The organism is Morganella sp. B601, from assembly GCF_051172335.1.
Lineage (GTDB): Bacteria > Pseudomonadota > Gammaproteobacteria > Enterobacterales > Enterobacteriaceae > Morganella > Morganella morganii.
Genome location: NZ_JBPIZE010000004.1, coordinates 288,357 through 403,699, shown reverse-complemented (window position 1 = coordinate 403,699; position 115,343 = coordinate 288,357). Strand labels below are relative to the sequence as shown.

General features: G+C 51.9%; 113 protein-coding genes and 1 pseudogene (2 of these 114 cut by a window edge). 29 read left to right on the top strand and 85 right to left on the bottom strand.

All coding sequences use genetic code 11. The annotated features are described in order from the left end of the window. Positions 1–876 carry the 5' portion of a nickel ABC transporter substrate-binding protein gene (gene nikA, locus ACSBQN_RS13445; RefSeq protein ID WP_354633103.1) on the bottom strand. 699 nt of this gene lie to the left of the window's left edge, so only the first 876 of its 1,575 coding nucleotides appear in the window; its start codon is at positions 874–876; the stop codon falls past the left edge of the window. Positions 877–1,264: 388 nt separating this feature from the next. Between nikA and ACSBQN_RS13440 the strand changes: the two genes are divergently transcribed. Then, complete coding sequence (locus ACSBQN_RS13440) at positions 1,265–1,600, top strand: zinc ribbon domain-containing protein YjdM (protein ID WP_004234936.1); 336 nt, start codon at positions 1,265–1,267, stop codon at positions 1,598–1,600. A 97-nt stretch (positions 1,601–1,697) separates the two neighbouring features. Here the strand turns inward: ACSBQN_RS13440 and ACSBQN_RS13435 are convergent, their stop codons facing one another. Beyond that, positions 1,698–2,027 carry a helix-turn-helix domain-containing protein gene (locus tag ACSBQN_RS13435; protein WP_036408439.1) on the bottom strand — a complete coding sequence of 110 codons (330 nt, stop codon included), beginning with the start codon at positions 2,025–2,027 and terminating at the stop codon, positions 1,698–1,700. 371 nt (positions 2,028–2,398) lie between these two features. On the opposite strand from ACSBQN_RS13435, the gene ACSBQN_RS13430 reads away from it, so the two are divergent. Then, a complete protein-coding gene (locus ACSBQN_RS13430) occupies positions 2,399–2,950 on the top strand; it encodes a tyrosine-type recombinase/integrase (RefSeq protein WP_024474435.1) in 552 nt (183 codons plus the stop codon). Here ACSBQN_RS13430 and ACSBQN_RS13425 read toward each other — a convergent pair. The 19 genes from ACSBQN_RS13425 to ACSBQN_RS13335 form a co-directional block, all read right to left on the bottom strand. Beyond that, positions 2,945–4,603 (bottom strand): O-antigen ligase family protein, encoded by a 1,659-nt coding sequence (locus ACSBQN_RS13425; protein ID WP_354633104.1) that lies wholly within the window; start codon positions 4,601–4,603, stop codon positions 2,945–2,947. The two genes, ACSBQN_RS13430 and ACSBQN_RS13425, sit on opposite strands and share 6 nt — an antisense overlap. 3 nt (positions 4,604–4,606) lie before the next feature. Next, entirely contained in the window at positions 4,607–5,557 is a 951-nt protein-coding gene (locus ACSBQN_RS13420; RefSeq protein WP_337137118.1) for a fimbrial protein, read from the bottom strand. 6 nt (positions 5,558–5,563) lie between these two features. Continuing rightward, positions 5,564–6,073, bottom strand: a complete 510-nt coding sequence (locus tag ACSBQN_RS13415) for a fimbrial protein (RefSeq protein WP_241770862.1) — start codon at positions 6,071–6,073, stop codon at positions 5,564–5,566. 16 nt (positions 6,074–6,089) lie between these two features. After that, positions 6,090–6,680: a type 1 fimbrial protein gene (locus tag ACSBQN_RS13410; RefSeq protein WP_024474431.1), complete on the bottom strand. Its 591-nt coding sequence runs from the start codon at positions 6,678–6,680 to the stop codon at positions 6,090–6,092. Between the two features lie 32 nt (positions 6,681–6,712). Beyond that, complete coding sequence (locus ACSBQN_RS13405) at positions 6,713–7,237, bottom strand: fimbrial protein (RefSeq protein WP_354633106.1); 525 nt, start codon at positions 7,235–7,237, stop codon at positions 6,713–6,715. A 28-nt stretch (positions 7,238–7,265) separates the two neighbouring features. Then, positions 7,266–8,024, bottom strand: coding sequence for a fimbria/pilus periplasmic chaperone (locus ACSBQN_RS13400; RefSeq protein ID WP_214167175.1), 759 nt, complete (start codon positions 8,022–8,024; stop codon positions 7,266–7,268). Continuing rightward, positions 8,021–10,627: an outer membrane usher protein gene (locus ACSBQN_RS13395; protein WP_434991707.1), complete on the bottom strand. Its 2,607-nt coding sequence runs from the start codon at positions 10,625–10,627 to the stop codon at positions 8,021–8,023. The genes ACSBQN_RS13400 and ACSBQN_RS13395 overlap by 4 nt, the downstream gene beginning before the upstream one ends. Beyond that, positions 10,627–11,142, bottom strand: a complete 516-nt coding sequence (locus ACSBQN_RS13390) for a fimbrial protein (RefSeq protein WP_337137120.1) — start codon at positions 11,140–11,142, stop codon at positions 10,627–10,629. The genes ACSBQN_RS13395 and ACSBQN_RS13390 overlap by 1 nt, the downstream gene beginning before the upstream one ends. Before the next feature lie 61 nt (positions 11,143–11,203). Next, the gene (locus ACSBQN_RS13385; protein WP_024474426.1) at positions 11,204–11,743 is read right to left on the bottom strand and encodes a fimbrial protein; all 540 of its coding nucleotides are present in this window, start codon (positions 11,741–11,743) and stop codon (positions 11,204–11,206) included. Between the two features lie 565 nt (positions 11,744–12,308). After that, complete coding sequence (locus ACSBQN_RS13380) at positions 12,309–12,869, bottom strand: tyrosine-type DNA invertase (RefSeq protein WP_024474425.1); 561 nt, start codon at positions 12,867–12,869, stop codon at positions 12,309–12,311. After that, positions 12,850–13,209, bottom strand: a complete 360-nt coding sequence (locus ACSBQN_RS13375) for a helix-turn-helix domain-containing protein (RefSeq protein WP_024474424.1) — start codon at positions 13,207–13,209, stop codon at positions 12,850–12,852. The genes ACSBQN_RS13380 and ACSBQN_RS13375 overlap by 20 nt, the downstream gene beginning before the upstream one ends. A 66-nt stretch (positions 13,210–13,275) precedes the next feature. Next, complete coding sequence (locus ACSBQN_RS13370) at positions 13,276–14,094, bottom strand: MrpH family fimbial adhesin (RefSeq protein ID WP_024474423.1); 819 nt, start codon at positions 14,092–14,094, stop codon at positions 13,276–13,278. A gap of 19 nt (positions 14,095–14,113) precedes the next feature. Continuing rightward, positions 14,114–14,659 carry a fimbrial protein gene (locus ACSBQN_RS13365; protein ID WP_024474422.1) on the bottom strand — a complete coding sequence of 182 codons (546 nt, stop codon included), beginning with the start codon at positions 14,657–14,659 and terminating at the stop codon, positions 14,114–14,116. A 10-nt stretch (positions 14,660–14,669) separates the two neighbouring features. Continuing rightward, a complete protein-coding gene (locus ACSBQN_RS13360; protein ID WP_024474421.1) occupies positions 14,670–15,152 on the bottom strand; it encodes a fimbrial protein in 483 nt (160 codons plus the stop codon). 11 nt (positions 15,153–15,163) lie between these two features. After that, positions 15,164–15,700 (bottom strand): fimbrial protein, encoded by a 537-nt coding sequence (locus ACSBQN_RS13355; protein WP_036408292.1) that lies wholly within the window; start codon positions 15,698–15,700, stop codon positions 15,164–15,166. A gap of 18 nt (positions 15,701–15,718) precedes the next feature. After that, a complete protein-coding gene (locus ACSBQN_RS13350) occupies positions 15,719–16,477 on the bottom strand; it encodes a fimbria/pilus periplasmic chaperone (RefSeq protein ID WP_024474419.1) in 759 nt (252 codons plus the stop codon). Then, on the bottom strand, positions 16,474–19,131 hold the full coding sequence (locus ACSBQN_RS13345) for an outer membrane usher protein (protein WP_024474418.1): 2,658 nt from the start codon (positions 19,129–19,131) through the stop codon (positions 16,474–16,476). Before ACSBQN_RS13345 ends, ACSBQN_RS13350 begins: the two co-directional genes overlap by 4 nt. A gap of 21 nt (positions 19,132–19,152) precedes the next feature. Beyond that, on the bottom strand, positions 19,153–19,710 hold the full coding sequence (locus ACSBQN_RS13340; RefSeq protein ID WP_024474417.1) for a fimbrial protein: 558 nt from the start codon (positions 19,708–19,710) through the stop codon (positions 19,153–19,155). Between the two features lie 69 nt (positions 19,711–19,779). After that, entirely contained in the window at positions 19,780–20,307 is a 528-nt protein-coding gene (locus ACSBQN_RS13335) for a fimbrial protein (protein ID WP_025152552.1), read from the bottom strand. A 653-nt stretch (positions 20,308–20,960) separates the two neighbouring features. On the opposite strand from ACSBQN_RS13335, the gene ACSBQN_RS13330 reads away from it, so the two are divergent. After that, a complete protein-coding gene (locus ACSBQN_RS13330; protein WP_024474415.1) occupies positions 20,961–21,524 on the top strand; it encodes a tyrosine-type DNA invertase in 564 nt (187 codons plus the stop codon). 179 nt (positions 21,525–21,703) lie between these two features. After that, positions 21,704–22,654 (top strand): nucleoside hydrolase, encoded by a 951-nt coding sequence (locus tag ACSBQN_RS13325; RefSeq protein WP_024474414.1) that lies wholly within the window; start codon positions 21,704–21,706, stop codon positions 22,652–22,654. Between the two features lie 427 nt (positions 22,655–23,081). Here ACSBQN_RS13325 and ACSBQN_RS13320 read toward each other — a convergent pair whose 3' ends face one another. The 4 genes from ACSBQN_RS13320 to ACSBQN_RS13305 all read right to left on the bottom strand — a co-directional run bounded on the left by ACSBQN_RS13320 (position 23,082) and on the right by ACSBQN_RS13305 (position 29,134). Then, positions 23,082–24,236 (bottom strand): porin, encoded by a 1,155-nt coding sequence (locus ACSBQN_RS13320; protein WP_024474413.1) that lies wholly within the window; start codon positions 24,234–24,236, stop codon positions 23,082–23,084. 401 nt (positions 24,237–24,637) lie between these two features. Beyond that, complete coding sequence (gene pgtA, locus ACSBQN_RS13315; protein WP_024474412.1) at positions 24,638–25,885, bottom strand: two-component system response regulator PgtA; 1,248 nt, start codon at positions 25,883–25,885, stop codon at positions 24,638–24,640. Then, the gene (gene pgtB, locus ACSBQN_RS13310) at positions 25,878–27,881 is read right to left on the bottom strand and encodes a two-component system sensor histidine kinase PgtB (RefSeq protein ID WP_036408289.1); all 2,004 of its coding nucleotides are present in this window, start codon (positions 27,879–27,881) and stop codon (positions 25,878–25,880) included. The genes pgtA and pgtB overlap by 8 nt, the downstream gene beginning before the upstream one ends. Beyond that, positions 27,878–29,134, bottom strand: coding sequence for an ABC transporter substrate-binding protein (locus ACSBQN_RS13305; protein WP_036408287.1), 1,257 nt, complete (start codon positions 29,132–29,134; stop codon positions 27,878–27,880). The genes pgtB and ACSBQN_RS13305 overlap by 4 nt, the downstream gene beginning before the upstream one ends. 527 nt (positions 29,135–29,661) lie before the next feature. Here ACSBQN_RS13305 and pgtP point away from each other — a divergent pair. Beyond that, positions 29,662–31,065, top strand: a complete 1,404-nt coding sequence (gene pgtP / locus ACSBQN_RS13300; RefSeq protein ID WP_015423009.1) for a phosphoglycerate transporter PgtP — start codon at positions 29,662–29,664, stop codon at positions 31,063–31,065. 115 nt (positions 31,066–31,180) lie between these two features. Here pgtP and ACSBQN_RS13295 read toward each other — a convergent pair whose 3' ends face one another. Further along, positions 31,181–38,527 carry an autotransporter outer membrane beta-barrel domain-containing protein gene (locus ACSBQN_RS13295; RefSeq protein WP_337137121.1) on the bottom strand — a complete coding sequence of 2,449 codons (7,347 nt, stop codon included), beginning with the start codon at positions 38,525–38,527 and terminating at the stop codon, positions 31,181–31,183. 1,157 nt (positions 38,528–39,684) lie between these two features. On the opposite strand from ACSBQN_RS13295, the gene ACSBQN_RS13290 reads away from it, so the two are divergent. Continuing rightward, positions 39,685–40,056, top strand: coding sequence for a DnaJ family domain-containing protein (locus ACSBQN_RS13290; RefSeq protein ID WP_024474407.1), 372 nt, complete (start codon positions 39,685–39,687; stop codon positions 40,054–40,056). Positions 40,057–40,066: 10 nt separating this feature from the next. Here the strand turns inward: ACSBQN_RS13290 and ACSBQN_RS13285 are convergent, their stop codons facing one another. Next, positions 40,067–40,522 carry a regulatory protein RecX gene (locus ACSBQN_RS13285; protein ID WP_024474406.1) on the bottom strand — a complete coding sequence of 152 codons (456 nt, stop codon included), beginning with the start codon at positions 40,520–40,522 and terminating at the stop codon, positions 40,067–40,069. A gap of 73 nt (positions 40,523–40,595) precedes the next feature. Between ACSBQN_RS13285 and ACSBQN_RS13280 the strand changes: the two genes are divergently transcribed. From ACSBQN_RS13280 to ACSBQN_RS13240, 9 genes are all read left to right on the top strand, one after another. Continuing rightward, positions 40,596–40,778 carry a hypothetical protein gene (locus ACSBQN_RS13280; protein WP_024474405.1) on the top strand — a complete coding sequence of 61 codons (183 nt, stop codon included), beginning with the start codon at positions 40,596–40,598 and terminating at the stop codon, positions 40,776–40,778. A gap of 696 nt (positions 40,779–41,474) precedes the next feature. Beyond that, on the top strand, positions 41,475–42,029 hold the full coding sequence (locus tag ACSBQN_RS13275; RefSeq protein ID WP_024474404.1) for a fimbrial protein: 555 nt from the start codon (positions 41,475–41,477) through the stop codon (positions 42,027–42,029). A gap of 35 nt (positions 42,030–42,064) precedes the next feature. Then, positions 42,065–42,778 carry a fimbrial biogenesis chaperone gene (locus ACSBQN_RS13270; protein ID WP_004241253.1) on the top strand — a complete coding sequence of 238 codons (714 nt, stop codon included), beginning with the start codon at positions 42,065–42,067 and terminating at the stop codon, positions 42,776–42,778. An 11-nt stretch (positions 42,779–42,789) separates the two neighbouring features. After that, positions 42,790–45,282 (top strand): fimbria/pilus outer membrane usher protein, encoded by a 2,493-nt coding sequence (locus ACSBQN_RS13265; protein WP_354633111.1) that lies wholly within the window; start codon positions 42,790–42,792, stop codon positions 45,280–45,282. A gap of 14 nt (positions 45,283–45,296) precedes the next feature. Next, positions 45,297–46,364: a fimbrial protein gene (locus ACSBQN_RS13260; RefSeq protein ID WP_024474401.1), complete on the top strand. Its 1,068-nt coding sequence runs from the start codon at positions 45,297–45,299 to the stop codon at positions 46,362–46,364. Positions 46,365–46,662: 298 nt separating this feature from the next. Beyond that, entirely contained in the window at positions 46,663–47,451 is a 789-nt protein-coding gene (locus ACSBQN_RS13255; protein ID WP_024474400.1) for a protein bax, read from the top strand. A 164-nt stretch (positions 47,452–47,615) separates the two neighbouring features. Then, positions 47,616–49,034, top strand: a complete 1,419-nt coding sequence (locus ACSBQN_RS13250) for an MBOAT family O-acyltransferase (protein ID WP_036408272.1) — start codon at positions 47,616–47,618, stop codon at positions 49,032–49,034. Beyond that, the gene (locus ACSBQN_RS13245) at positions 49,021–50,211 is read left to right on the top strand and encodes an SGNH/GDSL hydrolase family protein (protein WP_036408270.1); all 1,191 of its coding nucleotides are present in this window, start codon (positions 49,021–49,023) and stop codon (positions 50,209–50,211) included. Before ACSBQN_RS13250 ends, ACSBQN_RS13245 begins: the two co-directional genes overlap by 14 nt. Then, complete coding sequence (locus tag ACSBQN_RS13240) at positions 50,174–51,400, top strand: SGNH/GDSL hydrolase family protein (protein ID WP_225903323.1); 1,227 nt, start codon at positions 50,174–50,176, stop codon at positions 51,398–51,400. Before ACSBQN_RS13245 ends, ACSBQN_RS13240 begins: the two co-directional genes overlap by 38 nt. Before the next feature lie 44 nt (positions 51,401–51,444). On the opposite strand, the gene ACSBQN_RS13235 is transcribed toward ACSBQN_RS13240, so the two are convergent. Then, positions 51,445–53,346 (bottom strand): ATP phosphoribosyltransferase regulatory subunit, encoded by a 1,902-nt coding sequence (locus tag ACSBQN_RS13235; RefSeq protein ID WP_024474397.1) that lies wholly within the window; start codon positions 53,344–53,346, stop codon positions 51,445–51,447. Positions 53,347–53,769: 423 nt separating this feature from the next. Here ACSBQN_RS13235 and hdcC point away from each other — a divergent pair, with 423 nt between their 5' ends. From hdcC to hisS, 4 genes are all read left to right on the top strand, one after another. Continuing rightward, positions 53,770–55,131 carry a histidine-histamine antiporter gene (gene hdcC, locus ACSBQN_RS13230; RefSeq protein ID WP_024474396.1) on the top strand — a complete coding sequence of 454 codons (1,362 nt, stop codon included), beginning with the start codon at positions 53,770–53,772 and terminating at the stop codon, positions 55,129–55,131. A 50-nt stretch (positions 55,132–55,181) separates the two neighbouring features. Beyond that, entirely contained in the window at positions 55,182–56,318 is a 1,137-nt protein-coding gene (locus ACSBQN_RS13225) for a histidine decarboxylase (protein WP_024474395.1), read from the top strand. Positions 56,319–56,520: 202 nt separating this feature from the next. Beyond that, positions 56,521–57,963, top strand: a complete 1,443-nt coding sequence (locus ACSBQN_RS13220) for an amino acid permease (protein ID WP_004241240.1) — start codon at positions 56,521–56,523, stop codon at positions 57,961–57,963. 10 nt (positions 57,964–57,973) lie between these two features. Continuing rightward, on the top strand, positions 57,974–59,245 hold the full coding sequence (hisS, locus tag ACSBQN_RS13215; protein ID WP_004241239.1) for a histidine--tRNA ligase: 1,272 nt from the start codon (positions 57,974–57,976) through the stop codon (positions 59,243–59,245). 54 nt (positions 59,246–59,299) lie between these two features. On the opposite strand, the gene ACSBQN_RS13210 is transcribed toward hisS, so the two are convergent. Then, positions 59,300–60,037 (bottom strand): GntR family transcriptional regulator, encoded by a 738-nt coding sequence (locus ACSBQN_RS13210; RefSeq protein WP_004241238.1) that lies wholly within the window; start codon positions 60,035–60,037, stop codon positions 59,300–59,302. Between the two features lie 249 nt (positions 60,038–60,286). Here ACSBQN_RS13210 and ACSBQN_RS13205 point away from each other — a divergent pair, with 249 nt between their 5' ends. From ACSBQN_RS13205 to ACSBQN_RS13195, 3 genes are read left to right on the top strand one after another with little or no spacing between them, the layout of a single operon-like run. After that, positions 60,287–61,306, top strand: coding sequence for an ADP-ribosylglycohydrolase family protein (locus tag ACSBQN_RS13205; protein ID WP_289649175.1), 1,020 nt, complete (start codon positions 60,287–60,289; stop codon positions 61,304–61,306). Next, a complete protein-coding gene (locus tag ACSBQN_RS13200; RefSeq protein WP_354633112.1) occupies positions 61,303–62,703 on the top strand; it encodes a purine-cytosine permease family protein in 1,401 nt (466 codons plus the stop codon). The genes ACSBQN_RS13205 and ACSBQN_RS13200 overlap by 4 nt, the downstream gene beginning before the upstream one ends. A 9-nt stretch (positions 62,704–62,712) precedes the next feature. Further along, on the top strand, positions 62,713–63,669 hold the full coding sequence (locus ACSBQN_RS13195) for a PfkB family carbohydrate kinase (RefSeq protein ID WP_036408261.1): 957 nt from the start codon (positions 62,713–62,715) through the stop codon (positions 63,667–63,669). Positions 63,670–63,731: 62 nt separating this feature from the next. On the opposite strand, the gene ACSBQN_RS13190 is transcribed toward ACSBQN_RS13195, so the two are convergent. The 4 genes from ACSBQN_RS13190 to gntR form a co-directional block, all read right to left on the bottom strand. Continuing rightward, positions 63,732–64,793, bottom strand: coding sequence for a methyl-accepting chemotaxis protein (locus ACSBQN_RS13190; protein ID WP_024474391.1), 1,062 nt, complete (start codon positions 64,791–64,793; stop codon positions 63,732–63,734). Between the two features lie 169 nt (positions 64,794–64,962). Then, entirely contained in the window at positions 64,963–66,300 is a 1,338-nt protein-coding gene (gene gntU / locus ACSBQN_RS13185; RefSeq protein WP_024474390.1) for a gluconate transporter, read from the bottom strand. Next, on the bottom strand, positions 66,297–66,839 hold the full coding sequence (gene gntK / locus ACSBQN_RS13180) for a gluconokinase (protein WP_024474389.1): 543 nt from the start codon (positions 66,837–66,839) through the stop codon (positions 66,297–66,299). The genes gntU and gntK overlap by 4 nt, the downstream gene beginning before the upstream one ends. 170 nt (positions 66,840–67,009) lie before the next feature. After that, positions 67,010–68,005 (bottom strand): gluconate operon transcriptional repressor GntR, encoded by a 996-nt coding sequence (gene gntR, locus ACSBQN_RS13175; RefSeq protein ID WP_024474388.1) that lies wholly within the window; start codon positions 68,003–68,005, stop codon positions 67,010–67,012. Positions 68,006–68,205: 200 nt separating this feature from the next. Between gntR and ACSBQN_RS13170 the strand changes: the two genes are divergently transcribed. The 6 genes from ACSBQN_RS13170 to ACSBQN_RS13145 all read left to right on the top strand — a co-directional run bounded on the left by ACSBQN_RS13170 (position 68,206) and on the right by ACSBQN_RS13145 (position 74,752). After that, positions 68,206–69,237 carry an ABC transporter substrate-binding protein gene (locus ACSBQN_RS13170; RefSeq protein ID WP_024474387.1) on the top strand — a complete coding sequence of 344 codons (1,032 nt, stop codon included), beginning with the start codon at positions 68,206–68,208 and terminating at the stop codon, positions 69,235–69,237. Next, on the top strand, positions 69,234–70,247 hold the full coding sequence (locus ACSBQN_RS13165; RefSeq protein ID WP_354633114.1) for a FecCD family ABC transporter permease: 1,014 nt from the start codon (positions 69,234–69,236) through the stop codon (positions 70,245–70,247). The genes ACSBQN_RS13170 and ACSBQN_RS13165 overlap by 4 nt, the downstream gene beginning before the upstream one ends. Further along, entirely contained in the window at positions 70,244–71,017 is a 774-nt protein-coding gene (locus ACSBQN_RS13160) for an ABC transporter ATP-binding protein (RefSeq protein ID WP_214177042.1), read from the top strand. Before ACSBQN_RS13165 ends, ACSBQN_RS13160 begins: the two co-directional genes overlap by 4 nt. Beyond that, positions 71,014–71,853: a class I SAM-dependent methyltransferase gene (locus ACSBQN_RS13155; protein ID WP_337137124.1), complete on the top strand. Its 840-nt coding sequence runs from the start codon at positions 71,014–71,016 to the stop codon at positions 71,851–71,853. Before ACSBQN_RS13160 ends, ACSBQN_RS13155 begins: the two co-directional genes overlap by 4 nt. After that, complete coding sequence (modD, locus tag ACSBQN_RS13150) at positions 71,850–72,695, top strand: ModD protein (RefSeq protein ID WP_024474383.1); 846 nt, start codon at positions 71,850–71,852, stop codon at positions 72,693–72,695. Before ACSBQN_RS13155 ends, modD begins: the two co-directional genes overlap by 4 nt. Before the next feature lie 128 nt (positions 72,696–72,823). Next, positions 72,824–74,752, top strand: coding sequence for a TonB-dependent receptor plug domain-containing protein (locus ACSBQN_RS13145; protein ID WP_024474382.1), 1,929 nt, complete (start codon positions 72,824–72,826; stop codon positions 74,750–74,752). A 54-nt stretch (positions 74,753–74,806) separates the two neighbouring features. Here ACSBQN_RS13145 and ACSBQN_RS13140 read toward each other — a convergent pair whose 3' ends face one another. From ACSBQN_RS13140 to ACSBQN_RS12910, 47 genes and pseudogenes are all read right to left on the bottom strand, one after another. Further along, complete coding sequence (locus ACSBQN_RS13140) at positions 74,807–76,078, bottom strand: MFS transporter (protein ID WP_024474381.1); 1,272 nt, start codon at positions 76,076–76,078, stop codon at positions 74,807–74,809. A 30-nt stretch (positions 76,079–76,108) separates the two neighbouring features. Further along, on the bottom strand, positions 76,109–77,266 hold the full coding sequence (locus tag ACSBQN_RS13135) for a trans-sulfuration enzyme family protein (protein ID WP_024474380.1): 1,158 nt from the start codon (positions 77,264–77,266) through the stop codon (positions 76,109–76,111). 296 nt (positions 77,267–77,562) lie between these two features. Further along, entirely contained in the window at positions 77,563–78,420 is an 858-nt protein-coding gene (locus ACSBQN_RS13130; protein WP_153641680.1) for a MerR family transcriptional regulator, read from the bottom strand. Between the two features lie 82 nt (positions 78,421–78,502). Then, positions 78,503–79,540, bottom strand: coding sequence for a mechanosensitive ion channel family protein (locus ACSBQN_RS13125; protein ID WP_369750278.1), 1,038 nt, complete (start codon positions 79,538–79,540; stop codon positions 78,503–78,505). Between the two features lie 92 nt (positions 79,541–79,632). Beyond that, positions 79,633–79,758: pseudogene (locus tag ACSBQN_RS13120) on the bottom strand (LemA family protein); the annotation flags it as partial. A 121-nt stretch (positions 79,759–79,879) separates the two neighbouring features. Further along, positions 79,880–80,302, bottom strand: a complete 423-nt coding sequence (locus ACSBQN_RS13115; protein WP_434991714.1) for a tail fiber assembly protein — start codon at positions 80,300–80,302, stop codon at positions 79,880–79,882. Between the two features lie 4 nt (positions 80,303–80,306). Then, positions 80,307–81,194 (bottom strand): hypothetical protein, encoded by an 888-nt coding sequence (locus ACSBQN_RS13110; protein ID WP_434991706.1) that lies wholly within the window; start codon positions 81,192–81,194, stop codon positions 80,307–80,309. Between the two features lie 7 nt (positions 81,195–81,201). Beyond that, on the bottom strand, positions 81,202–81,783 hold the full coding sequence (locus ACSBQN_RS13105; protein ID WP_434991705.1) for a YmfQ family protein: 582 nt from the start codon (positions 81,781–81,783) through the stop codon (positions 81,202–81,204). Next, the gene (locus tag ACSBQN_RS13100) at positions 81,774–82,847 is read right to left on the bottom strand and encodes a baseplate J/gp47 family protein (protein WP_434991704.1); all 1,074 of its coding nucleotides are present in this window, start codon (positions 82,845–82,847) and stop codon (positions 81,774–81,776) included. Before ACSBQN_RS13100 ends, ACSBQN_RS13105 begins: the two co-directional genes overlap by 10 nt. Then, positions 82,848–83,294: a phage GP46 family protein gene (locus tag ACSBQN_RS13095; protein WP_434991703.1), complete on the bottom strand. Its 447-nt coding sequence runs from the start codon at positions 83,292–83,294 to the stop codon at positions 82,848–82,850. It abuts the gene before it with no gap. Continuing rightward, positions 83,291–83,836: a phage baseplate assembly protein V gene (locus ACSBQN_RS13090; protein WP_434991702.1), complete on the bottom strand. Its 546-nt coding sequence runs from the start codon at positions 83,834–83,836 to the stop codon at positions 83,291–83,293. The genes ACSBQN_RS13095 and ACSBQN_RS13090 overlap by 4 nt, the downstream gene beginning before the upstream one ends. Next, positions 83,833–84,927, bottom strand: a complete 1,095-nt coding sequence (locus ACSBQN_RS13085) for a phage baseplate assembly protein (protein ID WP_434991701.1) — start codon at positions 84,925–84,927, stop codon at positions 83,833–83,835. The genes ACSBQN_RS13090 and ACSBQN_RS13085 overlap by 4 nt, the downstream gene beginning before the upstream one ends. Next, entirely contained in the window at positions 84,920–86,254 is a 1,335-nt protein-coding gene (locus ACSBQN_RS13080) for a DNA circularization protein (protein ID WP_434991700.1), read from the bottom strand. Before ACSBQN_RS13080 ends, ACSBQN_RS13085 begins: the two co-directional genes overlap by 8 nt. Then, entirely contained in the window at positions 86,254–88,083 is a 1,830-nt protein-coding gene (locus ACSBQN_RS13075; RefSeq protein WP_434991699.1) for a hypothetical protein, read from the bottom strand. Before ACSBQN_RS13075 ends, ACSBQN_RS13080 begins: the two co-directional genes overlap by 1 nt. A gap of 135 nt (positions 88,084–88,218) precedes the next feature. Further along, positions 88,219–88,572: a hypothetical protein gene (locus tag ACSBQN_RS13070; RefSeq protein ID WP_434991698.1), complete on the bottom strand. Its 354-nt coding sequence runs from the start codon at positions 88,570–88,572 to the stop codon at positions 88,219–88,221. A gap of 2 nt (positions 88,573–88,574) precedes the next feature. After that, entirely contained in the window at positions 88,575–88,934 is a 360-nt protein-coding gene (locus ACSBQN_RS13065) for a phage tail tube protein (protein WP_132275074.1), read from the bottom strand. A gap of 10 nt (positions 88,935–88,944) precedes the next feature. Beyond that, complete coding sequence (locus ACSBQN_RS13060) at positions 88,945–90,414, bottom strand: phage tail sheath subtilisin-like domain-containing protein (RefSeq protein ID WP_434991697.1); 1,470 nt, start codon at positions 90,412–90,414, stop codon at positions 88,945–88,947. Next, positions 90,411–90,587 carry a DUF2635 domain-containing protein gene (locus ACSBQN_RS13055; protein ID WP_434991696.1) on the bottom strand — a complete coding sequence of 59 codons (177 nt, stop codon included), beginning with the start codon at positions 90,585–90,587 and terminating at the stop codon, positions 90,411–90,413. Before ACSBQN_RS13055 ends, ACSBQN_RS13060 begins: the two co-directional genes overlap by 4 nt. Next, positions 90,584–91,126 carry a DUF1834 family protein gene (locus ACSBQN_RS13050; RefSeq protein ID WP_434991695.1) on the bottom strand — a complete coding sequence of 181 codons (543 nt, stop codon included), beginning with the start codon at positions 91,124–91,126 and terminating at the stop codon, positions 90,584–90,586. Before ACSBQN_RS13050 ends, ACSBQN_RS13055 begins: the two co-directional genes overlap by 4 nt. Next, complete coding sequence (locus ACSBQN_RS13045; RefSeq protein WP_416762867.1) at positions 91,126–91,578, bottom strand: gp436 family protein; 453 nt, start codon at positions 91,576–91,578, stop codon at positions 91,126–91,128. The genes ACSBQN_RS13050 and ACSBQN_RS13045 overlap by 1 nt, the downstream gene beginning before the upstream one ends. Further along, positions 91,575–91,958, bottom strand: coding sequence for an HI1506-related protein (locus tag ACSBQN_RS13040; protein WP_434991694.1), 384 nt, complete (start codon positions 91,956–91,958; stop codon positions 91,575–91,577). Before ACSBQN_RS13040 ends, ACSBQN_RS13045 begins: the two co-directional genes overlap by 4 nt. A 59-nt stretch (positions 91,959–92,017) precedes the next feature. Next, positions 92,018–92,938, bottom strand: a complete 921-nt coding sequence (locus tag ACSBQN_RS13035; RefSeq protein ID WP_434991693.1) for a Mu-like prophage major head subunit gpT family protein — start codon at positions 92,936–92,938, stop codon at positions 92,018–92,020. Then, entirely contained in the window at positions 92,938–94,155 is a 1,218-nt protein-coding gene (locus ACSBQN_RS13030; RefSeq protein WP_434991692.1) for a phage protease, read from the bottom strand. The genes ACSBQN_RS13035 and ACSBQN_RS13030 overlap by 1 nt, the downstream gene beginning before the upstream one ends. 164 nt (positions 94,156–94,319) lie before the next feature. After that, positions 94,320–94,790 carry a phage virion morphogenesis protein gene (locus tag ACSBQN_RS13025; protein ID WP_132275106.1) on the bottom strand — a complete coding sequence of 157 codons (471 nt, stop codon included), beginning with the start codon at positions 94,788–94,790 and terminating at the stop codon, positions 94,320–94,322. Next, the gene (locus ACSBQN_RS13020; RefSeq protein WP_434991691.1) at positions 94,787–96,070 is read right to left on the bottom strand and encodes a phage head morphogenesis protein; all 1,284 of its coding nucleotides are present in this window, start codon (positions 96,068–96,070) and stop codon (positions 94,787–94,789) included. The genes ACSBQN_RS13025 and ACSBQN_RS13020 overlap by 4 nt, the downstream gene beginning before the upstream one ends. Next, entirely contained in the window at positions 96,054–97,610 is a 1,557-nt protein-coding gene (locus ACSBQN_RS13015) for a DUF935 domain-containing protein (protein WP_434991713.1), read from the bottom strand. Before ACSBQN_RS13015 ends, ACSBQN_RS13020 begins: the two co-directional genes overlap by 17 nt. 14 nt (positions 97,611–97,624) lie before the next feature. Next, positions 97,625–99,184 carry a terminase large subunit domain-containing protein gene (locus ACSBQN_RS13010; protein WP_434991690.1) on the bottom strand — a complete coding sequence of 520 codons (1,560 nt, stop codon included), beginning with the start codon at positions 99,182–99,184 and terminating at the stop codon, positions 97,625–97,627. Beyond that, on the bottom strand, positions 99,184–99,756 hold the full coding sequence (locus tag ACSBQN_RS13005; RefSeq protein WP_132275122.1) for a DUF3486 family protein: 573 nt from the start codon (positions 99,754–99,756) through the stop codon (positions 99,184–99,186). The genes ACSBQN_RS13010 and ACSBQN_RS13005 overlap by 1 nt, the downstream gene beginning before the upstream one ends. Then, entirely contained in the window at positions 99,753–100,046 is a 294-nt protein-coding gene (locus ACSBQN_RS13000; RefSeq protein WP_132275195.1) for a VpaChn25_0724 family phage protein, read from the bottom strand. Before ACSBQN_RS13000 ends, ACSBQN_RS13005 begins: the two co-directional genes overlap by 4 nt. 5 nt (positions 100,047–100,051) lie before the next feature. Then, complete coding sequence (locus tag ACSBQN_RS12995) at positions 100,052–100,354, bottom strand: DUF2730 family protein (RefSeq protein WP_132275125.1); 303 nt, start codon at positions 100,352–100,354, stop codon at positions 100,052–100,054. Next, positions 100,338–100,559, bottom strand: coding sequence for a TraR/DksA family transcriptional regulator (locus tag ACSBQN_RS12990; RefSeq protein WP_132275128.1), 222 nt, complete (start codon positions 100,557–100,559; stop codon positions 100,338–100,340). Before ACSBQN_RS12990 ends, ACSBQN_RS12995 begins: the two co-directional genes overlap by 17 nt. Then, on the bottom strand, positions 100,556–101,152 hold the full coding sequence (locus tag ACSBQN_RS12985) for a hypothetical protein (RefSeq protein WP_208952708.1): 597 nt from the start codon (positions 101,150–101,152) through the stop codon (positions 100,556–100,558). Before ACSBQN_RS12985 ends, ACSBQN_RS12990 begins: the two co-directional genes overlap by 4 nt. Next, entirely contained in the window at positions 101,149–101,385 is a 237-nt protein-coding gene (locus tag ACSBQN_RS12980) for a hypothetical protein (RefSeq protein WP_132275137.1), read from the bottom strand. Before ACSBQN_RS12980 ends, ACSBQN_RS12985 begins: the two co-directional genes overlap by 4 nt. Beyond that, the gene (locus tag ACSBQN_RS12975; RefSeq protein WP_132275141.1) at positions 101,369–101,647 is read right to left on the bottom strand and encodes a hypothetical protein; all 279 of its coding nucleotides are present in this window, start codon (positions 101,645–101,647) and stop codon (positions 101,369–101,371) included. The genes ACSBQN_RS12980 and ACSBQN_RS12975 overlap by 17 nt, the downstream gene beginning before the upstream one ends. Further along, a complete protein-coding gene (locus ACSBQN_RS12970) occupies positions 101,644–102,078 on the bottom strand; it encodes a M15 family metallopeptidase (RefSeq protein WP_368890449.1) in 435 nt (144 codons plus the stop codon). The genes ACSBQN_RS12975 and ACSBQN_RS12970 overlap by 4 nt, the downstream gene beginning before the upstream one ends. A gap of 103 nt (positions 102,079–102,181) precedes the next feature. Continuing rightward, positions 102,182–102,607: a Mor transcription activator family protein gene (locus ACSBQN_RS12965; RefSeq protein ID WP_434991689.1), complete on the bottom strand. Its 426-nt coding sequence runs from the start codon at positions 102,605–102,607 to the stop codon at positions 102,182–102,184. A gap of 11 nt (positions 102,608–102,618) precedes the next feature. Beyond that, positions 102,619–102,927, bottom strand: coding sequence for a hypothetical protein (locus ACSBQN_RS12960; RefSeq protein ID WP_434991688.1), 309 nt, complete (start codon positions 102,925–102,927; stop codon positions 102,619–102,621). Then, the gene (locus tag ACSBQN_RS12955; protein WP_434991687.1) at positions 102,920–103,438 is read right to left on the bottom strand and encodes a hypothetical protein; all 519 of its coding nucleotides are present in this window, start codon (positions 103,436–103,438) and stop codon (positions 102,920–102,922) included. Before ACSBQN_RS12955 ends, ACSBQN_RS12960 begins: the two co-directional genes overlap by 8 nt. Further along, a complete protein-coding gene (locus ACSBQN_RS12950; RefSeq protein ID WP_434991686.1) occupies positions 103,435–103,956 on the bottom strand; it encodes a gp16 family protein in 522 nt (173 codons plus the stop codon). Before ACSBQN_RS12950 ends, ACSBQN_RS12955 begins: the two co-directional genes overlap by 4 nt. A gap of 135 nt (positions 103,957–104,091) precedes the next feature. Further along, positions 104,092–104,310, bottom strand: coding sequence for a hypothetical protein (locus ACSBQN_RS12945; protein WP_132275155.1), 219 nt, complete (start codon positions 104,308–104,310; stop codon positions 104,092–104,094). Next, positions 104,303–105,028, bottom strand: coding sequence for a DUF2786 domain-containing protein (locus ACSBQN_RS12940; RefSeq protein ID WP_434991685.1), 726 nt, complete (start codon positions 105,026–105,028; stop codon positions 104,303–104,305). The genes ACSBQN_RS12945 and ACSBQN_RS12940 overlap by 8 nt, the downstream gene beginning before the upstream one ends. 105 nt (positions 105,029–105,133) lie before the next feature. Continuing rightward, positions 105,134–105,337, bottom strand: a complete 204-nt coding sequence (locus tag ACSBQN_RS12935; RefSeq protein ID WP_354639148.1) for an ANR family transcriptional regulator — start codon at positions 105,335–105,337, stop codon at positions 105,134–105,136. Position 105,338: 1 nt separating this feature from the next. Then, positions 105,339–105,974, bottom strand: coding sequence for a DUF3164 family protein (locus tag ACSBQN_RS12930; RefSeq protein ID WP_354639146.1), 636 nt, complete (start codon positions 105,972–105,974; stop codon positions 105,339–105,341). Positions 105,975–105,987: 13 nt separating this feature from the next. Next, a complete protein-coding gene (locus ACSBQN_RS12925; protein ID WP_354639144.1) occupies positions 105,988–106,269 on the bottom strand; it encodes a hypothetical protein in 282 nt (93 codons plus the stop codon). Next, a complete protein-coding gene (locus ACSBQN_RS12920) occupies positions 106,266–107,219 on the bottom strand; it encodes an AAA family ATPase (protein WP_132275174.1) in 954 nt (317 codons plus the stop codon). Before ACSBQN_RS12920 ends, ACSBQN_RS12925 begins: the two co-directional genes overlap by 4 nt. An 8-nt stretch (positions 107,220–107,227) precedes the next feature. Next, positions 107,228–109,213: a transposase domain-containing protein gene (locus ACSBQN_RS12915; RefSeq protein ID WP_434991684.1), complete on the bottom strand. Its 1,986-nt coding sequence runs from the start codon at positions 109,211–109,213 to the stop codon at positions 107,228–107,230. Positions 109,214–109,215: 2 nt separating this feature from the next. After that, entirely contained in the window at positions 109,216–109,470 is a 255-nt protein-coding gene (locus ACSBQN_RS12910) for a helix-turn-helix domain-containing protein (protein ID WP_132275179.1), read from the bottom strand. Between the two features lie 130 nt (positions 109,471–109,600). Here ACSBQN_RS12910 and ACSBQN_RS12905 point away from each other — a divergent pair, with 130 nt between their 5' ends. Further along, complete coding sequence (locus tag ACSBQN_RS12905; protein WP_434991683.1) at positions 109,601–110,407, top strand: helix-turn-helix domain-containing protein; 807 nt, start codon at positions 109,601–109,603, stop codon at positions 110,405–110,407. Positions 110,408–110,634: 227 nt separating this feature from the next. Here the strand turns inward: ACSBQN_RS12905 and ACSBQN_RS12900 are convergent, their stop codons facing one another. The 5 genes from ACSBQN_RS12900 to sctE all read right to left on the bottom strand — a co-directional run. Beyond that, positions 110,635–111,105 (bottom strand): LemA family protein, encoded by a 471-nt coding sequence (locus ACSBQN_RS12900; RefSeq protein WP_434991682.1) that lies wholly within the window; start codon positions 111,103–111,105, stop codon positions 110,635–110,637. Positions 111,106–111,574: 469 nt separating this feature from the next. Beyond that, positions 111,575–112,378 carry a MetQ/NlpA family ABC transporter substrate-binding protein gene (locus tag ACSBQN_RS12895; protein ID WP_024474377.1) on the bottom strand — a complete coding sequence of 268 codons (804 nt, stop codon included), beginning with the start codon at positions 112,376–112,378 and terminating at the stop codon, positions 111,575–111,577. A 49-nt stretch (positions 112,379–112,427) separates the two neighbouring features. Next, on the bottom strand, positions 112,428–113,702 hold the full coding sequence (locus ACSBQN_RS12890; RefSeq protein ID WP_004241218.1) for a bifunctional O-acetylhomoserine aminocarboxypropyltransferase/cysteine synthase: 1,275 nt from the start codon (positions 113,700–113,702) through the stop codon (positions 112,428–112,430). A 190-nt stretch (positions 113,703–113,892) separates the two neighbouring features. Next, entirely contained in the window at positions 113,893–114,660 is a 768-nt protein-coding gene (locus tag ACSBQN_RS12885) for a hypothetical protein (RefSeq protein WP_024474376.1), read from the bottom strand. A gap of 18 nt (positions 114,661–114,678) precedes the next feature. After that, positions 114,679–115,343 carry the end of a type III secretion system translocon subunit SctE gene (gene sctE / locus ACSBQN_RS12880; protein WP_354633116.1) on the bottom strand. Its footprint extends 1,054 nt past the window's final position, so only the last 665 of its 1,719 coding nucleotides appear in the window; its start codon lies beyond the right edge, outside the window — the gene reads right to left on this strand; its stop codon occupies positions 114,679–114,681.

Here is a 115,343-nt window from a genome sequence, read left to right as displayed (position 1 = left end):
ATTAATGGCTTTGCGCACGGCTAAATCACGGGTCGGGCCGGTTTTCGTATTGATAGCCAGTACCAGTGATTCCAGCGGTGCAGAGAGTTTGGTGGTATAGCCCGGCATATTTTTAAAGCGCTGATAGGTGTCCGGATAAATAATGCCGTCCGTGCCATATAATAAATCCACCTCACCGGCTTCAAATGCCACGGCGCGGGTATTCGGATCCGGAATCACTTTAAACGTGACGGATTCATACACCGGCTTTTTACCCCAGTACAATTCGTTGCGGACAAATTCATCTTTTTCGCTCAGACGGGATTCCGTTAATACCCACGGGCCGGTGCCGATCGGTTTAATAATACCGTCTTTGGTGCCGCCGTCTTTAAACTGTGACGGTGCAATAAAACGGAACGGACGCGGCAGCGCCAGCTCCTGTAAAATAGGATAATAAGCATCTTTCAGGGTGATTTTTAACTGATTCGGTGCGATATCCTCAACCGCCGTGATCTGATTAGCCAGTTCAAGCCAGGCGTGACGCTCGCGGTTTGCCAGAATGGCATCAAAGTTTGCTTTGGCCGCAGCGGCATCAAATTTCTCGCCGTTGGAGAATTTCACATCATCACGTAATGTGAAAATATAGGTTTTGCCGTCATCCGATACCGTCCATGATTCCGCCAGCCAGGGCTTTACAGTTCCGTCATTCATATAACGGACCAGCGGCTCATACACCATGGTTTGTCCGGCCATCTGATTCGGCGCATACTGATGCGGATTCAGCGGCCCCACATTCACCGGCCAGGCAAAATTTAAATGCGGATCAGCAAAGGCGGTATTTAACGCCCCGGCCACGAGTGCCACAGACAATAATAAAGAACGGACAACGTTACGCATATTTCACTCCTGATGTGCCACAGACAAATAAATAAAAAAGTCAGAAACCGGTTATTAAAATAATGCAGTTTTAATATAAAAGATTTTTCCGCGTAATTATGTACTCCCCCTGAGTACTTATTCTGTAAAAAAAGATAAACTCCGGTTATTATCAGCGCTGACGATTTTTTCAGGAAATCAGAGGCTGTTATTGCGTTATTTACCTGCTTATTGTCCGGGAACCGAAAAAGGCGATAACCACACTCTTTATCAGGTAAAAGCTGCAAAAAGGTGCCGATCCCGCTATACTGGCGGCCGCACTGAAGACAGTGCACATAACCACGGGCAAATATCACCCCATCGTGTGACAATTTGCTGCTCCCCATTGTGAAAATCTGAGAGTCTCATTATGTCATTACCTTCATGTCCGAAATGTAATTCTGAATACACCTATGAAGACGGTGCAATGTATGTGTGCCCTGAATGTGCCCACGAATGGAATGATGCCGAACCGGCAGCGGAAAGCGACGAGCTGATCGTCAAAGACGCAAACGGTAATTTACTGGCGGACGGCGATGCCGTGACAGTCATCAAAGATCTGAAAGTCAAAGGCAGCTCATCGATGCTGAAAATCGGCACAAAAGTCAAAGGTATCCGTTTAGTGGAAGGTGACCACAATATTGATTGTAAAATCGATGGCTTTGGTCAGATGAAACTGAAATCTGAGTTTGTGAAAAAGAGCTGATGTTCTGATATAAGATTGCTGACAAAATCCCGGACTGTTTTTTCCCGGACTTTGCCAACAATCTGAGGCTCCGCAATAGCGGCGGAGCCGCTTTCTCTCAGCAGGTATATTCTGCTTCTGATGTCACCGATGCCGCTGTATAAATATCCGACTGAATACTGAGACTTTCTTCATATAAAGAATTGTCCTGACATCCGGCAAAAAACCAGCCGACCGGTGTCTGTAAAATATCTGCCGCCCTGACCAGCATCCCCACATTAATCCGGCTTTGCCCACGTTCATAACGGGATAATTGCTGCTGACTTATTCCCAGGCCGGCTGCAACCTGCTGCCCGGAATAACCCAGCGCTTTTCGTCTGCAGAAAAGCCGGTCACCGACAGCACTGTTTACCCGCGCCATATCCCGGCAGGATTGAATCTCTGTCATATTAATTACCTTCAGAAATAAAATCATCCGGAAATATATTCCGGAAACAAATTAAAAGAAAAAAGCATTTATTGCTTAAATAAAATAATATTTATTTTCTTAACAAAAATAAAAAATAACGCTGATTAACAATCAGATAATCCGGAGGAAAATAAAACAAAAATAATACAAAAAACAAAATACACAACAATAATGTGTATAAAAAGCAACATATCCGGATTGTTATCTTCAGATAAATCAGCAATACACGATCAATTTTACCTGCTGATAACATCATGATGATAATGATGAAAAATAGGTCATCCGTTTATTCTGTGATAACGTCTAAAAAAGAATCAAACCTGACTATAATTACCAGACTGAATATTTTTATGAAAGAACGAAAACACCTGAGTGAACAGGAGGTTCATTCCTTAATATCATCATTACCTGATTCAATTAACCATCTTCGTAATCAGTGTCTGATTGCTGTTTGTTTCAGTCACGGATTACGCGCCAGTGAACTGACCGGATTAATGCTAAGTGATATTAATATCAATGAAAAAACTATTCATATTACCCGGCTGAAACACGGATTAAGCACTAATCAGCCCTTACAGTCCCTTGAATATGAATTACTGACACAGTGGCTGGCTCAGCGGCATGCGTCTGAACATTATGCCGAACCCTGGCTTTTCCTTTCCCGTAAAGGCGGCCGGTTATCCCGCCAGCAGATATTCCGGATTATCCGTGACAGCGGATTGTCCGCCGACCTGAATATTGCGGCACATCCGCATATGCTGCGCCATGCCTGCGGTTATGCGCTGGCAGACAGAGGAACAGATACCCGGTTAATTCAGGATTATCTCGGCCACCGCAATATTCAGCACACTGTGTTATATACCGCCAGTAATGTGGCCCGGTTCCGCAGTATTAAATTATGATTTTCTGCCCCGGGAAAAAAAGTCATCCTGCGGAAATAATTTTGCGCCCTGATATAAATAATATTTTCCGGCTTCAGTCTCGCCCTGAAACTGCAAAATTATAATCAGGGAGTGATACACATTTTTATCAGTATGTTTCTTCAGATAGTTTTCAGCCCAACGGCGGTAATCTGCTAATAACTGCGGATCTCTGGTCTGATTAAACTGCATTAATTTATGTACATGACGATCAAACTCCACCCGCTCATATTGCGTCATCAATACAAATTCCGGTAGTGATGACAATGCCCGGATATCCTGCATTCCCCGCCGTTCAGCACCGGTCAGAATAATTCCCGTCAGCAATGCGCCTGCCATCACACAGAGTATCCCCGCGCCTGCTCCTGCCGTTATCATGCTGAAAAATGATGGTAATCGTATGATTTTCGCCGGTAAAGCGGTAATGCTGTCAACCTGAGACAGTAATAATAAACACAGTGCAAAATGCAGTGCTGATAAACCAAACGGGTATTCGGTCTGGGTATGCAGCAATAACGGTAATATGGTCAGACACAATGTCAGCGGCAGCGGATTATTTTCCCGGCGAAACGCCAGCCACGCTCTCTGTATAATCAGCCCCCCGCCGGTGATAATCAGAGCCAGACCGGTTAATGCCACAGCACCACCTTCTGCTCCCCAAAACAGAATTTCATTGTGCGGGTGAATAACAACTCCTGTACCTTCCGTGGATTTTCCCTGCCAGACCCGGAACATCTGAAACACATATTCAAAACCACCGGCACCCCAGCCGGTCAGCGGGCGCTGTTTCAGCATCTCCCATGCGCTGCTGAGCATTTCCAGCCTGGCATTATCTGAATTCAGATGTGATATCACGCCAATCTGTGTATAGTTTTTAAGCCACCAGCCCGCAAGCACACCAGTGACCAGCAGGATAACAGCCAAATATTTCCTTCTGCGCGTACCGGCTGATAACAGCATAATCACCGCAGTGATAACCGCACTCAGCCCGCCAATCCGGGACTGAATCAGCACCAGAACACACGGCATAATAAACAGTGCCGACACGGTTATCCACCGGCTGATACTGCTTTGCCGCTGATCCGGGAGTAAAAAGAGAAACAAAGCAAACGCTGTACCACAGGACAGAAAGGTTGCCAGCAAATTAACCTGCTGAAAAACACCGTACGGGCGATTGCTGAGCACCGGCCAGGGTATCCATCCGCCCGCCGGAGTCAGTTGCAGTAAAATAAGCAGCGCATGCACCATGCAGGCCGACAGCCATAACAGTACCAGAAAGCGGATGTGATCTTTGCTCAGTTTCAATCGGGCACAACACAGATAAAACAGCAGCCCTGCGGCTGCACCGGCCCAATACAACCCGCCGTTCAGCCGCCATTCAGGACGGGTATACAACAGCGGTAACGCCAGTATCACAATCCCGGCAGAAAACCAGCACAACGCCGGAGTGACAATCAGGCACTGCTTTCTCCGGATAACAGAGATACTGACAAATAATATCAGTATCCCCATCATTGCCCATGAAAAGCAATTCTGCGGCAAATTCAGCCCGTAGCCACCGGTATTCGGGATATACAACAGTGACCCGCAGATCCAGATAATAAAAAACAGCTGCAATCCGCGTGAAAAAGTCATCCGTTACTGCTCCGTGAAAACCAAAATAGCGTTCGCCGTAAAGTCACCGGTTTTCAAATCCGTGGCGTTAATTGCCGGGTCACGCACCGCCTCAAATCCCAGCGTCAGAGTATGAATGCCGGGCTGATAACTGAGAGGAAAGGTTTGTCCGGGCTGAACCGTTTTTCCGTTATATAACACAGCAACACCCAACCCCGTAGTGCTGGTGCTGACCACCTGTTCATTGCTGACGGAGATCGGGGTGAATTCCAGTTTCATAGTAGCGTTATAGTCAATATTACCATCACATTTAATGGAGATATCTTTTGTCACCGGGGGTGTTGTACCGGATTTAACGGCAATATCTGTACGTTCTAATTTTCCCAGCTGAACATCTAAATCCGTACCGCCATTCAGAGTACATTTTGGTGGTTCGACGGGTAACCGGTGTGCATCTCCGCAGAATTTACCGCGGTTATCCGGACCATATCCCATATCGCCGCGGTATTCGTAACCTGTTTCCGTATCTTCTATGGTGAAACAATAACCACCTGCAGAAGGTGCTTTTTTGGTTTGATCGTTATTATAAATTTTTTGCTCAGCAAACGATTTGGATTGCTCCAGCCAGACTCTGTCCCCGATCAGTAAGACAGAACCTTTACCTTTACTGCAGGTATCCATATTTTCAGGATAAGCACACCAGTAAACTTTTGTGATGTAATAACCACTTTTCGGCACATAAGCCTTATTATCACCAGCATTTCCCCCCATAGACATCAGAAAATTAATGGCTTGACCATCCGCGTAATAAGCCCCGGTATTCGGGTACCAGTCACAAATATTAGATTTAAAAACATTCTTACCGCCAGAGATACAAGGAAGGGATGCACCCACCCAGCCAATCGCATTGGCGCCCTGAGATACCACCAGCAGAAAAAACAGTGCAGCCCCGCGCAGCATTAATTTATTCATCATTTACTCCTACAAATATTCCGCCACCAGCGTGCCGGTCGCCCGGAACGGAGACTGTGTTAAGTCCGTGCCCGGCACTTTTACCAGTTGTGCTTCCAGCTTTGGCCGCTGCGTAACATCATCGATTTTGAAAAATTTATTTAACTCAAGCGGCTGTCCGTCCTTCAGAATCCGTACCAGCAAACCGCTGACATCACTTTCAATCGCTGACGGATCAGATACCGACGGGCGGGATGTCATAAAGATCATCCGCAGCGTATTTGCCGGGTTGATTCCGGGACAATCCAGTGTGTAATTGAGCGGCAGGCTGTAGACTTTCGTGTCCAGCTTATTAATGCCGACATTTTTAAAATCTGCTGTAATCGTCTGATTATTATTTACCGTGCAGACAGACAGCGCTCTCAGTGTACCGGTGAAATTAAAGATTTTATTGTCACCGGTCTGTTCCGATACGGCCTGCGCTGACCATGCCGTCAGTAAGAAAAAACCGGATAACATAACTATTATTATTTTTTTCATTTTCATTATTTCCCGGTTAATCAAAAGTCATGGTTAAAATAGCTTGTGATGTAATGGATTGCCCGTTTATCCATGTATTATCATCAGGATGCACCTGCACCAGTTCGGCCTGCAGCTTTGGCAGATTCAGAATATCCACGTTAAAATCAGTATTAATATCCTGCTGTTTTCCGTTAACCAGCAGACGAATCCCCAGATTTGCATTTATTACCGGTGTGCTGCCGACACTGACAGGCAGCAATTTATGACCGGCATCATCAACGGTATCGCCCTGCGCAGAGTCCAGGCGAAAGCGGGTCTTTCCTGCTGTATCACCGGTACAGGTCATTCCGCTGTCCAGCGGTCTGATATAACTACCGGTAATATTATTTACACCGGATACGGAGGAAAAACGAATATCCCCGAAATTAATATCCGGTGATGATTGATTACTGAATGTGCAGCGCCCGGTGGCAATCACCGTACCGGATATATTTATTTTCAGCCGGTTTTCATCACCGGTTTTACCCTGCGCGGGAAATACCGTCAGGCTCACTACCGCTAATAACATCCAGCCCGGTAATAGGGTATGCGCAGCCTGCCGGTTAAACCGTTTTATGAATGTCATAATACTGTCCTGTCTGTGTTGCGCCCGGCGGGCTACGGATATGAGATTTCAAACGTGGCTGTCGCTGACAGCACACCTGTCGTCAGGGTTTTATCCTTAACCGCATCCGGCTCTGCCTGCACATACCCCTGAAAATTCAGTGTGGTTGTGCCGTCACTCAGGGCATATGCCGGACTGGTTTTATTCAGCGGCAGTAACTTCCCTTCCGGGGTTTCAATACCCACTGCCAATCCCGGTAATGTGCCGTTATCCGGCACCAGCAATCCAGGCAGCGCGCTGCTTTCAGCCCCGCGAAACGTGATAAAGGCCTTTTTACCGATAGTGGTATCACACCCTTCCAGCTCAATACTGAACGGCTCCGGCGGTGTCCGGTCTGCGGTATAAAAGTAGTTTTTTACTATCGTGCCGAACGGAAGTGAGATATTTTCACTTGCCTGCGATAAAGTGCACGGCTCAAACACCAATTGCCCTTTCACTTCAACATCCGTACTGTGCGCTGCCGAACACAGCAGCAGACCGGAACACAGTACAGCCATACACGGAATGGATATCTTCACTTTCTCTGCTCCTGGTCTGCGCTCTGTATCAGCCCGGTTTCACTTCACTCACCCGGCAGGTATTGCTCTGGCAGGAAAAAATCATTTTCGGGCGGCCGCCGTAATCATTGATGTAACCCAGTACCGGCGCATTCCCCAGTGAAGCGGCACTGCCGCCGAGGGTTTCACTGCTGTCCGGAGCAACCATGAATGCCTCAAATCCGCTGATATCTTTTCCTTTATATGCCGCAGATGCTGATGAAATCGTGACGTAGTATGGTGTCGGATTATTCACAATGTATTTATCACCCTGCCGTGTCAGGGTAATACTCTCCTGCCACGGCTTTGCATTCTGCGCCACCACTAAGCCTGCCGGGCGGTAAAACAGTTTGATGCGGGTCTGTAATGCAATCTGCAGTGTATTGGGTTTATCCGATTTCGGCGGAATTTCCCGTAAATTGAAGTAATACAGACTCTCTTTATCCTGTGACAACAGAGTCATCGCGGCTGTCGGCTGAATTTTTACCTGACTTTTCTCACCGGCTTCCACCCGCTGGATTGGCGGCAGTGCCACCAGCGGATCCTTGATCTTGTTACCCTGCGCATCTTCAATCCATGCCTGCGCCAGATATGGTAACTCTTTATTCTGATTAGAAATTTCAACACTTTCCGCCCGTTCACTACCGTTTAAAATGACACGGGTTCTGTCCAGTGCAATCGCCGCCTGTGCAGCCGGAGCCGCCAGAATACCGGCCAGCATCAGTACCGGAAGGCTCCGTGAAGTAAAACGGCTGTATTGATTCTTCATTTCTTACTCTCTCTTTTATTCTCCGCCCCCGCCACTATCAGCGGGGTGGATGTTGTTTCTGTTTTTACTGATTTTTCCGGTACAGGTGCTGTTGCAGACACACACGGCAGCAGCAGATTCCCCTGCGGGATCACGGCCGGAAAATGGATTTCACACTGCGTTTCCCCGCCCCACGATACCTGCATTGTTTCTTCCGGATTAATACCGGAGAGCCAGACCATGCCATCCTCGCTGACCATCCCTGTCTGTATATGATCCCTGTTCTGCACCACTGCCCCGAACGGCGGAACATGTCCGTCAGTCAGGCTGAGTACCGCCATCGCCTTCTGCCCGGAGACGACGCCGAAGCGGCGGTAACCAATTGCACCTTCCGTCAGCGTTCCCTGAACTACGGAACGGGTCGCTTCGGCGTTTTCACCCAGTTTGTTCAGATCCACATTGACGCTGCTGCGGTAATAGTTGCTGACATCACTGACAACCGCTTTACCGAAGATATTGGTGGTGGTTTCTCCGCCACCGCCGCGGACAGGAACATCCGCCACACCTCCGGTATCCACCAGCATGCGGGTTCCTCCCATGACACCGCTGCGGTGCAGTGCCGCACCTTCCGCTGTGGCAGTCAATCCGCCGCGTACAGACAGCCCGGCCGCACTGTAACGGTTACCTTCAAATCCGGCAGTTGCGGTCACTTCGGCTTTATCCCCGCGATAGTTCAGATAGCCGTTACCAATAGCACGGTGATCACTGCTCATCCCGGCGGTGATACGATAGTTCGCCCGCTCATTAATGCGGTCACTGTAATCCGCTGAGTGACTATTCTGTCCTTTACTGAACTGCCCGCTGTAACCTATGCTGCCGCTTTCCCCCCACGGCACAGACAGGCCGATATACATCCCGTCATCACGGCCGCCCTGATGGCGGTTACGGTACGCCGATAAATTCAGGCTGATGTTTTTCACCTGCCCGATATCGAAATAATGAGAGGTGGAAATATTCCAGTTATCACTTGCCGGGCGATCCCAGTAGGTCTGGTGGTTAAAATTAAGATACACATTCGTATTCAGCGAACTGAGTGTCTGGCTGAATGTCATGGTGTACATCTCTTTGCCGTTACCTGTCACCGCAGCGTTGTGATAACGGGCACTCAGATATTGCGACATTGTCATAAAATCGCGCTCAGAGAAGCGGTAACCGGCAAATGTCACCTGGCTGTTGGTAGCATCAAACCGTTTGGAATAACTCAGCCGGTATGACCCGCCTTTTTTGGTTTTCCCGCCCGGCAAAGAAGCGCGTGATTGGGTAATATCAGCGGATAATGCCCCCAACATCAGCAAATCACGCCCGATACCGGCCGAAACGGCGTTATATTTGCCGGCGAATAACCCGCCGCCATAGACAGACCAGCCGTTACTGACACCCCATGAAAATTCACTGCTGATAAATTCCGGCCCTTTGACACGGTGGTCATATTCCGAGGGCTTACCGAGCGCCACTTTATACCGCACCAGTCCGGGTCTGGTCAGATAAGGCACACTCGCCGCATCAACCTGAAAGGTCTGAACCGAACCATCCTGCTCTGCGACTTCCACATCCAGCTTACCGGACAATGCGTTACTTAAATCCCGGATCTGAAACGGTCCTGCTGCTACCGTAGTTTCATAGATCACCCGCCCCTGCTGTTTTACAGTGACCCGCGCATTGGTTTTCGCCACCCCGGATACCTCCGGTGCATAGCCGCGCAGATTCGGCGGCAGCATCATGTCATCGGTATCCAGCGCCAGGCCGGTATAGCGGAAGCTGTCAAACATACCGGAGGTGAGATAGTTTTCCCCCAGCGTTAATTTTGCCCGCAGTGGTGCAATCGCGCGGTAAGCGTAAAACCGGTTCCAGTCCCAGCTTTGGTCAGATTCATGATTGGTGCGCGAATAGCGCCCCTGCCAGTCTGCCCGCAAACGCCAGGCGCCGACATTCAGGCCGGTGGTACCGTTACCGCTGAAATCCTGCCGGTTACTGTGTCCGGCCTCGCGCTGCTTTGTCAGCTGCGTATTCAGGTTGTAATCCAGGATAAAACCGGCAATACCCTCATCCCAGCGTGACGGCGGATCCCAGTTATCCGCGGTATATTCCAGATACGCCTGCGGCAGACTGACGCGCAGTGCCCCGGCGGCAAAATCCGCCCGCAGAGTCATTCCCGGCAGTGATGCCGGATCAGCGCATTCACCATTGTGCCACCAGGTCAGCTGTCCTTTTGCGGATGAGGTTAATCCCAGCTCTTCGCTCATCTCCGGCGTAATACAGGCCATACTGCCCTGCGGATCATTATCCGGGGCCAGAAAACGGATCTGCCGCTCCGCCTGCATGCTGCTATTAATTTTCAGCGCCAGGGAATAGGTTCCCGGCATCACATAACCGGCCTGAGAAAACTGTGATAAATCAATATCTCCGCGCTCATTCAGATCCAATACCTCAGTATTGAACTCCGTAATGTCCTCCGCCTGAACCACCGCAGAAAACAGAGAGAGCAGGATCATAAATGTCAGCGGCTTTAACCGCGCCGCCGGGCGCGACTTTCCGCAGCCTGACGAAAATACATTGGCTTTCATCACAAATAATCCAGGTTAAAATTGACGGTTGACCGATATATCCCTGTTTTTATTGAGTTACGATCCGCAATCAGCCGTAACCGGTAATTCAGTGTGATATTTTTTGTCTGTGGTATATCCGGGAGTGCCACTGCTTTTCCCGGCATAATCACCGAACCATCTCCCTGACTGAGCTGAATCCCGACCCCTTCCGCCTCTCCGCTGATGGCAAACAATCCGTTGCTGTCCGCCGGACCGGTAAACGTTATCGCCAGACTTTTGCCATCCGCTGACAGCAGACAATTTTCCAGCCGGACAGCAAACGCAAAGGCTGAACTGTAGCCACGCTGATATAACTCGGTTGCCGCAACCTGTGGTATATCAATCCGTTGATACTTATCCTGCATATTGATGGTGCAGGAAGAATCCAGAACAAATCCCTGTAACCAGATCCGGCCTGTCTGCTGTTCATGCCCTGCCGCACTGACAGTCAAACAGACGGCCAGCAGTCCGGTACTGAGTATCTTCGCCTTCACTTTTGCTCTCCGCCCGGCTCCCGTACCGGACTTCCGGTACGGGATAAAGACACAACTCCGGTTACTGATAAGCCATCACGAAATCAGCTGTTGCAGTGAAAGCACCAGGTGCAACGGCTTTCGATGCGTTTGAATCTCCCTGCATATATGCTTTGAAATTCAGTTCGTTATCACCGTCATTCAGTGTAAATGCATTTGATGTGTCTCCCGGGGCAATAACATTACCGCCGGCATCAGTAATAACCACACCCATTGAACCGGATGCCGGACCGCTGACACCAAAGGCTTTATCCAGACCTTTTGCCGAATCCCCTGCAATACCGTTAAAACTTACGGTTGCTGTTTTTCCGCTGGTGATATCGCAGTTATGCAGTTGAATGGTAAAATCAACCGGCGTGGATTTACCGCCCTTCGCCAGTTGCACTTTAGCCACGCTGCCCAGCTCAACAGTTTGTTTCAGGCTGTTTGCATCAATAGAACAGGCTGCATCAATCACTTCACCGTGAAAGTTGATTTTGCCGCCGCCCTGATTGGCTGCCTGCGCAGTCATTGCCATTACGGAAGAAACTGCCAGTGCGAGAACCACTTTTTTCATACTCATATCCAACTTCCTGATTTACTTGTTTTAGATAAAAATGCCGACATAAGGCATATATAAGCAATGTTTTGCTTTTGTACTTTTTTGATACAGTTCCGGAACCACCTGTACCCTTTCACCGTCGGCGGATTTGTGATCCTGCCGGTGATCCTGTTTATTCCGTCAGCAGTGCCCGTTCCGGATGGTCACTTCTCATACCCGTGACGCAACTAAATAAACCAAAATGTTGCGTTTTGCGTATTACACTGAAATATATAAATTTATTAAACGATGAAAATTGATTTAACAGGTGCGGCAGATATGAGGAGGAAAAGCAGATCGAAAAAAAGATGGGGGTATTGCTGTTTTACGTCAGAACATGCCAGCACGAATCGTTAAGAAAATTCCGTGCAGGATAAAAAACGGGCATTTTTTGCACAAAAAACAAGCTATTTTTGATTAAAAAATAAACTGAAAGTGATTTTGACGGAGTTTTGAACTTATTTTGATATATTTTAAATTTAAATATTGCCCATGAAACAAACAGCAAATAATATAGCGACACTTTGGTTTATTATGTTACATTATTCTAGTCCCACAATCCCCGAAAACGCCCCGAATTTGCTGCGGTATACAGCACAGTATGCTGAATGTTGCGGTGTCCGAGATAATCCTGAATCAACCGGGTATCCGCCCCTTTATCAGCCAGCGCATAGCCGCAGGCATGACGCAGCATATGCGGATGAACCGGTACCGGCAGCCCCGCCATTTCTCCCAGCTCTTTTAAGATCCGGTAAATACGGGAGCGGGAAAGGTGTCCGCCTTTGCGGGATAAAAACAGCCAGTGGTTTTCAGCGGCACGGGGATAACGGGAGCGGCAGTTAAGCCAGCGGGTAAGCAGATTTTTTTCTGTACGGCTCAGGGGATGGGTGGTGGAAAGGCCGTTTTTAAGTCGTCTTATATAGAGATTATCGGCGGCAACATCCATGTCCGATAAACTCAGTTGCCCCAGTTCACTGACGCGGAAGCCGTGGACAAAACACATCCACAGCAGGCAGGTGTTCCTCTCCGGATCACGGCCGTTTTCCGCAACTGCCATCATTTTCTCCACCTCAGACTGCATCAGGTGTTTACGTTTGTTTTCCTTCATCCGGTTTCCTTTTGTACCGGGTGGGTGCGGACAATCCATACTCCGGAACAGATTCCGCTGTATAAATATCCGCTTTTCCCCGGAAGCACTCCCGGTATGAACGCGCTTCCGGACAGTCAGCGAAAAACCAGCTGACCGGTGTCTGTAAAACTTCAGCCGCCCTGACCAGCAGGCTGACATTGATCTGACTGCATCCCCGCTCATAGCGCGAGAACTGCTGCTGGCTGATCCCGAGGTGATCCGCCAGGCGGCTGCCGGACCAGCCCAGCTCTTTCCGCTTGCGGAAGATCCGGTAGCCGACAGATTTATTAACGGTTAAATCAGTATCTTCTGTAATCATATTTTAGTCTCACTGCGGACTCACAGTGCTGCCGGTCTTCGCAGCACTGTGAGAGAAAATAAGAAATTACGGCATAACAAGAATGATGGATCCGGAACCTTCGAAAGCGCCCGGCGCAACCCGCCCGTTCACTTTCAGCACCGATTTCACATCCACCTGAGTCGCACCACCGGCCGGGACATGAATGGGTGCCCCCTGCTCTCCCGGATTGCCGTTGAGATAAAGATCCGCGTACAGGCTGTTATCCGGCCGGAGCGGGACACGGCCGCTGTCTGAGCCGGAGGCGATCACGAGGATATCCATATCCAGATTGCAGGTGACGGTGATGCTTTTATTACGTGCCGCATCCGGCAGACTGACTTCATCAATATCCCCGTAATCCAGGATCACAGAGCCGCTGGTCACTTCACAGGCGCCCACCGGCGGCGGGGCGATACCACAGAGTGAGCCGGGCAGCAGGCGTCCGTTTTTCGACCAGCCGCCTGATTCAGATTCATAAAACAGCCCCACACACTCCTGATTGGAATTCAGCGCCGGGCCGACATGCTTCGCCGTGCCGTTATATGGCAGCGAAATATTGTTCAAAACCGCATCCCGCACTTCCGCCAGTGTTCTCAGCTTTTCCACACGGACAATCGATTTGGTGGAAGAGCCCGGTGAACCGTCAACATCGTGTTTATGGTTGATATTGATCCAGCAGACAGACCAGCCGTAGCAGGGATTGGGAGCCGAAGGGTCTTCCGGATCCCAGCGCTCGATAATGTAGGTGTAAACGGCATTCGCCGGGTTCCCTGACGATTCCGTGATATAAGAGAAAATCGATGCCCCCGCCGAAGCGGACCAGAGCAGCGCGACCGCCGCAATTATTTTCACAAATCTGTTCATAGCGAGCCTCAGTTACCCGTCAGTCATAATTGAGATGAAATGTCGCAATGGCACTGAACGGCCCGCGTTTAATGGTTTTGTTTGCCAGCGCATCCGGCTCTCCCTGTACATAGGCGCGGAAGTTCAGCAGTGTCAGTCCGTCATTCAGCGTGATCTGCGGTGATACCTCATTGACCGCCAGCGCCGTGCCGTCCGCATTTTCCAGCCCGACTGCGATGCCCTCCGCCTGACTGCCCGGGCTTATCGCCAGCGCGCCGCTGATAAACGGATTTTCATCCCCGGCAAACATCACCGTCACCCGCTTGCCGATGGAGGTATCACACTCCGAGAGCCGGATCCGGAAATCCTTCGGGGGTGTCCGCTGATAGGCGTACAGGTTTTTATCGGGGATATTGCCGAACGGCAGTTCCACGGTTTCATCCCCCGGATGTATCGTGCAGGGCTCATCCACCAGCGTGCCGTGAAAATACAGGTTGTCAGGGACAGCCCCGGCATCCGCACCCGGCAGTGATAACAGAAACACACCGCAGGTACTGATAAAAAAGCGCCTTACTGTTTCATTCATTGCATTGCTCCTACTGATATTCCGCCAGCAGTGTGGCGGTCACATCAAATGCACCTTCCGGCAGTGTGCTGCCCGGCCGTTTTACCGGCACCGCCTGAATCACCGGCGGGTTATCCGGTGATACCGCAATGCGTTTGTTGAGCGTGAAGGGCTTTCCGTTCTGCGTCAGGTGAATCGCCAGGTCGGGGATGTTGGTCTGTAAAGCCGCATCATCAAACCCGCTGACCGGGCCGGTGACCGACAATCCCAGATCCCAGCCCTTGATATTGTCCTCACACACCAGGGTGTAATTGACCGCCCTGGTGTAATTGACGCCATCCACTTTATGCACGCCGACGTTGTCACCGAAAAACACATCGATCACACCGTTGTCACTGATCGTGCAGGCGGGCGGTACCAGCAACGTACCAAACAGCTTCATGTTCGGGGCGGCCGCGCTGCCCGCTGCGGCACACAGCAGCAGCATCAGTAACCGCCGGTAATGTTTTGCCATGATCAGACTCCTTACTGATAATCCAGTTCCAGTGTTGCCACCGCCGAGAAATCCCCGCCGGTCAGCACCGCCGTCATATCACGGACAGGCACCGCTTCCAGCGCCGGAAAGACCGGATAAGTAAATTTCACTTTTTCACCGGGATTGAGCTGCCGCCCCTGATAAAGCATGCGCACCCCCAGCCCGGCGATTTCAGTCTGTAATAACCCGGCATCAAACCCGGCAGTATTGCCGGTGATGGCCAGCGTCATGGCATTAGTCGGCATCTTTGTGCACTCCGCCGTGTAATTGACCGGCTGTTTGTAGCGCTGGCCATCAATGCGGGTGCTCATAACCTCCCCGAAATCCACCAGAATGGTATTGCCGTTGTTAATGACACACGGCGGCGGCGCGATCACATTGCCGCGGATAGTGACATAGGTGATCCCGGGCACGCCCCGGATACCGGCCACCCGCTCCGGCAGTGCCGCAGCACTTCCCGCTGAGATACAGAGCACAACCGCCAGTATCCGCCGGAGGAAACACTGTTTTCTGATCCGCTCATCCATGGTTTATCCCCTGTCTGTTCAGTTACCGGCAGCCGTTTTTGTCACACGGCACTCTGCGCCGCTGCAACTGAACTGCAGCTGCGGGCGGCCGCCGTAGTCGTTGATATAACTCAGCACCGGCGCACTGCCGAGAGTGGCTGCACTCAGGCCGAGTGTGCCCTGACTTTTCGGTGCCACCATCAGCGGGGAGAACCCGTTCAGGCTTTTGCCGCCCAGCCCGCTGAGGGCATCCACAATCGTCACGTAATACGCGGTCGGGTTATTGACGACATAATGATCTCCACGGCGCGTCAGGGTAATTTTTTCCTGCCACGGATTAGTCAGATCCGTTTGTGAGGCATAGATAGCTTCCGGGCGGTAAAACAGTTTGATGCGGGTCTGCAGGGCGATTTGCAGGACATTCTGCCGGTTGCTGCGCGGCGGAATTTCCCGCAGATTGAAATAGAAGACACTTTCCCTGTCCTGCGGCAGTGCGGCGATCGCCGGTAATGCCTGAATTTTTACCTGACTTTTATCACCCGGCTCAATACGCTGCACCGGCGGCAAAACCACCAGCGGTGACGAAATTTTTTCTCCGTTCTGATCCTCAATCCATCCCTGCGCCAAATACGGCAGCTCTTTATTCAGATTGCTGACATTCAGGCTGACAGATTTCTCTGCCCCGTTGAAAATGACACGGGTTCTGTCCAGCGCGATAGCCGCATGCGACTGTGCTGAGGCCAGCAATACAGCGGCAACGGCCAGAACAGAGAGACGGGTTTGTTTAACTGACATCATAATGAATCACTCATTTCGTTACGTGTGGAAGGTGCCGGGTCTGCCCGGCCTGTGATATTCAGCCATTTCCCCTGCTGCGGGCGGTCAGCCGGCGGCGGGGAAGACGGCAGCGCAACCGGCTGCGGTTTTTCCGGGACGGATTGCGGCTCTGCGCCGCAGGTCAGCAACAGGGTGTACAGCGCCTGTCCCGGCGCAAGCTCCGGCACCGTCATCCGGCATGCAGCCTCACTGCCGCGCCGCAGCGTCAGAATATCCCCGCTGTTAATGCCGCTGAGATACACCTGCCCGCCGTCATTGACGATCCCCAGCTCGCGGTTATCCGCAGAAGTCACCACCGCGCCGAACGGCGGCTCGCTGCCGTCCGCCAGACGGATAGTCGCCATGGCCTTTTGTCCTGACAGCACATCAAACTGACGGTAGCCGATAGCCCCTTCCGTCAGCGTCAGCTGCTGAACAGAGCGGCGTGCTTCCGCATTTTCCGGCAGTTTGTTGATATCGATAGCGGCACTGTTGCGGAAGTAATTATTCATATCCGGCAGAACGGCTTTCCCGAAGCGGTTGGTATAGCTGAGTGCCCCGGTGCTTCTGACCGGCACATCCGCCACGCCGCCGGTATCCACCAGCAGACGGGCGCTGCCCGGCATATTGATGCGGTGGAATGCCCCGCCCTGCGGTGTCATCGTTACCCCGCCCTGAAGCGAGAGCGATGCGGAGGTATATTCCCCGTCAATATGTCCGGCACTGGCAGTGACCAGAGCACTGTCGGCATAGTGCATGTAATAGCCGTCAACGGAGGCTTTGCCGTTGCTGCTCAGACCGGTGCCGAGGCGGTAACTGTTGTTATCATCCGGACGGTCGTAATAACTGACGTTATGAGAATTACCGTGGCGGTTGATCATGCTGTTGTAGCTGACCGTGGCCCTATCCCCCAGCGGCATGCTGATATTGAGATACACCCCGTCATCATTCTTATCCTGATATTTATTGCGGTAAGCGGATAAGCTGATATTGATATTCTTATAACTGCCGATATCCATATACTTCGCCAGCGACAGGTTATAGTTGTCGTTATCCGGCCGGTTCCAGTAAGTCTGGTGGCTGTAGTTCAGATAGGTGCTCAGCCCGATATCCGGGAACTGCTTGCTGAACATGATGGTGTACAGCTCTTTATTGTTATCCGCGCGGTTATCGCTGTAGCGGCGATCCAGATACTGATTCATGCTCATAAAGTCGCGCTCGGAGAAACGGTATCCGGCGAAGGTGACCTGGCTGTCCAGCTCCTCAAACCGTTTGGAGTAACTCAGGCGGTATGAACCGCCGCGATACTGTTTGTCTTCCTGCGGCAGACGGGCAAAAGATTGGGTTGCATCAAAAGAGATGGCCCCGAAGGCCATCAGATCACGACCAACACCAAGAGAAACGGCATTATAGTCCCCGGCCACGAGGGAGCCGCCATATAATGACCAGCCGTTACTGATCCCCCATGAGAATTCCCCCATACCAAAGACAGGGCCTTTCCCGTGACGGCCGATTTCGGACGGCTGCCCGGCGGCGAGTTTGTACTGCACCCGGCCCGGACGGGTCAGGTAAGGAATGCTGGCGGTATCCATCTGAAACGACTGCACAGAGCCATCCTGCTCTTCCACCCGGACATCCAGTTTGCCGCTGACCGCATCATTAATATCCTGAATACGGAACGGTCCCGGCGCGACCAGGGTTTCATAAATCACCCGCCCCTGCTGGCTGACGGTAATTTTGGCATTGGTTTTCGCCACACCGGTCACTTCCGGTGCATACCCGCGCAGATTCGGAGGCAGCATGTTGTCATCGGTAGCCAGATTGACCCCGATATAGCGGAAGTTATCGAAAATATCTGAGCGCGAGAAGGTTTCCCCCATCGTCAGTTTTGCCTGTAATGAGGCAACCGCCCGGTAAAGATAGGTCTGGCTCCATGTCCAGTTATGTTCGGAGCGATCCCCGGAACCGGTGGTATGGCGGAGATTCGCCTGCCAATCGGCGCGGACACGCCAGACCCCGAGGTTTGCCCCGGCAGTCCCGTTCCCGGTGACCTGCTGTGTCTGTTTGCCGTGTGCCGGGTCATTAATACCGGCATTCACGTTGTAATCAAACAGCACGCCGGAAATCCCCTCATCCCAGCGGGAGGGCGGATCCCAGTTAGCGGCAGTGTATTCCAGATAAGCCTGCGGCAGTGTCAGGATAAGCTCGCTGTCCGCCAGTTTCGGTGACACCGACATGCCCGGCAGTGACGCGGTATCCAGGCATTTGCCGTTATTCCACCAGCGCAGGCGCTCTGCCCACTCCGGTTTCAGTCCGGCCTGCGCCATCAGCTCTGGGGATAAACAGGCGGCACTGCCTTTCGGATCATCCGGCGGCGCAATATAAGAGACCGGATAACTGTCAGGTAACTCACTGTTATTCACCCGGATAAAAAAGTCGTAGGTGCCGGGCATGATATAACCGGCACGGGAAAAATCGGACAGATCAATATTCTGTTTGTCATTTACATCAAGAATATCAGTATTAAATTCAACATCCTGATTATCCGGATAAGCTGCCTGCGGGATACCGGTCAGAATTAATGAAATCAGCACTGTCAGTCTCCGGCGGGAGACGGTACTCAGCGGAATTACCATAATGGATCCAGTCAGCTCGGTTTAATAATATTCCAGCTTGAAACCCACTGTTGCCCGGTAATAACCGGACTGAAGTTCATCACTGTTTTTCACGAGACGCGCCTGATATCGCAGCGCCATATTATTGAGATCAATATCTGCGGGCGGTAAGGGTTTGCCGGGAACCGCCTCATTCCCGTTGCGGTCTGAAATCGATAAGGAAGCCCCTTTGCCGGAGCCGGTCAGCTGAAAACGTCCGTCCTGTTCAGCCCCCTCAAACGTGACCCGGAAACGGAGATTATCCGCCGCACCGCCTTTCACCGGCTGCACGGTGCATTCCGCCAGCCTGATCCAGAAGTAGTCTGCGGGTCCCTGCCCTTCATCACGCAACTGCGGAACAGAAACATCGGTCAGCGCCACTGCCTGCTCACGGCTGGCGGTGGAAATAGTGCAAACCGGTTCGAGGATCGTGCCCTGCATCTGTACCGCACCGAAACGCAGACTGGTTTTTGCATCCTGTTTCGTTTCACCTGCCGCTGTATAAGAGGAAAAACACACTATTGTTATCAGCACTCCCTGAGGGATGACTCTGCTCACCATTTCCTGCCTCCGCTGAACGCACGCAACTGAAAAGCGGCACGGTTCATCCCTGAGCCGTGCCGGCATTAATTACTGATAAGTCAGTGCGAATGTCGCGATAGCGGTGAAGTCCCCCGGGACAGCGGCTTCAGCAGAAGAACCCTGTAAATACGCTGCGAAGTTCAGGTCGTTATTACCGTCACGCAGAGCCTGTGCCGCGCTTGGTGTACCTAATTTGATCTGTTTGCCGCCCGCATCAGTAATAACAACCGCCGCGTTTTTGGCAATCCCCTCAATACCCAGGGAACCGGCCAGAATATCAGCCGCCTCAGAACCGGTGAAAGTGGTCTGTACTGTTTTGTAGGTTTCTGTTGTGCAATTCTCTAATGCGATTTTAAAATCACGGGAATTACTGCGGCCGCCGTCTTTCAGTGCGGCAGTGGAGATCTGGCCTAACGGAACAGTCTGGTTTTCGGTATCAGGCGTAATAGAGCAAGGCGCGTCAATAATTGAACCGGTGAATTTAACAGTACCGTGTCCCTGATCAGCAGCAGATGCCGCACCTGCAACCACAGACATACCAAAGCCCAGCACTAATGCTAATTTATTCAAAGTCATGTTATTTCCTATATTACGTTCTGCTTTCTTGATATTAAAAATAACGCGGTCACACGCGGAAATATGAAACCGCGCGGCGTTATCGTTATTTGATGAATATGTCTGTTCCGTTATCCGGATATATAAAAAAACGGGACAAAATACATCAAATTGTCCCGTTAAGAATGAATTGCTGTTATCGAATAAAAATTAAGAAAGCTGTTCTTTTTTATCACGTAAAACAGGTGAATATCGCGTTTCTACCCCTCTCTGTTTTTAAGCGCTGTTAAAAATAATGACAGCGGTGAAGCAGGCCGCCGCCGTCCGGCAGAATAAAATATTAACCTTTTAAAAATTAATGAGTTATGTGCGGATAATTTGGCTAACACATCAATATTTGACTAAGGGAAAACCTTTAGTGATAATTACAAACAATTTGATGTATTTTGTCTTTTTTAAAATTAAGAATATTTACCTCTGTACAATGGCCTTAAATTGATCTGTCCCAGATTAAAAAAAGCCAATTGCTGATTGGTTTTTATGAATATATTGTCAATACGTAAACACTTTGTAGTACTTTCTTTCCTGTCCGTTGTCTTTATTCATTTTTATTACTTGCTATAGTGATATCTCTGGTTTTTATGAACTTATCGGACAATAAACAGGAATAAATCATGGACAAACGTAAGTTTCTGACCCGTTATGAAGTTGACGCCATCCTGAAAGAAGCCCGGAAAAGCCGGTATGCCGAACGGAATTACTGCATGATTTTAATGTGCTATCTGCACGGTTTCCGCGTCAGTGAATTATGTCATCTGTCACTTTCTGATATTGATCTGGACAGCCGCCTTATTTATGTCCGGCGTCTGAAGGGCGGGCTTTCCACCACACAACCGCTTATTGATATTGAATATAATGCGCTGGTGTCGTGGCTGAATATAAGAAATACCTGGCGTAACCGGGATTTGGAATGGGTATTTTTATCGCAGAAAAGCGGGGCTATTTCCCGTCAGCAGGTTCATACCTTATTAAAGCAGTACGGCAAAGCCGCCAATATATCCGTCGCACCACATCCTCATATGCTGCGCCATGCCTGCGGCTATTCCCTTGCGGATCTCGGCCGTGATACCCGCCTGATTCAGGATTATCTGGGGCACCGGAATATTTCCCATACCGTTATTTATACCGCCAGTAATTCCAAACGTTTTCAGCAAATCTGGGATCCTCTCCGCGGATAATCCGGCTGTCTGTCTCTGAACTTTCTCTGTTCCCGCAAACAGGTATTATTCTCCGCCGTTATTGTGTTGTTCCTGTGATTACCCGGGCACCGCTCAGATTTTCGGGCGGCTTATTATTTTTCCGGTCACAGAGTGTGTAACATAGCGGTGAATGTAAACGGACAGATAAAGAGGAATATGTGAAGAAAAAAATCATTCTTGACTGCGATCCCGGCCATGATGATGCCATCGCACTATTACTTGCTTACGGTAATCCGCAGATTGATCTGCTGGCAGTCACCACGGTGGTCGGTAACCAGACACTGGAGAAAGTGACACGCAATGCGCTGGCGGTTGCCCGTATTGCCGGAATTACCGGTATTCCTTTTGCAGCGGGCTGCCCGCGCCCGCTGATCCGGGAGATTGAAACCGCGCCGGATATTCACGGCGATTCCGGCCTCGACGGGCCGGTATTACCGGAGCCGGTGCTGGCATTAGATCCGCGCCATGCGGTGCAGCTGATCATTGATACCATTATGGCGCATCCGCCGAAAACCATTACCCTGGTGCCGACAGCAGGGCTGACCAATATCGCGCTGGCCGCCCGGCTGGAGCCGCGTATTATTGACAGAGTCAAAGAGGTGGTGCTGATGGGCGGCGGCTATCACACCGGCAACTGGAGTGCGGTTGCGGAATTCAATATCAAAATTGATCCCGAAGCGGCACATATTGTGTTTAATGCAGGCTGGCCGCTTACTATGGTAGGGCTGGATCTGACACACCAGGCGCTGGCAACCCCGGAGGTCGTCAGCAAAATTGCGGCAGTCGGCACAGCACCGGCGCAATTTGTCCTCGAACTGCTGGAATTTTTCGGCACCATGTACAAAAGCGCTCAGGGATTTGATTACCCGCCGGTACATGACCCCTGCGCGGTCGCGTATGTGATCGATCCGTCCGTGATGACCACCCGCAAAGTACCACTGGACGTGGAGCTGACCGGCACACTGACTCTCGGTATGACCGTTGCCGATTTCCGTTCGCCGGCTCCGGCGGATTGTCTGACACAGGTAGCGGTAAAACTGGATCACACCCGCTTCTGGGATCTGGTCACTGATGCCCTGCGCCGGATCGGGGATATCCGGGTCGCATAACCCTTCTGATGTGCCGGTTCACCGGCACAATACATAAATCAATCTGATCGGTATCTTTCCTGACCACACAGCACAAATCATCAAAAATATTATTCATATTTACTTACATCCCGTATTAATTAATCATAAGCACAAAATGAATAAACGAAAAAACCAAAATCACATCAATAGTTAAATGTTTTATTCTAATATGGACTATTATTACTGCGTTCGAACAAATTCTTATTGGTGATTTGTCTGTGTCGATTCAAATTACAAGCAATAAGCCAAAAAAGGAGGCAGCTGCCTCCTTTTTTACTGCCTGAAAAAAAGTTAAATAATAACTACCGCTATTAAAAAGTTTTCAAAAGTGATTATTTCACTGACTTTCAGGTATAAAAAAAGGAGGCTTTCGCCTCCTTTTTCATTATACGTTCTCTGAATTAAATCAGAACTGGTAAACTAAACCTAAGCCCAGTACGTTGTCGGTATTGATACCAGACTTACGGGTAAAGTCGTTTTCGTCTAACAGGTTAATTTTGTAGTCGATCAGAGCAGACATGTTTTTGTTGAAGTAGTAGTAAGCACCTAAATCAACATATTTCACCAGGTCCTGATCATCGCTGCCATACGGAGTATTCAGGTTTTTACCTTTAGACTGCAGGTAAGCGATGGATGGACGCAGACCGAAATCGAACTGATACTGAGCCACTAACTCGATGTTCTGAGTTTTGTTAGCAGTCTGAGCCATATCCCAGTTGCCGTTACCGTTACCGTAATAAGTCATGTTACGGGTTTCACCGTAAACGGCTGCCAGGTACAGGTTGTCAGCATCGAATTTAGCACCGACGTTCCATGCTTCTGCACGATCACCCAGAGCACCGCTTGCTTTGTTATATTTCTGACCGTCCGGACGGGCAGAGCTTGAGTACGCACCACCAACACTCACACCCCAGCCGATGTCATACGCGGTGGAGAAACCGAAGCCGTCACCGTTAGCTGTTTTATCGTAGCTGGTAGGGTCATTGAAATTGCTGGTACCACGGCTTGCGATAGAGTTATCATCGTTCGCACCCTGATACTGTAATGCGAAGCTCAGGCCGTCAACGTAACCGAAGAAATCAGAGTTACGGTAAGTCAGCAGGTTTGCAGCACGACCGGTCATGTAGACGTCGGTCTGGGTCATGGTATCGTTACCGAAGATTGGCAGCACATCGGTCCATGCGTTGGTGTCATAGATAACACCGTAGTTACGGCCATAGTCCAGTGAACCGAACTCAGCAAATTTCAGACCAGCGTAAGCTAAACGAACCTGGTTTTTGTTGTCGCCTTCAGTACCGTTGGTTTTGATTTCGTTTTCGAAACGACCAAAGCCGGTTAATTGATCAGTGATCTGAGTTTCACCTTTCAGACCGATACGGAAACGGGAGTCATCACCGTTCTGGCTGTCGCCATAGTGGTCATTGTCGCTGAATAAATGACGAACATCGACTTTACCGTACAGATCCAGTTTATTACCGTCTTTGTTATAAATCTCTGCCGCGTTTGCAGCGCCGCTTAATGCAACGAGCGGGACTAATACAGCTAATAATGTCTTTTTCATTTTATATTCCTATTATATTAACCACTACTCTCTGACCCTATTTACACAGAGCCTTGTAGATTATTCACCCTGAAAGTTCATATTACAACACGATCTCAGCCCCGATTGGCGCTAAATAGCAAGATATGTCAAAAAAAGCACTTATTGCATGCATAATGTGACAAATAGTTTCAAAACCAAAGCATTTATTGTTAAATAACAACAATACAAAGCGCACGAATTGCTAATTCTGATATTCACATTGGTGATAGTCGTTATATTTGATTATTAACGTCATCGTTAAAATAACACGAATAAATCATTCAAAAATTTTAAATCAAAACCGGATGAAAACAAATAAAAAAAGCCGGTTAGTTTTACACAAACCGGCTTACGGAAAAAAATCATCAGATTAATTTATGTCATATCCGGTAGTGATGCTTATCCAGCCCGTACTTTTTCATCCGCAGATAGAGTTTTTTACGCGGGATTTGCAGATACTCTGAGACATCGTTAATCCGCCCCTGGTGGATATTCAGGGCTTCGGTGATAATCTGCCGCTCATAGCTCTCCACCCGCTGGTCCAGCGCAGTCGGTGCCACGGACGGCAGCAGCGGGTTCGCGGTATCACCCATCGGCATAATCCCGACCGCATACAGCTCCGCCGCGTTCGCCAGTTCACTGACATTGCCCGGCCAGTGCCGCCGGGTGAGTTTTTTCACCAGCGGTTCCGCGAGGTTCGGCAGCGGATGATTCAGACGGGAACAGGCCTGTTCCAGATAATAACGGAATATCGGTGCAATATCGGCTTTGCGCTGGGACAGCGGCAGGCAGGCAATCTGTGTCATGGAGAAACAGTAATAGAGTTCGGCAATAATCTTCTGCTGTTTGGTCAGCATAATCAGTGGTGTGTCGGCGATCCCGATCAGGCGGAATGTCCGCTGCTCCTGACGGATATGCTGTACCAGCCAGCGCTGCTGGCTGAGCGGCATCAGATCGATATTTTTGATCACCAGTGTGCCGTCCGTCACTTCATCCAGCCAGGCATCCAGCGGGATATCCTCATCACTGAGCAGGGTTTTGATGACCAGCGGCCCGTGTTTATTGCTGCTTATCTGATGCAGGTAGCGCGCCAGATAGGTACGGCCGCTCCCCGGTTCACCGTGCAGAAAGACCGCAGCATGGGTTTCCGCCAGTCCGCGCAACTGCTGGCGGACGTGCTCTGTCCATTCACTCTCACCGGCAAGATTCAGTGTCAGTTGCTCTGAGCTCCAGCGGCGCTGGGTTACCCGCTGTTTGCGGGCTGCGAGGGCTTTTTCTGTCAGGGTCAGCAGATGCTCCGGATCCACCGGTTTCTGCAGAAAATCCCACGCCCCCTGTTTGACGGCTTCCACCGCCATCGGCACATCACCGTGGCCGGTGATCAGCAGCACCGGCAGGTATTTGTCTTTTTCCAGGAACAATGCCATCAGATCGATACCGGAGCACCCCGGCATACAGACGTCACTGAGCACAATACCGCACCAGTCGCGGTGAACCAGCTCTTTTGCCGCCAGCGGGTCATGACAGGCATAAACACGATATCCGGCCTGCTCCAGCAGCATACAGTAAGCCTCCAGGACATCCGTATCATCATCTATTAATAAGATATCGTAGTTATCATCAAGCATATTCAGTTACCTTTTTAAAACTCAGGATCACACATCCGTGGCGGGTCAGCGTGGATGCGATCCGCAGACTGCCCCCCAGTTGCTGCATAATGGAGCTGCTGACAGACAGGCCGATCCCGAGGCCGATTTCTTTACTGGTGGTGAAAGGTTTCATCAGTGAGTCCGCCAGCGCCATCGGCCAGCCGCTGCCGTTATCACTGATAAAGAGAGAAATCTCATCACCGGACTCCGTAAAATCAATCACAATTTCAGCCGCTGCCGGTGAGGCATCCAACGCATTGGAGAGCATATTGACCAGCACCTGCTGTATACCGATGGCATCCCCCTGCACCTGCGGCAGAAAATCCGGCTGGTGCAGGGTGACATCGCGCATTTTGTTCTGTAATGCGAGGATATCCCACGCATCCTGAATGCTCTGATGCAAATCAATCGGCTGCAGTGTCGCGCCGTCATCCCGCCGCCGGGCAAACTGGCGCAGAGAGCGGATAATGCCGTCCATCCGGGCAATAAGCTGTGCGGATTTATTCAGGGCATTCACGGCATTGGTATTTCCTTCCGCCGCCAGTGCCCGCTTCGCCATATAAACGTGCATGGATAATGCATTCAGCGGCTGATTGATTTCATGCGCCAGGGTGGTCATGGTCTGCCCGACCACGGCAAGTTTCGCGGTCTGGATCAGCTCATTTTGTGTGGCCCGCAGGTTGGCCTCAATGGCTTTTCTGTCGGTAATTTCCTGTTCCAGCTGCGCTTTCTGCCGGTTGATCTGGCCGAGTGTCTGGCGCAGCAGCATGGCCACCCGGCCGATTTCATCGCGCCCCTCAACCGGGATCTCCGCGGTCAGATCACCGTGTCCTATCCGTGCAACTGCCTGATTCAGCACCGTAAAGCGCCTGACCAGCCGGGTGCGGATAAAATAGTGGTTAAAGATCACCGCCAGTAATAACGCCAGCAGCGCAGTAATAATAATGATAATGCCGCTGTAACTCATAATGCCGGACAGATGGTGATTCAGAGACTGTAACTGGCTGTGGCTGTTATCAAGCTGCACATCGAGCTGTGTGCGGAACCGCTCCAGAATGCGATCTTTTTCTGCCGTGGCGGCCGCCAGTTCCGCTTTCGCCGCGCGGTAATCTTTCAGCACGCCGGGCATTTTGCTGTCAGACAGACCGATATCCAGCAGTTCATCAATAGTCTGGCGCAGTGTCACGGTGCTCGGATACATATCCGATGCCGTTTCGTTTGATTCCGCACCGGACTTCAGATAGGAGAGGTAACGGACATAACTGTGCGAATCCGGGCTGCTTTCCGTACTTTCATTCTGTTCATCCCGCAGACGCCCGGTCAGATCGTCCATAATCTGCCCCTCCAGCCGTGCCAGGGTATAAATCAGCTGTAACTCACCCTGCACTTTGCGCAGACTACCCTGTAAGGCAATTGCCCGGGACGGATCCTGCTCTGTCTGATCCAGCAGAGAGCCCTGCTGCCAGCTGATATCCTGTGACAGCGAGCTGAGTTCGGTACTGAAGTCATCATGCAGCCAGGCAATCCGTGCGGACAGCGTATTCACATTCTCCCGCGCCAGAAACAGGGTATACAGGGCATTATCGAGACGCTGCAAAAGCGCCTGCCCCTGCTGCACAATCGCGGTGATCTGCGCCTGATCCTCTCCGCTCAGTTTCCGGTTGATCGCTTCGATCTGTGACAAATGCAGCGTGATCTGATTACGCAGCTGCAGACGTGCTGCGGTATCCGGCGCTTTCAGGAACTCATTCAGCTCATCCACCAGCGTGTTCAGTTGTCCCTCGATCAGAAACGACGCCTGAATACGCGGAAAATAATCCCCCAGCGCGTAGCGGATCTGCCGGTTCTGCGCCTGCCAGGCGTACAAACTCACGCAGCTGACAATCAGTGTCATCAGCGTGCCGATAACAAACGCGCCGCGCAGGATCGCACTGATACTGAAACGGCCGATATAACGGGCAATACGCTGCTTCACCGGACTTTCTCCAGTTCCGCAATCGCTTTGCGCTGTTGCTCGCGGAAGAACTGCTGCCAGCGGATATACTCTTCCTCGGCTTTGCGGTTATCGTCAAAACGTGAGTAATAGGCCGGGTCGGCACTCTCCTGCGCAGAGACCGGCATGGCAATCAGCAGGGCACGGATATACGGCAGCGGGCGTTTCACGCGGGCTTCGGCGGTATACAGCGCACGCCAGGCGTCGATGGATTCCGTCAGACGGAAAGTGATCGCGGTATCAAACAGCTGCTGTACCATGCGCTGGCGTTTGAGCACCAGATTCTCATCCATCTGATGCGGGGAATTCAGCAGGCGGCGCTGCACCGGCTCACGCGGATTTCCCTGCGGCAGCGGTGTGACCGGATATTTACCGGTGCTGCTGTCCGCCAGCACATTCTGCCCCTGTTCACTGAGAAGAAAGCGGATAAAGGCGCGGGCTTTGTCCTGATTCAGGCTGTGGCGGCTTATCGCAACAAAGGTCGGGGATGTCGCGGAATCCGGCAGATAATTAAAGGCCAGCTCCGGATCGCCCAGCAGCAGCCAGGCGTAGTTATCAATCACCGGTGCGGCACCGCCCAGTCCGGCTTTGATCTTGTCCGCCACACCGAAACTGCGTGATGAGATAGTCGCCAGATTCCCGGAAACATTGAGCAGCAATGCCCAGCCCTCATCCCAGCCGCGCTGCTGTAACAGTGATTCGACCATCAGATGATAGGTGTCCGAGCGTGACGGGCTGCTCATCAGCAGCAACCCCTGATAGCGGCTGTCGGTCAGGGAATCCCACGATGCCGGAACCGGCAGATTATTTTCCGCCATCCGCCGTTTATTCACCAGAATGCCGTAACCGGAAAATGCCACCGCTGCCGCATTATCGCGCAGCCGCAGCGGCACCAGACGCCGGGAAACATCCGGCAGATCAGTGAGCTCCGCCAGCCGGTCATGCTCCTGCAGATGCTGTAATAACATCGGCGAGGATGTCACCACCAGATCCACATCTTCCAGTGCAGGAGTATCCAGCAGACGCTCCAGTGCCGCACTGGTGCGGTTAATGGTACGGATACGGACAGCTCCGGGCTGCTGCTGCCAGCTGCTGATAATATGGGCTGTTGCTTCCGGTGAAAACGTGGTGGCGATCACCAGTTCATCCGGTTTCGCCATGGCTGACAAACTGAATATCAGCGCGGCGGCGGTTATCATACTGGCCGCAAAGCGGCGGATTCGGCGTTGTGACATAAGCTGGGTTCTGTATTCGTTTGCGGGGTGTGATTCACATCATAAAAATGACATCTTTTTTAGTTTGTCGCAAAAGTCTGTTTGAGACAAATATTACCCGTTTGTTTACCGGCATCCGCATCACGGATATTAAATGAAATAACAAACAGGAACGGTAAATGGCCTGATACTTTAATATCATCGCCATATACAGATAATAACAATGCAGGAAACAATAATAGCAATAAATCACCACAACAACAAAATAAGAATAAAAGCCTTACAGTTCAATATAAAAGCTATTTATTCATTTCCACTTATCATTTGTTTTATTTATTTTCCTTTCTATTTCATGGTGATACAAAACAAACATATAAATAAACTTATTTGTGTCAGTTTATACCTTTTATTTTTAATATTGAGTCAAAAGTGACTCAAAACCATGATATTGAGATATTTATCCAGCCGGAACATGATAACCCTGTCAGAAAAAAAACGACCATACACACAGTAATCCTATTTTAAAATACATTTCTGCAGGTGAAATTATGCTGTCATTTTTAAAGCCGGCTATGGCAAAAAATAAAGTAGCACCCGGAAAAGTGCCCGCCACTTACAAACGCTATCGTGTTCAGGCATTGCTCAGCGTGTTCCTCGGTTACTTAGCGTATTATATTGTCCGCAATAACTTTACGCTTTCCACACCGTATCTGAAAGAAAACCTCGATCTGACCACAACGCAGATCGGTATGTTAACCAGCTGCATGCTGATCACTTACGGGATCAGTAAAGGGATTATGAGCAGCCTGGCGGATAAAGCCAGCCCGAAAGCCTTTATGGCCTTTGGTCTGATCCTCTGTGCCGTTGTTAACCTCGGTATGGGCTTCAGCAGCGCGTTCTGGCTGTTCGTCGGTTTCGTTGCCCTCAACGGTCTGTTCCAGGGCATGGGCGTCGGTCCTTCTTTTATTACTATCGCCAAATGGTTCCCGCGCCGTGAACGCGGCCGTATCGGGGCTTTCTGGAATATCTCCCACAACGTCGGCGGCGGTATCGTTGCACCAATCGTGGGTGCGGCTTTCGCGGTTCTCGGTACCGAGCACTGGCAGGCGGCAAGCTACGCGGTTCCGGCGGTTATCGCCGTGGTCTTCGCTGTGATCGTCCTGCTGCTGGGTAAAGGTTCTCCGGAACAGGAAGGCTTACCGGCACTGGCAGAAATGATGCCGGAAGAAAAAGTGGTGTTATCTGACGCGCAGAAAGAGCAGTCTCCGGAAAATATGTCTGCATTTCAGATTTTCTGCACCTATGTGCTGAAAAACAAAAACGCCTGGTATGTCTCTTTTGTTGACGTGTTCGTGTACATGGTGCGTTTCGGGATCATCAGCTGGCTGCCGATTTACCTGCTGACCGAGAAAAACTTCAGCAAAGATCAGATGAGTGTGGCCTTCCTGTTCTTCGAATGGGCGGCGATTCCGTCCACCCTGCTGGCAGGCTGGCTGACAGACAAACTGTTCAAAGGCCGCAGAATGCCGCTGGCGATCGTCTGTATGACCCTGATTTTCTTCTGCCTGATCGGCTACTGGCAGAGCCAGTCCCTGGCCGTCGTCACCTTCTTCGCTGCAGTTGTCGGTTGCCTGATTTATGTGCCTCAGTTCCTGGCATCCGTGCAGACCATGGAAATCGTCCCGAGCTTCGCGGTCGGTTCTGCGGTAGGTTTACGCGGTTTCATGAGCTACATCCTGGGTGCAACCCTGGGGACCACCCTGTTCGGTTTCATTGTTGACCGTATGGGCTGGCACGGCGGTTTCTATCTGCTGTTAGGCGGTATCGTCTGCTGCATCATCTTCTGTATTCTGTCTCACTTCGGTGCGCTGGAACTGGAACGTAACCGTCAGCAGGCACTGTCAGAAGAGAAAGAAACAAAAATCAAATTAGAACCTGCTTCTGCAAACTGATTTCACACTGTTCGTTACCCTTTCGCACCGCGGCGCTGACATCAGGAACGTTATTGATTGATAAAAAAAATCCCCCTGTGGCAACACAGGGGGATTTTTATCTCAGCGGTTCAGCTTATTTCCACTGGTATTTCACACCGATCATCGCACGGTCACCGGAGTAATCATCCGCGCCCATCTGATGAGAAACGTTACCCCAGACTGTCCAGTTTGGTGAAATCTGCCCTTCCACACCGGCCTTGATTTCAAACCGGTTCGCCGGACGATCATCACTGAAGGTGTAGTGTTTATTAAAGGTCATATCATTCTTCGCTGTACTGTGCAGCCAGTTCACCTCAACAAACGGCTGCGCGGATTTATCTGACTGTTTCTGGTTTGCGTAGGTCAGACGGGCACCCAGACGGGTATCCACACTGTTACTGCGCCCGCCTTTCATCACCAGACCGGTGCCGCTGCTGCTGTCATCGGAATCATACGAATTAAAGATAACCTGTGCCTGCGGTGTTAACAGCCACTGTTTATCCGCATCCGGTTTGTACACCGCCATGCTGTAGCCGGTTTCAGCAGAAGCACTGACTAAGCGGCTCTTATAATCCGATGAGCTGCCGGCCATGGAGACTTTATTATCAAACCAGGAATACTGTGCCCAGACATCCGCATAAGCATTGTTTTCATCTTCGCGGTTCTGATACCAGGTGCCGTATAAACCGACGCTGTAAGCACGATCAATTTTTGCATCGGCTTTTGTACCGGTCCGTTTGGCACTGCTGGTGTAATCAGACTTACCGATTGCGCCCATGATACCGCCGCGGATCGTGGTGTCCTGTGCATCATTGTTCCAGTTGATAATATCGCCGCCCAGTTGGGTGGTGTAGGTATCCCCTTTCAGACGCAGTGAACGGCTGACCGCATCCTGACGCTGACGATCCCCGGTGATACGCAGCCAGACAGAAGAGGCGTTTTCATCCCCTTTAAAGCTGTCGGCATAATGCGGCTCGCCCAGACGATCATGCAGGGTCATGGAGAACATGCCCAGTGCCGCCATGCGGTTAGCCATGTGTCCGCCGATTTCCGGGTTCACGTTACGGTTCGGATCTTCCTTGTTTTCATCCGGCGGATAGACATTGGTATCGAAAGAGTCGAGATACCAGCTGTCATCTTTATACCCTTTGTGTAACAGATATTCGTATACCCCGATAGCAACCGGTCCGCCCAGTTTAAAGGCATTTTTATCGGATTTTCCGCCGACATGAACCACTTTAATCGCATCCGGCTGTTTCAGGGTATCTGCACCTTCGCCACCAACATTATTAATATTCAGTGTGGTCGCGCCGTTTTTCCCGGTGTACACATTACCGTCAACCACCAGCTGGTCAGTCATTGTGTCTTCGTGACCTCTGTTCAGCACAGTATTCAGTGTGATTGAACCGCCGTTCGCAGTGAAATCCCCGCCGACATTCAGACGGCTTTCAGTCTCTTTCTGACTCGCAAGCCAGATGCTGCCGCCGTTGTTGACAAAGTTGCCGTCAACGCGGTAATCCGTTGCCTGTCCCAGATCTTTCTTATCCAATTCACCGACATAGAACTGACCGGCGTTATTCACGCTGCCTTTCAGTGTGCCCTGTCCGGCAAATGTTCCCTGAGTGCCGATATTCACCTGACGGCTGTTCATCACCAGCGCGGAATCATAGCTCCCCGCCTGTAATGTGCCGTTCTGAATCTCCGTTGCACCGGTGTACTGCGCCGATTTATCTGTCAGCGTGATACGACCCGCGCCCTGCTTCACCAGTGTCCCTGTCCCGGTGACACTGTTGGTCAGATCCCACGGCTGTTTACCGTCATTGTACGTCAGCACCAGTGTACCGGCGTTTTCAATGGCCGCGCTGCCGATATGCTCTGCCTGTGAGGCACGCAGTGTACTGTCTGCATCCGTGGTGAAACGTCCGCTGAACCCGCTGTTATCCGCTGTCAGCTGAGCATCCGATTTCTGTGCGATTTCGGTGGTGCCGCTGCCGGTCAGCTGATTACGCAGCAGACCCTGTGCGCCTTCCGTGCGCAGGGTACCCGCCACGGCGACCAGGCTGTCGCCCAGACCCGCGATATTACGGATAGTGACCTGTGCAGGCTGATCGATAGTCACTGCGGAATGCATCCCGCTGTTCGCCCCGGTGACAGTCAGTGTGTCATTATTCACCACCAGCTGACCCGCCTGAGTACCGCTCAGAGAACCGTTTACCTCACCGCCGTTTTTCACCGTCAGTTTGCCGTTACCCAGCGCCACCAGGCTGTTTGCCGCAGACGTGAGTTTCCCGGCGGTCTGCTCTGTACCGGCACCGGCGGTGCTGGTCAGTTCAACCGCAGTACCGGACGCCAGATCCAGTAACTGCGTATTCCCTAACACATTATCCGCTTCTGCCCGTAATTTGCCGTGACGGACAAACGTGCTGCCGGTGTAATCATTGCTGTTATTAGACAGCGTGACGTATTCACTTGCAGTATCAATTGCCAGGTCGCCCTGTCCGGTGATTTTCGCCCCGAGGTTAGCCGCCGATCCGGCTTTTCCGGACTGTGCTGCCAGCACCAGTGCATCACTGCCTTTACCCTGCAGATCCACTTCAGTCAGCTGATAAGCCACATACAGGCCGTCTGCTTTACCGCCGGCGTTTGCACTGGTCTGTAAGCCGTAATCATAGGTGCCTTTCGCCACCACTTTGCCGTCCTGGCGCAGATCCTGTTCTGTCTTCGTATTTGACGGGATCACATTACCGTCTTTATCCGTCAGCTGCAGATTCAGCCCGCCGGTGTAATCCGAGGCTTTACCGGCATTGACCAGCTGCACCACAGAATCCCCTTCATCCTGCTCCAGCAGCGGCACTTTGTTATCCGCTGACGGCGTTGGCAGATTATCAAAACCGTCCGCTTTCACCTGAACAGTACCTTTCGCGTTGTCCAGCTCCAGAGAGTTCACGCTGATATGACCATCCGCCTTGCTGCTGCCGGTGATATTGTCGTTAAAGGCCAGTGTCCCGCCGCTCATTGCCAGACGATCAAATGACTGTGTGCCGACGCCTGCTCGGACTGTTGCAACAGATTTATCACCGATATCCAGACGGGATTTCTGCAGTGCGCGGGTGTTGTCACCGGCGATATCAAATGTGCCGTTTGTCACACGCAGCGTGCCGGTGAAGTTATCCCCCGCAAAAGCCGCGCTCTTATTATTAAAATCAAACGCCTGACCCGCTGTTGAGGTGGTGACCAGACCATCCCCCTGCAACTGATGGGCAAAGGTATGGGCTTTATTCTGATTGATAAACAGCTCACCACCCTGTTTTACGGTGACACCGTCATCTGCCGTCAGTTCATTCAGCGTGATATCGGTATTGCGCAGTTCAAAACGGCCTTCCTCAATATTCAGTTTTTCAAAGCCGCTGATTTTGCTGCTGTCCTGTAATACATAGTGGCTTGTTTTGCCTTTCAGTGTCAGCGTATCCTGCCCGCCGCCGCCTGCTGTCAGATTACCGAACAGCGCACTGCTCTGTACGGCAGAGACATTTTGCAGAATCACATTGTTGCGGCCATTACCGGTCATACCATTTTTCAGTTGCGTACCACCGTTCAGAGTGATGGTATTATTCCCGTGACCCGTCATCAGTGTGTCAGTCTGAGCCGTATCCTTCATTTCAATCGTGTTATTACCGTTACCGGCCGACAATGTTCCGGTTTTCGCGCTGCCGTGCAGCATCGCGGTATTGTCGCCGTGACCGGTGATCAGCTCACTGGTTGTACCGCTCAGATCAATCCTGTTGGTACCGTTGCCCAGTATGGATTTTCCGCTGATAGTCCCGCTGTTGCCGAAGCTGATATTGCTGTTCTGACCCGCATCAACCGCGATGCCGTTTTTTATATCCGCCGCAGTAATTTTGCCGCTGTTGGTGAAGCTGAACGCATTTTTCAGCGCAGTCAGATCCACCACGCTGTGGTCAGATGCTGATGTCAGTATGCCGCTCTGTGTGATGCTTTTGGTCTCACCAAGCACCACCAGTGCGGATTCCCCTTCCGCTGATTCGATATTCACATTCATTCCGCTGATAACATCACCGGAAGTATTGGTCACAATACCGTTGCCGCCCTTATCTTTCACATTGATAGTGGTGCCGTTGGCGCCGGAGGTGTCGAGCTTACTTTTCGCCATCGTTCCCCCGCCTTTACCGTTATCCGCTTCCAGCTTCAGACCGGAGGCATTCTCACCGCTGACATTGATGGTGCCGGTGCCGGACAGTTTAAACGCGCCGCTGTCATCATCGGTATTCAGCAGATGCAGACCACTGCCGCTGCCGGTGACTTCAATATTGGCTTTATCCAGTTTCACGTTTGAGCCGGAATGTGCCCGTACCGCATCCGCCGAATTTTCACCGAGGATCTTACCGCTGCCGCCGATAGTCATTGAGGCGTCTTTATTCAGACGGATCGCGGCGGTACCATTATTGGCGGTGATATTACCGGCAGTGTTATTCACCACGGAATTTTTGCCGTAAATATCGACCCCCACACCATTCACGGTAATACCGGTGGTGTTATTGACCGTCCCGGTTTCCACACGGATCCCGGTGGCGTTTTCCGCTTTACTGAAATCAATATTACCGTCGTGATTGAGCACACCACCGTTGATCAGCTTATAGCCGATAGCATTTTTCGCGATATTGCCACCCGTTTCACCTGATTTCAGGTGCGCTTTTGAGGTCAGTGTGGTTTTAGCCGATCCTTTTTTGATCGCATTACTGTTAATATCGTAATAATTACCATCAATCACCGCGATGGTTCCGCCTTCGCCGGTAACACTGATGGTGGTCTCTTTATTCAGCACAACCTTACCGTCTGCCCCGGCACCATTGGCCAGATACAGCCCGGTCGCGTCTTTCCCGTTGACATTCAGTTGCATATTGCCGGTTTGTACTTCGGTACCGTTATCCGCAATATAGAAACCACGGCTTTTTTCGCCGTTGATATCAAAGGTGTAAGTTGTGCCTTTGCTGCTGTCACCCAGGAACTGCGCTTTCTGGTCAACACGAAATAACGTGGAATCGTTATTATCCAGTATCAGAGCCACATCACTTGCCCCGAAATTGATCCGCGAGCTGAAGGTTTCATCTGCCCCTTTACGTCCGGCGATCCAGTAACCGGTCTGATTGACAGAGTTTTTATCAAAAATAACATGGCCGCTGTTAAGGTCGATTTCACCGCCCACACGGGCAAAGACCCCGACAGTGTTATTGCCTTTCAGCTCAACGGTTCCGCCGTCGATAATCACTTTCGCATCATCCGCGCGTACCCCGGTGGTGCGCGCCGGTTTGATGCCGCCGGTGGTGGTTCCGTTGTTGGTGGCAATCACCTGTCCGTGGTGAGTAATCGTGCTGTCGCCCAGCGCCAGCAGGCCGATAGATCCGGCACCGGAGACATTAATCGTGCCGTTGTTTTCAATAACATCCTTATCACGGTTCGTGCCTGACACCCGCATACCAACAGTATTGGTACCCGCCACGTCAATTTCACCGTTGTTAACGACAGTCAGCTGTGAATCAGCATTACGGTTCGGTGTTGATGCCACGTTAATGCCGACGGCATTACTGACACCTTTGTTAATATCGATTTTTCCGTTGTTTTCAATCGCATATTTTTTACCGGCTTTGGCGGTTTCATCCAGCAGTGCGGCCACCGCATTCGACATAATCCGCATATCCCAGGTATCGTCTTCACGGCCGCCTGACAGGCTGACATTGTCTTTCCCCATCAGAATATCGCCGTTATTGACAAATGAAGCGCCCTTGACCTGTACACCGGTCACGGTTCCTTCATTTTTACCGATCCCTTTCTGCCCCAGCAGCAGTTTGCCGCCCTTTTCGTTGGTGACCAGTGAACCGCCGGATGCAGTCACACCGGTGTTGGCAATCACATCTTTATCTGTCGGATCATTATTGACGAGGTTAAAGGCTTCAACAGCAATGGTGCCGGAGTTGGTATAGTGTGCATTTTCACCGGTGACCTGATCACCGTAGATACGGGTTTTACCGTCGCCCAGCAGTAACGTGCCGGTGTTAGTAAATTCTGCGTTATCGATTAACGCATTCTGCCCTTTGTAATTCGGTACAGAAGTTGTGGCGTCATGGAATACTTTTGCGCCGTCATGCGCAAAAATATGATAAGCACGATAACGACCTGAATTCGCTGATGTTTCGCCACGGATATCCGCACCGTCTTTAATATTCAGCACACTGCCTTCACCGGCAGCCTCAAAAATGGAGCGTCTGCCGATATCAGCGGTAATAGCGTCATTCAGACGAATATCTTTATCTTCCAGACCTTTCAGGTCGATATTGACATCAAAATAATCTTTATCCTGCGGACGCGGGACAACCGTCGCTTCAATCAGCGCCTTGTATTCCGCCCCGGGTAATACGTTATGTGTTACTGCGTCAATCAGTAACGCGTTATAGGCAGCCAGTCCCTGTGCGTCACCTATAGCAAAACTGTCACCAAGAACATACGTTTTTCCTTTCGATGTGAACCCGTTCAGCTCTTTCGGGATAGTGACACTTTCAACCAGTTCATTCTGCGGCTGGAAGGTGTATGTGTATTTTCCGGAGGATAAATGCATGCCGTAAGCTTCACCGAATGTGACATGCAGTTTACTGGTGGTATCAATAGTTGCGGATTTCCCGCTGTCTGCGGCAGCCACAAACAGTGAACTGTCTTTGATAAAATTGATATCCCAGTCAACATTATCAGCCGCTGTCATATTCAGCGTACCGTCTTTAACCTCTGCCAGTGTCAGATGATAGAACGGGGATAATTCCGGCTGTTTTTCCAGCAGATAGACACCCAACTCCGGATCGATGGTTTTTTTGAATGCATCGGTGTCATAGGCCTGCATGACGGCAGTTTCCCCGTCTTCCTTCTTCCAGGTAATTTCTTCCATCGCAGACGGGTTATCCGGAATCTGCCAGTCTTCAATCGCATTCAGGGATGCATCCCCCGGAAGCGCCACACCATCACGGTATTCGGTAATCGAAATAACCTTATTTGCATCAGTATTTTTCGCCCATAATTCCTGTAATGAAAACCAGGTTTCATGATAATCAAGATTATTGGTGAATTTCGTCTTTTCGTTATTTAAATTAAGATCTTTAACGCTGCCGTCATTAATAACCCGGGATTGTTCTTTTTCGTTTGAATTATTTACCCACGTTTTAGTTGTGCTGTCATATTGTGCAGGGAGATACTCAGTTTCTAACCACTGACCCGCAGGATCAGCTGCCAGCGCAGACACGCTCAGCCCGCTGCCCATCAGCATTGCCAGTGATAACAGCGCAAATTTTTTTCCTTTCTTTGCACCCTTTGCGAATTCAGATGCGACAACAGAATTCCCTGTCCGTTGATTTTTTACGACTTTGAATATTTTATTCATTGTTTATTTTTCTCAAAATTGAAGGACGTGAATAAGGAAATTCCAGGTGCAGAAAACCCTGACGCATTTAATGCATCACAGAAAAAAATGTGCCGTCACCTGAGCGGCTGACGGTTATCAGCGTAATTGGGTTATTTAATTAATTTATTTAACGTTCACCTGAATTGCCCTGTATCCGGACTCAGAAAATTTTACTTATGGTTGAATCGGCGGCGTATTATAGAGAGGGGATTTCGAATGTCTATAGCGGTTTTAGGAATCATCCTAAGCTAAATTCACTACAAAATGATCATAAAAAGATAAATAACCACAAAATTACAAATTTGATGCGTAATTACTTATAGGTAGTACTGATTATTTTTTTGATTTCCTTCACCCGAATACAGCCACTCAATGACATTTAATATTTTAATAACTAAAATAATTGAATATTTACTTTATAAGTAGATATATTATTAGATTTATTGACTAATCATTTTACAATGTAAAATTCATTCAATTTGTTTCCAAACATAACGTAATGCATACTTCCGTTACATTATTACGTGAATTTTTATTCACAAAATATGAATTTAAAAAACTTTAGCTTTTTTTGGATTATTTTTTATAAAAAGCACAAATAGCTCATTTTACGTATTAAACGCGTACAAACTTTAACTCACAAGCAGCTTTCGTGATACAAATCACAGTAAATTTCAAATCAATTAATAAACATAAAATAAACAAAAAAAATAACAAAAAACACTGACAGCGGGAAAGCACCTCCGTTATCATTAAGCTAAATTACTTATTTGAGGTGTTTAAAGTAAGAGCATTGCCTTATTTAAGCCGGTTAAACACACTGCTTTCGCTATATAACCAAAAATAGCAGTGAAAAATAGCAATGCAGGAGAAACGCAGAAGAGCACTTCTCCACGATAAAATACGCATTCAGTGCGTATAACGATACAAACAGCAGGTATTACTCAGATCGCACACCAAACAAATTCCCCTTCACCAGAAAATGCATTTTCATGCATTACAGACCTGAATTTGATTCAGTTATTATGCAGCGGTAAATAGTGCATTTATGAGTAAAGCAGGTTATTTATACGGCAAAATCAGGCTCTGTTATAATAAGAAAGTGACAACAGGTGACGGGGGGAAGCGGACGCAGCATGACGATTTTTGACACACTGGCTGAGCGCCATATTCAGGCGGCGCTTGAAAGCGGAGAATTACAGGGACTGGCAGGAGAAGGTAAGCCGCTCACACTGGATGATGACAGCCATGTTCCCCCTGAACTGAGGGTGGGCTACCGGTTGCTGAAAAATGCAGGATATCTTCCCCCGGCATTACTGGCCCGGCAGGAGGCGGTTTCACTGGCGGAATTATTGTCCGCTCTGCCGCCGGACAGCACAGAATATGAGCAGACAAACAAGCGGTTACGGTTGCTGACATTACAGATGCAGCAGGCGGGGCTCAATACGGATTTTCTGTATCACCGTTATCATGACGCCATACAACAGGCACTGAATAAAAATAAATAATGCCTGCACGTCAGTACAGTTCATAAATCTGATCAGATGTGAAACCGCGGTACATCAGGTAACGCATCTGTTTTTGCTTCTCTTTATAGTCAGCCGGTAAACTCTCCCCGAATTTCTTCATTTTTGCCTCACGGGCCTGCTCAAACCAGTCGGTCCCCTGCGCGGAAAAAACCGCATCAATCAGTTCACCGTCAAACCCTTTCCGGCGTAATTCCTGACGGATCCGCACCGGTCCGTGCAGTTTTCTTACACCGGCCTGAAAAAACAGTACGATACTGCGGGTATCATCCAGATACTGAGAGTCTGTCAGCCGCGCCATCACCCGCGGCAGAACATGCGCTTCCGTCGGGGAGGTTTCCTGCTTTTCAGCAATTTTCCGTTTCAGTTTGCGGGCCAGTTCCGCTCCGGCATATTCCCGCCGTCCCAGCAGCCATATGGCATAATGATAAAGTTGTTTTTCATCCATCGTGACACCTGCGTGTTATCCGTTAAAATCGTGATAACATACCATATTCCCACTATATTCAGAGAGACAGACAATGGCACAACTGACCCCGGAAGAAAAAGTATATGTTGATGACCTCGCGATGCAGCGGGTTGATGATATGAACAGCGATGAATTTCTGGTTCGTCAGCTGGATGACAAAATCCACGGGCTGGCATCTCACCTGAAAGCCTATTTTGAAGAACGTCTGGCTTTCCATAAACAGAACAAAAACTGATCCTGTTCGGGCAGCCGCAATGCTGCCCGCTGTTTTTTCCCGCCTGAAATAATCGCCATATAAATAATTACATTCGTTATCAGTCGATTCCGATAGTTATCCTGCTGCACTTAAAATAAAGTTGAAAATAATTAAAGTTCCCTGTGAATGTGCCGATAATCATTACCGGGAGCATTCTGAGTGCTTGATTTTGCGTTGTTAATATCGCTAATGATAATTATTCTTAATTATTACAATCAATAATCATAAAGAAAAGATAATATTAAATACTTTATTTTTTAACATATATTAAATGAATATTTAAAAATATTAACAACAATCAATGCATAACATCGCAATAACATAAAAACGCAGTATATAAAACCATAAGTAACTATCTGTATCCGGATATTACAGATAAAACTCACCTTTTAATTCGTAAATCAGAAAAATACTTCAATTAATCATTTCATGGTTATATACTCTGTTTCGTTTTAGTTATGCTTTCCATTCTGATGTATAAGAATCTTCTTTCCCATTAACGGTAATAAAAAATTACCGGGGAAATTATTTCTTATTGATGCTACTAACTAAATAAACCTTGCTGATTTGTTTTTTCAGAATCGGCTAAAAATCACTATGACTAAAAATAAATTTACGGAAAGCGTAATTAATTTCGTTTCCGTATTTATTATATATTCCATCCCGGAGAGGATAATGAATAAAAAATTCGCTCTTGCAGCGTCTCTTTCCCTTATTTTTATTGCTAACTCTGCGTCTGCGGCAACTACCGCATCCGGTGGTTCAATCAATTTCACCGGTTTTATTACTGATGCCACCTGCACCATTAATAACGGTAATGCGAACATGTCGGTATTATTAGATCCGATTACTGTCAATCAGATCACACGTTCCGGTGCAATCGAGGAAGGAAAGAAAGCATTTTCTCTCGAGTTATCAGACTGTAACGCCAGTGATAAAGATAAAAAATCACTGCATATTAATTTTGCCTCCACCAATCTGATTGCCAATAACGGTAATTACCTGATCAACCAGGAAACGGATGAGAAAGGTAATCATAAAAATGTCGGGATTGCGTTAACATCACAGAAAAGTGATGAAGTTATTAATTTAAACACACCATATGATACAAAAATCATTGCTGATAATGGTGTTATGCAGTTTTATGCAAAATATTACAAAGTTGGCAGTGAGCCGGCTCAGCCGGGTAAAATCAGCACCATGCTGACATATAACCTGTCTTACTTCTGATATTTTCAGGCCTCTTTAATTCAGGGGCCTGATTTTTGAAAATACACATCATGAAAAAAATCATCTTAACATTGTTGTTATTAACAGTGACATTTGTCAGTCCGGCAAATGTTATTATTAATTCCACCCGTGTTATTTATCCGCAGGGAAGTAAAGAGGTTCCGGTACAATTATTTAACACCGGAACACAGCAGGCATTAGTCCAGGCATGGATTGATGACGGCAACCCCGATTCCACGCCGGAAACGGCGAATGTCCCGTTTATCCTGACACCGCCGGTGGTGAAAATCGACGGTAAAAATGGTCAGCAACTGCGGGTGAAAATGACCCCGGTACAGCTTCCGGCTGACAGAGAGTCCCTGTTTTATCTGAATTTACTGGATATTCCGCCGCTGCCGGAAAACAGTGCCGATAAAAACATGATGCAGATTGCTATCCGCTCCCGCATCAAACTGTTTTACCGCCCTTCCGGCCTGACGCTGAGCGCGGATAAAGCCCACACCCGTCTGACATTCACCCGTGACGGTCAGCACTATATTCTGAAAAATGATTCTCCGTATCATATTAATATTCTCGGCCTGAAAGAGACGGCGAACAGCCGTGATCTGGCGGAAGAAGGCACGATGATTGCACCTTACTCTCAGTTTACGCTGCCAGCCGCAGCCGGATTACCGGCCGGAAATCACTATTCGCTGACACTGATCGACGATTTCGGTGCCATCAATACCTACCCGCTGTCACTGAACTGAACAGCCGCCTGATGCCGCGCCCTGTCCGCCGTTTTTCCGCCCTTGTTTCACTGTTGCCGGTGCTGCTCAGCACACCGGCAGCCGGGGCCGGGTTTAATACCAACTTCCTTTACGGCGATTCCGCCAAAGCGGATTTATCCCGCTTTGATCGCGACGATATCCTGCCCGACGGCGAATACACCGTTGAAATCAGTGTGAACGGGGAATGGAAGGGACGATTTCCGCTGCGTCTGCAACAGAGCGGACACACGATTCTGATCCCGCAGGATGATGTGCCGAAACTGGGACTGCGTGACAGTACACCGCCGCCACAGGCAGATGAAGACGGTTATATCGTGCTGAGCAGTCTGGTGCCGCCGGAGAGTTATACCCTGAACACCGGACAGTTTCAGCTGGCACTGAATGTGCCGCAGGCAATGCTGAATACCGTACTTAAAGGATATGTCGACCCGTCGCGGTGGGATCAGGGCATTAATGCCGCGATGGTCAGTTATAACGCTAACTATTATCACGCCACCAATAAACGTGACGGCAGTGATAACGACAATGCTTATCTGACCCTGAGCAGTGGTCTGAATCTGGCTGGCTGGCAGTTGCGGGATCAATCCTCAGTGACTTACAGCAGCGGACAGAGCACACAATGGAATAACAACACCCGTTACCTGCAGCGTGGTTTTCCGGCAATCAAATCTGATTTCCGTGCCGGCGACAGTTACACCTCCAACGAGCTGTTCGATTCTGTCCGTTTCCGGGGCGCGACCCTGAAAACGGATATGCGTATGTATCCCGATGCCTGGCAGGGCTTTTCCCCGGTCGTGCGCGGCGTGGCACAGACCAACGCACTGGTCAGAATCTATCAGGATTCACAGCTTATCTGGCAGCAGAGCGTGCCGCCCGGCCCGTTTGTGGTCGATTCCCTGCTGCCGACCGGCTCCGGCGGAGATTTACAGGTGGAAGTGAATGAAGCAGACGGGCAAATTAACCACTTTATGGTGCCCTTCTCTGCCGTACCGAATATGTTAAAGGAAGGACTCTTTAAATATGAGCTGAATGCCGGTGAAGTCCGTCTGACGGATACCGCTTACCACCCGGATTTTGTACAGCTTAATCTCCAGTACGGCATTAATAACACGCTGACCGGCTACGGCGGTGTGATTGCGGCGGAAAATTATCAGGCGTTTCTGCTCGGCAGTGGATTTAACCTGCCGGTCGGCGCGTTATCCGTGGATATCACGCACTCCGATGCCCGCTTCGGGCAGGACATGCCGCGTTACCGGGGTGAGAGCTACAAAGTGGCTTACAGCCGTTTTATTCATCAGACCAATACCAATTTTTCGCTGGCGGCTTACCGTTATTCCACCAGCGGCTATTTCAGCCTGACAGATGCGGTACAGTATCAGGAACTGCTTAACCGGCAGGACATTACAGGCGATCTCTCCCCGCAGTCACAGAGTTACCGCCAGCGCAGTACCTTTAATATCAATATCAACCAGCGGATCGGTGCGGATTACGGCTCGGTTTATCTCGCCGGTACACTGCGTGATTACTGGGGCGGTCAGGGCAACACCCGTGAATATCAGCTGGGTTATGCCAATAACTGGCAGGATATTAATTATACCCTCAGCGCAGGCCGGACCCGTTACAGCAAAGACAGTAACAATCCCGCCGGCAGTAATAATAATGAAGAGACACGGATTAACCTGACACTCTCCGTTCCGCTGACCCTGTCCGGCCACAAGGTGTATCTGACCGCAAACAGCATGACGGAAGAAGGCCGCTATAAGAGCAGCAATATCGGCCTGAGCGGCACCGCCGGGCAGAGTAACGCGCTGAGTTATAACGTGAATGCCGCGCATCAGCAATCCGGCGGTACCACCTTCAGCACCAGTGCTGCCTACCGGGCGGCCCCGGCGACACTGAACGCTTCTTACAGTGAATCCGGCCGTTACCGCCAGCTGGGAGCCGGAGCCACCGGCAGTGTGGTGGCCTGGTCCGGTGGTATTCTCACCGCAAATCAGCCGGGGGAAACCTTTGCTGTGGTGAATGTACCGGGCACCGCCAATGCTATCGTGAACAATGACCGCAATGTCACCACCAACACACAGGGACAGGTGCTGGTGCCGTATCTGTCCGCTTACCGCAAAAACGCGCTGATCCTGGATGCCTCACAGGCACCGGAAGATGCTGCGGAACTGCTGGGCAATGTGCAGGATATCGTGCCTTACGCCGGGGCGGTGACACTCGTGAACTTCAGAACGGATACCCGGCAGGAATTTTATCTGCATGCCGTGCGCCGGGACGGCAGACCGCTGCCGTTCGGTACAGAAGTCACTGACGGGAACAATAACAGCATCGGCTATGTCGGGCAGAACAGCCTCCTTTATATAAGAAGCGAAACGCGGCCGGAACAGATCAATGTCCGCCTGACAGATACGGACAGCGGCTACTGCCGCATCACACTCACGCCGGATCCGCAGAGTGCGCCTCTGCCCTGTGCAGAATAAAGGAGACATCACCGATGCTCAGAAAAACCCATTTTTTTGCCGGTCTGCTGATGCTGATCACTGGTTATGCGCAGGCGGAGTGCTACAACGACGGCAACAAACAGGCACCGCCGCTGACGGCTGATCTGTCGGAAACCTTTTACCGTCAGACAGAGACCACCCTCTATTTTAATACCCGCTACAGCGGGGAATTCAGCTGTAACGGCTACAGCAGCAGCGTCTCCAACGCCTCTTACCTGCAAAAACGTTCCATTGTGGTCGGTTTTCAGAACGGCCGCTATCCGGTCGAGTTCCGGGTAATCGATCTCCAGCCCGGCAGCACCCAAAAATTCGCTTACAGCAGGAATCCGTACCCGGCGGACCGCCTTCAGGCACGTTTCACCCTCAGTGCACGGGTGATGCCGCAGAACTCACGCAGTGATGTGACGGTGCCCGGCAGCCAGTACCGTTTTGACGGCGCGGTGATCGCCGCTGACACCACTCGGGTCGGCATCCTTCAGTTCTTTGTCCGTCTCGGGCTGGATATCCTCACTTATCTGCTGACCGGACACTGGCCGGAGCATAATGAGGATCTGTTCCTGCAGCCGCTGGATGTCATTTATCAGCCCCGTGAAACCACCTGTACCTTTGATAATGCGGATTTATTAGTCGAACTGCCGCAGGTGGACCGGGCACAGCTGCTGCGTAATACAACCGCCGGGATGACACGTTTCCATCTGGATATCTCCTGCCGGGATCGCCTGAACGGCCGCACCAGCCGTCCGGTAAAAGCCTATCTGGCCAGCAACCAGGTCTGGCTGCGGGATATGAAAACCCTCATTGATACCTCACAGGGCGCGGCACAGGGGGTGGGGATCCGCGTCGGCCGTTATGCGGATACCAATGACAACAGTGCACTGGTGATCAACCCGCCGGGACGGCAGCCGCGTGCGGATTCCTATCTGTTTGAATGGGGAAAGGACAAATTTATTGAAGTAAATAACGGCTTTAATCTCTGGGCGTATTACTATGTCTATGATGCCGCCCGGCTCAGTGCAGGCCGTATCAATACCACGGCAATCCTCAATTTCGAGTACTACTAATCATAAATTCTGATAAAAATGGCCGGTAAAAACCGCAGAAAAAAGTGAAAACAGGGCAGGACACTGCGTAAAAAACATTAATTTTCCGGATAATTCCGCCATTTTTGCTAAAATCCGCAGCCGTTTGATGTCCGTTTTAACTTACTAATAGACATACATAAAATCAGAAAACAAAATTTTATCCTGCCAAAGCATACCCGATTAATATTAAACGATGGATAATAAGGCTGGCCTTGGTTTTTCTATTTTGCTAGTATTCGTTCGATTTTTGTTCAGACAATAAAACGAGGAAAAAGCAATGCCCTCTCTTTCGATGAGGACAAATGCAGTCTTCGCTTTCTTGATTTTACTATTCTTTACCGGTTCGGGCTTTGCCTCAACCAGTACCACGACAAGCTTGCCGTATTCGCATCAAAACAAGCAGCTGCAAAAAACGCTGCCTGATTTGAAGAAATACGCGTCAGGTACACCCCGTAAGAAAGCGTTTTTAAATGCCATTGTCCCTGCGATTGACAAAGTGAATCGCGAAATCATGAATGACCGCACCTGGTTACTGGAACGCCGGAATGCCAAACACTGGTCACAGAGTGATATTGCAAAGCTCGGAAAGCTTTGCCGGAGCTATGATATGACATGCAGCTCGCCTAAGCGCACCAACTGGAACGCGCTCCTGAGCCGTGTCGATATCCTGCCCACCCACTTCGTTGCCACACAGGCGGCAACCGAGTCAGGCTGGGGAACATCAAAACTGGCTCAGTCCAACAATAACCTTTTTGGTATGCGTTGCGGACGGGGCTGTAGTGCCAAAGCCGGACAGGTTCAGGGCTACTACGCGTACAGCACTATTGAGGATAGTGTCACTGCTTACATGAAGAATCTGAATACGCATCGTGCTTATAATTCACTGCGTTCAGAAAGGGCAAAACAGCGTCTGGGTGATGATGACTCACTGAGCACACCGGAACTTATCAGTCAGCTGGAAGGTTATTCGCAGAAGGGAGATGCTTATAACCGTTACCTCCGCCAGATGTATGACAGTAACAAAACACTGATCACATCGGCACAGAAGGTAGCCCAAAACTCATAATCGTTCTGTTCACCGTAACAGACACCCGAAAACCCGCGTTAATCTGAGTATTACGCGGGTTTTTTTATGCCTTCTCATCATTCTTATTGAATCGTGGTTGATAACTTATATTATACTCAGCACGCTAATTATGACATTTTCAACAAGCCTGCACAGAGCCTGATATGAATTTCTTTTCATTTGAATTTCTTGCCTCCTTTACTGCCTTTTTTCTGATTTACTGGCTCTGTCAAAAAAAGACCCGTTTACAGAATATCCTTTTAATTACGGCGAGTTATCTGTTTGTCTTCTCATTTCAGGCAAGCTTCGCGTATGTGCTGGCCGGATATACCCTGTTTATTTATCTGCTGACGAATGTCCTGGGCAGCCGCCTGTCCGCCCGTGCAGTGTACAGCCTGCTGGCGGCGGGGATCATCGGCTGTTTTACGGTATTCAAATATTACGGATTTATGCAGGAATCTCTCCAGAGTGCGCTGTTGCAGGCCGGTGTGGAGGTTGAACTGCCGGTGCTTTCGGTGCTGGCACCGCTGGGGTTATCCTTCTACGCGTTCCATTCTGTCAGCTATGTGGTGTCGGTCTGCCGCAAAGAGATTGAAAAAGCCCCCTTTTTGGATGTGGTGCTTTATCTCTGCTTCTTCCCGAGCATTGTCGCCGGTCCGATAAACCGCGCCAAAGCATTTATGCCGCAAGTACAGGCGGCCTCGCGGGAAATTATTGATTACAAAAAAGCCCTGCTGCTGATCACCCTGGCGATGGTGAAACTGTTTTTATTCAGTGCTTATCTGTCAGAAAACTTTGCCAACCCGGTCTTCAGTTCGCCGGTCAACTACAGCGCCGGTGAGATTCTGGTGGCGGTGTACGCCTATGCCTGGAATATCTATTTTAACTTCTCCGGTTATACCAACCTGGTGACCGGGATTGCCATGCTGCTTGGTTTCAGGGTACCGCTGAACTTCAGTGCGCCGTATCTTGCCACCAACCTCAAAGAGTTCTGGGCGCGCTGGCACATCAGTCTGTCGACCTTTATCCGCGATTATATTTATATCCCGCTCGGCGGTAACCGCAAGGGCTGGCTGCGGATGAACCTCAATGCCTTTATCGCGATGGTAATTTCAGGGATCTGGCACGGTGTCGGGCTGCCGTTTATCATCTGGGGCGCACTGCACGGCCTGGGTATTGTGCTGATGAATATCAAACACAAACTGCTGCCGCCGCGCACAGAACCTGCGGAAACCCTGTGGCAGAAAACCGGGGTCTGGACCGCCCGGATTTTTACCTTCCATGTGCTCTGCCTGACCTGGATTTTCTTCCGCAGCGCCACGCTCAGTGATGCTGTCACCATGCTGACGCAACTGACCGCTGACGGCTTTATTGCCTCTGTCATGGCCAGTGCGCCGCTGATTATCGCCTTCTGGCTGCTGCTGTTTATCTATCCGCTGTGTGTCAGCCTGTATCACCGCGCCGGACACTATTACCAGCGGATCTCATGGATCTGGTATCCTTTACCGCTCGCGCTCTTTATGACGCTGGTCTTTATTTTCTCTCCTTCAGGAATGCCGGGTTTTATCTATGCGAATTTTTGATTTTACAGAAAATCTCGAGCGGGCACTGAAGGTCGTCTTTATTGTGCTGACCGCAACCGTGGCACTGGTCTGGCTGAACCAGAACCCGCTGGCCCGTTACTGGGAACAGACCTACCACCAGCCTGCGCCGTGGGCGAACCTGGAGGGGCATTACGCGTGGGATCTGGGGGGTTACCTTCAGGAAGGCGTGGTGGCGGCCGGAGAGACCCTGTGGACCTATGCACAGGGCAACCATATCGTTGAGGAAGCGGAAGAGGCTGTCCCCGGCAATACCGCGTTTCCGGAGGAGTTTCAGGTCGGGCTGCATTTTATCAACGGCTACCGTTATCCGGCTGCTGCACTGTCTGTGACCTTCCCTGAGCTGCTGAACCGGGAGCGTCCGGTGATCGGTAATTCTGTGCTGAAACTGAACCCGGAGCAGGTTGCGGAACACATTCTGACGAAAAAAACACCGAAATCAATTATTGATCTGGAAGCCGGTGATAAAGTCTTCTTCGTGGGCGATTCCCTCATGCAGGGCGTTGCACCTGTGTTACAATCCCGTCTGGCCAAAACCTACGGCATTGAAAGTATCAACCTCAGCAAACAGAGTACCGGCCTGACGTATCCGAAGTTTTTCAACTGGCCGGAAACTGTCAAAACCACGCTGGCAGCCAACCCGGATATCCGCCTGATGGTGGTTTTCCTCGGCCCGAATGACCCGTGGGACATGCCGCCGGAAGGCGGCGGGCGCTATCTGCGCTTTATGTCTCCGGAATGGGAGGCGCAGTACCGTAAACGGATTCAGGATATTCTGTTAACGGCCCGGATACAGGATGTGGACGTCATATGGATAGGACCGCCGAATATGCGCAAAGACAAGCTGTCAGATGGTGTACACTATCTGAGCGGGATCTATCAGTCGGAAATTAACAATGCCGGTGAAATCTGGCTGTCCGCAAATACCATTTTCAAATATCAGGATAAGATCTATTCAGATTACCCCGGTGACGGCAGCAGCACTATCAAGCTGCGCAGCGGCGACGGTATTCACTTTACCTACAAAGGTCAGAAAGCCATCGCTGACACGGTATTTGATCTGATTAAATTTAATGCTGCGCCGGAGGAAACCCCGGCGGCGCAGGAAAAAACAGAAACACATGATGAAACAACAAAAACGCCCGTCGTGGCACCTTAAACTGGCCGGTGCGGGAGCCCTGTTTGCCGCAGCGCTCTCCCTGCTCTCCTGCCAGAACGATGCGGATAAGCCGTGGATACAGCCGCAGACACCACCGCCGGTATCGCGTAATGATCTGACCAACTACGGCGATCCGAACCTCAGCCGCCTGGCACACCGCCTGCGGGATCCGTCCGCGCGTGTCCATATTGTCCAGATTGGCGATTCCCATACAGCAGCGGATTTTTTCTCCGGCACGCTGCGTGACAAATTCCAGGCGCGTTACGGCAATGCAGGGATCGGCTTTGTGCCGCCGAGCATTATCGCCGGACAGCGCACGGCAAACTTTGTCTTCACAGAGCCGAAAAAACAGTGGTCATTCCTGACCAGCCGGAAAGATGATGCACCAAACTTCCCGCTGGGCGGTTTTGTTATTTCGCCGCTGACCTCACACAGCACCCTGACCATGAAAGAGCGCAATCCGTCCTCTTATCAGTATGATATGCAGGTGCTGTACCAGACCGGCTACCCGGCCTCCGTTACGGTACGCGGCGGCAAAGGCGGCACGCTGAACCTGGCACCGTCCTCAGAATGGCGTTTTTCTGACAGTGTGCCGGTAACCTTCCCGGCAGAAATCACCGCGAATGAGCAGAGCCCGCTGAATATCGGCGGCTGGTTTATCACCCGCAACCATCCGGGCGTAATGCTCTCGTCTGTCGGTATCAACGGCGCGACGATTGCCATGACGGGAAAATGGCAGCCGCAGTGGGTGAATACCCTGGCACAGACCGATCCGGAAATGGTGATCCTGGCTTACGGTACCAATGAAGCCTTTAATGACACGCTGGATTTGGATCTCTACCGTCAGCAGCTGACCAATGTGGTGCGCAGTATCCGCAGCAACATGCCGGATGCGGTGATCCTGCTGGTCGGCCCGGGCGACAGTATCAAGAACAAAACCGCGCCTGACTGCCGCTCACAGCAGCCTGCCAATCTGCACAATGTCATGCGGATCCAGCAGTCTGTGGCGAAAAGTGAAGGTCTGCTCTACTGGGACTGGCAGCAGTTCATGGGCGGCGACTGTGCAATCAACAGCTGGGTACTGCGTGACCTGGCACGGCCGGACAAAGTCCATCTCTCCGGTCCGGGTTATGAAAAGAGTGCAACAGCACTCTATAACGCGCTGGAATCCCTGCTCAGCCAGCAGTAACCGGTTATCCGCAGATAAGCTGATTATCTGCGGATCCTCTCCCCTCAGCAGTTTACGCTGTGTCCCAGCACGCCGATCATGGCATTCTCATTCACAAACTGAATCATTCCGTTATCTTTATCAGTCAGTTCCAGCGCTTTGTCATCCTCTGACGGCACCACAATGATAAAGCGGCTGCCGTTGCGCTCGGCATTCTTGCGGCAGGTACTGATCCGCATCCCCGAGCAGTCATTTTTAATGGTGAACTGCGGGAACAGTGTCCGCAGACGGCGGCCGACCATCAGCGCATACCCTGCGGCACGGGTGTTTTCCGGGATCAGCACCACATCGGTCGCGTTCTGACGCAGCAGTTGTTTGTGACATTTGCGGATCAGGAAAATAATCGGGTCGAGCATAAACGCAAAACCACTGACCGCCACCTGTTTATCCAGCAGGTGCGACGCACTGGCATCATAACGGCCGCCGCGGCATAACAGCTCATCATGACTGTCAGGATGCGTGGTGCGCCATTCAAACAGGGTGTGGCAGTAATTATTCACCGGATACAGTCCCGGCGTCACACTGTACGGAATTTTCAGGCGGTTGAGGGATTCAAGCAATTGACGGAAGCGGGCGGCGGAAGCCTCAGAGAGAAACTCACTGAGCCGGGGCGCTTTTTTATTAACGATATCCAGCAGCTTGTGCGGTGTGGATAATAACTGCTCCGGTTTCTCTTTCAGTTTAACCAGCCACGGCTCCTCAAAGAATGGCAGAAACGGCTGATAATACTCTCTCAGTGCCTGGCGAAAACGGCTGAATTCTTCTTCACTGCCGACGGTATTTATTTTTAATTCAATGTACGGCGTGAGGTGTAATGAACTGAAAAAGTCATACTGCATTAAAATATGTTCCAGCTCGATATCAATATTATCGTAGCCGAACGCTTCCACACCGATCTGGTGATATTGTTCAAAATCCTGTTTCTGCCCGGCCACATTCCGGAACATCGCACCGATATACCATAATTTGCTTTTTGACTGTAAACGCTGGTGCTGTGCAATTACCCGCAGACACCCCATCGTACCCTCACCGCGCAGCAGTGCCGGGTGGCTGCAGTTGAGTTTGGGGCCGTTATGGTTATCATCCGCGAACGCCGCGGCATTCTTCATATGGTCATCCCAGTATTCCAGCACCGGAAAGCGGATCTCCTGATAGCAGTAGCGTGCCAGCAGCTTCGAGGCGCGGTTTTCCAGCCAGATCCAGTCCGCCACATCATTACTGTAATGTTTGCGCGGCCGTCCGCTCTGATGCGGGCGCACTGTCCGGTTCACTTCAAATTCCAGTTTCTGGCAATACTGATTGGTGCCCAGTACACAATTCTGATTCAGACAAATTTGAATACGCTCAATAACAGACTGACTGATAGTGGTATATAAAAAATGCTGATAATGGATCCCGCGCTCTTCCGGTGTTTTGCCTAATTGCAAATAACACTGATGTTCAGTCATTCTCGGAATAGTGCATTCCCCGGTATTATGGCCGTAACTGGAATAATTTAAGTTATGTTTGTCATTATATTCCGACTGGTCGGATGTGAAGGTATCAACATATTGAGAGACCAAAAGAAAATAGGAGTTTGCTTCAATCAGGCAGCTGTTATAACGCCGATCCCATAATGCTCCGGTACGCTGATATTTATTATTGTAGTAAGGAACATACTGGCGTCCGATGTGCTGTATAAAGCGGCTTAAATCTTCTTTTGATTTTGGTGTCAGCAGCAACAATACCGTATCCGCCTGAAGTGAATAGGCATGAAGCTCGCAATTGTATGATTCTAAAGACCTGTCCACACAGGTCAGAAAGCGGGCGTAATCATTCTCTTCCTGAAAGAGTTTTTCATGATTGTGTCCGTTAAGTTTAATCAGCTGTGGTAATCCCGGAAAATAAAGGCGCTCTCTTCTTGGCATAGGTCAGCGCTCCAATCGCTAAAAACAATAAATTTATCTAATGAGTAATATAATATAAAACCGGTTTTATTATTTTAACTCATATCATAAAACGCGTTTTTATTTTTGAATGCCATTCTTTTTTATCGTATTGAAAAAAGTATATTTATTTTTTACTTACCTGATTTGTTAATTAATACATGACAAAAGTAAAATAATAACCACATCAGAAGTCAGATTATTCACGTCAAAAAAGGGGGACAGAGTCACTTACTGCAAAACGGCACATAAAATATTCATTTTCAGCTGAAACTGTTATAGAAGCGCTGTTTTTTTTGATCGATATCAAATTTAGAACGACATTTAAAAATTAAGTTTCCCGTATCTCGGTAATTGTCATCGGGTGCACCTTTCCAATTAAACAATCATTACAGGAAAAGCATTATGGGAAACATGAGTGCCAGTTCCGCCCATAAAATGGGGGTGGTCGCGCTGACCCTGGTAACCGCATCAAATATGATGGGTTCCGGTGTGTTCATGCTGCCGACTAACCTCGCGGGCGTCGGTTACATCTCCTTATGGGGATGGTTATTTACAATCATTGGTGTTATCGCATTAGCCTTGGTTTTCGCCAAAACCAGTCTTATCACACCGCGTAACGGCGGTATCGTGGCTTACGCCAGCGATGCTTTCGGTCCGTTTATCGGTTTCCAGACCACTGTTTGTTACTGGATCAGTGCCTGGGTCGGTAACGTCGCCCTGCTGGTTGCCGGTGTCGGTTACCTCAGCTACTTCTTCCCTGAACTGAAAAACCCTGCTATCGGCAGCGTCGTTGCTATCGCGATTCTGTGGGGCTTCGTGGTATTAGCCAGCTTCGGTGCCCGTGTCGCCGGTCGTGCGCAGTCATTCACTGCAAGCTGCATGCTGGTTGTTGTTCTGGGTGTCGGTGTGATCGGCTGGTTCTGGTTCGATCCGCAGATGTTCTCTCAGGTTTATAACGGTACCGGTAAAAGCGATACCACAGCCATTATCACTGCGGCATCTATCGCACTGTGGGGCTTCCTGGGTGTTGAATCTGCTGTGGTTTCCAGCGGCCAGGTCGATAAACCTGAATACACTGTACCGCGTGCCACCGTGTATGGTCTGCTGATTGCGTCAGTCTGCTACGTCGGCAGCTGCACCGTGATCATGGGTCTGGTTCCGCACGAAGAACTGGTTAACTCTGCTGCGCCGTTTGCGGATGCTGCCCGTTACATGTTCGGTGAAACTGCCGGTACTGTTGCCTCTATCCTGAGCATCATCGCCTGCTTCGGTTCTATCTCCGGCTGGTTAATCCTGCAGTCTGAAGGTCCGCGTGCCGGTGCAAACCAGGGTCTGTTCCCTAAATTCTTCTCCGATGTGAACAAAAATGACGTTCCGATGAAAAGCCTGATTTTCACCGGTGTGCTGATGAGCCTGGTGCTGTTAATGACCGCGTCACCAAACCTGGCCAAACAGTTCGAAATCGTCATTCTGATGTCTGTCTTCGCATCCCTGCTGCCATACATGTATGCACTGATTTCTCTGCCAATCATCATGGTTTCCAAAAAAATGAACCGCGGCAGCACCTTCATTTTCTATAACGTCCTGGTGGTTATCGGCATTATCTACTGTGTCTTTGCCCTGTTAGGTTCCGGTTCTGATTCTATGTTCTGGGGTCTGGTCATGATGTCAATCACTATCCCGCTGTTCAGCTTCGTGGCCGCAGGCCGTGCGAAAAAAGGCAACGAGATTCTGTACATCAACGACGAACAAAACAAAGCGTGATTTGCTCCGCTTCACAGTCTTAACTTTTGAAAAACAAGAGGTAATTAAGTATGACTCTGTCTATCAATGATCAAAACAAACTTGATGCATTCTGGGCTTATTGCGTAAAAAACCAGTATTTCAACATCGGCTATCCTGAATCAGCGGATTTCGATTACACCAACCTGGAACGTTTTTTACGTTTCTCCATCAACAACTGCGGTGACTGGGGCGAATATTGCAACTACCTGCTGAACTCTTTCGATTTCGAGAAAGAAGTGATGGAGTATTTCGCAGACCTGTTCAAAATTCCGTTTGAAAAAAGCTGGGGTTATGTGACCAACGGCGGTACTGAAGGTAACATGTTCGGTTGCTACCTGGGCCGTGAAATCTTCCCTGACGGTACCCTGTACTATTCAAAAGATACTCACTATTCCGTTGCGAAAATCGTTAAATTACTGCGTATCAAATCTCAGGTTGTTGAATCTCAGCCAAACGGCGAAATCGACTATGACGATCTGATGAAAAAAATCGCTGACGATAAAGAAGCGCATCCGATCATCTTCGCTAACATCGGTACCACTGTCCGCGGTGCTATTGATGATATCGCTGAAATCCAGAAACGCCTGAAAGCAGCCGGTATCAAACGTGAAGATTACTACCTGCATGCTGATGCGGCACTGAGCGGCATGATCCTGCCATTCGTTGATGATGCACAACCATTCACGTTTGCTGACGGTATCGACTCAATCGGTGTTTCCGGCCATAAAATGATTGGTTCACCAATCCCTTGCGGTATCGTTGTTGCGAAGAAAGAAAACGTGGATCGTATTTCTGTTGAAATCGACTACATCTCCGCACACGACAAAACCATCACCGGTTCACGTAACGGTCACACACCACTGATGCTGTGGGAAGCTATCCGTTCACATTCAGCTGAGGAATGGAAGCGCCGCATCACCCGCAGTCTGGATATGGCTCAGTACGCTGTTGACCGTATGCAGAAAGCCGGTATCAATGCATGGCGCAACAAGAACTCCATCACTGTTGTGTTCCCTTGCCCGTCAGAACGCGTCTGGAGAGAACATTGCCTGGCAACTTCCGGCGACGTGGCTCACCTGATTACCACCGCGCACCATCTGGATACCGCGCAGATCGACAAACTGATCGACGACGTTATCGCGGATTTTAACTTACACGCGGCATAAAAAAGGCAGTGGTAAATATCCACTGCCCCCTTACGGTTCGTTGCCGGCGCAGACGCCAATCCTGCCGGCAACGCTCTCTAACCTATACAGCGACACAGGATGATGCAAGAAAAAAGACCAAAAAACACGGCTCAGTTCTCTGATCGTGAGATTTTTTGCTCCCTCATCCGCAGCTGGAGTATTTCTGTGAGGACAAAATGGTATGGTTCCCAATGGTAAATCCACCCACCGCATGGGCCTGACAGCCCTGATCATTATGACGGCTTCCAATATGATGGGAAGCGGCGTGTTTATGTTACCCTCCTCCCTCGCGCATATCGGCTCCATCGCGCTGTGGGGCGGACTGCTGACCTTTTGCGGCGTGCTGGCACTGGCGCTGGTGTTCGCCAAGACCGGTGAAATCTCCCCCTGTAAAGGCGGTGTGATTGCCAATATCGGCCGGACATTCGGGCAGTATATCGGGTTACAGACATCACTTTTTTACTGGCTTTCGACCTGGATAGGCAACTGTGCCTTACTGATCTCCGGTGTCGGTTATCTCTCTTATTTCTTTCCGCAGCTTCACACTCCGCTTTACGCCGCTATTACCGCAATTATTATTCTCTGGGCTTTCGTTCTGCTGGGTTTGCAGGGCGCAAAAGTCGTCGGCTATGCGCAGATTTTTACCGGCCTTTGTATGCTCACCGTTATTCTGAGCATCAGTATTTTCGGCTGGACCAGTTTTGATTACACACGTTATATCACCAGTTTTAATGTTACTCAGACCAGTAACACAGATGCTATTTTTGCCGCTGCCGCGATTTCGCTGTGGGGCTATCTGGGGATCGAATCCGCATCGGTTTCATCCGCCCAGGTGACTAATCCGCACCGCAATATTCCGCTGGCAACCATTATCGGGCTGGTTATTGCCGCCGCCTGCTATCTCAGTTCCACCAATGTCATGATGGGGATCCTGCCCCACGAACAGCTTGTTAACTCCACCGCGCCGTTTGCGGATACCGCCCGCTACCTGTGGGGCGAACATGCGGGACAGATTATCTCTGCGCTCGCCATTATTGCCTGCTTCGGTGCATTACCGGGCTGGCAGATTTTACAGACTGAAGTTCCCCGCTCTGCGGCGGAAGAAGGCACATTCCCGCGTTTTTTTGCGGATGTGAACCGCCACGGTGTGCCGTATAAAGGGCTGATTTGTACCGCCGGGATGATGAGCGCTGTGCTGCTGCTCACCATCTCACCAAGCCTGGAACAGCAATTCCGCAACATCATTATTCTTGCGGTGTCCGCCAGTCTGATCCCGTATGCATTTGCTGTGATTTCCCTGCCGATCGCCATGATCGCAAAAAAAATGCAGTACGGGCGCACCTTTATTATTTACGCCACTCTGAGCCTGATTGGTCTGGGATTCATTATGGTCGCGCTGACAGGCGCCGGAACCAAACCGCTGTTCTGGGGCATGGTGCTGCAGATGTTTACCATTCCGCTGTATCTGTTTTTTATTATGCGCCGCGAAAAAAACACTACTGATCCCCGTCCCGGGCTCGCCCTGTCGTACATCCCGGGGATCTGCGCCGAGCAGACCGCTGAGATGGCGTTATCGGCTGACAATGATGACAGCCGGAATTTCTCACAGAGAAACTGTATATAGAGGACTAAAAATGGAAAAGATTCAGTCAATCAGAGGGATGAGAAGTGTGCTTCCGGAAGAAACACCGGTCTGGCAGTGGCTGGAAAACCGGATCAGGAATATCACTTCCCGCTACGGCTATCAGGAGGTCAGGCTGCCGATTCTGGAACCGGTTGCCCTGTTTGAGCGCGCGGTCGGTGAATCCACCGATATCGTCTCAAAAGAGATGTATAACTTCCTCGATAAAAGCGGCGAGCACATCACCCTGCGCCCGGAAGGTACCAGTGGTTGCGTCCGGACCGTGATTGAGAACAACATGTGCTACAACACCACGCAGCGCCTGTGGTATCAGGGCCCGATGTTCCGTTATGAGCGTCCGCAGAAAGGCCGTCTGCGTCAGTTCACTCAGTTCGGGGTGGAAACCTTCGGCATGCCGGGGGCGGATGTGGATGCAGAGCTTATCTTTATGGTGAAAGATATCTTTAAGGCGCTCGGCGTGGATAAACACGTCCGCCTGGAGATTAACTCCCTCGGGACACCGGAAGAGCGCTCAGAGCACCGTCAGCAGCTGGTGAATTACTTTATGCAGCACAAAGCGCTGCTGGATGAGGACAGCCTGCGCCGTCTGGAAACCAACCCGCTGCGTATCCTGGACAGCAAAAACCCGGATATGCAGGAGATGATTGAAGCGGCACCACGCCTGCTGGACTTCCTCGGTGAGGAATCACAACAGCACTTTGATGATCTGCGCCGTCTGCTGGACAGTGAAAACATTGCTTATGTGGTCAACCCGCGTCTGGTACGCGGGCTGGATTACTACACCCGTACTGTATTTGAGTGGATCACGGAAGAACTGGGTTCACAGGGGACAGTCTGCGGCGGTGGCCGTTACGATGGTCTGGTTGAATTGTTCAGCGGCAAACAGTTACCGGCTTCCGGGTTTGCTATCGGGATCGAACGGCTGTTACTGCTGATCCAGACTCTCGGCCTGGATAAAGATATTGTGAATCAGCCGGATATTGTGGTGACTTATGAAGATCCGGCACAGAATGTGGAAGCGCTGTTACTGGCTAACACACTGCGCCATCAGTTGCCGCAATATAAAATCCTCAATGATTTCACCAGTGCCAAACTGAAGCGTCAGCACAGCAATGCGCTGAAATCCGGCTGCCGTTACATCGTGACGCTCAACCGTGACGGCCAGGTCGGCCTGTGGGATCTGGCGGCGAACACCAATGAAACCCTCACCGCAGACACCCTCGCCAATGCGTTTCTGAATAAAACCATCACTGCGATGGCCTGATAAACAGCAACGTAATATAAACAAAAGCACTGTTTTTACAGTGCTTTTTTGCTTTCAGGCTTTTACCGTAAAGTGGAAATGATAAAAATCACTGCGGCAGATAGCCGTACCGTACTCCAGCACTCTGCCCAGCTTATCGCGGCTTCTGAGGATAATTTTCATCAGTGAGGCTGTCGGCGGAATAGAAAGCAGTTTTGCCTCCTCCGCGGTCGGGTGACAGATAGAGAGAGCATATTCCTGCACATCCGGCTCAATTCCCTGCGCCAGCCAGTGCGCATACAGAGAACCGTCCAGCAGATCAGGACGCGGCAGAAACGCCTCCGGGATAAACATGGTTTCCAGCGAGACCGGAATATCATCCACCAGCCGGACACGTTTGATCACCGCCATCGTATCACCTGCGGATAATTCCAGTTCCGGGGCCAGTGAATCCGGCACAGAGTCCAGCTGACGAATAAGCCAGCGGTTTGACACCTTACCGCTGCCGGCCGCCTGCGCGGAAAAACCGCCGCCGGACAGGTTGTACTGCACCGGCAGATTAATCTGCGTGCCTTTGCCGTGATGCTTCACCACCAGCCCCTGTTTCAGCAGTAAGTCCAGTGCCTTCACCACCGTCACGCGGGATACTCCCAGCGACTGCGATAAACGGCGCTCAGACGGCAGAACACAACCGTGCGTCAGCTGCTTTTGTGTGATGGCTTCTTCAATCCCTTGTTTCAGCTGAAGATATAACGGAACGGTTGATTGTTGATCAAGCCTGTGCTGTAAAAAAGTGAGAAAATCATGTTCCACAAATAGGTTCCTGTCATGCTGCGGATAACGGCTGAAAACAGTGTAGCAACTTTTGTGTCCGCTATCACATACTGATTAAAATCAATTCAACTGGACTACAACTGGACTTATTTGTCGTCTATTATATACTCTATAAAGACAAAGGCTCCACAGCAGTTTTATACCAATAATACAGTTTGTTGTTTTTAATTCATTCAACACCAGTCCAGATAATAATAAATGACACAATCAGCAGCAGTCCCGTTAAATGTGACAGAAAAACGTATTCTCGGTTGTCTTTACGGGCAGGCAACAGGAGATGCAATGGGCATGCCGTCGGAACTCTGGCCGAAGAGCCGGGTCCGTCAGCACTTCGGCTGGATTAATACTTTCCTGCCGGGCCCTGAGGAGAATATTGCCGCCAACGAGTTTGTTGCCGGGGAATTTACCGATGACACCAGTCAGTGTGTTGCCCTGATGGATGCCATTATTGAGGAGCACGGTGCTGTCGTCCCGCAGACGATCGCCCGTCACATAATGGCGTGGGCCACCCGGATAAAGGCGTTTGAAAAAAATATTCTGGGGCCGACATCAAAAGCTGCGCTGAATGCCATACACCAGGGAATACCTTTAGATAGAATAGAGGCAAATGGTGTGACCAACGGTTCCGCGATGCGTGTCGCGCCCGTCGGTTGCCTGATGCCATCATATAATACAGATCGTTTTATTGAGCAGGTCAGGCTCTCCTGTCTGCCGACCCATAAATCCGATATCGCCATTGCCGGTGCTGTTGTGATTGCGCGGGCCGTCAGTCTGGCTGTAGAGGGCACTGACTGGTCTGCGATAAAACAGGCTGTCATACCGCTGGCTGACACTGTTCAGCGCCGGTTTGAGTCCACCTTCAGCCCGCTGCTGGGACGGAGAATTATGTACGCCCTCAATGTGGTCCGCGGGCGCACGGATGAAGAGCAGGCACTGACAGATCTCTATGAGATAGTCGGCGCCGGTATGGATAATATTGAATCTATCCCGTGTGCGATTGCACTCGCGGATTTAGCCAACACCAATCCCGTACGCTGTGCGGTACTGGCTGCAAATCTGGGCGGCGACACGGACACCATCGGTGCCATGGCGACGGCCATCTGCGGCGCAATTCACGGCATTGACAGTTTTGATGCTGACAGTATCGCATTGATAAATCATACAAATAATATCGATTTTACGCCGTATGCCCGCCATCTGGCACAGTTCAGACAGGAGTATGCCGCGACGAACAGGATGATGTCATGAGTCAGCAATCTGTACCTTCAGCGTTGAACAAAACCGATCCGACCATCGAAGAACTGGGTATCGGCCTGATCCCGCCTTCCCGGCAGACCAAAAAACCCGCCGAGCTATTCTTTGTCTGGTGTGCCGCCAATATCGGCATTCTCGGCGTGGTCTACGGCGCGATTATTGTGTCGTTCGGGCTTTCCTTCTTTCAGTCAGTTTTAGCGGCAGTGGTTGGTGTTGCCTCCTTTATTTTAGTGGGGATCACCAGTATCGCCGGTAAAATCGGCCGGACCACCACACTCACCCTTTCCCGCGCCAGCTTTGGCAAAAGCGGCAATATCGCGCCGACGGCTTTCTGCTGGTTTAACCTGATGGGCTGGGAAGCGGTGAATATCATCACCGGCACCCTGACCCTGGCGGCACTGTTCACCGCCATCGGGCTGGGCAGCGGACACCTGATGACCGCCATCGCACTGATACTGTTCGGCGGGCTGACGGTGCTGGTCAGTATTCTCGGGCAGAACACCGTTTTGCTGATGCAGAAATGGATCACGCGGATTTTCGGGGCAATGACCCTGTTTGTCGTGCTCTGGCTGCTGGCGACCGCAGACTGGCAGGCGCTGATCAGCCGTCCTTCCGGTAACTGGATCACCGGCTTCCTGCCTGCGGTGTCCATTATCGCCGCCGGAACCGGGATCAGCTGGGCGATTGCCGGGGCAGATTACAGCCGCGACCAGAGCCCGTCCTCATCCCACGGCCGTATTTTCGGCTCTGTGGTCGGCGGGGCTGCACTGCCGCTGTTACTTCTGATCCTGACCGGTATTTTGCTGACCGCGCAACTGCCTGATCTGGCAGCGGAAGAGAACCCGATTGCCGCAATCGGCGGACTGCTGCCGTCCTGGATGGCGGTGCCGTATCTGGCTGCTGCGGTGGCCGGGATTGTCACTATCGCGGTACTCAGCCTCTATTCCGCCAGTCTCAATCTTCTGAGCATGGGGATCAAACTCAAACAGCGCACCGCCGTTGCTCTTGATGGCTTGATTGTGCTGGCGATCGCGATTTATGTTCTGTTTGTTTCCGGTGATTTCCTCGGGCCGTTTATTTCATTCCTGGTGTTCTGCGGATTGTTCCTCGCATCCTGGGCGGCGATTTTTATCACCGATTACTACTGCAAACACAAAACCGCCGGTTACGATGAAGTTTCGCTCTACGGCGACACCGGGGTTATCTGGCCGACCTTCCTGTGCTGGCTCGGCGGCTCGGTTGCCGGACTGCTGGTCACCAACACCGGCTTTATTAACGGACCGTTTGCCACCGGTGTGTTTGAAAATTCCAGTCTGGGGCTGTTTGTCTCCTTCCTGGTGAGCATGGCGGCGTACCGCCTGACACTGATGATGAAACCGGTACGGGGTTAAACGGAACTGATGGATGTAACGTTACTGACACCACAGCGCCCGGTCGTGGTTATCGGCGCGGCTTTCGGCGATGTGATGCTGGAAGTGAATGCACTGCCGCACAGCGGGGATGATATCAGCGCCCTGCCGCTCGGGCAGCAGATCGGCGGCTGCGCCTTTAATGTCGCCCGTGCGCTGAGCCGTCTCGGTATTGCGCCGGTCAACGGCATTCCCGCCGGAAACGGCAGTTGGGGAAAACAGGTCACTGCCGCGATGGAAAAGGAAAATCTGCCGGTTCTGCTGCGTCATCCGACGCACGATAACGGCTGGTGTCTGGCGCTGGTGGAAGAAAGCAAAGAACGCACATTCATCACCATCGAAGGCTGTGAGCAGCACTGGAGTGACGCGCTGCTCGCACAAATTCCGGTGCCGGACAATGCCCTGATTTATGTCTCCGGTTACGAGCTGGTCAGTCCGGAAAGCGCGCCGCTGCGCAACTGGCTGCTGGCGCAGAGTGCGGATAAAACCCTGTTTGCGGATTTCGGTCCGCGTCTGCGGGACATAGATCCGGACTTTATTGAAAAGCTGCTGGCGAAAAAGCCGCTGCTGACCGTCAACCGTGATGAGCTGGCGCAGCTCAATCCGCAGGGCGGAAAACAGTCTGAGATACAGACAGACGATGCACAGGCGTTTGCCGACAGCTATGGTCTGCCGCTGATTGCCCGCTTTGATAAAGAAGGTGCCGTGGTGTGTCAACCGGGACAACAACCCGTCAGAATCCCGGCGTACAAGGTGCCGGTGGCCGATACCATTGCCGCCGGAGACAGTCACTGCGCCGGCGTTCTCGCCGGACTGGCCTGCGGACAACCACTCACGGATGCCGTACGGACCGGTAATGCGGTGGCGGCCATAGTGGTCAGCCGCCCGGGCTCTGACGGCGCCCCCACCCGCTCTGAACTGAGTGAGTTTTTACATCATCACCTCTGAAACACCGCCCGTTTACCCGACAGCGATGTTCACTCAGCCCCCGGACTCCGGGGGTTTTTCTTTCAGTAACTGATCGATGCCAGCAGATCATCGATGTTCTCAATCACTTCGCGGCTGGCATCTTCCATGGCCGTTAAATGCAGTTCTTCATCATGAAGCGAGCCCTTCGCCCGGGCTTCCAGCGCCAGGCGTCCGGAAAGATGCACCAGCCGGTGCGGCCTTTCCAGTTTCCGGTAGGCATCATGGCCGGTAAACCGCTGTCCTTCGTCCGCGTAATACCATTTGCCGAGACGGCACTGTGTGTGGTCATTAACCGATAAATCCGTGTTTCCGTCCAGCAGGCGGCGGTAGATATCCCCTTTCCAGATAACATGATCCAGTTTGACGGTATTGAGAAATTGCTGCACCGCCACAAACCGGATAATCGCCTCCATCCGCGAGGAGCTGGTGATCATACTCTGTAAGCGATCTTCTGCCTGAACAGCGATAGCGCGGATGCTGCTCACCAGCTTCTGATTATCTTCCGCATCCGTATAAATCGCATTGGCGTGTGACTTTATTTTGCCGGTAAATGCAGTGATATTGACGGCTTCGTCCTGAATTTCACCGGATAATTGTTTTATTTCCCGGGCGATAACCGAAAAACCGGCCCCCCGGCTGCCGACATGAGAAGCTTCAATCGCCGAGTTAACCGCCAGCAGGTTAGTCTGGTTAGCCAGGCGTTCGATATTATTAATATTCTGATTAATCTGTCCCAGCACAGAGACCAGTTTTTGCGTGTAATCAAGCCCTTTATCCGCGTGCTCACTGATATCATCCAGCACACTGCACAGCTCCTGCATATAGCGGCGTGTTTCGCTGTTATGCAGCGCGATTTCATCCAGTGTGCCCTGCTCCCCGGCAAGCCGGGTGCCGGAATCCAGCAGGGAGTTGCGGATAATCTCTATCGCCGCGATCCCATCCAGCAAATGACGGCACAGAATTTCACCGTGAAAGTGCCGCTGTTCATCCGTATTTCCCGTCATCACGTGCTCTGACGGCACCGGATAAACCGCCGGTACCTCCCGGGAGACAACGGGCTGTTTTTTTTGTAAAAACATCCATTTTTTCATTATATTCAGCATGTTAATTCCGGTTAAGACAGATAATACAACTCAGGGAAATAGCGCGGATTGCCGCCGGGGACAGATTGACTATCGGCGGAAAAAACAGAGGCTTTATGCAGATGGCGGGGAGTGATAAAAACAGCAGCGGATTTTAATAACCCGCTGCCGGAGAGTGAAAACGGCAATGTTACAGGAAAGCGAAGAACAGCATACCGACGAGGGCCCCGGTGGTTCCCAGGATGGTTTCCATCAGTGTCCAGGTCTTCAGGGTCTGTGCTTCGGTAGCACCGGTAAATTTCCCGAACAGCCAGAAACCGGAGTCATTCACGTGGCTCAGCACAATAGAGCCGCCCGCGATACAGACAGACAGAGCCGCCAGCTGTGCGCCGGAATAGCCCAGTTCACCGATAACCGGCAGCACCAGACCGACGGTGGTCAGACAGGCAACGGTTGCAGAACCCTGGATCACACGAACGGCGGCAGAGAGAATAAAGCAGGCAGCAGCAATCGGCAGCCCCGCACCAATCAGGGATTCACCCAGCGCCGGACCCACACCGGAATCCACCAGCACCTGTTTGAACACACCACCGGCACCGGTTACCAGCAGGATAATCCCGGCTGGCTGAATAGCGGCAGAGCAGATTTCCATCACTTTATTGCGGCTCATGCCACGGCGGATTGCCAGGCCGTAAATTGCCACCAGACAGGCAATCAGGATCGCCAGGAACGGGTGCCCGATAAACACCAGCCAGGCGTGCAGTTTTGAATCCGGATCCACCATCGGCGCAGCAATGGTTTTCAGACCGACCAGTACCAGCGGGAACAGCACCAGCGCCAGGCTCAGGCCAAACGATGGCATCTTGTGTTGTCCGAGAGCCGGTTCAGTCAGGTCTTCCGGCAGCTCCAGGGTGACAAATTTACTGATAAAGTTACCGAACAGGGGTCCTGCCAGGATCATACCCGGGATCGCCGCACACAGGCCGATCAGGATCATCCAGCCGAAGTCTGCATTCATCTGGTCTGCCAGCAGCATCGGGGTCGGTCCCGGCAGCAGGAAGCAGGCAGCCGCCGCCACACCGGCAAACAGCGGGATAGCAAGGCGTACCACATTACCGCCGGTACGGCGGGCAACGGCGAAGACCACACCGATCAGCAGCACAATCGCCACATCAAAGAACAGCGGCAGAGCACAGATAAGCCCGGCAATCCCCAGCGCGTAATGCGCCCGTTTTTCACCGAAGGACTTCAGCAGTTTGACGGCTATCTGGTCGAGTGCGCCGGTTTCATGCAGGATTTTACCGAACATCGCCCCGAGCGCGACCACTATCGCCAGGAAACCAAGCGTGCCGCCCATGCCGTTCTGCATGGTCTGAGTGATCTGCTCCAGCGGCATGCCGGAAAACAGCCCCGCGCCGATAGCCACAATCATCAGTGCCACGAACGCATGCAGCCGCGCCACCATCACCAGGAACAGCAGCAGTAATACCGACCCGGCGGCGGTTAACACCAGGGTTAATGTTGTCATGACTGACCTCCGGAAACCTGTCTGATAATCTGAACCGCGCCCGCAATCACATCCTCAAGCGGCGGCTGAATGTCCAGCACCTGCACATCCTGCTCTGCGGCAGTATCCGGTGCTTCTAAGGTATCGAACTGTGTGATCAGCATTTCCGGTTTGAAGAAATGCCCTTTGCGGGCTTTCAGGCGACTTTCGATCAGCTCAAAATCCCCTTTCAGCCAGATAAATGACAGGTTTTTGTTCTGGCAGCGCAGGATATCGCGGTAGCTTTTTTTCAGCGCCGAACAGACAATCACCGAAAGCTCATTGGTCCGCTGCATAGCAAAAATCGCGTCGTTGATGGCTTTCAGCCACGGTTCGCGATCGGCATCATTCAGCGGGTGCCCGGCCGCCATTTTTTCGATATTGGCACGCGGATGCAGGTAATCCCCGTCCAGAAAGGCCGCATTCAGCCCGGTCGCAACCCCGTTAGCCACAGCGGATTTTCCGCAGCCGGAAACCCCCATCAAAACAAAGGCGTGATGTGGTTTTTGGCTATCACTCATAACAATTCCTCTTATGCGGTCATTATCACCGGATATGTTACCGGTAACTATTACCGGTAACATTACCAACGGATATGGTTACAATGCAATCAAACACTGTTTTCGGATGAACAAATTGTGACAGTTATCTCAAATGAAATTCCTGTCACTTCAGGAAGGGCCGGGAGCCGTTAAATACTCTCTCCCGGTAATAATTCGAAGCCGACATCCACTATCTGCTGAGGCGGCAGCTCGCCGCGCAGACGTGCCAGCAGCACTTCTGCCGCACGGCGGCCCATCAGGTCACGAGGTGTGAGGACACTCGCCAGTTTCGGGGTCATCACACGACCGACATCATGGCCGTGGAACCCGGCAACCGCCAGATCCTGCGGGATGCGGATCCCGAGACGCTGACACTCAAAAATAGCCCCGATAGCAAGGTCATCGTTGGTACAGAACAGCCCGTCAGCATCCGGATAATCGGCTCTGACCTGGTGCAGTTGTCTCGCCCCCAGCGAATACGAGGAGCTTTCCTGTGTCATTACATTGCCCGGTTCAAGCCCGGCATCCCGCATGGCCTGTTCATAACCCTGAAGACGCATGAATGTCCGTTCGTCATGACGCGCGCCGAGGTAAATCACACGGCGGCAGCCGCGTGCAATCATGGCCTGCGTCATTTCAAATGACGCGAGCCGGTTATCCAGCCCGACGGCGGAATCATAGCAGGGGGAGACGCTGTCCATCAGCTCAACCACCGGAATACCGGCGGTGGCCAGCATTTTCAGGGTGCGCGGGGTGTGGGTGCGTTCGGCCAGGATCAGGCCGTCGATATTGTAAGACAACAGGGAGACCAGGCGATCTTCTTCTTTCTCCGCCTGATAGCCGTAGTGCGCCAGCATGGTCTGATAACCGGCCGCATCCGTCACGGTTTCGATACCACGGATCACTTCAGCAAACACCTGGTTGGTCAGCGAGGGCAGCAACACGCCGATAGCCCGGCTGGTGGCGTTGGATAAAATATCCGGCACCCGGTTCGGGATATACCCCAGTTCATCGAGGGTACGGGCAATCGTGCCGCGCAGTTTTTCGGAAACCTGTTCGGGGTTACGCAAAAAGCGGCTGATAGTCATTTTGGTTACACCAACGCGGTCAGCCACGTCCTGTAACGAAGGGCGTTTTTTCTTCATAGTGCTTATCTTAATACAGACTGGTCTGTGTGTCGTCATATCCGCCGAAAGAGGCCGTAGTTATACCGTATTCCGCCCGGAATTTTACCTTGTTTTGACTTACTTCCCTATTTACCGCTGATTTTATTGACTCACCTCATGCTCTGCGCTAACGTCCCGCTGTATAACAATACATATAACGATAATGACGACTGATCACGATGACACTTAACCGCCTCTGTTCCGGATTTCTTTTCTGCTGCGCACTGCTGTTCACTTTCCCGGCATTGTCAGCCGCTGCCGCGCCGGAAACCGCCTCTCAGGTCTTTATTTATGGTCAGCTTCCGCCGCCGGAAGCCATTCACCGTGTGGTCAGCAGCGGCCCGCCGACTGATCAGCTGCTGTTTGCGGTCGCCCCGGAAAAACTGCCGGGCTTCGCCTCCCTGTCAGTAAAAAATAACCCGTATTTTGCCCCCCGCTGGCGCGCGCTGCCGGTCACCGGACGTCTCTCCGGACGCGGCAGTACCCTCTCCCCGGAAACCCTGCTGGCGCTGGCGCCGGATGTGATTGCTGACAGCGGGCTGACCGATGAAACTTACCGCTCTCAGGCCGCCCGTTTCAGCCGCCAGACCGGTATTCCGTATATTCTGTTGTCCGGCAATCTGACACAAACCCCGGATCTGCTGCGTCAGGCCGGTGCATTGCTGGGGGAAGCAGAACGCACGGAACAACAGGCACAGCTGGCGGAGAAATGGCTGAGGGATGCTGCCGCTTTTGCTGATCGCCAGATACACAAACGCCGTTTTTATATGGCTCGCGGCGCGAAAGGCCTGCAAACCGGTCTGCGTGGTTCGATTCATAGCGAAGCCCCGGAATTACTGGGGTTTGAGAATGTCGCGGATGTCCCGGATATGCAGGGACTGGCGGAAGTCTCTTTCGAACAGTTACTGCAGTGGAACCCGGATTTTATTATCGCCCAGGATGCCGTGACGTATGATGCCATTATGCAGGGTGAGGTCTGGCAGAGCCTGGATGCAGTGAAGAATAAACAGGTCTTTTACTATGCCGGGCTGCCGTTCGGCTGGCTCGACAGCCCGCCGGGGCTGAACCGGCTTTTAGGGCTGCGCCGCCTTCAGGCACAGTTTGAGCCGGAGAGTACCGATCTGAAAGCAGACACCGGTTTGTTTTTCAGTCTGTTCTATCACTCTCCGCTATCGGAGGCACAGATTAACAGTCTGTTATCCGCCCGATGACCACCTCCGCCAAAACTCTGTTACTGCTTGTGCTGCTGGTGCTGGTCACCGGCATTGCTCTGAATGTTGGTAAGTTCTCACTGACTCCGCAGCAACTGTGGGATGTGGTGCAGGCGAAAATCACCGGCAACAGCGGCGCGGATGAGCCGGCGCTGAGCCGCGATATGACGGTCTTCTGGCAAATCCGTCTGCCGCGCATTGCCGCCGCACTGATTATCGGCGGCGGACTGGCGATAGCCGGGGCGGCGTATCAGGGCATGTTCCGTAACCCGCTGGTTTCACCGGATATCCTGGGTGTTTCCGCAGGTGCCGGGGTTGGTGCGATCCTCGGAATTTTTGCAGGTCAGTCAATGCTCACTATCCAGCTGTTCGCCTTCACCGGCGGGCTGTGTGTGGTTGCCCTGGTCTATTCTGTCGCCCGGCTGGCGCGTCAGCATGATCCGGTACTGGCGCTGGTGCTGGTCGGGATCGCTGTCAGCGCCCTGTGCGGCTCCGCCATTTCCCTGATGAAAATTCTGGCCGATCCCTATACCCAACTGCCCGCCATGACCTTCTGGCTGCTCGGAGGTCTGTCCGCGATTTCACCGGATGATATTAAAACCACCGCCCCGCTGATTTTCGCCGGGATGGTGCCGCTTCTGCTGCTGCGCTGGCGTATGAATCTGCTCAGCCTGAGTGATGAGGAAGCCCGCGCACTCGGGCTGAATGTTACCGTGACGCGGCTGATTTTTATTGCCTCCGCCACCCTGATCACCGCCAGTGCGGTCTCCGTCGCGGGGATTATCGGCTGGCTCGGGCTGATTGTCCCGCATATCACCCGTTTGTTAGTGGGTGCCAACTTCAGCCACCAGCTGCCGGTGTCACTGCTGATCGGCGCCATCATGCTGCTGCTGACAGACACGCTCGCGCGTACTATTGCCCCGATTGAACTACCGCTCGGCATTCTGACCTCTGCGGTCGGCGCACCTTTCTTTATTTTTCTGCTGTTGCAGACCCGGAGGAACGGATGAGCGATGTCCTGACCACCCGCGGCCTGGCCGTCGGCTACGGAGAGAAGTTAATACTCACTGACATAAATCTGCAATTACATCAGGGAGAAATTATCTGTCTGCTCGGTGCCAACGGCTGCGGCAAAACCACGCTGATGAAAACCCTGCTCGGCCTGTTACCACCAAAGTCCGGGGAGATCAGCATTGATAACACACCGCTGCGTGACTGGAGTGCCGCCGCACTCGCCCGCCGCGTTGCCTATGTGCCTCAGGCGCACAATATGCCGTTTTCTTTCCGGGTGACGGATATGGTCGCGCTCGGACGCAGTGCCCACCTCTCCCTGTTTGCCGCCCCGGGACGCGCTGAACGGCAGATGGCAGAGCAGGAACTGGATCATCTGGGGATCGCCCATCTGGCACAACGCTCCTATTCCTGCCTGAGCGGCGGGGAAAAACAGCTGGTACTGATTGCCCGCGCCCTGGTACAACAGCCGGGGCTGCTGATTATGGATGAACCAGCAGCCAGTCTCGATTTCGGCAATCAGATAAAATTACTTAATAAAATCGAACAGTTACGTGAGAGAGGGATCACCGTGCTGATGTCCACCCACCACCCGCAGCATGCGGCGGCCGTGGCGGACAGTATCGTAATGCTCAGCAAAGACAGCCCCGCCTGCCAGGACAAACCTGCCGCGCTGCTCACACCGGAAACCCTGGCGGCACTCTATCATGTGACACCAGAACATATTGCTGCCCACTTCGCGCAGCCAGCTTATAAGGGATGCTCATGACTATTGATGATATCGATTTCGCACAACTCTACCGCGACCATCTCGCACAGGCCGAACGTACCCGCAAAGATCCGGAACACTGGGATAAACGTGCGGAGAAAATGGCACAAAACTGTGCGAACCCCGCCGATCCTTACCTGATCCGCTTTAAAGAGATTGTCGATACTACCGGCGCAAAAACCCTGCTGGATGTCGGCTGCGGGCCGGGCTCTGTCGCGTTGCAGCTGGCGGACAGCTTTGAGCAGGTCACCGGTATTGATTACAGCGAAGGGATGCTGAAAGTCGCGCGTCAGCGGGCACAGACTCAGGGCTGTTCACACGTCACCTTCCGCCACTGCGCCTGGGAAGATGACTGGTCAGCTCTGCCGCCGTGCGATATCGCTGTGGCCTCCCGCTCCACGCTGGTGATGGATTTACAGGCCGCGCTGCTGAAACTGAACCGCCATGCGCGGCTGCGGGTTTACACCACCCACACTGTCAGCCCGACATTTGTCGATATCCGCGTGATCCGCGCCATCGGCCGCACGCCGGTCACGCTGCCGACCTATATTTACGCGGTGAATATTCTCAACCAGCTCGGCATTCATCCGGATGTGGAATTTATCCGCAGCCCGAACTGCCAGAGCCGCGACAATATGACCTTTGAGCAGTTTGCTGAGGGTGTGGTCTGGTCACTGGGACAGCTTGATGATCATGAAATGAGGCTGCTGCGCCGCTATTACGACCAGCAGGCGGCTGACGGCCTGCCGGTGGTGCCGGCCACCCGCGACTGGGCCATGGTTTCCTGGAATGTGGTACCGGAATCCGCCCTGCTGCTGCCGGGAGGTCAGAAGTGATCTACTACAGTGATGCCTTTCTGGACAGCCTCCTGCTGGAGGACATTCATTACGGCGATCTCACCACCCGCGCACTCGGCATCGGCACGCAGAACGGAGAAATGCACTTTTCCCGCAAGCAGGCCGGTTATGTCAGCGGGCTGATATTGGGTCAGAAATTACTGGAAAAACTAGGCTTACAGACACAATTGCATGCGAACGACGGCGATCATACGGAAGCAGGCGATCTGCTGCTGACCGCAACCGGTCGTGCGGAAGCGCTGCATCAGGGCTGGAAGATTGTCCAGAATGTGATTGAGTGGAGCAGCGGCGTGACACAGATGACCCGCTGCATGGTGGATACCCTTCGTCAGTATCAGCCGGACGCACAGCTGGCCTGCACCCGTAAAAATATTCCCGGCACCAAGCTGCTGGCAACCGCAGCTGTACTGGCCGGGAAAGGCATTATTCACCGTCAGGGCTGCGCGGAAACTATTCTGCTGTTTGCCAATCACCGCCGTTTCCTGGCAGAGCCGGAAAACTGGTGTGCGGCGATTGCAGCACTGCGCCATGAGGCCCCGGAAAAGACCATTATTGCCGAGGCGGACAATCCGGATGAAGCTTATCAGGCGCTGAAAGGCCGCCCGGATGTGCTGCAGCTGGATAAATTCAGCCCTGATGATATCCGCCGTCTCGTCAAAGACGCGGCGGTGCTGGCTCCGGGCTGCACACTGTCTGCTGCAGGCGGGCTGAATGCAGAGACCATCGGGCAGTATGCGGATACCGGCGTGAAGCTGTTTGTCACGTCCGCGCCGTATTATGCGTCCCCGGCAGATATTAAAGTCCGGCTATATCCGCGCTGACGGAAAACCGCACAACCTTATAGTGAGTTAAGGGATAAACCGGTCAGGTCACTGAACCGGCCGTTTTATCCTTTTGTTTGGCAAGTCGTTATATAAATAAATACATATCGGTAACAGGAAAAATAACAATGAAACGAACTCTACTCTGCTCAGCTATTCTGCTGGCAACCGCGCCTGCGGTACAGGCAGAAAGCGCAGATATTCTGACCGTCTGGGGCAGCCCGGTGGCCTCCAATCCGGATGTCATCACACAGCCGCAGATGCAGTCGCTGAACAAAACCAACGCGGCGACAGCCATCAGCACCATGCCGGGTGTGGTTCTCGAAAAATCCGGCAACCGCAATGAGCTGACGGTAAAAGTCCGTGGTTTTGACAGCCGACAGGTGCCGGTGTTCTTCGACGGGATCCCGACTTATGTCCCGTATGACGGCAACCTTGACCTCGGCCGCTTTATGACCAGCGAACTGGAAAGTATTGAGGTGAGCAAAGGCTATACCTCGCTGTTACAGGGCCCGAACCTGATGGGCGGTGCAATCAACCTCACCACCGCCACCCCGAAAAAACCGTTTGAGGCCAATGTGTCATTCAGCCAGGGCTTCGCACGCGGCGCGGATAATGCCTATAACACCAGCGCCCGTGTCGGCGCACGCAGCGACCTCGGGTTTATCCAGGTCAGCGGCAGCCAGTACAAACAGCGTTTCCTCGGCCTGCCGGGCTCCGATGATGACAATGCCCTGGCTGGCAGCAACGGCCGCCGTGCGCATTCCGCATCCGATGATAAACGCGGCATGGTGAAAGTGGGCTGGACCCCGCGTGAAACCGACCAGTATGTCTTTACCTATCTGAAGCAGGACGGCAGCAAAGACAGTTCGCCGTCTGCGGTGCCGGGCAAAGGCAAATACAGCTGGTGGGAATGGCCGGATTACAACAAAGAGAGCTACTATTTCAACAGCACCACTCAGCTGACAGACGGCGTGAACCTCCAGGGCCGCCTGTTCCATGACAAGTTTGAAAATACCCTGCTGATGTATAAAAAAGACGGCAAAGGGTACGATTACAGCTATTACGATGATTTCAGCAACGGCGCCTCTCTCCAGTTAGGGATCGATATGCGCGAAAGCGATCTGCTGTCATTCTCCGCACACTGGAAAGATGACGTTCACCGCGCACAGAAACAGCGTAACGGGGATATTCTGCGTTACAAAGATCGCACTTATTCTGTCGCTACCGAATACCAGTGGGCAGCCACGTCTGATCTCGATTTCATCGGTGCCATCGGCTATGACTGGCGCGAAAGCCGTCAGGCGGATAAAGGTGCGGATGATAATGATCAGCACGCGTTTAACTGGGAAGTGATGTCAAAATACACCTTCGCCAACCAGGACAACGTGCGGGTCTCCGTGTCTGACCGCAGCCGCTTCCCGACACAGAAAGAGCGCTATACCACTGAAAAACCAAAAGACGGCTCGCTGGGTATCATTAACCCGAACCTGAAAGCCGAACGCGCACTGACCTTCGATTTAACCTATGAAGGGAATATCACCGATAAATGGGGCTACCAGGCCAGCATCTATCACAACCGCGTGGAAGATGCGATCCTCGCGCACACAGTGATTAAAAACGGTGACCGCTACTTCCAGAACCAGAACAGTGGCCGTGTGGATTACACCGGGCTGGATCTGGGCGTGAAAGGCGAAGTCAGTGACTGGCTGAAAACCGGGATCAACTACAGCTACATCCACAGTGATCCGAAAGATGTTGATCATGCGGAAGGGCTGCCGAAGCATAAAATGTATGCCTGGGTGAAAGTCACACCGATAGAGCCGCTGTCGATCACCCTGTCCGAAGAGTTCCGTGCCTGGAGCTATCAGTATAACGACAGTAATGAGAAAGTGGCCGGTTATGCTCTTACCGGCCTGCGCGTGGATTATGACTTCGGTTACGGCATTTCCGCCAATGCCTCCGTCAATAACCTGTTTGATAAATCCTACGAGTACACCAACGGCTATATGGAAGAAGGCCGTAACTTCTGGCTGGGCGTGGAATACCGCTATTAATCAGCAGGACGCTTTTTGTGCAAAGCCCCCCTTTTCGGGGGGCTTTCTGTATTTTCAGACTGACGGGGAGAGTGTCATTCCGCCGCCCGCCGCTTCCCGGCGGTTGATCTGACGCAGCAGGAAGGTTGCCACCACACCCAGCAGCGCACAGGCGACCGAGAGCATAAAGATATAGCTGTAGCCGGTTTCGCCGTATTTATCCAGCCAGTAGCCGGCAACGGAATAATAGAACGCGTCCGGGGAAAAGCCGATAAAGGAGGCAAAACCCACCACCGCACCGGTGGTTTTCATCGGGATTTTCGATTCTGCGACTGAGGCAAAATAGATACCGCGGAATGCAAACAGTAACGCACTCAGCACCACCATATTCACCACCGCAAACCACATAAAGGCATTACCTTTCGGGATCACGAGGAACAGAGCACAGTTCACGGCCATGATAATAAAACCGACAAACATCACGCTGATAGATGATCCGACTTTATCCGTCACGATCCCCGCCACCGGAGAGGCCACCATTTTGATCACATAGGTGCGGATAATCGACAGCGCCGTCACCAGGGTAATCGGTACCACATACACCTGTGACAGATACGGGCTGAGATACGTCAGGCTGGAGAACACCACATAGGTGGAGAAAATAATCAGCCCGATCAGCCACGCCTTCGGCATGCTCACCACACTCATCAGCGAACGGAATGTGGTTTTTTCTTCCGGTTCGCCGCTGTCAGTGGTACTGCTGCGGTGCGCGATCAGGAAGAACAGCAGCACGCCGCAGATCACAGAAGCGCCGGAGTAAAGCCAGACGACGTAACGGAAGCCGATTGCCGCTTCAGCGAATTTGCCGAAGAAATAGAGACCGGTGAACGAGATCAGTGTGCCGGATACGCCGGATAATCCTTCGTAAAACCCGAAGATCCGCCCCTGCTCTTTTTCCGTACCCTGCATCCGCACCACTTTGATCGATGCGGCGAAGAATGTCAGGATCGTCGTGACGCCCCACAAAACGTGGATCAGCAGGATCGTGTTATACGACGGGAAGGTCGCAAACCAGAATCCCAGTGACCCGGAGGCGATCAGCGAGAAGGTGATCAGGTTGCGCAGTGAAAAACGATCCGCAAACCAGCCGCCGAAAAAGTAGGAAAACATACCAATCAGGCCATACAGGCTGAGCAGGTTACCAATCTCAATGTGTGTCAGTCCCAGCGCCTGCTGCATCGGATCATAAAACGAGGACTTCAGGTAAGGCAGGCTGTACATTGCGGTGGTACCGAATGCCAGCAGAAACAGAATCAGCATCCGTCTGACGCGGGATTGATTTGCCATGTGATTTGCCATAATTATTATCTCTTTTTATCAGCCGTGAACTGCATCCAGGGCCTGGCGGAAATCCGCAATAATGTCTTTTGCTGATTCAAGTCCGACAGCAATACGGATCAGGTTTTCGCCGTTCATCTGGACCAGGGTGTGCTCTTCACCCAGACTGGTGGCAATGGTGGTCAGTTTCAGGGAGTTCACAAATTTGCGGCTCACCTGGTCGCGGGTCAGGCCGTGAATGTCCTCTTTCAGACGGAAAGAGACAATACCGCCGCCGAGGCCGTTCATCTGTGACTGACACAGTTCATAATGCGGATGGTTCTTCAGTGCCGGGTAGCGTACTTCTTCGATTTCGCTCTGAGATGTCAGGAACTCCGCCAGTGCCAGACCGTTTTCACAGTGTTTTTTCATGCGCATATCGAGGGTTTTCATTCCGCGCATAATCATCCAGGCATTGTTTGGTGCCAGCGCCGCGCCGGTAAAGCAGCATAATCCCGGCCATTTGATCAGTTCGATCAGCTCACGGGAGCCGATAACCGCGCCGCCCAGGGTATCACCGTGACCGTTCATAAACTTGGTCAGGCTGTGAACCACCAGATCTGCACCCAGCTCCAGCGGGCGTTGCAGGATCGGCGTACAGAAGGTGCTGTCAACAATCAGCAGGCTTTTGTTCTGATGGGCAATGTCTGCCACCGCGCGGATATCCACCAGCTCCAGAGACGGATTAAGCGGGCTTTCCACATACACGAGTTTTGTCGCCGGTTTCATGGCAGCGCGGATGTTGTCACTGACCGTGGCATCAACAAAAGTGATTTCCACGCCGAATTTTGCCAGCAGTTCTGTCATCAGCAGGCGGGTGTGGGAGAAGATCCCGTCCGCACTGACAATATGATCGCCGGTTTTCACCAGTGACAGCAGGGTTGAGGCAATCGCCCCCATGCCGGATGCGCTGACAATCGCGCTGTCCGCCCCTTCCAGCATCGCCAGTTTGCTTTCCAGCTCAGTCAGGTTCGGGTTGCACTCGCGGCTGTAGACATAGCCCCATGTCCGGCACAGTTCTTCGAAATGCTCCACAGAATGCGCCGCAAATGTGGCAGTCTGGTAGATAGGACTGGCCAGCGCGCCGGTGGCCGGATCCGGTGAATGCCCCTGGTGGATCAGTTTGGTTTCCAAATCATAATCAGTATTTTTTTGCACAACAGACTCCTCATGAGATCAGCACTCTGATCCGCATGTCATCATTTATTATCATTAGTGAGTTCGGGTTGCTGATTCAGGATCAGCGGGGGTAATAGTGTGGCGGTAACGACCTTTTTAACCATTGCTGTAATGTGGATAACTATAGACTCTCCAGCTACTATAGAGTCAATTCAGAGATAGTAGATGCGCATCACAAAACGGGTAATTATACGGTGGAGAAAAGCAAAACAGGCTGAAGAATATCAGCCTGTTTCTGTATTGAAAGCATTAATACCTATAGCAGGGGTAGAGTTTTACACCAGGCAGCGGGTATCAATTTCACGCCGTTTCACTTTGATCTGGATTTCTGTCAGCAACTGGCGCTGATCATTGGTGGAAAGCGGGTCAATCACCGGGATTTCATACATCATGTCATCCACCGGAATGCGTTTGTATTCCGCATAATCCGTCAGCGCCTTAAATGCTGCCGTATTTTCGCTGTAAGGCCCCTGATACATCAGGCAGATAAATTCACCGTCGGAAATTTCTGTAATTTTGTCCTGCACCTGCGGATTAAACAGGTCGCGCTCGACAATCACAAAACTGTTCAGGTAATGCACCTGCTGTGTGGCCAGAAATTCTTCGCGGGAAACCAGGCCACTGACGCCGCCGTAGAAAATAGAAATGTTTTCCTCGAGGATATTGGCAATCTGCCGCCGTGAGAACTCCATGGTCTCCTCAAAGCTCAGACCGGGCTCATAATTCATCGATAAAATATGACGGCGCGGAATATAACGGCGGGTGATTTTGCCGATACTGTCGGTATCAATCCCTTTTTCCAGTGTCTCTTTTTTGGTGGAGAGGACTTTTTTAATCAGCTCCAGCTCGCGGATTTTCTCATCCACCACGGAAATTTTCCGGGTCAGCAGGCTGAGAATTTGTGTGTCGCTGTCTTCCAGGCGGTGTTTGATCTCTTTCAGCGGCATACCCAGGTATTTCAGATACTTAATAATATCCAGCTGAGAAAACTGATCGATAGTGTAATAGCGGTAGTTACTTTCCTGATCGACATACACCGGGCGGAACAGCCCCAACTGGTCATAATAACGCAGTGTCTGAATGCTGATTTTATGGAGCTTTGCCATCTCACCGATGGAAAAATATTTCGCCATATTGTGCCGCCTCTGATGAACGTCTCAGGAATTAACCGGCGGCACAATAACGGAAACAAGGGGGATGGTGCAAGGTGTCAGATCACACTCCCGGCGGTTCACGGGAGACACTGTTGCGTTCCATATAGAGTGTCCGGCTCGGGAAAGCAAAGTCCGCACCGTTGCGGTGTACAATCTCAATAATCTTCAGATACACCGCCTGCTGTGCTGCCAGCCACTCTGCCCAGACCGTGGTTTTGGTAAAGCAGTACACCATAATATTGAGGGCGGAATCACCAAATTCATCAAAATAGACCAGCAATGTCTGGTGCTGGTCAATGCTGCTTTCGGCTTTCAGCATAGCGCGTATTTCACTGACAATCTGCGAAATCTTCTCCGCATCTTCATAGCGCAGCCCGATGGTGGTTTTGATCCGCCGGTTGGTCATGCGCCCCGGATTTTCCACACTGATGGAGGAGAACAGCGAGTTCGGAATATAGAGCGGGCGGTGATCAAAGGTAATAATTTTGGTGATACGCCAGCCGATTTCCACCACCGTCCCTTCTATCTGCCGGTCAGGCGAACTGACCCAGTCACCGATTTTAAACGGGCGGTCAAAATAGAGCATGATGCCGGAGAAGAGGTTGCTGAGAATATCCTTCCCCGCCATACCGATAGCAATGCCGCCGATACCGCCGAAGGTCAGCAGGCCGGACAGGCTCATGCCGAAGTGTTCGCCGTAGAACAGGAACACCACAATCACAATCAGGATTTTCAGTACGCGGGAAACAATATGTGCCGAGGTGATATCGCTGCCGCGTTTGATCTGTGCGGCGGCCAGGCGGTTTATCATCAGGAACAATTTGCGGATCAGCATCAGCACAATCAGTGTGGTGCAGATCATCCCGACCGTATCTGCGGTGATAAAGCGCCACTGAAAGTGGTCAATTCCCTGCTCGGCGAAATCGCCGAGGATAATGACTCCCAGCGCCCACATGATAAACTGGGAAACATGCACTAATGTGGCATGCTCGCCTTTTTCCCGTTTGCGGTTATAAATCATCAGCCCGCCGGAACCGAGCAGACACAGCACCAGCACAATCAGGCTGAGCACATTATTGGAGAGAAACTCTTCGGTAATCACGATAACTCCTTAGTATTATCCTCTCCTTCTAACGGATTTTGCCCGGAAACTCAATTTATCCTGCCATCAGTTAATCATGTTCAGCCGGTTTATTTTTGAAACTGCACATCCGGAACGGTGGTGACTTCCGCTTCATTTTCAACGCTGAAGTTAGGTTTGCCGGTGTATCCCATGTAGTTTGCAATAATCACGGCCGGGAATTTACGGATAGTGGTGTTGTATTCACGGTGTAGCGCGCCGCGTTAAATGGAAAAGTGTTTCGCGTTAAATGGAAAAGAAATAAGCCACGGTGTTTTTATCAAACTACGTGGCTTATTTTAATATTGAAATTAGTGTTCAGATTGGTTTTTGCGGCCAATCAATAATAGGTGCTGTCGATGTGTCCACCGCTTCCAGCAGATCAAGATAATCCAGCCAGGCGATTAACAGGGCCTCTTCATCCGGTTTGATGCGTTTAAGCGCCAGTTTAGTCCGGAGCATTTCTGTGTCAGTGTGTACCTCAGCAATCAGCACCTGTTTTTGTGACTCAGCAATAGCAACATGCTGCTCATGTGTCAGTGGCGGGATATCCACCCATGCGGGGTTTCCTTTTTTATCAGACCCCAGTAGCTTACCTTCCGGGGGGATACCGGAATATTTGTGCATGACATCACCATCTACTACGACAATATCATCCGGCCAGATACCATTTTTTTCATAATCATCTTTTTTATCCATTATGAAAAACTGCGATTCTTTAGCACTAAACCCGAATTTCATCATATTAATATCCTAAAACTAAGAAGTTAGCATTAGACTCCGTTGTAGGTGCTTCAACCGCCTTAACTGTCACGACGTTAAATCCCTGTTTAGTGACACCTTCGCAGCTTGCAACAATCTGTACATACGTTGTTTTAGTACACAAGACAGCCCAAACCCCGTTAGGAAAGGCCGTTGGAAATGGTACGTATGATGTCATTGAGTACCCCGTTCTCGGGTCATTAGCGATGATTCTTTTGAAAGCTTGGATCATTACTCCATTCGGAAGCGTCGTTAGCCCGTTATCCGTCCATTTACCAGATTCCGGGAAAAAACTCATATCGGGAACTTGTCCGGAAAGATTGCCCGTATTTTTTGAAGCGGCAGTTCCAAGCCCGGAAACTCTCTCTGCCGGAACTATGCCGTGTATCATTTTCCCTTTGTCATCAAACGCCCACAGCATTCTTTGTAATTCATCATCCCAGGCGCCTGATGTCTTATTATCATGAGCAAGCATTGCGAGTTTCTGGTTTGGCGACAGCATCCGTGATTCTTGTTCTGTCACCATAAAATGGCTGCGGCTTGCTTTTGTGCCAAGGTAATCCGTAACTGCTTTTTGGCTCATCACGCTTGTCAGAGACGGGCCTGTAGTCTGAACAACCGAAAGCGCATAAGCACTGGCAAGTTTTGAAATCGCTGAGGACAACTGACTGAGGTTACCTTTCTGAGGTGAGATATCAGCTGCTTTCAGGACATTCAGCAATTCAGCCTGAATCTGATTAAACCAGTCCTGTCCCGGATAGGTGGCAGACAGTCCGGCACCACCTTCAGTGAACCACAGCGGGGTCTGACTGTCGGCCGGGGCGATTGGCGGCATTACATTAATGCCTGATTTGTTATCGAGTCCGAACATTTATTCCTCACTCATAAATAAAGACAAATTCAGTTTCTGCGGGGGCATAACGTTCCAGAAGACACTCCAAATCAGCCGCATCAGCGATACGCAGGCGCTGCTGGCAGTTATCCAGAACGGTAGCCCAGTGAGTGGTTCTGTCTGCCACATGGACGAACACGCGGAACCAGTTGATATCCGGATAAATCGGGTGAAGACAGGTACGCAGACAGTGATGCGGATAGCGTTCCTCAATCCGGATGTTATAGCCGCGGTCTGCGGCCAGACGCTCATAAAACTGGTTACACAGGCTGCCTGACATCACCAGTTTGGCTTTGGCCGCCCTGCGGCGGGCATCGACGGAAGATTCACGGTCAATACTGCAATCCGGCAGACCGGTAAAGTCTTCCCAGTCCTCAAGCAGCATAAATGCACGGTCAGCAAAGATTTCCTGTAACAGTGATTCATTAACCGTGTCAACACGCGCCAGTTCATCGCCGGTAGCCAGCATCAGTTTTCCCGTGTCACCCTGCGGGTCTTTTGACCATGCGCGGCCATTGGGAAGTAACTGTAATCCGGCGCGCTGATAGTGCTCTGCGGTCATCGCCATGTGATATCTCCCGTCACAAAGATTTCATTTTCTCCGGCAACGATATCGTTCAGGGGTGACAATACGCTGTTATCAATTTCCCCCTGAGAGTTGGACACGGCTGCCCGTATCTCAGACAGGTACACCATGCCGCCCGGCAGTTTTCTGTCCAGCAGGGTTTTCAGGTTAACTCTGACCGCCTCACGGACTTCTTCCGTGTTCGGTGACAAACGGATCTCAAAATTCACTACTTTTGCGGCCGGACTCATCACAATCAGTTCCGCGCCGGTGGTTTTACCTTCGACCTGATTGGTGACCGGATTAATATGACCGGTCAGATACTCCTCAACCCGTTTCAGGTCATCAGTACCGGGGAAAATATTGGTTTCCTCATCCATCACAAACATGATGCCGACTGTGCCGTGACCGCGATAGCGCGGCAGACACCATGCACGGGTGACTCCGGGTACTTCCAGCGTCCAGCGCTCATAATCATATTTATTACCGCCTGCTGGCGGATACTGAACACGGAACAGCAGCCGGGAGCGGAGAGAGTCGATAGTCTCCAAATCCGCACCACCGCCGATATAACGGCACACGGCCCGGGGCTGAAGGTTCACCACAGGGGAAATCAGCTCGAGCGGCACACCGGCGGCCGTGTTGCCGTTACGGCCTTCCTCAAGCGCAGTAACCCTGATAAGGCTGTCACCGGCAGCAATCACTGTATCTTTCACGGACTCAAACATAGCTCCGTCAGGACGCTGCCAGCGGGTTCCGGCCGGAACGGAAGCGGCGGCAGTGGCCGTCACGGTAATTTCACCCTCAGCCACAGTGGCGGGCTTGCGCCAGACACCCCAGAACTCGCAGTGTTCCAGCAGCTTGTCATCATCTGCCAGATGCGGAACCACCTGACGGCTTGTCCATGCCAGATGGTCATGCAGCCCGGCAGCGTTCCCGGCGTTGGCGTAAGCAATGGCACCGGTCACACTGAAGCGCGTTCGGGCATAGGTGCCCGGCAACCGGCTTTCAATATCAGACTGGTTACGGGCAATTAATGCAGAGAGTGTGGGGGCTTTATATGGCATTTAAATCCCGCTTAAAAAGGTTTTGAACTCCAGCGGTAACACGCTGCCGTCAGGCAGGGTAAGCTGAACATTCAGTAATAAAAAGCCGTCCGCTGGGGACGTGGACGAAACCACCGCACTGCGGATATGACCATCTTCCGTCATCCACTCAAGGGCTTCTTCTGCGTAGAATTTCGCCAGCCGCAATACAACGGACATCTGCTTTTCACGGGAAAGCAGCCATAACCGGCTGCCGATGGGTCTTTTCTGATAAGAATCCCCCCACCACCCGCGCCGGTCAGTGCCGTCGTCAGGCAGCACATCAGAATCCAGCGCCCGGCGGTCAGTAAACAGGGAAATAATCACCAGCGTGCCTACGGAGTTATCCAGTACGATATCGGCATTTTCAACAGCAATGTCGGCATTATTTATCTGCCATTTCAGTGCGATATCACATATTGCATTCATTTCGGTTTGCCCGTACTGTATCCGTCATGCTCATCGTGAGTGTGGTCTTTTCCGCTCTTACCCCCGGACTGGTGGTCTTCGGCGGTGCTCACCCCGAGAATATCAAGGTTTCCTTTAATCGTGGTTTGTGGGCAATCAAACACGGTTTCTTCCTCAACAACGAACTCCAGCCGTTTGCAGGTCACCCGGATTACCCCGTCTTCCGTCAGCAGAACATTATGACCCTCAAGGTGATACACCACGCTGTCACCGCTTTTCAGACCCACCGGACGGACACCTTTGGCATCAACGGCCACTGCCACCAGATGCTGACGGACTCCGCCGACAGCCAGCACAATAGCCTCACTTCCGGCGGGCGGCACGCTGCTGTGACCGTAGTTCTGGAAGCGCTCCACATCATCTGCGGTTTCGTCTGCCAGTAATGACACCTGTAAGTTCTGCTGTTTGAGGCTGTCATTCACAAAATTCACCACACCCCGGCTGACCAGCAGACGGATACGGCGGCCGATACCGGCAGTGATTTTATTCAGCTGATTTATCATGGCTTCCACCTTACATCTGCATTTTTGACTTTCTTCTCCGGGTCTGCCGGTTCGGTGAACCCCTCACGCGGCATCAGCTCCAGCCGGGTGATAGTGCCGCTGTCACTGTCCAGCAGGTAATTGACCGAGACAATCAGCAGGGTTTCATCCGGGAAACCGGCCTGCGGAGCCTGTAACACGACCTGTTCATTCTTTTTCCACACCTGACCGTCAGGCTTCAGCCAGCCTCTGACACCGGCGGTGGCGCGTATGCCGTGTGCCATTGCCCGCTTCTGCTCCCATGCGGCACGGGCGGTGCCTTTGGCTTTAGTCATGTTGTCATCTGCGATAAACATGGTCGGACGGTAACGGGTGATTTCCGGGTCTCTGGCGTCCATATAAACTGCCGTAGACTGAACGGCCGTCTGTGTTTCCCCCCATTTGCCACCGGCAGCAGTGGCTCCTTTCACACGGTACAGACTGAACCGGTCAAGCCATGACAGCGAAGTATCGAGATCTAAAATTTTCACGCCGGGTCTGCCGGATTGTCCGAGTACCAGCGTCGCCACTTTTTTACTGCCGGCGGAGGCAAAAACCAGTTCACCGGCGGCGTTACTGGTCATGATGACGCCACGGTGACGGGCAGCACGGGACAGGTTATCGAACACGGTTTCACCGGGTTCAATCTGCCACTGACGGAAAACGGCAGCGGCTGCCGGGTCTGTCACTTCCCAGCGGACAGTCACCCCGAACGGCCGGCTCAGGTCTTTCGCGATGGTTTCCAGACTCACGCTGCGCCACTGGCCTTTGCCGTGAGCGGCGGCACAATCCACCAAATCCCCGGTTTTATCCCGGCCTGATAACGTAATCGTCCGCTCATCCGCGCTGATGCTGACATCAACCGCATCAACATAACCGGTCACCACCGGCTGGCCGTTGATAGATAACTGACAGGCGGCCCCCGGTTTCATCACCAGCGGGGAATCATTATTTTTTACGGTAATACCGAGACTGAACTGCCCGGACATGTCTTCGAGGCTGCTGGTCGCATCCAGTGTTTTCCAGCCGGAATAAATCTGATTACCTAATGTCAGTTCGACGGTATCAGTCATTGATGACCTCCACATTCAGCGCACCGGTCACAAAGGCCGGATGCCGCACACCGTTCCGGCGGACGAACCGTTCAATCTGTGCGGTGGTGCCGGTTTCACGGTAAAGCAGGACGAGCGCCGGTTCGGTGTCATTCACCCGGACGGTCACGGCCGCCGGTAACATTTCTGCCGTGGTCTGCATCAGCTCCAGAAAGATTATCCGGAAGTCACGCAACTGCTCTGAGGTACGGAACCAGCCGAAATCACCGGTATCCACGATTAACTGTGTCAGTGCTTCGTCAAGGTCGGCGCTGCTCTGACGCACATCATCCACCGTTTCAATCAGCGGGATGGCCGCCTCATCAGCGGACGATTCACCGCCGGGCAACAGCGGGGTCAGGTCACGCTGACGGGTGACCGTCGTCAGTGCCGGGGCAGTCTGCTGCTCACGGGCAGAGGCAACGGCCGCATCCAGTGTCAGCACCGCCAGTTCACGGGCAATAAAAACCTGAGTGGTGGTGTTCATCACATTCTGAAATTCAGCCACGGCAGGGGTATTGGACGGATACTGTGACGTAATGGCGGCAGAAGTTTTACGCAGTGCGCGGTTAGCCGCATCAGGAACAGCGACATCCGCAATCCCGCCAATCAGGTCACTGACCGAACCGAACAGGTCGCCAGGGGCATTAATCAGGTTCTTCAGTGAGCCTTTTAGTCCCAGTGCTGCCCCGAGCAATGCGTTCATGCCTGACCCGGCAGGCAGGCTGCGGATACCGTTTACAATGGTGTTAAGGGTGCTTTCAGCCGCATTTAAACGCTCAGTGAGGTAGCTGACGTTATCCGTGAAGGTTTCCCATCCCGCAGTAATATCAGCCAGCGTGCTGTCTGTCAGCGCGGAGCCGTCCAGCTCTGCCTCAGACGATACCACCGGGGAGGTATTATCAGCCGCCGGAACAAAGGTCACTGAAAAGACCGCTGTACCGCCGGTATAACAGGACTCGCGTACCGTCCACGTTTCAATCTGCACCTGTTGTTTGCGGTAATACGGATGGTCTATTTCACCGGGTCCGTCTTCTTCCAGCGCATCAATCAGCGCCTCTTTTTTATCCAGATAATCATCACCGAACACCACGGCGGTAATGGCATATTCCCGCGTGGACAGCCCCATATCTTCGGTTTCACCGTCATCCCGCAGCGGGTATTCATGGCGTACCACACGGCGGCCGCCGCTGACCGTGGCATCATCGACGATATAAAACGGCACGCCCCGGAATGAACCGAGGCCGGGCGTAATCCGGCTGCGCCACGATGGATCACTGAAAAGTGACATTACCTGCTCAAATTCCATTACATTTTACTCCCGCCGCTGTATCCGGTATTGACCCGTAAATCAACGTTCTCTGACTCCACGGATTTTGTTTTCACCACCAAATCAGCAGCAGCCTCCACAATCACCCGGATTTGCCCGTCAGGCGGTTTGACCGGCTCAGGCGGTTTGGCGGCCGCTGCCAGCTGCTGGCCTGGATAAGCGGACGGCCAGTTGCCGAACGAGTTGTTATTTTCGCCGGTCAGATACGGGGACGGTTTACGGGGTTCCTGAAGTTTTTCATCGCGGCTGTACCACCAGTCATTAATTTGAGCCGGAAGCCATGACGGCCCTTTATCACCGTTTGGATAGTCCCGTTTCAACTGTTCACGGCGTTTCTCGATGTTTTCCCGTGCTTCTTCTTCAGACAGGAACGGAAGTGCTCCTGCTACGGCAAGTCCCTTTGCTCTCAGGCCGTTCGTCATTCCCCGGCCTGCATCAGAGCCTCCGCCGCCGTTATCACGGCCACGGCGCTCATCCCGCCAGTTGGTGACATAAACGGGCACCACAGAACTGCCGTCACCTAATCCTGCATCCCCACCGGCGGCACCGGCACCCGGGCCGCCTTTAGCGCCCTTAACAAAGTTGAGTATCTTATTACCGCCGCGCCATGCATAACGGGCGGCAACGGCTGCACCAATGGCGTAGGCTGCTTTTTCAATGGTTTCCGCGTATTTGTCCAGTTCTTCCGGGGACAGGTCATTAATGGCATCTGCCAAATCCTGCACCGGCTTTGCCAGCTTCAGCTGTGCAAAACGCTCCCCGGCATTCACCAGTGAGGTCATGGCACCATTGAAAGTCTGCACGTTCTGCGTGGCTTTCTCATCAAGAAAACCATCACGGATATTGGCGGGGTTTGCGGCATCACGGAGTTGAGCCTGCTTTTTGGGGTCGGCGAACACCATCATCAGTTTCAGTGTGTCACCGGAAAACACCTGTTTAAGGTTATCCTCCTTCCCGTATCCGGCTTTGATAATTTCCGTCATCAGGTCAGCCGGGGATTTTATCTTCCCGTCCTTACCTTTGATATTCACATTGCCGTAAGCCTTCAGTTTTTTCTGTCCGTCCGCCGTCCCGGCGGTATCAAAAAAACCCTGAACAGCAGCAGATGCCTGTGAAGGATCATCAAATTCCTGACTGGCAACACGCATCAGTGCCAGCATCTGCATCTGGTCTTCCTGATTTTTCCACGGGGTATTTTTCCCCATACTGCGTAATGCACTCAGTTGGTCATTGAGATTTCCGGTACCGAACTGTGTGGCCGTAACTGCACCGTCGAGCCATTTACGCATTTTCTCCGGGGAGTTATAGCCGGAATTAAACATCCCTCCCAATTCAGTACCGGCAGCAGTAGCCTCCATTTTGATGCCGGTAATGCTCAGCGCGATGTTATCCAGTTGGGCAATAGTGGCATCGTAATTGTTCGTTTGCAGCAGAAAGGCATTTGCCGCCTGCATCAGTTCCGAAGACGATAATTTCCGGTTACCGGCCACACGGGTAATCTGTGCGTCCAGTGTATTCATCTGGTCGGCAGTCAGATTGTATTGTGTCCCCAGTTCAACCATTGCCTGCTGATGTTCGGCTACGCGCTTTGTAGCCATTGCCAGACCGCCGCCGGTCACGAACCCGACCAGCTTATTGTCAAACTTATCCAGAATGCTGTTGGCACCCGTTACCGCACCGGAAAACAGCCGCATTGAGCGGCTGCCTTCAGCACCGAAACTGCGGATACTGGCCCCGAACTGCCGGGCACGCTGGGTGACGTTCCCGACCAGATCAACAATAAATTTTGTTCTGTTCTCTGCGGCCATTATTGTTTCTCCGTAAGCCAGCCGTAATACACCCGTAATTTCGGCAGCGGCAGATTCATCGCCCAGTCAGGGCCGCCGCGTAACCGCAGGCCGACAAATAAAGCAGTGCGTTCAACGGCGCGAACGCACTGCAGACTATCGCCCCTCGTCAGCCGCCTGCTCTGCGGCTTTCAGTGCCGCCGTGCGCTGCAGCTCCGCTTTATCCAGTAACAGCTCAATATCCGCCTGATGCAGTGTTTTCAGCATCTCCATCGGCAGCGGCCCCTGAATTTTACCGATACGGGCAACAGAACGGCGCAGCAGCTCAAACCCCATGAGGGACGGACTGGACAACAGCGCAGGGCCTTTCGGGGTCATCACCACACGTTCACTGGCGGCTTCCGCCTCGATAATGTCACCGGCGGTCAGCTGGCGCAGTTCCGTATCAAACTGAAGCTCCGCGTCTTCTTCTTTGCCGTACGGCAGGCCGTGTATTAACTGAAAATGCATAATCAGATCTCCTTACATTCGACGGCGATAAATTCGGCTGAAATATCACCCTTGGCCGTCAGTGTGCAGTTACCGTCACACCAGGCATTCGCCAGCATGAATTTTTCGCCGGTGTCGCACTCAAAGACGACAGTGCCGTCAACCATGTTTTTAATGGCGAACAGGCTCACACCCGGCCCCTGCGGAATGGTGCAGCTGACCCGCGCCTCTTTCGGGGTCTGCTGCCAGCCGTAAACACGGGAACCGATAACCGGGTCCCGGCTCACACCGCCCGGCGTCAGCTGTGCCCCTTCTTTGGTCGGCAGCTCCTTACCGTTCATATGGATATAGGCAATGCCGGTGTACTGATACGGACTTGTCATGGATTAATCCCTATAAAAGAAACTGAATGGCGTGGGCGTAAATACGGAACTGATTGACCAGATTCTCATTACTGCGCACGTTGATACGGTTACGGTCATTCTGATCACGCTCCACAATCAGGGTTTCACTGAATTGTGCGTAATTCTCAACCAGACCGGCATATTCCAGCTCAGTAAAGAGCGCCAGCAGCTCTGCACGGATAACCTGCGGGGTCACAATGGCTTGTCCCGGACTGACACGGATACCGTCATCCGCCAGCTTGTGACGCGGGAATTTCTGGGTGATGCGGGTACGGACGGCATAACGCAGATACGACAGCGTGGCGATGGTTTCCACATCCAGATAGCTGGGGTCAGGGGAACCAAAGGCATTCTCACGGTACATTGTGATCATGCGTTCAATCTGCACGTTGCTGCCGGTGTCCACGGTGAAGGTGGAAATCCCGTCATACAGCAGCAGGTTGCGCTCATTCAGCTGCCAGCGGTCACTGACTGACGGCGGCAGAAGCCCCGGTAACTGAAGCGTCTGAAGCGGGCGGGCCGGGTCAGTGCTCAGGGAGCGGACAGCCACAGCGGCCAGTGTTGCGGCCCACAGATACGGCGGGTGTGGTGAAAGACCGGTTGCCAGCGTGGAAAACAGATAGTCATTACGGGACTGGCCGAACGTGGATGTCTGTGCCAGTGTGCCGCGTTTTGCCATCCAGCAGATGCCGTCAATCATTTTCAGCGGCCCCCAGCGGCTGACCAGCTCATCACGCAGCAGGTTCAGGTTCGGGGTATCGGTGAACGGGTTCACCATGTAATTCCACCAGGTGTCACCAAAACCGGTAATTGCCCCGGCCAAATCCGGGTTACCGGTGGCTCCGCTCATGGCGGTGATGACCACATCAATCCCGGACGGCAGCATTTCACCGGTGTAATAATTCACCCGGACATCGATATCATTGCCGGTTTCACCTGACCATTTTGCTGTTAACAGCACGGTATCCGCAGGCGTGTCAGCGGCAGCCGTCACCGGAAGGTCAGTTTTTGCACTGACGGCCGCAATGATTTTACCGGCCACAGCGGCGGCATCATCACCGGCTTTCACCGTGACCCGAACCAGTGTTCCGGCAATCATCAGGGCAATCTGACCGGTCTGTGCAACCGTGCCTTTCACCTGAATTTTACCGGTGGCTTTCACACCGTCCGGGTCATCATCCACGGCAACCGCCCATAAATCAGCAAATGCATTGGCACCGATAAACGCCGCCGCCATTCCGGCCAGCATGGAGCCGCGCCCGAACGCGGCACCGGCAGCATCTTTTGAGGTAATGCGGAAAGGTTCACCCGCCGGTGTTTTTCCGTCAGCCCCTTTGATGCCCAGCAGCAGGGTTTTCTGTAATGTCTGCGGTGTTCCGCTGACGGCCGCTGAATTATCAATTTCGATATAAACCAGCGGCACACGGATTTCAGACGGAATGTCATTGTATGAAATCATGATGGGGTTCCTTTTCTCGGCGCGGCCTGAACTTCGGTCACGTCACCGTCTTTAAGACGGCGCAGCCAGTAAGTGGTGCGGGGCTTGCGTTCCCCTTTTTCAGCCAGCGGCTGCAGGGTTTCCGGGTCACGGACAGTCAGCCCGGCAACGGGTTTTAAATACAGTTCTGTCATGGTTTTTCCTGTATCGGTAAACGGATGAGCGCTTCCTGTTCCGGCGTGCCGTCAGGCTGCGCCCACTGCTGAAAGTGGGTTTCAAAATCATCCAGACTGCTGACGTCCGCCGCATCCGGCAGCAGCTGCGGAGCCTCAAAATACAGACCGTAAACAGCAACACCTCCATTGCTCTGGATATCACTCCACAGGTTGCCAATCTGGGTCAGGGTGAACACACCCGCCGGTTCAACACGGCGGCGGTTCAGCCAGCCGGTCAGTCGCTCCACAATCTGATAAATACCCGGTCTGTCAGTCTGGTTGCCGTTGAGTACCTGAGCACTGACAAACAGCCCCCAGGTGGAAACCGCAGTGTTCGGAATTTCCCCGGGACGGCTGCCGAGCCAGGCAACATAAACCGCCGGAGCGGTGTTAATAATCAGGGCAACCGCACTGTCGCTCCACTGGCCGGGATGGGTGTCAACCCGGGTCAGGGTATTGCCGAACAGCCCTTTAACCCCCGCAATCAGGTTGTCTGAGATATCACTGATAGCCGCCATCAGATAAACCCTCTGGATTTGTTCCGTGACCAGACACTGCCCTGACTGGTGATAACGGCAACATCACCACCGGCGGGACGCTCTGCGTCTTTGCTCAGCCCCAGCCCAACCTCACCGGCAGCAACTTTTTCCAGCAGCCGGACAGCGCCTTCCGCATCTTTCGCGGCTTTGTCGGTAGCCTGACCTTCCTCAAGTGAGAACCGGGCCAGCACACAGGCAGTACGAACCAGAACAACGGGAACCTTCTCCAGCGGCAGTGTGGCGCGTCCGTCGATATAGCCGTCAATCATGGCGGCCGCATCATCAAGCGCGACCTGAATCAGCTGCTCCTGCGCCTGTACCAGCGCCTCCGGTGACAGGCTCTGCCGGTCCGGCACTTTGTTTAGGGTCAGAATATGCAGTGCATCACGGTTGTAACGCGCATACATGTCGGCAATGGTTGCGTAACTCATTTTTTGCCCCGGCCTTTAACGGCAGGTTTTTCTGCGTCGTCAGCCGCCTGTCCGGCTGCGGCAGGCGCATCCGCTGTCAGTGTGACTCCCGGTTGCTCACCTTCAGCCCCTTCAGCTACCGCAGCAGATGCACCCGGATTGTCCAGCCGCCCCGGTGCGTCACGGTCAGTATCTGCCGCGATAACCGTAACAACGAGACGCGGGTCTGCTTCCAGTGCTTCGAGAACAGAAACAGATAACGGCGGCAATGTGTTTTCTCCGCTGTGCAGAACCAACCCCGCACGCCGGTAGCCCTCATGCGCCGTATTAACCACAAAGACACCGGCCATTTCGGCAATACTGCCTGTATCATCCGGCGATAAATTCGCTTTATCAGACATAACATTTCAGCCCCTGTTAAAGTGGGTTTAAACGGGGCGTGAACCCCGTTTAACAGTGATTAAAGGTAATCGCCGACAATCAGCTCAAGACGGCCTTTCATTTCGTTTGTGACAGTTCCGCCATATTCAACAGTTAACTCACGCTCAAGCAAACGTGATGCAACTTTTTCCATTGTCGGGTGAACCACCAGGTGAGTCGGACGGATTGCCAGTGGGCGGCCACCGTCAGATTTGAGGTTGCGCATGTTCTGAATAACCGCCCATACGTTATCTCCGGTCAGTGCGGCCTTGGCGGCATAAGCCAGTTGCCAGAAGGAATAACCGGCTTCACAGCGGGTATCGACACCGTAACGGATCAGTTTTTTCATGAAGTTCTGTTCATCATCCACTTTATCCATCGCCACCAGTTCCGGTGCTTTACGCTGCTGGAACAGAACAGGCTTGATGGCACGGGAGCAGTCCAGAACAAACCACGGCTGACCGGTATAACCTTCTTCTGCCAGAATGTTGCTGATAACAGCCGCATCGCCGGTGCCGTCAGCGTTCGGGTAAACCGGATGGTCGGTATCAAAGAAATTCTGATTGTCATAGCACAGTGTGCTGAACCCCTTGGACAGTGCACCGAAACATAACTCATCCGGCTGAACACCTGCCGCGCGGCCCATTTCGGTAAAGAGCGGTGAATAGATCCCGATGTTGTCATCGTCGATATCGTCACGTTCTACGCCGACGGTACTTTCAAACGAGCGGTTAACCAGCTGATAGCCGTGCGACTTCATATCACTGATAGCACGCTCACCAATCCATTCACGCATACCCGGAAATTTACCCAGCCAGCCGTAGGTGTTGGATTTCGTGGTACTCGGCACTACCGTGGCAATTTTTTCATACTGGCTCGGAGCATCGGCCAGCCCGTCCTGAAAGTCGCCGTTCCAGCCGGTAAAAAGTGATTTGATTAACGAGGGGGTTAAAATAGCCATTATTTCACGGCTCCTTTCTGTTTCAGTTTAATGAAGTCGGCTTCAGAACGGCCCTGCAGACGGGCGGCTTCCTTATCTGACGCGGAAAGCACAGCGATTTTTCCGGCCGGTTTTTTCAGCCTCGTTGTCTGGCGGCCGGTCAGTGCAGCGATTGCCGGACGGCCTTTCAGGACTGCACTCAGTGCCGCAACGCCCTGTGTATTGGCAAGGATGCGCAGATAAGGCACTTCTCCGGCAGAAACACGGCCGGTACGGCGGGCATTGGCAATAATGCTGTCGGTGGTACTGCCGGAAACACGGGCACTCAGTGAGGCGGCGTGTTTACCCAGCAGATGATAAGCACGGGCCGGAACCACTTTGCTTATATCCATACCGCTGAGCGCGGCTTCTTCCAGAATCTGCTCCGCTTCTGCAAGCTCAGTACTGTTGTCATCGATGAGTGCGGTCACATCATCAGCAACGTCTTCAGGTGCCTGAGTGGTTTCAATGACTTCCTGTGTGTCCACCGCCACCTGCGCGGAGGTCTTCAGGGTGTCAGCAGCAGCCAGCGCCTGCGTCAGCAGTTCCTGTAACTGTTCTTCGGTCAGTTCCTCGGCATTTTCGGGCAGCGTGACGCCCAGTCGCTCAAGCAACTGAAGGAGGGTTTCATTCATGAGTTCATCCTTAGTGTCAGGGGGGAGAGAGATTAAGGTATTGAGCCGGGCACTCAGTGCGGCCATTGACTGCATACCGGTAAGCCCCGGGTCATTGGTCAGGGCGCCCATGCGCAGGTAAAGGGGGTGTCCGTTTTCGTCATACGGGAAAACCGCCGACAGATAGAGCCACTCGCGGGCATCCACCGCAGCCTGTGCAGCCGGGGTGAGTGACAGCCGGACAAACAGACCTTCGCCCTCACGCCACTGCATGTCATTACGCGGGTCACGCAGCCATCCTGCGGCGCGGGCTTCTGTGCAGGCAGCAGGGTCATCATCCTGTTTCAGGGTGACGTGGTTGTAATCAAAGAGCACCGGCTGACCGACAGCGGCGGTGGCCTGAATAAAACGTTCCGCAACAGCGGCATCAATAAACCACTGTCCGCCGGGCACATCTTCAGGACGACCGTCACGGGCACTGAAGTATCCGGCAGGCAGCAGCTGATACCAGCCGTCTGCGCTGTCTGTCATCGCGGCACTTAAAACGGCGATGCGTTTGTTCGGAGTGGTTTTTGGTGTTTTCATGCCCCCATTCTGAACCGGGGCGGGGGAAAGGCGGGTTTGTGGTAAATCACACCTTAACGGTGCATATCAGGGAAAGGAACAACTGAGTGACACTATACCGCGTTTAAAACCCGTTTAAAAACGCCGCAGCGCATTTAAACGGGATAATGATGATGTACGGCGTGCTATCGCTGCCGTAATGCCTCTGCGTGCTTCTGGTTAATGATACTGACGATATCACTGATACCCTGCGGTGACAGCCCCATATACGGACGGGCTGGAACCGCTGCCGGACCCGGCGGCATGGATGACAGTCCGCCGTACTGGTGGATTGCCGCGTAAACTTTATTTGACCCGACAGAGGCACTGGTGGCGTCATACCCGGGTGTCAGTGATGCCGCCAGTCCGCCCTGCGTGCGCTGCAGCATCGGCCCGTTATGACCGCGCTTTTCCAGTTTTTCGCGGTAGCGGTCTGAGAGCGCCTTCCACGGCGTGCCGGTTGACGGGTCTGCCTGTGCGGCAAAGGCGTCCTCACTTTCCGATACCAGTACGGCAGAAACCGCACGGGTGATCACTTTCGGATCTGTTCCCAGCTTCATCAGCCGCTGAAAGGCATCCTGTACCGGTTTTACGTCAATATGTGAATCAATTCTCATAACTTCCCCTCAATCAGGTCATAACGCCCGCTCCGGAGTCCGTCCTGTAACGCTTTCAGCGGGACGGTTTCCGCATGTACCGGCCGCCCGGTGACAGTCATCTGCCCGGACAGCGGAACACGGACAACCGTCCGGCCGGTGTCACGCCCGGTGGTGCCCACGTACAGCAGCTGCTGCCCGGTGTTATCCCTCAGCACCGCCGCCGGTCTGCCGATGATACCCGGCAGTGCCTGATATTCCGCCATCGTCAGACCGGATTTCAGGGTATTTCCGTCAGCGGTCAGCACACCGGGGGCCGCCTGTCCGGATTTCTCCAGTGCAGACGCCACCCTGTCAGAGACAAACCCCAGCGACTGCAGCCCCGCAACCGGGCGGCGGGTGGTCATCATCTCACCCACCCAGTCTGAAAAGGCTTTCTGCCGCACCGGCGCATTATTCAGTGACTGAATCACCTGCTGACGCAACTCACGGTTCTGCATTTCAAGCAGCTTACGGGCCATGCTGATATCGGCCCCCATTGCCAGCTGACCGGAGTTGGACGACCAGCCCGCACCGGTGGTCATGGTCTGGCCGCCGCGCTTAAACGTGGTGGTTTCAGCCTCATACACCTCGCCGGTGCGTTTATCGACGCCGGTTTCCACCTGCTGACTGCTGATGGCGCCGGTACTGGATTCCACCGTCAGCCCCATACGCCTGACCTGTTCTGCGGTCAGGGCGCGGACACGGCAGCGGCATCCCCAGTCATTCGGCGGATAGAGTTTTTCCCAGATGGGGTCATCAAAACGGAACACGCGGCCGTGCATGGCGGCATGGCTTTTGCGCGTTCTGCCGTCCATGACCGCGATATACTGCCAGTAAGGGTGTGTATCTGAACTTGCCAGCTGCTGCTGATAGCGCCCGGCCTGATACGCCGTGGCAACATTGGTACGGTAGATGGTTGCCAGACGTGACGGACTGCCAAGCTGTACCATCTCTGCGCCGCCGTTACTGTCAACAATCACCTGTTTACCCCACCAACCCTGTTCCTGCAGTTGTGGCGTCAGCGTTTTAATAAACTGCCGCTCAGTGATCCCCTGACTGTTCGCTTTATCAACCTCACCACTGATGGTTTCCAGAATATCCAGCCGGGCCGCTTTGGCGACAGTAAACGCCCTGGCATGGGCAGCCGCGTTCGCCTCCTGCCAGTTCCAGGTAATTTCATACCCCTTGCTGCGGAAATAATCGACGGCCAGCTCCGGCTCCAGCGTGGCTGCATAGCCTAAGTCAACGGGTTCCGGCATTCAGACGCCCCCACAGTTCAGCCACAAACATCGCGCGGTGCAGCATGTCAGTCAGCTGCGTATCATCCATCTGCTCATAAAGCTCAGACGCTGCCTGCACGGCGGATTCATAGCCATCTGTTCTGATGATGTTAATCAGCGGCATCAGCAGCGGATCAACCGTTGAGGCCCATTCCTGACCGGATACAGCCCCGGTCATGGTGCTGACGTCCGTTGCTGCCGGGTCTGCGGACAAGACCGCTTCCGGTTTTGCGCTCAGTAATGCGGCGGAAAAATCAGGCACTGCCGGTGCAGCAGCTTTCAGGATGTCCTCATCGTCAGCGGCCACCGGAATCTGTAACTTATCGTGTGCCCACTGTGCCGGGATTTTCATGCCGATATTGACCAGCTGCGGCAGGGCTGCCGCATAAACCGTGATATCTTCCGGCTCAGACAAATCAAACTCAAACGCGGGTTTGCGGCGCTGATTGTCAAATGACTGACAGTTCAGGGCATACAGCGGAAAGACCAGGTCACGGGTCAGTGTGGCCGCCAGCTGCGTGGCGTCACTGTCACGGACTTCAAACCGGACTTCATTATGCACATTGCCCAGTGCATTGGTGCTGGTCGCACCGTCCGCCTGACTGGTCAGCGTCCCGCCGAGAATGGCTTTTGACATACTCATCTCCGCCCATGACATCATTGCCATAAACGGATCTGCGGTGCCGTCCGCCGCATTTTTAAAGTCGATCATCATGGATTTCGGAATGATACCCCCGGCATTATGGCCGATGGACATCACCGCACGCAGCAGCGTGTCTTTCTCTTTTTCGGTGGCTCCGGCCGGATACTGCCCGACCCGGATAGGCAACCCGTAAATCTCCAGAAATTCCGCCAGATCACGGACAGAATAGTTCTTGAAAATAAACGGCCAGACCAGTGTGCGGATTAATCCGGTACGGGCAAGGTAACCCGATTTGGATTTTGCCACATGCTGAACCCAGCCGAACGGCTGCAGCGGCAAACCCTCCGCTGACCCGTCACGCAGCCGCAGCTCATTACGTTCACCCTGCGGGGTCTGAAACCATGCCGGGTCACGCCACTCCACAGAGCGGGGAATTAACAGCCCTTCGACTTCCTCCCACTCAATTTCCTGACAGCTGAAGCCTTTTAAAATGGCGTCCGTGGCATCAAAAATACAGTCGGAAAGCCAGTCCGCGTCATCCAGAATCTCCGTCAGCAGCTCCGCGTCCCGCTTTTCCTCACGGCTGGCATTACGGGGCGGTTTTATTTTCCAGTCCAGTGACTGAAGGGCACGTCGGCGCTTGCCGAGTTCTGACTGCAGATGCGGGTCTTTTTCCTCCATATCCTCCGCCAGCTCACACTGCGCCAGTAACTGACCGCGTTCCGCACCAACCAGAATCTCAGCGGCACGGGCCGGGGTCAGTCCGGATACAGGATGGTCACCGTAGTAACGGTTTAACTGAAATGCACGGGATTCATCATCCTGTGTCTGACTGTCCGGTTTAAACCAGAAACGATGCCCCACGGCATCGACCATACGTCGTAATATTTTCACCAGCACCCCCGTTCAAAATCCGGATAATCATCGTCATCACTGACGGCCCGTTTATCCGGCAGCGGAATAAAATCAATTTCCTGACCGTCGATATAGGTCGCACGCGTAAACATCAGATACGCACCGGCGCTGTCGCCGTGACGCTTCTTGCCGTCAGCCCCTTTGCGCCGGTTTTTGTCTATCTTCGGCACACCCCGGATATTCTGCATCTGACGCTGGTCAGCAATGATGTCCTCATCTTTCGGGATGGAGATATCATTCGACTCATACAGGGCTTTGTATTTCGGTGACCACTCACGGTAAAAGTTGTCTGTGATATGCACCGCATCCACCAAATCCTCACCGTAGTGCAGGCGCAGCGCCTCCCCGAGATAACCGCCGTTCCCGGTGGCATCCACCGCAATCCCGACCAGCCGGGGCAGTGAGTCGATGACAAAAAAGGCAATCTGCCGCTGCTGGTTGTAGGGCACATCATGCAGCTCGACCGTCAGCGTCAGCTTCCGCCGGGTGTCCTGTTCAATACTTCCGGCACCGATAACCGACAGGTCACCGCTGCGGGCAAAGTCCTGTCCGTAGGCGTGGCGCGTATCCGGATCAAAGTGGCTCAGTACCGGCAATAACTCTTCACCGCAGAAGGTCTGAACGGTTTTTACACGCTCGTCTTCCGTCCATGTCATATGTCCTTTCGGCATACTGAAGCGGACAACGATACAGTTTTCATCGGTGGCGCGGTCAATCAGCACACGCGGAATGTAGGCACCCGAACCCTGTTTCGGTACGCAGTAATATTCCTCAAGCGCATCTTCTTCCGTGGCGGTGTCTTTCAGCAGATTGGCTTTCCACTCGTCTTCCACCGCCGGTGTCCAGTTCTGACGGCGCACCTGACAGATACGGCGGTATAACCCGTCATTACAGGCATCATCCAGCGTGATAGTGTGAACTGAATAGCGTTTGCGTCCGGCAAGAGAGTCCTGTATCAGCTCATTGAACAGGTTTTCATTACCGTTATGCGTGGAAATAATGCGGACTTTCGCACCCCACATGGTCAGCGCAAGCGCGGCTTTCAGCACTTCAGCCAGCTGTTCATGGAATGCGGCTTCATCAATGGTGACGTTACCCTGCATACCGCGCAGGTTTTTCGGGTTACTGGATAATGCCTGGACTTTGAAGCCGCTGCTGAAGTAGACGACAAAGGTCAGAATGTCCTTGTCCTCATCCTCAAAGACTTCCTCACCGATTTCCCCGGCGGCCAGCCCGTAAGCTTTTGCCCACATGGCAACGGCGTCAATAAACTCCCGCGCCATCTCTTTGTTGGAGCCGATATAGAAATGATTCATCCCGCCTGCTTCACGGGACTGTGCCGCTGTCAGGGCAGCATCAGCGGCCTCAGCCCATGTCAGGCCGGTACGGCGGGATTTCTGTGCAATTTTGAGCGGGGAGTCGTCCGCAATCCAGCGTTTCTGATAGCCCAGCAATACCTCGTCCGGACTGAACGAACTGTCATTAGCCGAACTGAGAATAAATTCCGCTGACGGATTCAGCTTTGCGGCCTGCATTATGCAATCCCCAGAATCTGACGTTTGATATTTGCGGCGGCTTCTTCAGTCAGCCCGGCCTGTTTAACCATGCTTTCTGCCTGTTCGGCGGCTTCTGCCGCAAACGCTGCACGGATCTCTTTCTCACGTTTGGTGCTCATCATAGCGGCCTGCTCAATACGGGCCGCGACCAGTGCCAGCTGCGCCAGTGCTTTCGGCTCAACGACTTTATCGGTCTCAGACAATGACATGGTGGTTTCAAACGCCAGTGATTTCACAAACTCCTGCAGCAGCTTACCGACGTCAGAGGTCGGCGCATCACCCAGCCGGGAAACCCACACGTCGGCAATTTCGCGGCCTTCGCGGATTTTGGCCCCGAGGGTTTCCATGCGGGACGCATAACGGTTCAGACCGGTACGGGAAATTTTCAGGTCATCCGGCAGGCCGTTCTCATCAATCAGTTCATTGACCGCCGCCCGGATATCCTCCTGCGTGTGGCGCTTATCCCGCAGCAGTGTATGAAGCTGGTCACGGATAGCTTCCGGCAGCAGGTCAATTTTAGAGGGACGCCCGCGCGTTTTTTTCTCACTCATAACCCGCTCCGGGGACGGGGACGTTTGACACCGGGAACTGTACTGCGGCCTTCCGCCACATCCATCCCGCGCCCGGTCACAGAGGCAACCAGACATCCGGCCACATCTTTGACAGAGCACAAACCCTGTTCCGCCAGCCAGTAAAGATGGGAACGGATCACATCCCGTGACTCACGGTGGCCGTAAGCATCAAGACAGGTCTGCAGTACAGACTCATTGGCATCACCGCCGCAGTCGGAAAGGGAGCGCAGCAGTACCAGCCGCTGATCTTCATTTAAGATTTCACGCATCGACATTATTTTTTCTCTTTCAGTTCGTTCTGTAATAACAGGTCGCTCATGCGGCGCAGCTGCTGAAGTTCAGGGGCCACAGCTTTGATATCGCCTCTCAGGTTGGCGATTTCCAGCTGAAGGTTATACAGTTCCGCCCGGTTCGGCAGGGTTGCCAGCGCAACCTCCAGCTCACTCAGCCGCCGGTTCATCAGTTCGACTTCATCCCGTTTGGCGTAAGTCTTACTGAGCAGCAACAGACCGATGGCCACCGCGCCGGTGACCACGGTATAAATCATTGACCAGTGTTCTCTAAGGACGTCCAGCATGTTTTTTCCTGTATTCAAAGCGTTCCTGACAGGTCACACAGCGTTCAAAGCGGGGATTCACTGCCAGCCGTGCGGGGTCAATATCTTCGCCGCAGGATAAACAGACGCCTGTTCCGTCCTGCAGCTGATTATCAAAGTGAGCGGCCAGCGCCTGCTCACGGTAAAACTGTTCAAGCTCACAGGCTTTGTCGATTTGTCTGCTCATTGTTCTGCCTTTGCTTCGCTGCCCATTCCTGCAGCGCCAGCAGCTTGTTTTCCAGTGTCTGCACCCATTCCCCGAACAGCGCCGCGTGTTTCAGCAGCACCGGTGGAGCGCCGGACTCCGGCGGCTGCGGCCGGGGCGGCAGGTACAGCAGTTCCGGCGGCGGGAGCGGACAGGATGACACTATCACTGCCGGATTCACCGTAACCGAGGGCTTCGCGGTAGAGCCGCAGCCCGCTGTCACCAAGGCCATTCCAGCCGTCACCATCAGCGGCAACAGCGGCCGGAATACTGCGCTCAATACGGCGCGTGGTGGTTGACAGGGTACTGAGGGTGTTCCTGAATTTTTCTGACAGTTCTGCATTCTGTTTCGCCTGTTCCTGCTGCTGACGGATAATCTGTTTCAGTGCTCTGGCGTTCTCATCCGCCAGCGCATTACGTTCCGACAGCAGCGTTATTTCCGCATCGGTGCGTTTCCGTGTTTCGTCATCAATCCGGCTCTGCATGGAAACACCGGTGACCAGTGAGCCGAACACACCGCCCAGTGCTGCACCCACAACCGCGACAACGCCGTAAATTTTCAGTGCGCCGGTCATTGCCCCAGCTCCTTATCACGTTTAATGGCGGCCTGTTTTGATGCCTGATTCTGGGTGACCCACGCCGCCAGATATCCGACAAACAGCCACTCGCAGTCTGCCAGTTTCCCGGTGACCGTCATCCAGAGCAGAACCAGCGTGCTGGCGACAAAAGCCCCGATAAGGGTGGTGTCTGATGTGGACAGACGGCCGGTGGCCGGATTGGTAATCAGCTGTTTAAGAATGGCGAACATGACATGCCCCCGCTTTTGCCAGACGGATATCCTGCTCATTCACTGAACGCCAGCCCCGGGAGAACAGGGACTGATAGGTGTTGCTGTGGCTGTACAGCGGCACCTGAGAGATATCGTTTCCGGCCAGTGCCTCTGCAAGACAGCGCTCACGGCCGGACTGATAAATACTGAAATACCGCGGATTTTTCAGTGCCGGTATCTGCCGCAGCAGCAATGCATGGGGCACTGCCTGTGACGGGGTAATGTTCGCCGCCGGGTTCATCGCGGGATTTCCACATGCGGGTAATCAGGGAATTTGGTCTGACCCAGAAGAGCAGGATCACTTTGCCAGTTTTTACCGAAACGCAGTATCACACCCTGTTCGTCTGCCGCCGTTTTAATGGCCTGTAAAACCGGCTCAAAGAGGTGTTTGTTTTCGTCCCAGCTCATGCCGGGCTTCATGGCGGACGGCAGAATATCAACAGCATGACCGGTCAGGTGACGGCTGTTACTGGTCTGGGAGTTTCCCTTGCGGACGTACTCAGCTTGTTTCTCCGGCGTTCTGAGTCCTTCGATAACAGCAAAATCAACGGGAGATAATTCCAGCGCACGGCGGATAATTGCGACCAGAACAGGGTTAACCCCTCTGAGGTTATTTTCACTGCGCTGACTGAATTTAAATCCCCGGGTGCGTAAATCGGATGGGTTTGTCATGGAGGCTACCTGTTAAAAATAAGTAGCTCATCATCGTATTTATGCGCTGAAGGGTGGGTTTGTGGGGTATCAAACAAAAACCCGCCGGGTGGCGGGTTCTGATTTACTCAAAGAGATCTGACTGATAACGCTTGCGGTGCAATATCATCTGTTGCCGCAGTATGGCATAAACTGTCGAGTTGGTCAGAGAATATTTACGGGCAAGCCCGTCAACATCGCCGCCTGACAGTGACCAGTCCAGGAACAGCTGATTATCACGCAGGGCAGCTTTCAGCGCATCACCGGTAGGCAGGTAGACTGCGCGGCCACCGTAGTAATGCGCCAGTGCCCCGGCCAGTTTTCCGGCAGATAATTTAGCTGCAGGCACATCATATCCCTGACGGGCAAGCTCTGCACTGAACAGATCTACGATATCGGCCAGCAGCTGCGGCCAGCGGGACTGCAATTCGGTTTCAGGAATATTGTCCAGATTATCCAGCAGCTGTCCCAGTTCTTCGTGACTATCGGCAAAAAGCGGAAGAGTATTCATATTAAGACCCGTTAATATCGGAACCAGAAATACCAGAGAATAAAACCACCTACGGCTGCCATGATTAAAATCCCGATGCTTTTATCACTGCTGGCCGGATGTTTGGCGGCAGTCTGTAATAATTTTTTACGGATAATCAGATATACCGGCAGTGTAATAATACAAACTAACTGAGTCATTACACCCCAGAACACGGGAGAACACCCGCGCATCTTACCCGCATCATCACGATAAGAGCCGATATGATGACTGTGAGCGTCAAAATATACCCAGAATCCAGCCGCTACCGGCAATAATATAAAGAAAAGATCACTATCCATCTAAACCTCCGTTTTGTTTCTCTAACCACTCTTTGCCGCCGGGTAGTGTACCCAAATCAACTCCAAACTGCTGCATTTGTCTGAAGTAAGCATCCTTGGAATCAGAACCGGATGTCTGTTCTTTTTCCCGGGATTTCACATTGCTGCTTTGTGAATACACCTGTTTTGATGACTCATACACCGTTTTCAGATAGTTATGATTTGCCAGCGGTTTAACATCTCCCTTTGCGCGTTTTTCGCGGATACGCTCAACGGTTTCACTGAGTGCATGAGCCAGCACCCGCCCGGCGGGATAAAGCGCCAGAACCTCAGTAGCCAGTTTTAATGCCCGGCTATTGCTCAGGTTAGATTTTTCACGACGGAACAAACCTACATAAGCAACCAAATGCCTGGAGCAACTCCCCGGTAAATCGGCAAGTATTTTCAGTAACTGACGGCTGGCATCATCTTCGCATAACGCTTCAAGGTGCCAGTCGGTATGGCATATCGGACAACGGCCAATTTTCATCATTTTTTCCCCTGATTGTATGCCTGACATACCGCGTCATAACCGCGAAAATCAGGCTGGTGCTGGCGGCGGGCTTTGATGGCATCAAGCATCAGACGGACGTGCCATTTTTTCAGTGACTCCAGAACCAGATAAGCAAGGTCTCCGTTAAGCCAGCCGAGTTCGGCAACACCGGCACCGCCGTTCAATTTCGCAGTCTGGCGCTGAACAAACTTATTCAGGGCTGATTCTGAACCATCTGCAACAAAACCCTGACGGTGCATAGTGATCCAGACAGCGGTGATTTTGCTGATTTCAGCTGTTTTTACTCTGCCTTTTACACGCTGATTTTCGCGCTTAAAACGGCGTTTAAACCCGCGTTCAACAAAAGCATCATAGACCTGAGTCAGCTCCGCATGGGTCATTTTCCGGCAGGAGTCTTTTCCGGTGGCAGCAACCAGTGCCGAACGGTAAGTGTCATCGTCGAGCTTCAGCTGAGTTTTCGCGATATGAATAAGGCGGATAAGTTGATCACGTATCATATCTGTGTCCTCAGTCATATTTCTGGTTTTCGGGGCGCTGACGGTCTTCCGCAGCACTGCGCCGCTGATACCATGCGGCTCCGGCAAAGCCGGTGATAACACCGGCAATAAAACACAGGATGCTCATCATAGCCGTTACCTCCCGAGGTACTGGTTGCATGTCGGCAGGCAACCGCCACGCAGCTTGTCATTACAGTTGTCGCACATATCCGGTTCATTAAAAGCCGCGCAGACAGAATCAGCAGCAGATACAATCACAGCTAACTGTTTCTGGCTGAGCTTAATCCCGTGATGCTGATTGGCTATTTCAATGCAGACAGCACTGACCAGACCGATTTGTTTAATCTTAACCATGAGCTATCTCCCGGCTATGAATAATTGCCGCAGGCGTCACGGACGAACCACTTACACCATGTGACAGCTTTGCCTTTTTACCTGCATGGAATCCGTCACGCGCCGCGCCGTCTGACTGAGTATGCTTTTTACTGTCCCGCATATTGATATCACTGAATTTTGTCTGCTCTTTTTTGCGCTCCATATATTGGGTCATAACCTGACGCTCATTTTCTTCAGGTACAAACTCAGTGATAACCTGCCAGACCCCATGAACCCATGCCTCACACCAGGTATCCGCTAAATCAGTTTTTTTCACGGGTTTGGTTCTTTTATGAATACTGTTGTAAAACGCTTTACGTCCGCTGATTAACTGGCGTGTCAGTACTTCAAAGGCATAACAGGCGATTTCGGGACGTTCAGCCGGGCCATAAAATACAATTGTCCGGCGGCCGGACTGGTCATAACTGAGGTAATAACGAACACCAAATGCCCGGCAAACGGCACCACCCAGCATGATCATATAACGCGGGGGCTTCACTGCTTTCGATGGCGTTTTGTGAGTACCGCTTTCAGTAACCTGACTGAGTGATATGTCTGATTCACTCAGTCCGTATTCCTGCATTAACTTCTGAGCCATCCTCATGGCTGTGGCCGCTTCTTCAGCACTGCTGTTATTTCTGGCCTTATTCAGAAGTTTTTTTATTTTTTGCAAATAACGTTCTTTATCATTTGCCATATTAAAAATACCCCGTTATCAGGATTCAGGCGTAAGGAGGACCTGACGGGTTTACGCCTGAATTTAAAAATGACTGTTTATTAGATGGTTATATTAAACTGTGAATTAACAATTAATATCTGAACTGATTAATGCGGTATAACGTCCGCCCGCAGCTTTGGCACAGAATTCAGCACGGCGTTCTGCCCACTGCCGATTTTCCCGTTTTTTCGCCAGTTCCGCTGCATCAACCCAGTTTCGCCCGGCTTCCTTGTAATGGCCGTCGCGTTCTGCGGCGGCCGCTGTTGTTGCATAGTGCTTAAATGACATATCACACCCCCGCGATATCTAATGAAATCTGCACATATTTACCGCTGTTGTCCCGCTTGTAGATGCGGACATAACGGCAACTGCTGATAACCTGAGTGGACTCACTGATAGCCGTCATGGCCCGCAGCCATTTTTCATCAGTGATATTCAGACGGCGCAGCTTGAGTACATCACCGGTGCGGATATTACCTGCGACATCCACCTTGAACGCATCTTCGATAATCGCCAGAATTTCCGGACGGGCACCGACTGACCAATCCTTAATACATTCATCAATCAGAGCTTTTGCTGCCTGTAATCGTTCATCAAAAGCAATGCGTTCCTGAATGGCAACCTGCACACGATGTTCACCGTCAAAGGTGTGCAACTGGATGTTGCCTTTTTTACCGCCCATATCCACACCGTACTGCTCTGAAGATAAGGCACGAAAAGCATCAACCTCATCAAATGCGTAATCTTTAAAGACTTTAAGCGCTGCCTGAAGTTCGTCGGAACGGGTGACAATATCCCCGACAACAGTATCCCGGGCGCGGTCAATATCCTTGATCATATCGACCGGAATCAGACAACCCTTGGCATCACGCCAGTAGCCATCCGGAACCGTATGCTGAGTAAATTGAGTATCTTTGTTTGACATAATAATTTCCTTCTTAATGGACAGATTCAGACCAGTACACGCGACAGCCTGATTCGTTAAACACACCCTGGCGGGCACCGGAAAAACTTTTACTGAGATACTGATAAGACGCCTTACCACTGCGGATTAGTTCATCACAGTAGCTGTGACGTGCAATACGGATGCAGGGTTTACCGTACCGGGTAACAACACTCAGAACCGACACGCCGCGCTCTGAAAGCTGCTGAACTACTGATTCAGCCTGTAACAGTGCTGATATCACTGACTGATTTTCGGTATTGATGGTGATGTTCATAATTCTGTCCCCTCCAGGTCTTTTACCGCTGCGCGGATATGCTTTTCACACAATGCTTCATTTGCGCCGGTGGCAAACATTGCCGCAAGACGCAATGTGTGGGATACCGTCCGCAATGCCCCCGGGCGTTCAGCCAGCTGCGTAACAAGGTCACGCTCTCTGTCACCCAGTCCCCACGCCGCAGAAATGGCTTTCACATCGTCTTTTTTGGTTTTCAGAATGGCGACCTTTTTTGCTATCCGGCTGAACAGACGGGCAAAGTCAACATTCCGGGAGTTGCCACCGGTCAGCTTTGAATAGACCTGATTGTTACCGACCAGCGCCAGACCAATGCCGGTTTCTTCCTGTAAAATCCGCAGCTCTTCCAGTACCGGATAATCCAGATGGTCAGCTTCATCAATGATGAGCAGGCCGGATGTCCCGCGTAATTTACGGCGGATAACACGTCCCAGCTGACCGGCACGGCGCGGAGCGTCACCAACACCCAGCTCAAGAGCCAGTTCGTACAGGCATTCGCTCAGGCTGCTGCGGGACGGGGAAACAGTAATCAGCCAGACATTCGGGCGCTCACGGACAAACTGCTGTAATGCCTTGCTTTTTCCCACACCCGGACTGCCGTAAATCACGCTGATACACTGAGCGAGTTGTGCATACTGCAATGCCGACCAGATTTGTTTTACTGTCCGGGTCTGAACAAAGTCAGGTGCCTGCGGCATTTCGTTGGTTTTCCGGGTGCGGTTTTCCAGCCACACTGCCAGTTTGCCGCTCACGCTGTCGTTATCACCGCGATAGTTCTCATTCATAAACTGAGACAGTGCTGTCGCTGACAAACCGATTTCGCGGGCTATCGCGCTGTATGTCACTCCGTCATTGTCAACAATGGCGCGGATGGCAGCACGGGTATCAGCCTGTGCGGTTTGTGTCTGTGTCATTTCAATAACGTTGGTCATGTAACCCCCTAAATCGTATTTTTCTTCCGGCGCTCGTCGAACTGAGCAACGGCATTTTCAAACGCATAATCGTAGTTATTCTCTGTCTCCGCAGAGACATGAACCTGCTCACGGCGGACGGTGTTACCGGCTGGCCGGTACATTTCCACAACATGTGTTTCCGGTGGTTCCGGCGGTACTATCTCCGGCATCAGTTCTGCCACTTCCAGCGCAGTCATACGCTGCTGTGCGGTGGTTGCTTCTTTGGTGCGTTTAACAAAACGCTGACGGTTACGGTGATGCTCACGCGCTGCCTGACTATCACCAAACCCTGATTTTTCAATACACTGAGCGGAGCAGATAAAACGGCCGTCCAGCGTGTAACACAGAACCGATTCATGCAGTGATTGCGGGTCAAACCGGATGACCACCTTGTTCGGTTTGATGCCCAGTAACTGCTCGTTGTAATACCGGTTTTTACGGGCTGAAATTTTCCCGCCCGCATTCAGTGTGAACGCGCCGTTGTAAACCGTGACCGCTTCGGCAGGTAACAGCAGCAGATTGCGCTGTTCCGCAGTTGCTTTACGGACGGTGCTTTCACGATAGCTCTGCTCAAATGCGGCATCGAATGACAACACACCCTGACAGGCTTCGGTGTCCCGTTTCGGCTGACGGTTCCAGAATGCGATACCGTCCGCGAGTGCTTTCAGAAATACCTCTGCATCCACTACCCGGTCACCATAATTATCCGGTTTTGCCATCGGATTCGCGCCGGTGTATGCCCCCGCCAGTGACGGATGACGGTCAACAACCTCACCCAGACCACCGTGTGAGAATGCACGCTCTATCGGTTTTGCCTGACCGTGACCCTGACCGAACAGCACGCTTGTCCAGTGCAGTTTGATCCCCAGTAACGGGATGATCCCTTTCGGGTCGTCTTCTTTTACTTTGAACCGGTAGCGGTTCGGCACGCCGCCAGTCATCCATTTATTGGCCGCTGCGCGGGTGTTATCGATGGTGATATGTTTCGGGATACCGTATTGCTCCACCACATCAGCCAGCGCGAGACGGATGCTGTCGCTGTTCTCGGAAACATCCGTGCGCCACGCTAAAATTTTACGTGTGCGGATGTCCTGCCAGACCCATGTTTTAGGGCGGAGCACTTCACCGTTAAACCAGCGGACAAACACGTTATGCTGATAGCCGTCACCGTTGATCCACTCCATTGCATCCAAATCAAGCACGGTACGTTCCTGTGCCGGATATAACCGCATCAGGGCGTGTTCACCTTCACGCAGTAACACTACCTGTTCAGCCGGTACTTCCCGCTCCAGTTTGCGGCGCAGGGAAGACAGGCTCGGAATAGTCCATCCATGTGCGGCAGCGGCTTCTGTCAGTCGTGCATAGCAGGTACGCAACGCCGGTTGTTCAGGACGCAGGTAATCAGCCAGGAAAAAATCCCACGCGTCAGAGCTGCATTCCGCTTCTTTCTTCCGCCGGGCTTCAAGACTGCGGCCGTGCTGACTTACCAGTGCTGCAGCCCAGTCTGAGCGGTCAAAATTTTTGACCTGGTAATACCAGCGGCGCACGGATGCCGGAGCGACTGATAACGCCTCACCAACAGAGTCAAAGGCAGTCAGGACATCGATGCCGCTGTCCAGCAATTCGGCAACCGCTATCACTGCTTCGCAGCGTTCGCGTGCTTTTTCACGCTGTTTGTCGCTGGCGTTATTCCAGTTCTGCCAGAGCAGTTCCCCGGAGTAATTTCCGGACTGGCGTTTTTTGATTGCAATCGGGGTGCCGGATACTTCAATGACACCTTGTTTTTTAAGTACGGCAACACGAGTGTGAGCAGGTAGACAACTGTAATGGTATTCAAATGCTTTTGACCCCACGCGTTTGCGGCTCAGTTCCGGAGAGTCTTGCACCAGACGTTCCAACGCATCACGCGTTCTGCGTGGTGTTGATGGCATACCAATAACTCCGGCCAGCTCATTAGCACTAAACCATTCCATATTTACCCCACGTACTTACTTTGATAACGGCTAGGCCATATAGCTGCCGGAGTTACCCCAATAGCTTCAGCTATCAATCTTTCTCCCTTTGGCCAAGGACGATCTAACGCATTATTTAATGTTCTGGAATTTAAGCCCGCGTCTCTTGAAACTCTTGCCAGGGACGTTCCGCGTTTTTTTAAAGCAGCAATAATGTCTGCGCGATGCCAATCACTTCCATTCGTCGGGTTTTTCTGCGATGCTACTTGGTTATTCACAGTAATAACTCCTTATGATAAATCCTAGTAATAAGACAATAAGGACAAAACGGACGCATGTCAACACAAAAACGTCCCTTTAGTCCTTTTTGTTGATGGGGTCACAATCGTTGAATGGCGGGATTCAGAAATGAAAGAGACGACAAATACAGAAAGGGACGAGGTGTCCGTTTTCCTGAATGACAATAGGACGCAAGAGGCAGAATTGAGTCTGAGATTAAATAACCCGTGGGTTAGTGCCCAAGAGGTTGCTGGATTACCTGATGTACCAACGACGTCCAGACGATCACGCGACCTGTTGGAAAAGGCAACAGCAGATAGACCATTGTTAAAAAGAAAGAGAAAAGGGACGAAAGCGACAGAATACCATGCTGCTGCATTACCTATTGCTGCGATACGTGAACTGTTGCGGCTACAGGGTACAGCTAACGAAAAACAAAGTGTCAACGATAATCAGGCATGCAAAGCTGATCCATACAGTGGTTACACATTCGAGCACTTTTTAGATGAGTTTGCATTAATCCCTGGTTACCGGGTTCAGGTTTCCGCAGGCAACGGCTCCATCAGTGAAGATGACATAGGAACATTACCTTGCCGACATCTGGCCTTCCGCCGTAAGTGGTTACGATATAGAGGGTTTAAAGAAAGTGAATTGGTAGTTGTATGGGCTAAAGGCGATTCAATGGAGCCTACGATAAGTAATAACAACACTCTGTTAATAAACACAGCTCGTACCAGACCAACTGACGGAAACATTTATGTTATCAGGCAGGAAGATATGCTGTGGGTTAAGCGCGTTCAAATATTGCTGGATGGCTCATGGTTACTGATTAGTGATAACGATGCATACCAACCCCTACAGATCAAACCGGATGCGATGCATAATTTCCAAGTTATAGGTCAGGTTGTGAACATTGCAAAGGATGTTGGTGACTGATTTAAACGCGATTTAAATGGGGGTTTTATGTTTCGGTACATTTATCACTTTACGTGGTTTTTATTTCCGGCCAGTTCCCCGTTTCTCATTTTATAATTTCAATAGTCATAGCCGTAAAACATAACCAAAATCCTTCGCAATCCCGCAGCCTGCCTTATTTTTTTCCCGCGAAATCCCGTTTATTTTCGCCAAATCCCTATCTATCTTTGTTTCTCATTGTTGGTGGTTCATAACACACGGACACTTTCGATATAGCGGCCGCGCGCCACAGCGATCCGGTTTTCACTGCCTTCCAGCTGTACCATTAAGTCGCTGTAGAGTGCGTTACTTTTCAGATCCGGATAACGTTCTGATACCGCCAGCAGGCGGGATAGCGAGGATCCCAGTTCAGTCTGCGCCTGCTGGAATTTAGCAAGCAGCGCCGGGTCACTCAGATCACTGACACTGATATTCATCTGCCCGACTTTTGCCCGGGCATTCACCACATCCTGTAAGACCTGACGTTCAAAGTCAGAGGAAGCCTGCACGGTTTTCACCAGGTTCGGGATCAGATCCGCGCGGCGTTTGTATTGGTTGAGCATTTCAGAGGCGGAGGCGGTCACCGCTTCGTCCTGTGTCTGGATGCTGTTGTAATTGGAGACCAGCAGTACGCCGACCAGCACCACCACACCCAGTAATCCGATAATCAGTTGTTTCATCGTATTTTCCTTATCTCAGTGGCGACTATTATTCAGGCAATCCGCCGGGGATTCAAGATAAGGATGAAAGAGTAAAACCGGGGATCGGGGATTACGGTGCCTGCACCGGCAACGGGCAAAAACAGAAAGTCGCTGTAAACACTTCCGTGTTATACGCTAAATCATTTCGTTCAGAGCAAGGCGGCAAATGAAGGGGCACGGGGAGCATACATCAGTATGTGACCCGGGACACTGAGTGCGGCCAACGCGGCTATGGACGGAAGGATGACGCGGATACGCTCAGGCTCGCCATCCATGGCTCGCATGCTTTCTGTTTTTGCCCGTCACCTGTGCCCGCAGATCTCAATACACTAAATCATTCCGTTCAGAGCAAGGTGGCAAATGAAGGGGCACGGGGAGCATACATCAGTATGTAACCCGTGCCCCTGAATGCGGCCAACACCGCTATGGACGGAAGGATGACGCGTATTTACCAGGCCCGGACAGCATCGCCTTTATACACCTCATCGGCCTTTTTCAGCACCTCATCACTCTGGAATGCCGCGACCAGTTTTTTCAGCTTCTCATTATCTTTATCTGCCGCTCTGACCACAATCAGGTTCACATACGGGGAATCAGCCCCTTCCATAAACAGACCGTCACGGGCGGCGGATAATCCGACCTGAGATGAGAAATTATTGTTGATAATGGAGAGATACACATCCGGATCATCGAGTGTGCGGGTCAGTTGCGGGGTATCGATCTCCGCAAACTTCAGTTTCTTCGGATTTTCAATGATATCCAGGGTGGTCGGCAGATAACCGACGCCGTCTTTCAGTTTAATCAGCCCCTGAGCCTGTAACAGCAGCAGGCTGCGGCCGAGCGTAGTGGCTTCGTTGGAGATGGCCACTGTTGCACCGTCCGGCAGTTCAGCTGCGGATTTGATTTTCTTTGAGTATGCCGCTATCGGGAAGATAAAGGTTTTACCAATAACTTCAAACTGATAGCCACGTTCTTTGCTTTGCGCCTCATAGTACGGCACGGTCTGGAACGCATTGGCATCCACATCACTGTTGCGCAGCGCTTCATTCGGCAGGACATAGTCATTGAAGGCGATAACATCAACATCCAGCCCCTGCTTCTCTTTGGCAACTTTGACCACTTCTTCCCAGATAGCCTGATCCGGCCCGGTGTTAATCGCCACTTTCAGTGGTTTTTCATCATCATTCTGCGAGCAGGACACGGCCAGTAATGTGGTGCAGGCGAGCAGTGCCGATACAATAATTTTTCTCATACTATCTCCGGAACATATTGTTATGGTTATATTTTATTGATTGTTAATATTATTTCGCACTGTCCAGTGCCGCACTGATATCCGCCAGGATGTCATCAATGTGCTCGATACCGACGGATAAACGGATCATATCCTGTGATACCCCGGCACGGGCCAGTTCGGCTTCATTCAGCTGACGGTGAGTGGTGGTGGCCGGATGGCAGGCCAGGGATTTCGCATCACCGATATTGACCAGACGGACAATCAGTTTCAGGGCATCGATAAACTTCGCTCCCGCTTCTGCCCCGCCTTTGATACCGAAAGACATAATTGATGCCGGCGTGCCCTGCACGTATTTCTTCGCCAGTGCATGTTCCGGACTATCCGCCAGACCCGCATATTTCACCCAGGCAACCTGCGGATGTTGTTGCAGGTATTGCGCAACACGCAGGGCATTTTCGGTATGACGTTCCATGCGCAGCGCCAGTGTTTCCAGTCCCTGCAGAATCAGGAAGCTGTTAAACGGCGACAGAGCTGCGCCGGTATTACGCAGTGGCGCGACGCGGCAGCGGGCGATAAATGCCGCCGCACCGAAGTGCTCACTGTAGTTCACACCGTGGTAGGAAGGATCCGGGGTATTCAGTACCGCAAAGCGATCCGCATGCTGCTGCCACGGGAATTTTCCGGAGTCGATAACAATCCCGCCCAGTGATGAACCGTGTCCGCCGATATATTTGGTCAATGAATGCACCACAATATCCGCGCCGAATTCAATCGGGCGGCACAGCGCCGGAGAGGCAACGGTGTTGTCCACAATCAGCGGAACACCGTGACGGTGAGCGATTTCCGCCAGTTTTTCAATATCCGCGATATGCCCCGCCGGGTTGGAAATGGTTTCGCAGAAAACGGCTTTGGTATTGTCATCAATAAGGGATTCCAGCTGTGCGAAATCATCATGATCAGCAAAACGGACGTCGATCCCGATGCGCGGAAAATTATGCGCAAACAAATTATACGTGCCGCCATAGAGTTTGGAGACACTGATAATATTGTCGCCGACTCCGGCCAGGGTCTGGATCGCATAGGTGATCGCCGCCATGCCCGATGCCACCGCCAGCCCGGCAATTCCGCCCTCCAGAGCCGCCACACGCTGCTCCAGCACATCATTGGTCGGGTTCATGATACGGGTATAGATATTCCCCGGGACTTTCAGATCAAACAGATCCGCGCCGTGCTGCGTGTCATCAAAGGCGTAGGAGGTGGTCTGATAGATAGGAACCGCGACAGATTTAGTGGTCGGATCCGGTGAATAACCGGCATGGACAGAGAGCGTTTCAAGTTTCATGTGTTCTTCCTTACCGCACAGGTGAATATTTTTATTTAGACGTCCAGACGTTTAGACATTCCTTTCTTATACCGGTATTCCCCGCAGAGATCAAAACGGAAGTGGCAAAACAAGATGAATTTTCTTCATGATGAGAGAGAACATGAAGAAAGCCGCTGTCAGAAGCGGCTTTGGTCTATCGCTGGCAAAATCAGATCTTCATATTATTAATCAGATTCTGAGTTGTATTTTTACGGTTCTCAAATTCACTGGTCATCATCTCCAGCAGTTTTTTCTGAAACGCTTTTTGATCATCTGATACTTTATTATGGGCGGACATAGCGTTGAGCAGGATATCTTTCCTGACACGAACCACTTCCGCATCTCCCTGCAACCGGGTTCCTATTGCCGCAATCGGCTGGGAAGCAAGCTGTCCGAGAGATTGTGACAAACCGGATATTGCCTGCCCGGCTATGCCTTTCGCTGTCATTATCCCCGGATTGGCCGGATTAATTCCGTTAATTGCCATACTGCCGCCGACGACAGCAACCGCCACTGAGACAACAGCGCCGACAACCGCAGCGGCTACCTGATAGTCGGCTTCTTTATATTTCAGATCTTTTAAGAGCGTTGCCTGCTGCACTGCCTGCTTTTCTAACGTATTCCGTCGTTCCTGCTGATTAATCGCATCAAGCAACAGCACATTACATAATTCAATGACAGCACTCATACGTTTATTATCATAATCCGTCAGCAGTGCAGGTATCACATGTTGTGAAAATGGCCAGACTATCTCTTCCGCTGTTTTACCGGCTGCTGTTTCCTGCTGAAAATACTGATTATCAGCAACTGACCGAACCATCCCCGGATGAACCTTATTAACCGGTAACAGCAATTTTTCTTTTACGGTAACCGCATCCTCCGGTATGTAACCTGAGGATGACACATTGACATTATCGATATGACCGGAAATATTCATCTGCATTCCTTTTATAAATTAAACAGCTAATTGTCCCTGCTGTATTATTGATTTCATCCGTTGAAAAGATTCACTGCCGTGCTTACTGATTTTTTCATTTAATGCAATGAGTTCTTTTTGTGATTCAGAAAAAGTCTCCATTATCTGATTCATCATTTCTGTTATTCTGTCCAGAAATTCCAGATCAAGATCCATATCTGCCCGCAACCGTTCAGCGTCAGCCTGTAATACTGCATTTGTAACAGAACTGGCACCATTGATAATGGTTGATGTCATCATGATATTAATCAGCATCGTTTGTATCTGAGCAAAAGCACTCTTTATTGCCGCCTGCATTGCTTCTGATGCAAAATTACCCATAACTTTTCCTGCAATTGAACCAGCCACTGATGCCAGCGCCATAAATAACGCTGCCACGACCACAACGGCCAGCACCATTGCGACAATTTCCATGGTTTTTTCCAGCTTTTTCAGTTCTTCCGGTAATTTTCCCTGCGCTTTACCTATCGCCATGGCAATATCTTTAATAAATTTCTGCACTGCCTCTATCAGTTTCATCGCCGGCTCCATGACTTTTGCCATAATATCAGGGCCGCCGGCCGCTTTTACAACTTCACTGATAATGGTCATTACCACGATAACCGCTGCCAGTGCCTTTGCCAGTAACCCGCCGGTTAATGCTG

Coding starts and splice junctions, on each gene's coding strand:
- ACSBQN_RS12925 (WP_354639144.1), bottom strand. CDS start 106,269: ATGAACATCACCATCAATACCGAAAATCAGTCAGTGATATCAGCACTG.
- ACSBQN_RS13275 (WP_024474404.1), top strand. CDS start 41,475: ATGAATAAAAAATTCGCTCTTGCAGCGTCTCTTTCCCTTATTTTTATT.
- ACSBQN_RS13190 (WP_024474391.1), bottom strand. CDS start 64,793: ATGCTGAATATAATGAAAAAATGGATGTTTTTACAAAAAAAACAGCCC.
- ACSBQN_RS13030 (WP_434991692.1), bottom strand. CDS start 94,155: ATGAAAACACCAAAAACCACTCCGAACAAACGCATCGCCGTTTTAAGT.
- ACSBQN_RS13220 (WP_004241240.1), top strand. CDS start 56,521: ATGGTTCCCAATGGTAAATCCACCCACCGCATGGGCCTGACAGCCCTG.
- ACSBQN_RS13080 (WP_434991700.1), bottom strand. CDS start 86,254: ATGGAATTTGAGCAGGTAATGTCACTTTTCAGTGATCCATCGTGGCGC.
- pgtA (WP_024474412.1), bottom strand. CDS start 25,885: ATGCTTGATGATAACTACGATATCTTATTAATAGATGATGATACGGAT.
- ACSBQN_RS13095 (WP_434991703.1), bottom strand. CDS start 83,294: ATGAATGCAATATGTGATATCGCACTGAAATGGCAGATAAATAATGCC.
- hisS (WP_004241239.1), top strand. CDS start 57,974: ATGGAAAAGATTCAGTCAATCAGAGGGATGAGAAGTGTGCTTCCGGAA.
- ACSBQN_RS13020 (WP_434991691.1), bottom strand. CDS start 96,070: ATGCCGGAACCCGTTGACTTAGGCTATGCAGCCACGCTGGAGCCGGAG.
- ACSBQN_RS13065 (WP_132275074.1), bottom strand. CDS start 88,934: ATGACAAGTCCGTATCAGTACACCGGCATTGCCTATATCCATATGAAC.
- gntU (WP_024474390.1), bottom strand. CDS start 66,300: ATGACAACATTAACCCTGGTGTTAACCGCCGCCGGGTCGGTATTACTG.
- ACSBQN_RS13035 (WP_434991693.1), bottom strand. CDS start 92,938: ATGGCTATTTTAACCCCCTCGTTAATCAAATCACTTTTTACCGGCTGG.
- ACSBQN_RS12950 (WP_434991686.1), bottom strand. CDS start 103,956: ATGATACGTGATCAACTTATCCGCCTTATTCATATCGCGAAAACTCAG.
- ACSBQN_RS13200 (WP_354633112.1), top strand. CDS start 61,303: ATGAGTCAGCAATCTGTACCTTCAGCGTTGAACAAAACCGATCCGACC.
- ACSBQN_RS13280 (WP_024474405.1), top strand. CDS start 40,596: ATGGCACAACTGACCCCGGAAGAAAAAGTATATGTTGATGACCTCGCG.
- ACSBQN_RS13320 (WP_024474413.1), bottom strand. CDS start 24,236: ATGAAAAAGACATTATTAGCTGTATTAGTCCCGCTCGTTGCATTAAGC.
- ACSBQN_RS12885 (WP_024474376.1), bottom strand. CDS start 114,660: ATGAATATTTCCGGTCATATCGATAATGTCAATGTGTCATCCTCAGGT.
- ACSBQN_RS13250 (WP_036408272.1), top strand. CDS start 47,616: ATGAATTTCTTTTCATTTGAATTTCTTGCCTCCTTTACTGCCTTTTTT.
- ACSBQN_RS13155 (WP_337137124.1), top strand. CDS start 71,014: ATGACTATTGATGATATCGATTTCGCACAACTCTACCGCGACCATCTC.
- ACSBQN_RS13345 (WP_024474418.1), bottom strand. CDS start 19,131: ATGGTAATTCCGCTGAGTACCGTCTCCCGCCGGAGACTGACAGTGCTG.
- ACSBQN_RS13165 (WP_354633114.1), top strand. CDS start 69,234: ATGACCACCTCCGCCAAAACTCTGTTACTGCTTGTGCTGCTGGTGCTG.
- ACSBQN_RS12965 (WP_434991689.1), bottom strand. CDS start 102,607: ATGAATACTCTTCCGCTTTTTGCCGATAGTCACGAAGAACTGGGACAG.
- ACSBQN_RS13000 (WP_132275195.1), bottom strand. CDS start 100,046: ATGCGTGAAATCTTAAATGAAGATCAGCGGCTGGTACTGCTGCGCTCC.
- ACSBQN_RS13395 (WP_434991707.1), bottom strand. CDS start 10,627: ATGAAAGCCAATGTATTTTCGTCAGGCTGCGGAAAGTCGCGCCCGGCG.
- ACSBQN_RS13225 (WP_024474395.1), top strand. CDS start 55,182: ATGACTCTGTCTATCAATGATCAAAACAAACTTGATGCATTCTGGGCT.
- ACSBQN_RS13290 (WP_024474407.1), top strand. CDS start 39,685: ATGACGATTTTTGACACACTGGCTGAGCGCCATATTCAGGCGGCGCTT.
- ACSBQN_RS13255 (WP_024474400.1), top strand. CDS start 46,663: ATGCCCTCTCTTTCGATGAGGACAAATGCAGTCTTCGCTTTCTTGATT.
- ACSBQN_RS13170 (WP_024474387.1), top strand. CDS start 68,206: ATGACACTTAACCGCCTCTGTTCCGGATTTCTTTTCTGCTGCGCACTG.
- ACSBQN_RS13365 (WP_024474422.1), bottom strand. CDS start 14,659: ATGAATGAAACAGTAAGGCGCTTTTTTATCAGTACCTGCGGTGTGTTT.
- ACSBQN_RS12945 (WP_132275155.1), bottom strand. CDS start 104,310: ATGGTTAAGATTAAACAAATCGGTCTGGTCAGTGCTGTCTGCATTGAA.
- ACSBQN_RS13005 (WP_132275122.1), bottom strand. CDS start 99,756: ATGAGTGAGAAAAAAACGCGCGGGCGTCCCTCTAAAATTGACCTGCTG.
- ACSBQN_RS13055 (WP_434991696.1), bottom strand. CDS start 90,587: ATGACAGAACTGTATTTAAAACCCGTTGCCGGGCTGACTGTCCGTGAC.
- ACSBQN_RS13145 (WP_024474382.1), top strand. CDS start 72,824: ATGAAACGAACTCTACTCTGCTCAGCTATTCTGCTGGCAACCGCGCCT.
- ACSBQN_RS13350 (WP_024474419.1), bottom strand. CDS start 16,477: ATGATGTCAGTTAAACAAACCCGTCTCTCTGTTCTGGCCGTTGCCGCT.
- ACSBQN_RS13295 (WP_337137121.1), bottom strand. CDS start 38,527: ATGAATAAAATATTCAAAGTCGTAAAAAATCAACGGACAGGGAATTCT.
- ACSBQN_RS13160 (WP_214177042.1), top strand. CDS start 70,244: ATGAGCGATGTCCTGACCACCCGCGGCCTGGCCGTCGGCTACGGAGAG.
- ACSBQN_RS13100 (WP_434991704.1), bottom strand. CDS start 82,847: ATGCCATATAAAGCCCCCACACTCTCTGCATTAATTGCCCGTAACCAG.
- ACSBQN_RS13235 (WP_024474397.1), bottom strand. CDS start 53,346: ATGCCAAGAAGAGAGCGCCTTTATTTTCCGGGATTACCACAGCTGATT.
- ACSBQN_RS13410 (WP_024474431.1), bottom strand. CDS start 6,680: ATGACATTCATAAAACGGTTTAACCGGCAGGCTGCGCATACCCTATTA.
- ACSBQN_RS13075 (WP_434991699.1), bottom strand. CDS start 88,083: ATGGCCGCAGAGAACAGAACAAAATTTATTGTTGATCTGGTCGGGAAC.
- ACSBQN_RS13375 (WP_024474424.1), bottom strand. CDS start 13,209: ATGATTACAGAAGATACTGATTTAACCGTTAATAAATCTGTCGGCTAC.
- ACSBQN_RS12935 (WP_354639148.1), bottom strand. CDS start 105,337: ATGTCATTTAAGCACTATGCAACAACAGCGGCCGCCGCAGAACGCGAC.
- ACSBQN_RS13260 (WP_024474401.1), top strand. CDS start 45,297: ATGCTCAGAAAAACCCATTTTTTTGCCGGTCTGCTGATGCTGATCACT.
- hdcC (WP_024474396.1), top strand. CDS start 53,770: ATGGGAAACATGAGTGCCAGTTCCGCCCATAAAATGGGGGTGGTCGCG.
- ACSBQN_RS13130 (WP_153641680.1), bottom strand. CDS start 78,420: ATGGCGAAATATTTTTCCATCGGTGAGATGGCAAAGCTCCATAAAATC.
- ACSBQN_RS12890 (WP_004241218.1), bottom strand. CDS start 113,702: ATGAAACTTGAAACGCTCTCTGTCCATGCCGGTTATTCACCGGATCCG.
- pgtP (WP_015423009.1), top strand. CDS start 29,662: ATGCTGTCATTTTTAAAGCCGGCTATGGCAAAAAATAAAGTAGCACCC.
- ACSBQN_RS13010 (WP_434991690.1), bottom strand. CDS start 99,184: ATGCAGGCCGCAAAGCTGAATCCGTCAGCGGAATTTATTCTCAGTTCG.
- ACSBQN_RS13060 (WP_434991697.1), bottom strand. CDS start 90,414: ATGATTTCATACAATGACATTCCGTCTGAAATCCGTGTGCCGCTGGTT.
- ACSBQN_RS13440 (WP_004234936.1), top strand. CDS start 1,265: ATGTCATTACCTTCATGTCCGAAATGTAATTCTGAATACACCTATGAA.
- ACSBQN_RS13050 (WP_434991695.1), bottom strand. CDS start 91,126: ATGGCGGCTATCAGTGATATCTCAGACAACCTGATTGCGGGGGTTAAA.
- ACSBQN_RS12980 (WP_132275137.1), bottom strand. CDS start 101,385: ATGTTCGCCATTCTTAAACAGCTGATTACCAATCCGGCCACCGGCCGT.
- ACSBQN_RS13360 (WP_024474421.1), bottom strand. CDS start 15,152: ATGGCAAAACATTACCGGCGGTTACTGATGCTGCTGCTGTGTGCCGCA.
- gntR (WP_024474388.1), bottom strand. CDS start 68,005: ATGAAGAAAAAACGCCCTTCGTTACAGGACGTGGCTGACCGCGTTGGT.
- ACSBQN_RS12985 (WP_208952708.1), bottom strand. CDS start 101,152: ATGACCGGCGCACTGAAAATTTACGGCGTTGTCGCGGTTGTGGGTGCA.
- ACSBQN_RS13385 (WP_024474426.1), bottom strand. CDS start 11,743: ATGAGTATGAAAAAAGTGGTTCTCGCACTGGCAGTTTCTTCCGTAATG.
- ACSBQN_RS12930 (WP_354639146.1), bottom strand. CDS start 105,974: ATGTCAAACAAAGATACTCAATTTACTCAGCATACGGTTCCGGATGGC.
- ACSBQN_RS13110 (WP_434991706.1), bottom strand. CDS start 81,194: ATGTTCGGACTCGATAACAAATCAGGCATTAATGTAATGCCGCCAATC.
- ACSBQN_RS13085 (WP_434991701.1), bottom strand. CDS start 84,927: ATGACTGATACCGTCGAACTGACATTAGGTAATCAGATTTATTCCGGC.
- ACSBQN_RS12905 (WP_434991683.1), top strand. CDS start 109,601: ATGAAAGAGACGACAAATACAGAAAGGGACGAGGTGTCCGTTTTCCTG.
- ACSBQN_RS12975 (WP_132275141.1), bottom strand. CDS start 101,647: ATGAACCCGGCGGCGAACATTACCCCGTCACAGGCAGTGCCCCATGCA.
- ACSBQN_RS13115 (WP_434991714.1), bottom strand. CDS start 80,302: ATGAAATTCGGGTTTAGTGCTAAAGAATCGCAGTTTTTCATAATGGAT.
- ACSBQN_RS13425 (WP_354633104.1), bottom strand. CDS start 4,603: ATGACTTTTTCACGCGGATTGCAGCTGTTTTTTATTATCTGGATCTGC.
- ACSBQN_RS13025 (WP_132275106.1), bottom strand. CDS start 94,790: ATGAGAATTGATTCACATATTGACGTAAAACCGGTACAGGATGCCTTT.
- ACSBQN_RS13090 (WP_434991702.1), bottom strand. CDS start 83,836: ATGATAAATCAGCTGAATAAAATCACTGCCGGTATCGGCCGCCGTATC.
- ACSBQN_RS13245 (WP_036408270.1), top strand. CDS start 49,021: ATGCGAATTTTTGATTTTACAGAAAATCTCGAGCGGGCACTGAAGGTC.
- ACSBQN_RS13105 (WP_434991705.1), bottom strand. CDS start 81,783: ATGGCGATGACCGCAGAGCACTATCAGCGCGCCGGATTACAGTTACTT.
- ACSBQN_RS13305 (WP_036408287.1), bottom strand. CDS start 29,134: ATGTCACAACGCCGAATCCGCCGCTTTGCGGCCAGTATGATAACCGCC.
- ACSBQN_RS12970 (WP_368890449.1), bottom strand. CDS start 102,078: ATGACAAACCCATCCGATTTACGCACCCGGGGATTTAAATTCAGTCAG.
- ACSBQN_RS12895 (WP_024474377.1), bottom strand. CDS start 112,378: ATGAGAAAAATTATTGTATCGGCACTGCTCGCCTGCACCACATTACTG.
- ACSBQN_RS13140 (WP_024474381.1), bottom strand. CDS start 76,078: ATGGCAAATCAATCCCGCGTCAGACGGATGCTGATTCTGTTTCTGCTG.
- ACSBQN_RS13415 (WP_241770862.1), bottom strand. CDS start 6,073: ATGAAAAAAATAATAATAGTTATGTTATCCGGTTTTTTCTTACTGACG.
- ACSBQN_RS12995 (WP_132275125.1), bottom strand. CDS start 100,354: ATGCTGGACGTCCTTAGAGAACACTGGTCAATGATTTATACCGTGGTC.
- ACSBQN_RS12900 (WP_434991682.1), bottom strand. CDS start 111,105: ATGAAACAACTGATTATCGGATTACTGGGTGTGGTGGTGCTGGTCGGC.
- ACSBQN_RS13040 (WP_434991694.1), bottom strand. CDS start 91,958: ATGTCTGATAAAGCGAATTTATCGCCGGATGATACAGGCAGTATTGCC.
- ACSBQN_RS12960 (WP_434991688.1), bottom strand. CDS start 102,927: ATGGATAGTGATCTTTTCTTTATATTATTGCCGGTAGCGGCTGGATTC.
- ACSBQN_RS12990 (WP_132275128.1), bottom strand. CDS start 100,559: ATGAGCAGACAAATCGACAAAGCCTGTGAGCTTGAACAGTTTTACCGT.
- ACSBQN_RS13045 (WP_416762867.1), bottom strand. CDS start 91,578: ATGAGTTACGCAACCATTGCCGACATGTATGCGCGTTACAACCGTGAT.
- ACSBQN_RS13265 (WP_354633111.1), top strand. CDS start 42,790: ATGCCGCGCCCTGTCCGCCGTTTTTCCGCCCTTGTTTCACTGTTGCCG.
- ACSBQN_RS13430 (WP_024474435.1), top strand. CDS start 2,399: ATGAAAGAACGAAAACACCTGAGTGAACAGGAGGTTCATTCCTTAATA.
- ACSBQN_RS13335 (WP_025152552.1), bottom strand. CDS start 20,307: ATGACTTTGAATAAATTAGCATTAGTGCTGGGCTTTGGTATGTCTGTG.
- ACSBQN_RS13285 (WP_024474406.1), bottom strand. CDS start 40,522: ATGGATGAAAAACAACTTTATCATTATGCCATATGGCTGCTGGGACGG.
- ACSBQN_RS13240 (WP_225903323.1), top strand. CDS start 50,174: ATGATGAAACAACAAAAACGCCCGTCGTGGCACCTTAAACTGGCCGGT.
- ACSBQN_RS13195 (WP_036408261.1), top strand. CDS start 62,713: ATGGATGTAACGTTACTGACACCACAGCGCCCGGTCGTGGTTATCGGC.
- ACSBQN_RS13355 (WP_036408292.1), bottom strand. CDS start 15,700: ATGGATGAGCGGATCAGAAAACAGTGTTTCCTCCGGCGGATACTGGCG.
- ACSBQN_RS13070 (WP_434991698.1), bottom strand. CDS start 88,572: ATGCATTTTCAGTTAATACACGGCCTGCCGTACGGCAAAGAAGAAGAC.
- ACSBQN_RS12955 (WP_434991687.1), bottom strand. CDS start 103,438: ATGATGAAAATTGGCCGTTGTCCGATATGCCATACCGACTGGCACCTT.
- ACSBQN_RS13015 (WP_434991713.1), bottom strand. CDS start 97,610: ATGGTCGATGCCGTGGGGCATCGTTTCTGGTTTAAACCGGACAGTCAG.
- ACSBQN_RS13400 (WP_214167175.1), bottom strand. CDS start 8,024: ATGAAGAATCAATACAGCCGTTTTACTTCACGGAGCCTTCCGGTACTG.
- ACSBQN_RS13420 (WP_337137118.1), bottom strand. CDS start 5,557: ATGATGAATAAATTAATGCTGCGCGGGGCTGCACTGTTTTTTCTGCTG.
- ACSBQN_RS13435 (WP_036408439.1), bottom strand. CDS start 2,027: ATGACAGAGATTCAATCCTGCCGGGATATGGCGCGGGTAAACAGTGCT.
- ACSBQN_RS13370 (WP_024474423.1), bottom strand. CDS start 14,094: ATGAACAGATTTGTGAAAATAATTGCGGCGGTCGCGCTGCTCTGGTCC.
- ACSBQN_RS13380 (WP_024474425.1), bottom strand. CDS start 12,869: ATGAAGGAAAACAAACGTAAACACCTGATGCAGTCTGAGGTGGAGAAA.
- ACSBQN_RS12915 (WP_434991684.1), bottom strand. CDS start 109,213: ATGGAATGGTTTAGTGCTAATGAGCTGGCCGGAGTTATTGGTATGCCA.
- ACSBQN_RS13340 (WP_024474417.1), bottom strand. CDS start 19,710: ATGGTGAGCAGAGTCATCCCTCAGGGAGTGCTGATAACAATAGTGTGT.
- ACSBQN_RS13330 (WP_024474415.1), top strand. CDS start 20,961: ATGGACAAACGTAAGTTTCTGACCCGTTATGAAGTTGACGCCATCCTG.
- ACSBQN_RS12920 (WP_132275174.1), bottom strand. CDS start 107,219: ATGACCAACGTTATTGAAATGACACAGACACAAACCGCACAGGCTGAT.
- gntK (WP_024474389.1), bottom strand. CDS start 66,839: ATGAGTGATAGCCAAAAACCACATCACGCCTTTGTTTTGATGGGGGTT.
- ACSBQN_RS12940 (WP_434991685.1), bottom strand. CDS start 105,028: ATGGCAAATGATAAAGAACGTTATTTGCAAAAAATAAAAAAACTTCTG.